At 64.9% G+C, this 112,760-nt stretch carries 112 protein-coding genes (1 of these 112 running past the window's edge); 17 read left to right on the top strand and 95 right to left on the bottom strand.

The annotated features are described in order from the left end of the window. Positions 1-853: the 3' portion of a serine hydrolase domain-containing protein gene (locus QRQ56_RS27985; protein WP_438744409.1), read on the top strand. The gene continues 416 nt to the left of window position 1, outside the view; 853 of the gene's 1,269 nt are visible here — the last part of the coding sequence; its start codon lies beyond the left edge, outside the window; it ends in the stop codon at positions 851-853. 60 nt (positions 854-913) lie between these two features. On the opposite strand, the gene QRQ56_RS27980 is transcribed toward QRQ56_RS27985, so the two are convergent. Then, positions 914-1,801, bottom strand: coding sequence for a dienelactone hydrolase family protein (locus QRQ56_RS27980; protein ID WP_438744408.1), 888 nt, complete (start codon positions 1,799-1,801; stop codon positions 914-916). 681 nt (positions 1,802-2,482) lie between these two features. On the opposite strand from QRQ56_RS27980, the gene QRQ56_RS27975 reads away from it, so the two are divergent. After that, positions 2,483-3,061, top strand: a complete 579-nt coding sequence (locus tag QRQ56_RS27975) for a MarR family winged helix-turn-helix transcriptional regulator (protein ID WP_438744407.1) — start codon at positions 2,483-2,485, stop codon at positions 3,059-3,061. Positions 3,062-3,076: 15 nt separating this feature from the next. Here the strand turns inward: QRQ56_RS27975 and QRQ56_RS27970 are convergent, their stop codons facing one another. Continuing rightward, positions 3,077-4,027, bottom strand: a complete 951-nt coding sequence (locus tag QRQ56_RS27970) for a hypothetical protein (protein WP_438744406.1) — start codon at positions 4,025-4,027, stop codon at positions 3,077-3,079. An 818-nt stretch (positions 4,028-4,845) separates the two neighbouring features. Here QRQ56_RS27970 and QRQ56_RS27965 point away from each other — a divergent pair. Continuing rightward, the gene (locus QRQ56_RS27965) at positions 4,846-5,616 is read left to right on the top strand and encodes a response regulator transcription factor (protein ID WP_438744405.1); all 771 of its coding nucleotides are present in this window, start codon (positions 4,846-4,848) and stop codon (positions 5,614-5,616) included. A 347-nt stretch (positions 5,617-5,963) separates the two neighbouring features. Here QRQ56_RS27965 and QRQ56_RS27960 read toward each other — a convergent pair whose 3' ends face one another. The 37 genes from QRQ56_RS27960 to motA all read right to left on the bottom strand — a co-directional run bounded on the left by QRQ56_RS27960 (position 5,964) and on the right by motA (position 36,734). After that, positions 5,964-6,422: a hypothetical protein gene (locus tag QRQ56_RS27960; RefSeq protein ID WP_438744404.1), complete on the bottom strand. Its 459-nt coding sequence runs from the start codon at positions 6,420-6,422 to the stop codon at positions 5,964-5,966. Continuing rightward, positions 6,419-6,931, bottom strand: coding sequence for a flagellar biosynthesis protein FlgN (locus QRQ56_RS27955; RefSeq protein WP_438744403.1), 513 nt, complete (start codon positions 6,929-6,931; stop codon positions 6,419-6,421). The genes QRQ56_RS27960 and QRQ56_RS27955 overlap by 4 nt, the downstream gene beginning before the upstream one ends. A gap of 43 nt (positions 6,932-6,974) precedes the next feature. Further along, positions 6,975-7,469, bottom strand: a complete 495-nt coding sequence (locus tag QRQ56_RS27950; RefSeq protein WP_438744402.1) for a rod-binding protein — start codon at positions 7,467-7,469, stop codon at positions 6,975-6,977. Beyond that, positions 7,466-7,885, bottom strand: coding sequence for a hypothetical protein (locus QRQ56_RS27945; RefSeq protein ID WP_438744401.1), 420 nt, complete (start codon positions 7,883-7,885; stop codon positions 7,466-7,468). The genes QRQ56_RS27950 and QRQ56_RS27945 overlap by 4 nt, the downstream gene beginning before the upstream one ends. Positions 7,886-7,890: 5 nt before the next feature. Beyond that, positions 7,891-8,643: a flagellar biosynthesis protein FliR gene (fliR, locus tag QRQ56_RS27940; RefSeq protein ID WP_438744400.1), complete on the bottom strand. Its 753-nt coding sequence runs from the start codon at positions 8,641-8,643 to the stop codon at positions 7,891-7,893. Then, on the bottom strand, positions 8,640-10,721 hold the full coding sequence (gene flhA, locus QRQ56_RS27935; RefSeq protein WP_438744399.1) for a flagellar biosynthesis protein FlhA: 2,082 nt from the start codon (positions 10,719-10,721) through the stop codon (positions 8,640-8,642). The genes fliR and flhA overlap by 4 nt, the downstream gene beginning before the upstream one ends. 77 nt (positions 10,722-10,798) lie before the next feature. Then, positions 10,799-11,065: a flagellar biosynthesis protein FliQ gene (fliQ, locus tag QRQ56_RS27930; RefSeq protein ID WP_438744398.1), complete on the bottom strand. Its 267-nt coding sequence runs from the start codon at positions 11,063-11,065 to the stop codon at positions 10,799-10,801. Beyond that, positions 11,062-11,484, bottom strand: coding sequence for a flagellar hook assembly protein FlgD (flgD, locus tag QRQ56_RS27925; protein ID WP_438744397.1), 423 nt, complete (start codon positions 11,482-11,484; stop codon positions 11,062-11,064). The genes fliQ and flgD overlap by 4 nt, the downstream gene beginning before the upstream one ends. 14 nt (positions 11,485-11,498) lie before the next feature. Continuing rightward, positions 11,499-11,909, bottom strand: coding sequence for a flagellar biosynthesis repressor FlbT (gene flbT / locus QRQ56_RS27920; protein ID WP_438744396.1), 411 nt, complete (start codon positions 11,907-11,909; stop codon positions 11,499-11,501). Then, positions 11,909-12,253 (bottom strand): flagellar biosynthesis regulator FlaF, encoded by a 345-nt coding sequence (gene flaF, locus QRQ56_RS27915; protein WP_063201526.1) that lies wholly within the window; start codon positions 12,251-12,253, stop codon positions 11,909-11,911. Before flaF ends, flbT begins: the two co-directional genes overlap by 1 nt. A gap of 53 nt (positions 12,254-12,306) precedes the next feature. Next, on the bottom strand, positions 12,307-13,365 hold the full coding sequence (locus tag QRQ56_RS27910) for a flagellar hook-associated family protein (RefSeq protein WP_438744395.1): 1,059 nt from the start codon (positions 13,363-13,365) through the stop codon (positions 12,307-12,309). Positions 13,366-13,368: 3 nt separating this feature from the next. Then, positions 13,369-14,847, bottom strand: a complete 1,479-nt coding sequence (gene flgK, locus QRQ56_RS27905; RefSeq protein ID WP_438744394.1) for a flagellar hook-associated protein FlgK — start codon at positions 14,845-14,847, stop codon at positions 13,369-13,371. Between the two features lie 34 nt (positions 14,848-14,881). Next, entirely contained in the window at positions 14,882-16,123 is a 1,242-nt protein-coding gene (locus QRQ56_RS27900; protein WP_438744393.1) for a flagellar hook protein FlgE, read from the bottom strand. Between the two features lie 119 nt (positions 16,124-16,242). Continuing rightward, positions 16,243-16,824, bottom strand: coding sequence for a transglycosylase SLT domain-containing protein (locus QRQ56_RS27895; protein ID WP_438744392.1), 582 nt, complete (start codon positions 16,822-16,824; stop codon positions 16,243-16,245). Beyond that, positions 16,775-18,112: a flagellar hook-length control protein FliK gene (locus QRQ56_RS27890; protein WP_438744391.1), complete on the bottom strand. Its 1,338-nt coding sequence runs from the start codon at positions 18,110-18,112 to the stop codon at positions 16,775-16,777. The genes QRQ56_RS27895 and QRQ56_RS27890 overlap by 50 nt, the downstream gene beginning before the upstream one ends. Next, the gene (locus QRQ56_RS27885; protein ID WP_438744390.1) at positions 18,109-19,281 is read right to left on the bottom strand and encodes a chemotaxis protein; all 1,173 of its coding nucleotides are present in this window, start codon (positions 19,279-19,281) and stop codon (positions 18,109-18,111) included. The genes QRQ56_RS27890 and QRQ56_RS27885 overlap by 4 nt, the downstream gene beginning before the upstream one ends. Next, positions 19,278-20,615, bottom strand: a complete 1,338-nt coding sequence (locus QRQ56_RS27880) for a MotB family protein (RefSeq protein WP_438744389.1) — start codon at positions 20,613-20,615, stop codon at positions 19,278-19,280. The genes QRQ56_RS27885 and QRQ56_RS27880 overlap by 4 nt, the downstream gene beginning before the upstream one ends. Positions 20,616-20,621: 6 nt before the next feature. Beyond that, positions 20,622-21,314: a hypothetical protein gene (locus QRQ56_RS27875; protein ID WP_438744388.1), complete on the bottom strand. Its 693-nt coding sequence runs from the start codon at positions 21,312-21,314 to the stop codon at positions 20,622-20,624. After that, a complete protein-coding gene (gene fliF / locus QRQ56_RS27870) occupies positions 21,311-22,939 on the bottom strand; it encodes a flagellar basal-body MS-ring/collar protein FliF (RefSeq protein WP_438744387.1) in 1,629 nt (542 codons plus the stop codon). Before fliF ends, QRQ56_RS27875 begins: the two co-directional genes overlap by 4 nt. Positions 22,940-23,242: 303 nt before the next feature. Further along, positions 23,243-24,154, bottom strand: coding sequence for a flagellin (locus QRQ56_RS27865; RefSeq protein ID WP_438744386.1), 912 nt, complete (start codon positions 24,152-24,154; stop codon positions 23,243-23,245). Between the two features lie 266 nt (positions 24,155-24,420). Then, complete coding sequence (locus QRQ56_RS27860) at positions 24,421-25,326, bottom strand: flagellin (protein WP_438744385.1); 906 nt, start codon at positions 25,324-25,326, stop codon at positions 24,421-24,423. 265 nt (positions 25,327-25,591) lie between these two features. Beyond that, on the bottom strand, positions 25,592-26,332 hold the full coding sequence (gene fliP, locus QRQ56_RS27855; RefSeq protein WP_438744384.1) for a flagellar type III secretion system pore protein FliP: 741 nt from the start codon (positions 26,330-26,332) through the stop codon (positions 25,592-25,594). Further along, positions 26,329-26,772 carry a flagellar basal body-associated FliL family protein gene (locus QRQ56_RS27850; RefSeq protein WP_438744383.1) on the bottom strand — a complete coding sequence of 148 codons (444 nt, stop codon included), beginning with the start codon at positions 26,770-26,772 and terminating at the stop codon, positions 26,329-26,331. Before QRQ56_RS27850 ends, fliP begins: the two co-directional genes overlap by 4 nt. A 39-nt stretch (positions 26,773-26,811) precedes the next feature. Further along, complete coding sequence (gene flgH / locus QRQ56_RS27845; RefSeq protein WP_438744382.1) at positions 26,812-27,519, bottom strand: flagellar basal body L-ring protein FlgH; 708 nt, start codon at positions 27,517-27,519, stop codon at positions 26,812-26,814. Beyond that, a complete protein-coding gene (locus QRQ56_RS27840; protein ID WP_438744381.1) occupies positions 27,520-28,305 on the bottom strand; it encodes a MotE family protein in 786 nt (261 codons plus the stop codon). Positions 28,306-28,372: 67 nt separating this feature from the next. Continuing rightward, the gene (gene flgI, locus QRQ56_RS27835; protein WP_438744380.1) at positions 28,373-29,503 is read right to left on the bottom strand and encodes a flagellar basal body P-ring protein FlgI; all 1,131 of its coding nucleotides are present in this window, start codon (positions 29,501-29,503) and stop codon (positions 28,373-28,375) included. Then, positions 29,500-29,952, bottom strand: coding sequence for a flagellar basal body P-ring formation chaperone FlgA (gene flgA / locus QRQ56_RS27830; protein WP_438744378.1), 453 nt, complete (start codon positions 29,950-29,952; stop codon positions 29,500-29,502). Before flgA ends, flgI begins: the two co-directional genes overlap by 4 nt. Before the next feature lie 37 nt (positions 29,953-29,989). Beyond that, positions 29,990-30,778, bottom strand: a complete 789-nt coding sequence (gene flgG / locus QRQ56_RS27825) for a flagellar basal-body rod protein FlgG (RefSeq protein ID WP_438744377.1) — start codon at positions 30,776-30,778, stop codon at positions 29,990-29,992. 18 nt (positions 30,779-30,796) lie between these two features. Then, complete coding sequence (locus QRQ56_RS27820; protein ID WP_438744376.1) at positions 30,797-31,126, bottom strand: flagellar hook-basal body complex protein FliE; 330 nt, start codon at positions 31,124-31,126, stop codon at positions 30,797-30,799. Positions 31,127-31,128: 2 nt separating this feature from the next. Beyond that, the gene (gene flgC, locus QRQ56_RS27815) at positions 31,129-31,545 is read right to left on the bottom strand and encodes a flagellar basal body rod protein FlgC (RefSeq protein WP_094977116.1); all 417 of its coding nucleotides are present in this window, start codon (positions 31,543-31,545) and stop codon (positions 31,129-31,131) included. 11 nt (positions 31,546-31,556) lie between these two features. Further along, positions 31,557-31,958 carry a flagellar basal body rod protein FlgB gene (gene flgB, locus QRQ56_RS27810; RefSeq protein ID WP_438744375.1) on the bottom strand — a complete coding sequence of 134 codons (402 nt, stop codon included), beginning with the start codon at positions 31,956-31,958 and terminating at the stop codon, positions 31,557-31,559. A 65-nt stretch (positions 31,959-32,023) separates the two neighbouring features. Beyond that, positions 32,024-33,109 carry a flagellar biosynthesis protein FlhB gene (gene flhB / locus QRQ56_RS27805; protein ID WP_438744374.1) on the bottom strand — a complete coding sequence of 362 codons (1,086 nt, stop codon included), beginning with the start codon at positions 33,107-33,109 and terminating at the stop codon, positions 32,024-32,026. Between the two features lie 13 nt (positions 33,110-33,122). After that, complete coding sequence (locus tag QRQ56_RS27800) at positions 33,123-34,163, bottom strand: flagellar motor switch protein FliG (RefSeq protein ID WP_438744373.1); 1,041 nt, start codon at positions 34,161-34,163, stop codon at positions 33,123-33,125. 2 nt (positions 34,164-34,165) lie between these two features. Continuing rightward, complete coding sequence (fliN, locus tag QRQ56_RS27795; protein WP_438744372.1) at positions 34,166-34,552, bottom strand: flagellar motor switch protein FliN; 387 nt, start codon at positions 34,550-34,552, stop codon at positions 34,166-34,168. A 52-nt stretch (positions 34,553-34,604) separates the two neighbouring features. Continuing rightward, positions 34,605-34,919: a hypothetical protein gene (locus QRQ56_RS27790; protein WP_438744371.1), complete on the bottom strand. Its 315-nt coding sequence runs from the start codon at positions 34,917-34,919 to the stop codon at positions 34,605-34,607. Continuing rightward, entirely contained in the window at positions 34,900-35,841 is a 942-nt protein-coding gene (locus tag QRQ56_RS27785) for a flagellar motor switch protein FliM (RefSeq protein ID WP_438744370.1), read from the bottom strand. The genes QRQ56_RS27790 and QRQ56_RS27785 overlap by 20 nt, the downstream gene beginning before the upstream one ends. Further along, positions 35,838-36,734: a flagellar motor stator protein MotA gene (motA, locus tag QRQ56_RS27780; protein WP_438744369.1), complete on the bottom strand. Its 897-nt coding sequence runs from the start codon at positions 36,732-36,734 to the stop codon at positions 35,838-35,840. Before motA ends, QRQ56_RS27785 begins: the two co-directional genes overlap by 4 nt. Positions 36,735-36,877: 143 nt before the next feature. On the opposite strand from motA, the gene QRQ56_RS27775 reads away from it, so the two are divergent. From QRQ56_RS27775 to QRQ56_RS27760, 4 genes are all read left to right on the top strand, one after another. Next, complete coding sequence (locus tag QRQ56_RS27775; RefSeq protein WP_438744368.1) at positions 36,878-37,663, top strand: DUF1217 domain-containing protein; 786 nt, start codon at positions 36,878-36,880, stop codon at positions 37,661-37,663. Positions 37,664-37,666: 3 nt separating this feature from the next. Then, the gene (gene flgF, locus QRQ56_RS27770) at positions 37,667-38,395 is read left to right on the top strand and encodes a flagellar basal-body rod protein FlgF (RefSeq protein WP_438744367.1); all 729 of its coding nucleotides are present in this window, start codon (positions 37,667-37,669) and stop codon (positions 38,393-38,395) included. A 42-nt stretch (positions 38,396-38,437) separates the two neighbouring features. After that, positions 38,438-39,763 carry a flagellar protein export ATPase FliI gene (gene fliI, locus QRQ56_RS27765; protein ID WP_438744366.1) on the top strand — a complete coding sequence of 442 codons (1,326 nt, stop codon included), beginning with the start codon at positions 38,438-38,440 and terminating at the stop codon, positions 39,761-39,763. Positions 39,764-40,554: 791 nt separating this feature from the next. Further along, positions 40,555-41,190 carry a MarR family winged helix-turn-helix transcriptional regulator gene (locus tag QRQ56_RS27760; RefSeq protein ID WP_438744365.1) on the top strand — a complete coding sequence of 212 codons (636 nt, stop codon included), beginning with the start codon at positions 40,555-40,557 and terminating at the stop codon, positions 41,188-41,190. A 904-nt stretch (positions 41,191-42,094) separates the two neighbouring features. Here QRQ56_RS27760 and QRQ56_RS27755 read toward each other — a convergent pair. After that, complete coding sequence (locus QRQ56_RS27755) at positions 42,095-43,666, bottom strand: porin (protein WP_438744364.1); 1,572 nt, start codon at positions 43,664-43,666, stop codon at positions 42,095-42,097. A 538-nt stretch (positions 43,667-44,204) separates the two neighbouring features. On the opposite strand from QRQ56_RS27755, the gene QRQ56_RS27750 reads away from it, so the two are divergent. Beyond that, a complete protein-coding gene (locus QRQ56_RS27750) occupies positions 44,205-44,684 on the top strand; it encodes a MarR family winged helix-turn-helix transcriptional regulator (protein ID WP_438744363.1) in 480 nt (159 codons plus the stop codon). A 39-nt stretch (positions 44,685-44,723) separates the two neighbouring features. Here the strand turns inward: QRQ56_RS27750 and QRQ56_RS27745 are convergent, their stop codons facing one another. Next, the gene (locus tag QRQ56_RS27745) at positions 44,724-45,806 is read right to left on the bottom strand and encodes an alpha/beta hydrolase family protein (RefSeq protein WP_438744362.1); all 1,083 of its coding nucleotides are present in this window, start codon (positions 45,804-45,806) and stop codon (positions 44,724-44,726) included. Positions 45,807-46,414: 608 nt separating this feature from the next. Here QRQ56_RS27745 and QRQ56_RS27740 point away from each other — a divergent pair. Next, on the top strand, positions 46,415-47,479 hold the full coding sequence (locus tag QRQ56_RS27740; RefSeq protein ID WP_438744361.1) for a ketopantoate reductase family protein: 1,065 nt from the start codon (positions 46,415-46,417) through the stop codon (positions 47,477-47,479). A 353-nt stretch (positions 47,480-47,832) separates the two neighbouring features. Continuing rightward, the gene (locus tag QRQ56_RS27735; RefSeq protein WP_438744360.1) at positions 47,833-48,669 is read left to right on the top strand and encodes a YkgJ family cysteine cluster protein; all 837 of its coding nucleotides are present in this window, start codon (positions 47,833-47,835) and stop codon (positions 48,667-48,669) included. Positions 48,670-48,719: 50 nt separating this feature from the next. Here the strand turns inward: QRQ56_RS27735 and QRQ56_RS27730 are convergent, their stop codons facing one another. Continuing rightward, positions 48,720-49,049: a hypothetical protein gene (locus QRQ56_RS27730; protein ID WP_438744359.1), complete on the bottom strand. Its 330-nt coding sequence runs from the start codon at positions 49,047-49,049 to the stop codon at positions 48,720-48,722. A gap of 246 nt (positions 49,050-49,295) precedes the next feature. Here QRQ56_RS27730 and QRQ56_RS27725 point away from each other — a divergent pair, with 246 nt between their 5' ends. Next, entirely contained in the window at positions 49,296-50,810 is a 1,515-nt protein-coding gene (locus QRQ56_RS27725) for a helicase HerA domain-containing protein (protein ID WP_438744358.1), read from the top strand. Positions 50,811-50,927: 117 nt separating this feature from the next. Here QRQ56_RS27725 and QRQ56_RS27720 read toward each other — a convergent pair whose 3' ends face one another. From QRQ56_RS27720 to QRQ56_RS27685, 8 genes are all read right to left on the bottom strand, one after another. Further along, complete coding sequence (locus QRQ56_RS27720; RefSeq protein WP_438744357.1) at positions 50,928-51,668, bottom strand: ABC transporter ATP-binding protein; 741 nt, start codon at positions 51,666-51,668, stop codon at positions 50,928-50,930. Then, entirely contained in the window at positions 51,665-52,510 is an 846-nt protein-coding gene (locus QRQ56_RS27715; protein WP_438744356.1) for an ABC transporter ATP-binding protein, read from the bottom strand. Before QRQ56_RS27715 ends, QRQ56_RS27720 begins: the two co-directional genes overlap by 4 nt. Further along, positions 52,510-54,333: an ABC transporter permease gene (locus tag QRQ56_RS27710; RefSeq protein WP_438744355.1), complete on the bottom strand. Its 1,824-nt coding sequence runs from the start codon at positions 54,331-54,333 to the stop codon at positions 52,510-52,512. The genes QRQ56_RS27715 and QRQ56_RS27710 overlap by 1 nt, the downstream gene beginning before the upstream one ends. Positions 54,334-54,389: 56 nt before the next feature. Beyond that, positions 54,390-55,541: an ABC transporter substrate-binding protein gene (locus tag QRQ56_RS27705; RefSeq protein ID WP_438744354.1), complete on the bottom strand. Its 1,152-nt coding sequence runs from the start codon at positions 55,539-55,541 to the stop codon at positions 54,390-54,392. 61 nt (positions 55,542-55,602) lie between these two features. Then, positions 55,603-56,178, bottom strand: a complete 576-nt coding sequence (locus tag QRQ56_RS27700; protein ID WP_438744353.1) for an alkylhydroperoxidase domain protein — start codon at positions 56,176-56,178, stop codon at positions 55,603-55,605. A 10-nt stretch (positions 56,179-56,188) separates the two neighbouring features. After that, a complete protein-coding gene (locus QRQ56_RS27695; RefSeq protein WP_438744352.1) occupies positions 56,189-56,788 on the bottom strand; it encodes a CMD domain protein in 600 nt (199 codons plus the stop codon). Positions 56,789-56,826: 38 nt separating this feature from the next. After that, positions 56,827-57,861, bottom strand: coding sequence for a putative FMN-dependent luciferase-like monooxygenase (locus QRQ56_RS27690; RefSeq protein WP_438744351.1), 1,035 nt, complete (start codon positions 57,859-57,861; stop codon positions 56,827-56,829). A gap of 148 nt (positions 57,862-58,009) precedes the next feature. Further along, entirely contained in the window at positions 58,010-58,804 is a 795-nt protein-coding gene (locus tag QRQ56_RS27685; protein WP_438744350.1) for a MetQ/NlpA family ABC transporter substrate-binding protein, read from the bottom strand. Between the two features lie 235 nt (positions 58,805-59,039). Between QRQ56_RS27685 and QRQ56_RS27680 the strand changes: the two genes are divergently transcribed. Both QRQ56_RS27680 and QRQ56_RS27675 read left to right on the top strand, forming a co-directional pair. After that, positions 59,040-59,426: a hypothetical protein gene (locus QRQ56_RS27680; RefSeq protein ID WP_438744349.1), complete on the top strand. Its 387-nt coding sequence runs from the start codon at positions 59,040-59,042 to the stop codon at positions 59,424-59,426. A gap of 348 nt (positions 59,427-59,774) precedes the next feature. Further along, positions 59,775-61,562: a peptide ABC transporter substrate-binding protein gene (locus tag QRQ56_RS27675; protein ID WP_438744607.1), complete on the top strand. Its 1,788-nt coding sequence runs from the start codon at positions 59,775-59,777 to the stop codon at positions 61,560-61,562. A gap of 539 nt (positions 61,563-62,101) precedes the next feature. On the opposite strand, the gene QRQ56_RS27670 is transcribed toward QRQ56_RS27675, so the two are convergent. From QRQ56_RS27670 to QRQ56_RS27570, 21 genes are all read right to left on the bottom strand, one after another. Further along, complete coding sequence (locus tag QRQ56_RS27670; RefSeq protein ID WP_438744348.1) at positions 62,102-62,389, bottom strand: DUF2934 domain-containing protein; 288 nt, start codon at positions 62,387-62,389, stop codon at positions 62,102-62,104. Positions 62,390-62,618: 229 nt separating this feature from the next. After that, positions 62,619-62,804, bottom strand: coding sequence for a hypothetical protein (locus QRQ56_RS27665; protein WP_438744347.1), 186 nt, complete (start codon positions 62,802-62,804; stop codon positions 62,619-62,621). Further along, the gene (locus QRQ56_RS27660) at positions 62,801-62,962 is read right to left on the bottom strand and encodes a DUF2934 domain-containing protein (RefSeq protein WP_438744346.1); all 162 of its coding nucleotides are present in this window, start codon (positions 62,960-62,962) and stop codon (positions 62,801-62,803) included. The genes QRQ56_RS27665 and QRQ56_RS27660 overlap by 4 nt, the downstream gene beginning before the upstream one ends. A 1,175-nt stretch (positions 62,963-64,137) precedes the next feature. Then, complete coding sequence (locus QRQ56_RS27655) at positions 64,138-64,926, bottom strand: hypothetical protein (protein WP_438744345.1); 789 nt, start codon at positions 64,924-64,926, stop codon at positions 64,138-64,140. A 27-nt stretch (positions 64,927-64,953) separates the two neighbouring features. Then, positions 64,954-66,549 carry an anti-phage dCTP deaminase gene (locus tag QRQ56_RS27650; protein WP_438744344.1) on the bottom strand — a complete coding sequence of 532 codons (1,596 nt, stop codon included), beginning with the start codon at positions 66,547-66,549 and terminating at the stop codon, positions 64,954-64,956. Positions 66,550-67,179: 630 nt separating this feature from the next. Then, positions 67,180-68,067, bottom strand: a complete 888-nt coding sequence (locus QRQ56_RS27645; protein ID WP_438744606.1) for a LysR family transcriptional regulator — start codon at positions 68,065-68,067, stop codon at positions 67,180-67,182. A 259-nt stretch (positions 68,068-68,326) separates the two neighbouring features. Next, a complete protein-coding gene (locus QRQ56_RS27640; RefSeq protein ID WP_438744343.1) occupies positions 68,327-69,277 on the bottom strand; it encodes an acyl-CoA dehydrogenase family protein in 951 nt (316 codons plus the stop codon). 4 nt (positions 69,278-69,281) lie between these two features. Beyond that, complete coding sequence (locus QRQ56_RS27635) at positions 69,282-70,424, bottom strand: acyl-CoA dehydrogenase family protein (RefSeq protein WP_438744342.1); 1,143 nt, start codon at positions 70,422-70,424, stop codon at positions 69,282-69,284. After that, positions 70,421-72,574, bottom strand: coding sequence for an acetate--CoA ligase family protein (locus QRQ56_RS27630; protein ID WP_438744341.1), 2,154 nt, complete (start codon positions 72,572-72,574; stop codon positions 70,421-70,423). Before QRQ56_RS27630 ends, QRQ56_RS27635 begins: the two co-directional genes overlap by 4 nt. Then, the gene (locus QRQ56_RS27625; protein WP_438744340.1) at positions 72,571-73,386 is read right to left on the bottom strand and encodes an SDR family NAD(P)-dependent oxidoreductase; all 816 of its coding nucleotides are present in this window, start codon (positions 73,384-73,386) and stop codon (positions 72,571-72,573) included. Before QRQ56_RS27625 ends, QRQ56_RS27630 begins: the two co-directional genes overlap by 4 nt. A 30-nt stretch (positions 73,387-73,416) precedes the next feature. Further along, positions 73,417-74,625: an ABC transporter substrate-binding protein gene (locus tag QRQ56_RS27620; protein ID WP_438744339.1), complete on the bottom strand. Its 1,209-nt coding sequence runs from the start codon at positions 74,623-74,625 to the stop codon at positions 73,417-73,419. 190 nt (positions 74,626-74,815) lie between these two features. Next, a complete protein-coding gene (locus QRQ56_RS27615; protein WP_438744338.1) occupies positions 74,816-75,529 on the bottom strand; it encodes a TetR/AcrR family transcriptional regulator in 714 nt (237 codons plus the stop codon). 81 nt (positions 75,530-75,610) lie between these two features. Continuing rightward, positions 75,611-76,549: an SMP-30/gluconolactonase/LRE family protein gene (locus tag QRQ56_RS27610; protein ID WP_438744337.1), complete on the bottom strand. Its 939-nt coding sequence runs from the start codon at positions 76,547-76,549 to the stop codon at positions 75,611-75,613. 13 nt (positions 76,550-76,562) lie between these two features. Then, entirely contained in the window at positions 76,563-77,300 is a 738-nt protein-coding gene (locus QRQ56_RS27605; RefSeq protein WP_438744336.1) for an ABC transporter ATP-binding protein, read from the bottom strand. Continuing rightward, complete coding sequence (locus tag QRQ56_RS27600; RefSeq protein ID WP_438744335.1) at positions 77,293-78,078, bottom strand: ABC transporter ATP-binding protein; 786 nt, start codon at positions 78,076-78,078, stop codon at positions 77,293-77,295. The genes QRQ56_RS27605 and QRQ56_RS27600 overlap by 8 nt, the downstream gene beginning before the upstream one ends. Beyond that, positions 78,075-79,049, bottom strand: a complete 975-nt coding sequence (locus tag QRQ56_RS27595; protein WP_438744334.1) for a branched-chain amino acid ABC transporter permease — start codon at positions 79,047-79,049, stop codon at positions 78,075-78,077. The genes QRQ56_RS27600 and QRQ56_RS27595 overlap by 4 nt, the downstream gene beginning before the upstream one ends. Next, complete coding sequence (locus QRQ56_RS27590) at positions 79,042-79,932, bottom strand: branched-chain amino acid ABC transporter permease (protein ID WP_438744333.1); 891 nt, start codon at positions 79,930-79,932, stop codon at positions 79,042-79,044. The genes QRQ56_RS27595 and QRQ56_RS27590 overlap by 8 nt, the downstream gene beginning before the upstream one ends. A gap of 1 nt (position 79,933) precedes the next feature. Beyond that, a complete protein-coding gene (locus tag QRQ56_RS27585; RefSeq protein ID WP_438744332.1) occupies positions 79,934-80,833 on the bottom strand; it encodes an NAD(P)-dependent oxidoreductase in 900 nt (299 codons plus the stop codon). 4 nt (positions 80,834-80,837) lie between these two features. Beyond that, positions 80,838-81,587: an SDR family NAD(P)-dependent oxidoreductase gene (locus tag QRQ56_RS27580; RefSeq protein WP_438744331.1), complete on the bottom strand. Its 750-nt coding sequence runs from the start codon at positions 81,585-81,587 to the stop codon at positions 80,838-80,840. Between the two features lie 92 nt (positions 81,588-81,679). After that, positions 81,680-82,885, bottom strand: a complete 1,206-nt coding sequence (locus QRQ56_RS27575) for an ABC transporter substrate-binding protein (protein ID WP_438744330.1) — start codon at positions 82,883-82,885, stop codon at positions 81,680-81,682. Positions 82,886-82,968: 83 nt separating this feature from the next. After that, positions 82,969-83,781: an HpcH/HpaI aldolase/citrate lyase family protein gene (locus tag QRQ56_RS27570; protein WP_438744329.1), complete on the bottom strand. Its 813-nt coding sequence runs from the start codon at positions 83,779-83,781 to the stop codon at positions 82,969-82,971. A gap of 110 nt (positions 83,782-83,891) precedes the next feature. On the opposite strand from QRQ56_RS27570, the gene QRQ56_RS27565 reads away from it, so the two are divergent. After that, on the top strand, positions 83,892-84,590 hold the full coding sequence (locus QRQ56_RS27565; RefSeq protein ID WP_438744328.1) for a GntR family transcriptional regulator: 699 nt from the start codon (positions 83,892-83,894) through the stop codon (positions 84,588-84,590). Further along, positions 84,587-85,162 (top strand): cysteine hydrolase family protein, encoded by a 576-nt coding sequence (locus tag QRQ56_RS27560; protein WP_438744327.1) that lies wholly within the window; start codon positions 84,587-84,589, stop codon positions 85,160-85,162. The genes QRQ56_RS27565 and QRQ56_RS27560 overlap by 4 nt, the downstream gene beginning before the upstream one ends. Positions 85,163-85,336: 174 nt before the next feature. Here the strand turns inward: QRQ56_RS27560 and QRQ56_RS27555 are convergent, their stop codons facing one another. From QRQ56_RS27555 to QRQ56_RS27455, 21 genes are all read right to left on the bottom strand, one after another. Continuing rightward, positions 85,337-86,353, bottom strand: coding sequence for an ABC transporter substrate-binding protein (locus QRQ56_RS27555; RefSeq protein ID WP_438744326.1), 1,017 nt, complete (start codon positions 86,351-86,353; stop codon positions 85,337-85,339). Positions 86,354-86,391: 38 nt separating this feature from the next. Next, positions 86,392-87,183, bottom strand: a complete 792-nt coding sequence (locus tag QRQ56_RS27550) for an ABC transporter permease (RefSeq protein ID WP_438744325.1) — start codon at positions 87,181-87,183, stop codon at positions 86,392-86,394. Then, the gene (locus QRQ56_RS27545; protein ID WP_438744324.1) at positions 87,180-88,007 is read right to left on the bottom strand and encodes an ABC transporter ATP-binding protein; all 828 of its coding nucleotides are present in this window, start codon (positions 88,005-88,007) and stop codon (positions 87,180-87,182) included. The genes QRQ56_RS27550 and QRQ56_RS27545 overlap by 4 nt, the downstream gene beginning before the upstream one ends. A gap of 50 nt (positions 88,008-88,057) precedes the next feature. Next, complete coding sequence (locus QRQ56_RS27540) at positions 88,058-88,909, bottom strand: FAS1-like dehydratase domain-containing protein (protein WP_438744323.1); 852 nt, start codon at positions 88,907-88,909, stop codon at positions 88,058-88,060. Positions 88,910-88,932: 23 nt separating this feature from the next. After that, on the bottom strand, positions 88,933-90,123 hold the full coding sequence (locus tag QRQ56_RS27535; RefSeq protein ID WP_438744322.1) for a CaiB/BaiF CoA transferase family protein: 1,191 nt from the start codon (positions 90,121-90,123) through the stop codon (positions 88,933-88,935). After that, positions 90,120-91,319: a CaiB/BaiF CoA transferase family protein gene (locus tag QRQ56_RS27530; RefSeq protein WP_438744321.1), complete on the bottom strand. Its 1,200-nt coding sequence runs from the start codon at positions 91,317-91,319 to the stop codon at positions 90,120-90,122. Before QRQ56_RS27530 ends, QRQ56_RS27535 begins: the two co-directional genes overlap by 4 nt. Positions 91,320-91,402: 83 nt before the next feature. Continuing rightward, complete coding sequence (locus QRQ56_RS27525) at positions 91,403-92,614, bottom strand: FAS1-like dehydratase domain-containing protein (protein ID WP_438744320.1); 1,212 nt, start codon at positions 92,612-92,614, stop codon at positions 91,403-91,405. Positions 92,615-92,648: 34 nt separating this feature from the next. Beyond that, the gene (locus tag QRQ56_RS27520; protein ID WP_438744319.1) at positions 92,649-93,539 is read right to left on the bottom strand and encodes a succinate--CoA ligase subunit alpha; all 891 of its coding nucleotides are present in this window, start codon (positions 93,537-93,539) and stop codon (positions 92,649-92,651) included. Next, entirely contained in the window at positions 93,536-94,672 is a 1,137-nt protein-coding gene (locus QRQ56_RS27515; RefSeq protein WP_438744318.1) for an ATP-grasp domain-containing protein, read from the bottom strand. Before QRQ56_RS27515 ends, QRQ56_RS27520 begins: the two co-directional genes overlap by 4 nt. Before the next feature lie 415 nt (positions 94,673-95,087). Next, positions 95,088-96,566 carry an aldehyde dehydrogenase gene (locus QRQ56_RS27510; protein ID WP_438744317.1) on the bottom strand — a complete coding sequence of 493 codons (1,479 nt, stop codon included), beginning with the start codon at positions 96,564-96,566 and terminating at the stop codon, positions 95,088-95,090. Positions 96,567-96,650: 84 nt separating this feature from the next. Beyond that, positions 96,651-97,454 carry an N-acyl homoserine lactonase family protein gene (locus QRQ56_RS27505; RefSeq protein WP_438744316.1) on the bottom strand — a complete coding sequence of 268 codons (804 nt, stop codon included), beginning with the start codon at positions 97,452-97,454 and terminating at the stop codon, positions 96,651-96,653. An 8-nt stretch (positions 97,455-97,462) separates the two neighbouring features. Then, a complete protein-coding gene (locus tag QRQ56_RS27500; RefSeq protein ID WP_438744315.1) occupies positions 97,463-98,419 on the bottom strand; it encodes a Bug family tripartite tricarboxylate transporter substrate binding protein in 957 nt (318 codons plus the stop codon). A 59-nt stretch (positions 98,420-98,478) separates the two neighbouring features. Further along, positions 98,479-99,366 (bottom strand): NAD(P)-dependent oxidoreductase, encoded by an 888-nt coding sequence (locus QRQ56_RS27495; protein WP_438744314.1) that lies wholly within the window; start codon positions 99,364-99,366, stop codon positions 98,479-98,481. Between the two features lie 32 nt (positions 99,367-99,398). Beyond that, complete coding sequence (locus QRQ56_RS27490; RefSeq protein WP_438744313.1) at positions 99,399-100,106, bottom strand: ABC transporter ATP-binding protein; 708 nt, start codon at positions 100,104-100,106, stop codon at positions 99,399-99,401. After that, a complete protein-coding gene (locus QRQ56_RS27485) occupies positions 100,099-100,860 on the bottom strand; it encodes an ABC transporter ATP-binding protein (RefSeq protein WP_438744311.1) in 762 nt (253 codons plus the stop codon). The genes QRQ56_RS27490 and QRQ56_RS27485 overlap by 8 nt, the downstream gene beginning before the upstream one ends. Then, complete coding sequence (locus QRQ56_RS27480) at positions 100,857-101,843, bottom strand: branched-chain amino acid ABC transporter permease (protein WP_438744309.1); 987 nt, start codon at positions 101,841-101,843, stop codon at positions 100,857-100,859. The genes QRQ56_RS27485 and QRQ56_RS27480 overlap by 4 nt, the downstream gene beginning before the upstream one ends. After that, the gene (locus QRQ56_RS27475) at positions 101,840-102,709 is read right to left on the bottom strand and encodes a branched-chain amino acid ABC transporter permease (protein ID WP_438744605.1); all 870 of its coding nucleotides are present in this window, start codon (positions 102,707-102,709) and stop codon (positions 101,840-101,842) included. Before QRQ56_RS27475 ends, QRQ56_RS27480 begins: the two co-directional genes overlap by 4 nt. 66 nt (positions 102,710-102,775) lie before the next feature. Further along, positions 102,776-103,933 carry an ABC transporter substrate-binding protein gene (locus tag QRQ56_RS27470; protein WP_438744307.1) on the bottom strand — a complete coding sequence of 386 codons (1,158 nt, stop codon included), beginning with the start codon at positions 103,931-103,933 and terminating at the stop codon, positions 102,776-102,778. Between the two features lie 126 nt (positions 103,934-104,059). Continuing rightward, positions 104,060-105,004 carry an MmgE/PrpD family protein gene (locus QRQ56_RS27465; protein ID WP_438744305.1) on the bottom strand — a complete coding sequence of 315 codons (945 nt, stop codon included), beginning with the start codon at positions 105,002-105,004 and terminating at the stop codon, positions 104,060-104,062. Next, entirely contained in the window at positions 105,001-106,521 is a 1,521-nt protein-coding gene (gene tcuA / locus QRQ56_RS27460) for an FAD-dependent tricarballylate dehydrogenase TcuA (RefSeq protein WP_438744303.1), read from the bottom strand. The genes QRQ56_RS27465 and tcuA overlap by 4 nt, the downstream gene beginning before the upstream one ends. A gap of 200 nt (positions 106,522-106,721) precedes the next feature. Beyond that, a complete protein-coding gene (locus QRQ56_RS27455; protein ID WP_438744301.1) occupies positions 106,722-107,426 on the bottom strand; it encodes a GntR family transcriptional regulator in 705 nt (234 codons plus the stop codon). Between the two features lie 246 nt (positions 107,427-107,672). On the opposite strand from QRQ56_RS27455, the gene QRQ56_RS27450 reads away from it, so the two are divergent. Both QRQ56_RS27450 and prpB read left to right on the top strand, forming a co-directional pair. Beyond that, the gene (locus tag QRQ56_RS27450; RefSeq protein WP_438744300.1) at positions 107,673-108,851 is read left to right on the top strand and encodes a 2-methylaconitate cis-trans isomerase PrpF family protein; all 1,179 of its coding nucleotides are present in this window, start codon (positions 107,673-107,675) and stop codon (positions 108,849-108,851) included. 21 nt (positions 108,852-108,872) lie between these two features. Continuing rightward, positions 108,873-109,796: a methylisocitrate lyase gene (prpB, locus tag QRQ56_RS27445; protein ID WP_438744299.1), complete on the top strand. Its 924-nt coding sequence runs from the start codon at positions 108,873-108,875 to the stop codon at positions 109,794-109,796. A gap of 54 nt (positions 109,797-109,850) precedes the next feature. Here prpB and QRQ56_RS27440 read toward each other — a convergent pair whose 3' ends face one another. The 3 genes from QRQ56_RS27440 to QRQ56_RS27430 all read right to left on the bottom strand — a co-directional run. Beyond that, positions 109,851-111,881, bottom strand: a complete 2,031-nt coding sequence (locus tag QRQ56_RS27440) for a S8 family serine peptidase (RefSeq protein ID WP_438744298.1) — start codon at positions 111,879-111,881, stop codon at positions 109,851-109,853. 47 nt (positions 111,882-111,928) lie between these two features. Continuing rightward, positions 111,929-112,159, bottom strand: coding sequence for a hypothetical protein (locus QRQ56_RS27435; protein ID WP_438744296.1), 231 nt, complete (start codon positions 112,157-112,159; stop codon positions 111,929-111,931). Between the two features lie 60 nt (positions 112,160-112,219). Further along, positions 112,220-112,760 (bottom strand): hypothetical protein (locus tag QRQ56_RS27430; protein ID WP_438744294.1); only part of this gene is annotated, 541 nt, incomplete at its 5' end.

The raw sequence follows: 112,760 nt of genomic DNA, 5'->3' as shown, positions 1-112,760 counted from the left end.
TGGCTCGCTCAACCTTGTGCCCCAGGCCTCGCCGATCTTCATCCACGATCTCTACCGGCATACGTCGGGATTGATGTATGGCGGCCGCCCGGACTCGTCGAGCCCGGTGGCGCGGCAATACCCCGACGGCGTCGCGCCGGCGATCGAAGGCGACACCCAGGCCTTCATCGACCGCATCACGAAGCTACCGCTGGCGCATCAGCCCTCGACCGAATTCGAATACGGCTTTTCGATAGACGTGCTCGGCGCGGTGGTCGAGAAGGTGAGCGAGCAGAAGCTCGGCGAATATCTCGCCGCCAATGTCTGGCAGCCGCTCGGCATGAAGGACGCCACCTTCCACCCGACCGATGCGCAGCGCCCTCGCCTCGCCCGTCCCTTCGCCAACGATCCGCTGACCGGCAAGCCGCAGTCGATCAAGCTGCTGGATAGCCCGACCAAGTTCGATTGCGGCGGCGCCTGCTCGTTCGCGACGATGGGCGACTACGTCCGCTTCGGCCAGATGCTGCTGAACGGCGGCGAGCTCGACGGCCAGCGCATCCTCTCGCCCAAGACCGTGCACCACATGACGACCAACCATCTCGGTCCCGAGATCAAGAACAACGTGGCCAATGTCGAGCCGCATCGCGCCGGCTTCGGTTTCGGCCTTGCGGTTGCGGTCCGCACCAGCGAGGGCCTGTCGTCGGTCCCCGGCAATCCCGGCGAGTTCACCTGGAACGGCGCTTACGGCACGCAGTTCTTCTGCGATCCCCGGGAGCGTCTCGTCGTCGTGGTGGGAACGGCCGCGCCCGGCGAGCTCAGGAAATATTTCCGCGAGCAGGTCCAGGACATCGTCTATGGCGCGATGACGAAGTGAGAGCGCTGCACCCATGCGAAAAGGGCGGCCAATCGGCCGCCCTTTTGTTTTGACCCGGCCTCAGCCCAGGACGCCGTATTTCCTGAACCAGGCCTCGGCCTGCTTCCAGGCATCCTCCGCCGCGTCCTTCCGATAGCTGCCGCGGTAATCGGCGTGGAAGCCGTGCGGCGCTTCCGGGTAGATCTTGAACTCGGCGGTCTTCTTGTTCTCCGCCAGCGCGGCTTTCATCTGCTCGACCTGGGCAACGGGAATGCCGGTATCGGCACCGCCATAGAGGCCGAGCACCGGCGCCTTCATCTCGGGCGCGAGCTGCATCGGGCTCTTCGGCCAGAGCGGATTGGCGGGATCGACGACCGTGCCGTAGAAGGCGACGCCGGCCTTGAGCGCGCCGCTATGGGCGGCATATTCCCAGACCGTGCGCCCGCCCCGGCAGAAGCCGATGATGCCGAGCTTGGCCGCGTCGCCGCCCTGCGACCCCGCCCAGGCCACCACCGCGTCGAGGTCCGACAGCAGCTCGGCGTCGGGCTTGGCATTGACGATCGGCAGGAGGTCCTTGATGTCCGTAATCTTAGTGAGATCGGTGCCCTTGCGGAAATAATAGTCGGGCGCGATCGCGAATGCGCCGAGCTTGGCGAGGCGCCGCGTCACGTCCTTGATGTATTCGTGCAGGCCAAAGATCTCCATCGCCACGATGATGACAGGCGCCTTGGTGTTGCCGGCCGGGCGGGCGAAATAGGCGGGCATCTCCTCGGATCCGACCTTGATCTTGGCCTCGCCGACCTGGAGCCCGCCAGTGTCGGTCGTGATCGGCTCGGCGCGCACGGGCCCGGCCGCAAGCGTATAGCCGGCCGCCACGGCCGCCGTGGCGCTCATGAATCCGCGGCGCGAGACCGGGGCGACTTTCGTCAGCCCGACGACGTCGGACGTCACGGTGGTTTCGAAGCTCATCAATCTATCCCTTCCTGCTGCACATGGTGTTTTCCCCCTGGGGCGCCGCATTCGCCAATACTTGCCGGCGAAACGCAAATCACCAGCCTGCGAGCACCTAAATCTTCACGCCGCACCCTTCCTCCGTTTCACCGGCGCCGTCTCCGGCATCTGGCTCATTGCGACGTCCAACCCAGCGTGGCGCAGCTTGCTCGATTCCGATCGACGGTTTGACATCCCTTATGCCGATGGGCGGACTTAACCGTCTAGCTGCGTTGCATCGCAACATCCATTAACCCAGAAGAATGGTTCTCCTCGCGGCTGATCACGCCGTCATCCGCGGCAGGCAATACGCGCGTTCGCGGATTCGACCCGCTGACCCGCAACAAATGGGCACTGCGGTGCCTGCAACGACACATCATGTTGCTGACGCCTCGCATCTCGCCGTCGTTCGCACGTGCGCCGTCGTCATTTGATTGAAATTTTCGGATGAGTTGAGCGCTGCGGTTTACTCGAACTTTCTTTGTGACGCCCTAGTTCCACGTCCGGAAGTTCCTTCTCCGGCGAGGAAGAGCTTCTTCCTCAGGCGACCGTCCGTCGTCCGGCAACGGACGAGACCGCCGCAGGACCTCATTCTCGTCAGTCCTGATTGCGCTACCCAAGGCTCAATTGAATAAAACTTTATCCGCCCCCGGACCTGAAATGAATTTGGCACGTGAATCGATTGAACTGCTGGAGCAGGTTGCGCGCATCCTGTGGTTCGAAGGCACCAAGCACGGCTTGCGCGACCGCGAGTGGATGGCGCTGCGCTTCCTCTCCCGCGCCAACCGCTTTTCCCGGACACCGTCGGCGCTCGCGAGTTACGTCGGCACCACGCGCGGCACCGCCTCGTTCATCATCGGGGAGCTCGAGCGGCTCGGCTATATCGAGCGCAAGCGCTCGTCGACGGACAAGCGCTCGGTGATGCTGAGCGTGACGCAGCAAGGCAAGAAATTCCTGGTGCGCGACCCCGTCAACGTTCTCGTCGAGGCGATTGCCGGGCTCGAAGACGACGTCAAGATTCGCTTCCGCGACACGTTCCGCCACGTGCTGGATCAGTCGGACGCAGCCGAGCAGCGCCACCACACCGACGTCTGCAAGCGCTGCATCTTCCTCCGGGAAGAGCGCCCCAGCACCGACAGCAAGGCGCCGGCCGAGTTCAGCTGCCGCCTATTCAGGTCGCCGATCGCGGAAGCCGAGGTCGATCTGCTATGCACCAGCTTCGAACATCATCGCCAATAGAAAACAGGCTTGGCTTCAGGGCGCAGCTTTTCGCGACGAATAGACGACGCCCCCGCTCGTCTCCACCACCAGACGTCCGTTCTCGCTCCGGATCTCCTCGATGCGGCCGAGACCGGGCACCTGCTGTCCGAGCACGGCCTCGATGACGCCGTTAGGGCCCTGCAGGATCGCAATGCCTTCATAGGCCTGGCGGACCGACCAGCCCTTGATCACCTTCCGCGGCACGGACGAGCGCTCGGACGGCGCCACCGAGCCCGTGAACTCGGGCGCCGCGACCGACGCCATCATTGCCCCCTGCGGCGACGACGGCTGCGATTGCACCGTTGCCGGCGCGGGCGCCTGGACCTGCACCTGGGCGAGCTTGTCGAGCTTTGCCGTCGAGGACGAGCTCACCCGCTCGATGCGGTCCAAATTCTCCGCAAACCGGCCGAAGCGGTCGTTGGTCGCCTTGCTCGACTGATCGACCGCGGTGCGCAGGCCATCGAGATTTTCCGACACGCCCGAAACCTGCTTGCGCAGCTGCGCAACGGTCTCGCGCAGGATCCTGATTTCCGTATTGGCCGCGACGTTGGTCTGCGCGGGTTGCGTGGTGAGATAGGCGATCACGCCGGTGCAGGCACAGACCACGAGAACGGCGGCGCCTGCCAATGTTGCGAGCGGCGCAACCCAGGTCGGACGGGGCGGCGGCGGCTTGGCGACGATCACGGCCGGCTTCATCACGGTCTGCGGAGGCTTGGGTATCGCCATCTTGTCGAGACGCGCCTTGGCGCGAATGCGTTTCAGCCCTTCGAGCGCTTCCTTCGCGAGAACTTCGTCACTCGTTGCGGGCGAAGCACGTTTTACATTTGCTGCAGGCTTGTTTGCGCGCGCCGTATTCTCATTGATATCGCGCGGCTCGGAAGCCGGCTTCGCCGTCGCGGAAACATCAGCGGTCGCGTTGGGACGAGCTTGTCCATCGGACAACATGTGAAAATGCTCCGTTCGGTTCGGTCTGTCGAACGGTGACGTTATTTGTCGAAGCTTGCCTGAAACGTGCGCATCGAAAGATCTTCATCGCGCGCGATGTGACATCGCGAAGACAAATCTCGCCACGCACGTGGCGAGAGTGCGACTCGAAAGACACACCCTCGCCAAGATTTCGCCAAGCTGGAGTCGCGATGCCGCCCATGAGTCGAATTGTCGCATGTGGAAAAGCCAGCACACGCATCAATCCCGGGTTGAAAAAACACCGGTTTGCATGAACCGCAGCACTACCTGAAATAGCTGTAATTATACGGAGATACGGAACACTACGACCGTCACGGTGCGAAACTAGTTCGGATTCCAAATCAACTGATGCGATTGAATATATCAAGAAACAACCCGAAACGAATCAACAGCATCAAACACACATAGCAATCGCTTTTTTCCGCACGCTTGATCGGAAATCGGCAAGCGTTACGGTCCTAACAAGTGATTCTCGCCAGTTGGCGAGGAGATCGGCAAAAGTTTCAGTGGCGTACGGACGCGATGAGCAACTTGGCGCAACTGTTCTAGGTCGTTTCTCAATTCGCTCCGCGAGGTGATCCGTAAGACACCCGCCGAGCCTCACACAGTAAGCGTTCAGTATCGAGTCGAAGTAACAGGCCTGCACACGCAGGCACTGAATGCGTAGGGCTGCCCGCGAATATCGAAACCATAACAACGGTTCGCGGGAAGGAATGTCGTCAAACAGCACGTTGCCGAGCCGGGCATCACAAACAACCAACCGGCCGCAACAAGTGTGAAACAGGGGCGAAAGACTGATGTATATAATCGTTGATGATCGCGAGAGCGTCGCGAACAGCTACGTGGGAGGCCTCGTTCGCGAAGGCGTATCCTCGATCGGATTCTCCTCCGGGGAATTCTGGGAATGGCTGCAATCCGCCAGTGAATCGGATCTGGCGGCGGTCGACGCCTTCCTGCTCGGGGATTGCGACGCCCGCGGAAGCCTGCCGCGGGCCATGCGCAAGCGCTCCTCGGCTCCCATCATCGCCATGAGCGGCCAGAAGATGCTCAAGAACACCCTCGAGCTGTTCGAGTCTGGTGTCGACGACGTCGTGCACGTGCCGATTCACCTTCGCGAAATCCTCGCCCGGACGGCCGCGATCGCGCGCCGCCGGGTGGGCGAGCTGCCAAGGCCCTGCGAAAACAGGATCCAGGTCTTCTTCAACGGCCGGGATCCCGAGATCGCGGGCCACGCCCTCACCCTGCCCCGCCGCGAACTGCGCATCCTCGAATACATGGTCAGCAACCACGGCAAGTGGATCACCAAGACGCAGATCTTCAACGCGGTCTACGGCATCTTCGAATCCACGTTCGACGAGAGCGTGATCGAGAGCCACGTCAGCAAGCTGCGCAAGAAGCTGCGCGACCGGCTCGGCTTCGACGCGATCGTGGCCCGGCGCTATGTCGGCTACCGCCTCGACATTCCCGCCGGCGACAACCTCGACGAGCCGATGCAGGAGCTCGACGAGGTCGGCATCCTCCTGAACCGGACGCATTCCGCCCCGGCCGCGTACTCCGCCGGAAACTGACCCGGCAGGCGCCTGCCATCAAACCGGCAACGGCCTCCGCGAATCAGCTTCGCGGAGGCCGTTGCACGTTTGGGGGAAGGAGACGATGAGATGATCTTTGCCGAGCGACGATGACGTGCGTTTTCTCGATAACGCCGAGGATGGCATCTGGCACGTCGGCGGCACCTCTGAGTGCACGCCTCGTCCTTCGAGACGGCGCTGACGCGCCTCCTCAGGATGAGGCTATTCGGCGCCGATATGCCCTGAAATTGGTGCCACGCACTCCGTGCTCATCCTGAGGGCCCGCCAACGGCGGGCGTCTCGAAGGATGGCCGCAGAAACGGCCCCTAACGTCGAGCCGTCGCGGCTTACGGCTTCGATTGGAATTCTTCCTTGGAGACGTAGTTGAAGTCCTCGACCAGGACGTCCTGGACGATGTCGGCCTGCATGCGCTCGTTGACGCGTTGCTTGATGGCCGTGGTCAGGATGGAGAGGTCGTAGCGGGCGAGCTTGCGGAAATCGAGGCGATCATCCGCATAGATCCGGCGGAAGGCCTCGTCGACGACGAACGGCTCCGGAGGAACGTTGAGCTGGTGCATGGTCCGCGCCTCCACGGTGTAGACGAAGCGCGCGACGATATAGCCCTGCACCGATCCGTTCTCGACCATGGGCACGCTCAGCGCCCGCGTCTTCTGGTATTGCAGCCCGTCGAGATATTCGTCCTTCGCCGGCAGGAGGCTGCCGTTCTCCTTCCAATAGGCCACCCCATAGCTGGTGCCCGCGGTGAGGATGCAGACCCAGAGCCCGGCCAAGACCAGCCTGATCATCTTCCGTCCTGCGCTGCGCGACCGGTATAGGTGCCGTCCGACTCGGCTTCCTTGATCGCCTTGACGATGATGCCGGCGACCTCGCGCACCGCGTCATAGTGCATTTCGAGGACGGAGCGGTTGCGCTCGAGCTTCTCGCGCAGCCGCTGAATCTGCTCGGTGACCTCGATCTCGCCGCCGAGATGCATCCGCGCCCGCATCAGGCGGACAAATTCGAGCATGCTGCGGCTCTTGCGCGCGCTGAACTCGTCGAAGTCGATCTTCTGCCCCGTGGTGAGCGCGACGGTCTCCTCCTCGACGATGCCTTCGAGCCGGCGGATCGCCGTCAGGAGGCCACGCACCTCGTCCGAACTGGTCGCCTCCGCGCCGTCGGGCACAGCCTCGCTGCTGATGACCGGCAGCAGCACGGGCAGCAGCGCATCGTCGGCCGCCGCCTCCGTCGTGATCATCTCGATATCCGCGACCGGCTGTTCGATCACCATGGCCGCCGCGCTGTCTTGTGCCTGCATAGGAAATTCACCCCTCAACGTCTGTCACCCATTCCTCGTATCGTCATCCGGCCTTGCCTGCCGGGCCAGGCGGCGGCGGATGCGCGGCGGCGAGCCGCTCGGCAATGCCGATGCCCTTGCCCTTCGCCAGCTGGTTGCCAAGCTGCTCGGCCAGCATCGACTTCCAGACGCCGCCCGCGGTGCCCTTGCCGAACACCTCCTCGGACTCCTTCGGCAGCATCGTCTCGACGAAGGTCTGGAGGATGAACGCCTCGAACTTGCGGTACACCTCACCGGAGGCCGGCGCCTTGATCACCCGCACCGGCGCGCCGTTCACCGCATCCGATTGCACTGCATTCGACGGCATATCGGCCGTACTGGTCGCGGATCGCTCGGCGGCGGCCGCCGCGGCCTTGCCGACCTCGGCGTCCATCGTCGCGGCGAAGTTCGCATCAGAGGATTTCAACGCGTCGAGCTTCGCGGTCGCCGCGCGCTGCGTCACGGGATCGCCGGCCTCGAGCACGTCGAGAACGAGGTCGGGTGTCGCTGTCACGATCATGTCTTGTTCCGGTTGGCTGGCCGTGGCGTCCACGCGCCCACGGCAGGGCTTAGTCCCGTCATTTCCTCGAGGGAGCGCTTCTCGGCGTCGCGGAGCTTGTCAGCCAACGCCGCCTTCGCGACCTCCTGGAGCTGCTTCACGCGGCGGTTCTCTGCCCGAACCCGATCGAGCTGCTGGGCGGCCTGCGCCTCGACCGCGCGCGCACCGACGCTCGCCCTGTTGAGGCGTCGCGCGATCGAATCGCTCGATGAGCCCGCCGGCGGCTTGCCGTCGTTGAGCGCGCCGACCAGCCATTCCTGCTCGTCCTGCAGGCTTCTCTCCTGCTGCCGCAGCTGGGCAAGCTGCCATTCGGACAGCCGGAGCTGCAGCTTCACCAGCGAAACCATCCGGCCGAGCTTGTCCGCGCGCGAGGTCATGCCGGTCACCCCGCCAGCCAGGACGAGACACCGAGCATGAATTGCGTCAGCAGCTCGTCGCTCGTGAGGTAGAGCAGCAGGAAGCCGCCGAACAGCACGAAGGGCACGGAGATGAAGTAGACCGGAATCGCCGGCGTCAGCTTGTTGATCAGCCCGACCGCCAGGTTGACGATCACGGAATAGACGATGAAGGGGCTTGTGATGCGCAGCGTCAGCACGAAGGCTTCCGACAGGCGGCCGACGAGCTGGTCGAGCGCCATGCTGCCGCCGATCCTGCTCCCGGGCTGCCAGACGTCGTAGGAGTTCATCAAACCGCGCAAGACTTGCCAATGCTGGTCGGTGATGAAGAACAGCGTGGTGACGCCCGCCATGATCAGCGGTACCAAAGCCGGCGCCGGGTCGGTGTCGGCGACCGGCGTGCCCGGGATGTTGCTGAGGCCGATCGCGCTCGCCATCACGGTTGCCATGGTCTGGAGCGCGAGAAAGAACACGCGCCCGCCGAGCCCGATGACGCTGCCGACCAGGAGCTCCGAGCAGATCAGGAGCGCCAGCGTCAACGGGGCCGCGTTTTCCGTCAGCGGCTTCAGAATGGCGATCAGGATCGGGGCCAGCGCAAAGGTCGTGACCAGTGCCACGAACAGGCGGACCTGGGCGGGCACGTTGACGCTGGAATAACCTGGCACCAGCATCAGGCAGGCGCCGATGCGGCAGAACACGATGAACGTCACCAGCACGCTGTCGGTGAGGCCGTTGATCACGAGATGGCTCCGAGCGCCCTGATCTCCGCGCTGCGCGCCACCTCGACATGCGACAGGATCGGCAATGTCGGGAACACCCGCTCCAGGATCATCCGGACATAGGGGCGCGCTTCCGGCGTCACCGCCAGCACCACGCTGGTGCCGTTCTCGGTGAACTTGCGGATCGCCGCGGAGGCCTCGGTCGCGAACTGCTCGATCAGGCGCGGATCGGCGTCGAACTCGACGACGTCGCCCTTGGCGTCGCGCTTCAGGCTCTGGTGGAACGCGAGGTCCCAGCGGTTGCCGAGGCGGACCACGTTGAGCACGCCGTTGTCGGAGAGGTCGCCGCAGATCTGCTGGGCAAGGCGCGTGCGCACATGCTCGGCGACCTGCTCGGAACGCCGCACATGGGGCGCGATCTCGGCGATCGCCTCGAGGATGAGGTGAAGGTTGCGAATGGAGACCCGCTCGGCCAGCAGGATCTTCAGGATCGCCAGCAGGCCAGAATAGGAGATCTGCGAGGGACAGAGATCCTCGACGAGACGCTTGTATTCGGGATCGAGCCGGTCGAGCAACGCGCGCATGTCCTTGTAGGACAGCAGCTGGGCGAGGTTCGCCCTGATCACCTCGCTGAGATGCGTGAGCAGCACCGAGAGATTGTCGACGGGCTTGCACCCCTGCCGCTTGACCTCGTCGGTGAAGGCTTCCGTCACCCACAGCGCCTTCATGCCGAACGCGGGCTCGATCACCTCTTCGCCCGGCACGTCGGGCTTGCCGTCCTTGTCGACCAGCACGAGCACCTCGCCGAGCCTGAGCTCGCCATGGGCGACGCGGGTGTCGTGGATCCGGATCTGGTAGCCCTTGGGATCGATCGACAGATTGTCCGAGAGCTTGATCTCGGGAATGACGAAGCCGTACTGCTTGGCGAATTTCTTGCGTATCTTGGCGACACGGTGGGCAAGCTCAGTGCGCGATCCCAGCAGATGGACCGAGAGGTGGCCACCCAGTGCCAGCTCGATCTCGGCGGTCTTGAGCTGCTCCTTGACCGATTCCTTGGCCTCGGTCTGGGCGCGCTCGTCGGCCTTGCGCGCATCCTCCTTCTGCTTCAGGGCGGCCTGCTGCTTCGGCAGCGAGTATCCCACGAAGGCCATGACGCCGCCGAGCAGCATGAAGGGCGCGAGCGGCAGCCCCGGCATCAAGGCGAGCACGAACATCATCAGCGCCGCGGCCGACACCGCGCGCGGATAGCCGCCGAGCTGGCGCAGCACCGCCTGCTCGGCCGAACCCCTCGTGCCGCCCTTGGAGACCAGCAGGCCCGCCGACAGCGATACGATCAGCGCCGGCATCTGCGACACCAGACCGTCGCCGACGGAGAGCTTGGTATAGACGTCGGCGGCACGCGACAGCGTCAGCCCGTGGTGGGTGACACCGATGATGATGCCGCCGAAAATGTTGATGGCTGTGATGAGCAGGCCGGCAATGGCGTCGCCCCGGACGAATTTCGAGGCACCGTCCATGGCGCCGAAGAAGGCGCTTTCCTCTTCGAGCTCGCGGCGGCGGCGCTGCGCTTCCTTGTCGTCGATCAGGCCGGCGGACAGATCGGCGTCGATCGCCATCTGCTTGCCGGGGATGGCATCCAGGGTGAAGCGCGCGCCGACTTCGGCGATACGTGTCGCGCCCTTGGTGATCACGACGAAATTCACCGTGACCAGGATGGCGAAGATGATCAGACCGATCACGAAGTCGCCGCCCATCACGAACTTGGAGAAGCCGGCGACGACATGGCCGGCGGCCTGCTCGCCCTCGCCGCCGCGCGACAGGATCAGTCGGGTGGTCGCGACGTTCAGCGCCAGGCGCAGGATGGTCGCGATCAGCAGCACGGTCGGGAAGGCAGAGAAGTCGAGCGGTCGCTGGATCCACAGTGCGACCATCAGGATCAGCGCCGACAGCGCGATCGAGAATGCGAGGCCAAGATCGATCAGGATCGGCGGGATCGGCAGGAACAGGATCGTGAGCATGGCCACGATGCCGCCCGCGAAAAAGGCGTCGGCCCCCAATCGTCGTGGGGTCGGCAGGCTAGCAGCTAACGTATCGGCCATGGGTCACCGGCAGAGGGTCCGCCCCCAATCTGCCGTGCAAAGCTTACGCGAGGGTGGTGGCCGAGCGCCGCTGCGGATCAGAAGCCGTGCTCGATGTGCGAATAGACCATCTCGGTGAAGGTCGAGAGATGCGCGCCGATGAAGGAGCCGGAGACGGCAACGACCAGCAGGATGACGATGATCTTCGGAACGAAGGTCAGCGTCACCTCCTGGATCTGGGTCAGGGCCTGGATCAGTGCGATCGCGGTGCCGACCAGCATCGCGGCGCCGACCGCGGGCCCGGAGGCGACGATGATGGTCCAGATCGCGGCCTGGACGATATCGAGGGCGTCGCGCTCGTTCATGACTGGCTGATCGTGAGGCCGGGCCCGACCGCGACCTTGGTGCCGTCCTGGAGGGTCGCAATGGAGCCGTCGCTGTTGATGGCGACCGACACGACCTTGCCGCTGAAGCTGGCGCCGGTGGAGTCGGTGAAGCTGACGGTCTTGCCGATCAGGCTGTTGGCCTGCGACAGGGATTGCGACGACAGCAGCGCGTCCAGCTTCGAATTGGTCTGCATCGCCTGCTCGACCGTCGAGAGCTGGGCGAACTGGCTCATATATTGCGAGGTGTCCATCGGATTGGTCGGATCCTGGTTCTTCATCTCGGCGATCAGGAGCTGAAGAAACGTATTGTAGTCGACGCCGGAGCTCGCCGTCGTCGTGTTGGATCCGGTGGCATTCGACGAGTTGCTCGTACTGTCGGTCGCGCTGGTGACGTTCATGGTTCTCTCCGCTGTCAGGCAGCTTCGACGGGGGAAATGGCGATTGCGCCGGCCAGGATGGCCTGCTCCACCGGGAACAGGGCCCGGATCCGCTTGAGCGCCTCGAAGTAACGGGTCGTCTCGACCAGCTCGTTGACTGCCCCGAGCCCGTCCAGCATCTCGCGGCTTTCGCACACGGCGCACAGGGCCGCGGAATGCTGCGCGTACAGCGCCGCGGCGTCGCGGATGTCGGTCGGGTTCATCAGCATGAGCTGGACGATGAAATAGAGCTGCCGCAGCGCCGTCGTGGCGTCGGACGCCTGCATGACCTGCCCTTCGAGCAGGAACATCACGTCGTTGACGAGCTCGACGGAGACCTTGCGGTCCACGCGCAGCACCGCGCCGTTGATGTAGATTCGTTCGCCCGCCCGCAAGGAAACTTTCATTAAAGCGCGTCTCGGATCAGGCGGTTGATTTCGATGAGCTGCATCACGTCGTTCGACCGCTCCTCGCGGAGGCGATCGGCTTCCTTGACGACCCACAGGCCGATCGAGATGATGTCGGCGCGCAGCTTTTCCGGCAGGCCGTTCTCGGGGTGCGAGAGATCCTCGATGAAGATCGTCCACAGCCGCCGCACATAGAGCAGGCTCTCGACCAGGTCCTCCAGGCTGAAGCGCCCACGCTGGAGCCGCTCGAGCCGGTCGATGCCGAGGCTGAGGGCCTGCCGCTCGCGCCCCCGCGCCTCGTAACCACTCTCGTCGACGACCGCTTCATAGGCTTCAAACGTCATCAGAACCACTCTGCGCTGGAGACCGAATTACAGGACAAGGTGCGAACCAGACCCTAGAGATAGTTGATGAGGCTGATCTGCTGGAGCTGCGAGGTCAGCGCGAGCGCCGTCTTGATCTGGGTCTGCAGGGTGTTGACCCGGACCGAGGCCTCGGTCGGGTCGACCGCTTCCAGCTTGACGATCTGGTTGTTGAGGATGTCCTTCTGGATCTTCAGCTTCTCGGTTGCGCCAGTGACCCGCTGCTGGATCGAGCCGACGGTGCCGCCGAGCACCGCGAGATCGTTGATCGCGCCGCTGACGAGACTGATGGCCTTGTCGACCACAACCTGGAACGTCGGCTTGCTCAGGCTGGTGTTGCCGAGATCGGTGAGCATCGTGTAGGCCTCGGCCAGCTTGCGGAAGCCGGGCTGGTTGGCGCTGACCGAGCTGTCGACGACCTCGGTCGTGGAGATGCGGCTCGACAGCGTCTGGTCCGTGGCCGACGACCAGTTGGTGTTCCAAGCCGGGCTTGCGAACTCGGGATCGAGGGTGTTGTCGAGGAAGTTCTGCATCTGCGCCGGCGTGATCGTGCTCACGCTGGCCGAGGACTGCGGGAAGCCGAAGCCCGTGGGCGGGATCGCCGCGAAATCCGCGTCGAGGGCATTCTTGCTGGTCGAACCGGCTACATAGTTTGCGACCGGCACGGTCTGCGTATTGATGCCGCCGAACAGATACGCCCCGTTATAGGAGACGTTGAGCGCGCCGATGAGGTCCTGAAGGTTGGCGGACGCGCTCGGCAGGATGATCTTCGCGCCGCTGTCGGCGTCGCGGGCCGCGATCAGGTTCTTGAGGAATTCCGAGGCCGTGGTTCCGAGCTGCGTGATCCGATTCTGGGTCACGTCGAGGCGCCCCGACACCAGCTCGTTGGTGTCGACCAGCTGGTCGGCGAAGTTGAAATCGGCGCGCAGCGCCAGGTCGCGGCCCGTCCCCGTGCCGAGCTCGAGGCCGACATCGGCGAAACGGCCGGTGGTCGCTTCCTTCGAGGCCTTGGTCAGCGCGCTCTGGTTGTTCGTGATCGACGACCTCAGCGATGACGACAGCATCAGGGTCGAGATGTAATTGGCGCTCATCATGACTTAATTCCCCACGGCAGCCAGCAGGCTCTGCAACATCTGATCGACGGTCGAAATGATCTTGGACGAGGCCGAATAGGTGCGTTCGACCTGGAGCATCAACGCCATCTCGTCGTCCATGTTGACGCCGGCGACGTTGGACAGCGCCGCGGTGCTGCGGTCGAGCAGCGTGTTCTGGTACTGGACGCTGTCGTCGGCGGCCTTGCGATGGCTTTCGATCCAGCTCGCCGAGGACGAGGCGAACTCGATCACGCTGCCGCTCGGCTTGCCTTGCGCCGTGACGTCGAACGGCTGCGGCGCGCTCATGTTGTTGATGAGCTGCTGGAGCCGCGTCGAGAAGCCGGCATTGCCGGTCGTGTTGTAATTATACGCGGGAACGCCGCTGATCGCGCCGTCGCGCAGCAGGTTCGGGTTTCCGCCCGCTGCCGGATCGACCGACGCCGCGACCGAGATCGTGCCGGCGAGACCGACCGAGATGGTCGCGCTCGCGGGCATCGCGGGCGAGCCGGGATAGGTGAAGAGGCCTGGCCTGTCGGCCAGCGTCGGGACGGGCGATTGATCGCTTTCCTTGAAGGCATCGATCAGGCCGCGCGCGACTTCGTCGAGCTGGCTCTGATACGTCACCGTGTCCTGGTCGCGCAGCTGGGCTAGGCCGGCGAGCTTGCCGGATTTGAGCGGCATGACCGAATTGGCGCCGGTCACCGGGACGCCGTCGATGAAGACGGCATTGCCCGTGGTGCCGGCCGTGTAGGCGTTGGTCGGCGCGAAACTGACGGTCCGCGCCGTCTTGTCGAACAGCACGACGCCGCTGTCGGTATAGAGCGCCGCATCCCCGTTGGGACGCAGCGACATGGTGACGCCGAGCTCCTGCGACAGCTTCGAGACGATGCTGTCGCGCTGGTCGAGATAGTCGGTGACGTCGTCGCCGGTGGTCGTGCCCTTCACGATCGCGGTGTTGACGGTCTGGAACTGGGTGAGGAGCTGATTGATGTTAGTAACCGACGTCGTCATGTCGACGTCGGCCTGTTCGCGGACCGACTGCACGGTCTTGGTGGCCTGGTTGAGCGCCGTCACCATGTCCTTGGCGGAGGTCACGGCGGCCTGGGCCAGCGTCGCATTGTCGGTGGAGTTGGCGTATTGCTGCAGCGCTTGCTTCAGCTTGTTGAGCTGGGCGGTGGGCGATTGCTCGAGCTCGGGATCGTCCACCGTCGATGCCGCGATCTTCTGCAGGCCGTCATAGATCACGCTCTGCTTGGCCGACGACGAGGTCGCGACCAGGACGTTGTTGTAGAGGCCGGAAGAGGCCGCACGCTGGATCGCGGCGACGTAGACGCCGGCGCCGGGGAAATTGTCCAGCATGGTGAGCTTGCGCGAATAGCCGGGGGCACTGGCCCCGGCGATGTTGCGCGAGATCGTCGCCGACTGGATGCCCGACGCCATGAGCGAGGAGCGGGCGGAGTTGAGAGCGGCGGTAATGGACATGACGTATTCCGGCCCGAAACGAGCGCTGAAGAGTTCAGCGCTTCAGGTTGACGACGACGTCCAGCAGGTCGGCGCCGGTCTGGAACGATTTCGAGTTCGCGGTGAAGCCGCGCTGGGCTTCGATCATCGAGGTTAGCTCGTCCGCGAGGTCGACGTTGGAATCCTCCAGCGCACCTGACTTGACGGTGCCGAGACCGCCCTGGCCGGCGAGGCCGACCTGCACGTTTCCGGACTCCAGATTGGGCGAATAGACGTTGCCGACCTCCGGCGTCAGGTGATCCGGGCTCGGCACGGTCGCGAGTGCGATCTGGAAGCTCGGCAGCGTGGTGCCGTTCTTGAGCACGGCGGTGACGATGCCCTTGTCGTCGATGTTCACCTTCTCGACCGCGGACGGAGCGTTGCCATCGACCGTTGCCTTGAAATCGAAGGCGGCCGCGACCTGGGTCATGGCCGACATGTCGATATTGAAGGCTGCGGAGCCGCCGGGGATCGCGACCGAAAGCGAGGTCGGGCTCGCGGCGGCGAGCTTGCCCTTGCCGGTCGCGGTGACGTCGAAACTGAACGCAGTCGTGGCAGAGGGACCGCCCGTCAGCGACGTCGCGCCGTTGTAGACTTCGATGTCCCAGGTGTTCGCGCCGGTCTTCGCCGCGTAGACGTCGAGCGTCACCGCGTTGCCGATATTGTCGTAGGTTACCATCGACGTCTTCGAGGTGTAGTTGGACGGACCAGCCGCAGCGGCTGGTGCAGCAACAACCGCCGCACTCGGATCGAGGTTGGCGGCCACGGTCGCCTTGGTCGACGGCGCAGCCTGCAGCGCCATCTGGTTGACGTTGATGACCTGCAGACCGCCGAAGCCGTTGGCGGCAACGGTCGGCACCGCGCCGTTCGCGATGTTGTAGCCCATCAGCTGGAAGCCAGCGGTGTTGACGAGGTTACCGGTGTTGTCCGGCACGAAGGCGCCGGCGCGGGTCAGGAAGTTGTTTCCGTTTGCGTCCTGCACCACGAAGAAGCCGTTGCCCTGGACCGCAAGATCCGTCGTCGACGTCGTGAAGTGATAGTTGCCGGCGTCGGAGATGGCGTAGCGGACCGTGGTCTCGACCGCGCCGGAATCGTAATTGCCGGAGCCGCTCTTCAGGATCAGCGAGGAGAATTCGGTGGAAGCCCGCTTGTAACCGGTCGTGTTGACGTTGGCGATGTTGTCCGAGACCGTCGACAGCTTGTTGGATTGCGCGTTCATCCCGGAAACACCGGTGCGCATAACACCATACAGGCTCATGAAAGGGGCTCCTTTGGTAGGTTGCAGTTACAATGGGGGGTCTTGCTTGCGCGGGGCTGATGATTTGGGACGATGCACAACTTATCGTCGTGGCATCGTTCGTTGCTTAGGTCGTCACGTCATGTCGTCTTCGGTTGGCAGAAGGATCGCGCCTTGTCTGTCCAGGCGCCGAAGCCGCTCGAGACGAGATGCGCGACGATGTGGCAGACATAGCGCTTCTGCGCCGGCTGATTGTTGGGACCCGCATTGTAGCGCGCGACCGCCATGGTCCAGCTGCCTTCGCGCTGCTTCAGCTCTTTGAGGAAACGCGCGGCATAGTCGACGTTTTTGGCGGGATCGAACATCGCCCGCACCGAATTGAACTTGTCGCCGTGGAAATGGTGATTGATCTGCATGCAGCCGAGATCGATCAGCTTGATGCCCTTGCCGCGTATCGCCTCGAAATTCGCCATGGCGTCATCGAGATCCCTCGCGAACACAGTCTGGCCGTCGGCCCCGAGCGCGTAAGGATGCAGCGCGCCACGCCGGCCGGTCTCGGTGAGACCGACCGCGTAGAGAATGCCGAGCGGAATCCCGTGCTGCTGGGCCGCGCGCGCCATCTCGCGCTCGCACGGGCGCGCGTTGTCGGTCGCCGCTGCCGCCGCGCCCGCGTTACAGATAAACAGGGCCGCGACTAGCCTGCTGGCCCACGTCCTGATCATGACGCGTCTCCTGGTTGGACTGGCGCTCCTGCCGGGCCTGCCTGGCATTGCCGTCGGATTGTCCGGACGAGTTGCCGGCACCGCTGAACGTTCCCTGCGACTGCGACGACGGCTGCTGCTGGCCCGAGAACTGCGGCTGCGACTGGCCGGAGCCGCTCTGGAATCCGTCCAGCGAGCCGTGCTGGACGGGCGCGACGTCGGCGACATAGCCGGCCGATTGCATGAGATCGCGGATCGAGTCGCGCTGCTGGTCCAGCATCTGGCTGGTATCCTTGCGCTCGGCCGCGAGATGGATGGACACTTCGGTGCCGACGAGACGAAGGCGTACGGTGACGTTGCCGAGTGCCGGCGGCTCGAGATTGAGGGTCAGGATCTTCAGCGGCTGATCCGGCGCATTGGTCTGGGAAGCCGTGAGATCGGGCGCTGCGGGTGCCGCGGGGCTTGCGGACTCCTTCAGCTCGGCGACGACCGCGTTGGCGACCTGTTGCGGGGCGCTGAACTGCGCCGGAGGCATATGGGTCTCCTGCTGAACCACCGTAACCTTGGTCGTTTCGGGCAGCGCATCGCGCCCCGCGGCCTTGACCGCGCGCTCGACATTGGCCGTGACCGCCTCGAAGCCCGATGTCGCGGGCATCGCGGACGGCTCGCTGTCCTGAGCAGATAACGGTTGCGGCGCTTGCTCCGACTGCGAAGCCGCGGTGCGCGAATGCGCCGGGGCCGGAGCATCATTGGACGGAGAGGCGTTGGCCGTCGCCTTCGCCGTACCCTGAATCTCACGCTTCCCCGACGACCGCTCCTCGCGCGCGGGCGCATCCTTGTCGGCGGACTGCAATTGCAGCTGCGGCTTCACAGCAGGCGCGGCCGCGATCTCCTGCCCGATCACCACGGCTGTGTTCGATGAAGCCTGAACACCCGCCTTGGCGGCATGATCGGCCGGGCGCTGCTTCTCCGACGCCTTGTCGGTCTTCTTGTCGGACGGCTCGTCGCTGGACTTTGAATGCTCCGACGTCGCGATGCGCTCGTGCGCCACCGCGTTTTTCGGCTTGTCGGTTTCGGTCGTGTGAGCCAGACGCGGGCGCAGCGGTGCGGCCTTCGCGGTCGTATCGCCGCCGTCCTCGTTCAGAGCCTGCTTGGCGAGGTTCGAGACGGTATGGAGCAGATCGTTGAACGAGGAGCTCGCCTGCGACTTGCCCCCGGCACCCTTGGCTGCGCGCGCGGTGCCGCGCATGTTCAGGCTCTCGGCGAGACCCGAGAAGAGCTGTCCGGTGGTTCCCGTGAGCTTGGTCATGGACGGCGGTCCCTGGTGAGAAGTTCGAGTTCGCCGAGCTGCTTCTGCGCGCGCGCGAGCGCCACGGTCGATGACGCCAGATCGAGACGCGCCGGCGTTGCCGGAGGCTTGGCGGCTGCGGAAGCGCCCGGGAGCGGCTTGCGGACATCGAGCGCGAGCTGCACCGTGGCGCTGAAGAGGGGAACGTCGCGCTCGGGCAGCTTCGACCGATCGACAGCCTTCAGCTCGGCGAGACCGCCGTCATATTCGTCGGTGAGCGCCCGCGCGGCGCCGCGGAGGAAATGCGCCCGCTCGCGCTCGCTGGAAGCGTCGGCGCTGAGCGTCAGTGCCCGCTCGCCGGCAAGCCGCGTCACGGCCAGCTGTCCACGCACCATCGCCGCGCGCGCGATCACCAGATAGAGCTTGAGGCGGCTCGCGCGATCGATCTGCTCCAGCAGCGCCGTGATCCGCGCAAAGCGGCGCTGGTCGAGCGCCAGGCTCGACTGCGTCAAGCCGGTGGAGAAGCGCTGCCAGAAATCGCCGGCATAGATCGAATTGCGGTAGTGGCGGAGATAGGCCAGCGTCAGGAACTCGAATTTGTCGAAATCCTCCGCCTGCCCCACCAGCAGTATCTCGCGACGCAGCGCCGCCTCCTCCACCAGCGTGCCGGGCAGCAGCAGGCGCGCATCGTCCAGGCGCTCGATCGCGAACGATGCCTCGGCGCGCGCGAACAGCGCGCCCTGCACCAGCGCGACCTGTCCGCCCAGGCCCGAGGGCAGCGTCCGCGGCTTGACGTCCTTGAGCTGCTCCCGCGCTTCCTCCTGGCGGCCCTCGACATAGGCGAGCGCGCCGTTGAACAGGCGCTCGTCCACGGCCATCCTGTCGCGCGGCAGCTTGCGGACGATTTGCGGCGCGCCGCCGCTGAGCAGGTAGATGACCACGGCCTGGCTGTTCTGCGGATTGCTCCACACGGCCGGATCGGCGGCGAGAAACTTCTCGCCGATCTGCCTGATCAGCGCGATGTGGCTGCCATGCGCGGCGGTGTCGCCGTTGGCGATGCCGTCCTGCACCGCCTGCAACGCGCGGACGAGCTCATAGGGCTCGCCCGACGGGCGCGCGGGTTGAGCAAGCCCGCTTCCCGCCGTGAACGGCAGCAGCAACAGAGCGGCGCAGAGCAGCGGCCTGATCAAGGGCGCTTCTCGCGGATCAGGATCTCGATGCGGCGGTTCTGCGCCGCTGCCGGATCGTTCTGAAGCTTCGGCCGCCGGTCGGCGTAACCTTCGACATGCTCGATCCGCTGCGCGTCGACGCCGGAGCGAACCAGCATGTAATAGGCCATCTGGGCGCGCGCGGTGGAGAGCCGCCAATTGTCGTAAGTCTCCGAACGATACGGCCGGTTGTCGGTGTGGCCGCGGACGATGATCATGCCCTGGCGCTTGGTCAGCAGCGGCCCGATCTTGTCGATCACGCGAATCAGTTCAGGCCGCGGCTCGGCCGAGCCGACCGCGAACATGCCGAAGCTCGCATCGTCCGTCAGGCTGATCAGGAGCCCCTCCTCGACCTGACGCACCTCGGCCGCCGGGCCTGCGCCCGCCTTGATGTCCGACAGCGCCTCGGCGATCGCGGACTGAAGCTGCTTGATGGTCGGCTGCTGGGCCTGCGCGGCATCGCGCGGTTCGTTCTCCTTGGCCGCATCGCCCTGACGCGCTTGCGCGGCGGCGTTGGCTTGAACGGTCGCCTGACTGTTCGCTTGGCCGGCTGCCTGGGCGCTGCCGTCGCGCGGCGATGGCGCCGGCGCGGGGGACGGCGGCAACAACGGCGACGGGTTCGCGGACGACGAATCCACACTCATGGCCACGCTTCCGCCGGCATCGTCCGCCTTGGTCCGACGCGCCTGCGGCTCGCCCGGATTTGTGGCGGACGCGGCGTCGCGCGCGGAGCCGTTCGGCTTGGGCTCGCTCTCGATCATGCGATCGGCGTCCTTGGACGCCTGCGGCGCCAGCTTCCAATAGCCGGGGTCAAACGGATCGCGGTAGGCATCGCCGCCCTTGAGGCCGTCCTCTTCGGCCGATGTCAGCGCGCCGGCGCGGCGCTGGCCCGAAGCCTGGTTGGCGCTGCTCGCGATCTCGGCGAGCGTGGCATAGGGATCGCGGAACAGCACCTTCTCTTCATAGAAAGGCGGCTTCTCGGCTGTCGGGGAATCGCCGCGGCGCTCTTCGCTCGGACCGGCCGGCTGTCGCCTGCCGTCCTGTCCTTCGAACGACGTCGGCTCCTTCTTGGAGAGATCCTTGAGGCCCTTCGGAGCCGGCGCGTTCTCCGCGAGCTTGATCGGGTTGAAATAGCTCGCGACGACCTGCTTCTGGTCCTGGTTCAGCGCGTTGAGCAACCACATCACCAGGAAGAAAGCCATCATCGCGGTCATGAAGTCCGCATAGGCGATCTTCCATACGCCGCCGTGATGCGCCTCCTCGGCGAAGGCGCTGCGGCGACGGACGATGACGAGCTCGTGCTTGACCTCTTCCATGGCGGATTACCGGCGGGCTTCCTTCAGGCGTTCGCTCCAGGCCGAGATCTGCGTCTCGATCACCGTCTGATCGGCGACGACGCGAACTTCGGGCATCTCGGCGGTTTCGTATTCGATGCCGATGCGCCGGGACGCCTGGAGCTGGGTCTTCACGAGCTCGAGCAATTCGCTCGGGCCGGTCACCTTGAACGCAGGCGCCGACGAGCTGCCGGTCAGCGCCGCGATCTGCTCGACCAGCGATCCGATCGCCTTGTCGCGAACGGCATCGGCGAGGAACGGCAACAGGATGCGCGCGACGGAGCTTGCGATATTGGTCTCGATCTCCCGGCACGCCGCCTCGAAGCCGCTGACGATCGCGACCGCCTGCTGATCGGACCATTTGGCGCGCTCCTCGCCGAGCCGGATAGCGCTGCGAACGCGCTCCTCGGCGAGCTTGGTGTCGCCTTCCGCGACACCGGCCGCAAGGCCGCGCCGGTAGGCATCGTCCAGCAGATTGACCGGCGGCGCTTCCGCCTTCGGCGCCGGAGGCGGCGACTGGGGCTGCTGCTGCGGCGGAGCCTGCAGCTGCGGCTGCGGCTCGCGCACGATCTCCTTCGGCCGCGTCAGCACGTCTTGCATCCTGGGCGGCGGAGGCGGTGGCGACTTGGCCCGGCCGTTCGCGTCGAACTGCGTCAGGAGCTTTCCAATTGCCGCGTTCATGCCGCCTCCTCGCGTCGCATCCAGTCTTTAAGAATCGCTGCCGCCTGCGCCTGATCGAGCCGGACGATTTGCTCCAGCCGCTTCTGCGGCGTGCGCTGCATCTTGCCTTCGAGGTCCTCGACGAGATTGAGCTCGGGGTCCTGACTGTCGGCCAGCGCCAGCGCCGCGGCGGCTTCGATCTCGGCGGCCTCGGCGGCTTCCACCTGCTCCTGCTGGGCGCGATGGGTCAGAATGCCGTTGACCGCCGGCCGCAAGCCGAACCAGACCAGCATCGAAGCAACGGCCAGGATCGTCACGGCGTTGATGACGCTACCGAGCTGCTTGTTGATCATCTCGACGAAGCTGATCGGCGGCACGGGCGCCAGTTCGCGCGAGCCCTCGATGAAGTCGACCGCCGTCACCTGGATCTGGTCACCGCGCGCCTTGTCCAGCCCGCCGGCCGTCGCCGCGAGCTGGCTGATCTCGGCGAGCTTGCTGTCGACGATGGCCTGATTGGTCTTGTCGCCGAGATCGGCGACAAGCCGTCCGCGGTTGACCAGTACGGCGATGAAGAGCTTCTTCACGGAATAGCCGTCGCTCACCGTCGTCGTGGTCTTGGACGAGACCTCGAAATTGGTGACGTCCTCGCGGCGGGTCTTGTCCTCGCTGGAGTTCTTTCCGCCGCCGGCGTTCACCTGCTGATCGGGAAGATTCTGCTGCACCGTCGTCGGCGTCGAGCGATCGGCGTTCTGCGACGATTCCTTTTCCCGCACGTTGCGCACCGAACGCTCGGCGCGGCTCTCGGGATCGTAGACGGTCTCGTTGATCTGCTTCTTGTCGGTGGAGAGCTGCGGAGCGACGCTGACCTCAAAATTGTCGAGGCCGAGATACGGCGTCAGCGCCTTGCGGATGTTCTCCTGAACCATGCCGCCGACCGTCTTCTGCAGGCTCGCCATCTTGGTCGGGGCGGCGCTCGCCTCGTCCTCTTCGGCGAGCAGCATCGAGCCGTCGGCATCCAGCACCGTCACCTTGTCGCGGCTCATGCCGGGAATGGCGGCGGCGACGAGATGACGGATCGACTGCGCCGTGCGCGCCTCGATGGCGCCGTCGGTGCGCAGCACGACCGAGGCCGACGGCGGCTGCTGCGTCGCGCGGAACGAGCCGCGTACCGGCATCACGATATGCACCCGCGCCGCCTTGACGCCCTTCATCAATTGCACCGTGCGCGCGATCTCGCCTTCCAGCGCGCGCAGCTTGGTGACTTCCTGCATGAACGAGGTCAGGCCGAGCGAGCCGATCTTGTCGAACAGCTCGTAGCCGGAATTGGCGCTGGTCGGCAGCCCCTTCTCGGCAAGCAGCATCCGCGCCTGCATGGTCTGGCTCGGACGCACCGAGAGCGCGTCGCCCGCCGTATTCACGTCGAAGGTGATGTTCTGCTCGCGCAGCGCAGCGCCCATCCGCGTCACGTCCTCGCGGGTGAGGCCGGTGTAGAGCGTCTCGAACTCGGGACGGCTCAGATAATACGCGCCGCCGACGACGGTGACGAGAACGGCAAAGCCGATCAGTCCCAAGGCCATCAGGCGTCGCGGCCCAAGCTCCAGCAGATTGTTGAGCAGTTGCTGTATCTGCGCACGACTGAACAGCATATGACCTCGTACCAATGCGAACGTAGAGGACACTCCGCTGCCAACCTTGTCTGAAGGTTGCGCGAGGACGCGATTGTGTCAGTTCGCAGGCACGGCGTTGCAAATTTACAAGAAGCTTGAGGCGCAATCAGCGTTTCGGCAACGCGCGGACGCCCCGGAGCGCATCATGGTGCGGTCGGTTGCGGCGTGCCGTTCAAATTTGGCGTTGGGGTCGATTGCGGGCACGTCATGTGCCGCCAGTTCCGCCGCTCACGGCGGGGACCGTGCTCCCGAAGGGAGCACGGTCGTTTTCGAAAGCGCCGCTTAGCCGCGGAACAGCGACAGGATGCTCTGGCTGTTCTGGTTGGCGATCGAGAGCGCCTGAACGCCGAGCTGCTGCTGGGTCTGCAGCGCCTGGAGCCGGGTCGATTCCGCGTTCATGTCGGCGTCGACGAGCTGGCCGATACCGCGATCCACCGAGTCCATCAGCGACTTCACGAATTCCGTGTTGTTCGAGATGCGGTTCTTGATGGCGCCGAGGTTGGCGGCCGACTGGCTGACCGTGTTGATCGCGGTGGTGACCTGCGCGATGTAGCCGTCGAGGATGGTCTGGTGGGCGGCCGAGTCGGTCAGCGAGCCGATGGCGATGGTGTCGATCGACGCAGTGCCGCTCACGGTGTCGAGGATGCCGCTCGTGGACGACGTGTACAGCGAGTAGTTGGACACCGTGACCGTGATGGTGTTGATCGTCGGCGTGCCACCGACGCGCGAGAACGACGACACCAGGTTGACGGTGGTCGGCGTGGACGCGTTGGTGCTCAGCCAGTTGACACCGTTGAAGGTCGCCGCGTTGGCGACGTTCTTCATGTCCTGCTGAATCTGGGTGATTTCCGACTGGATCTTGGTGCGGTCGATACCGGCGGTCTTGGCTTCGACCAGCAGCGCCTGGAGCTTGGTCAGGCCGGAGTTCTGGTCGCCGATGACCTTGTTCAGAGCGGTGTATTCGGTGTCGACGGTCGCAGCCGACAGACCGAGCGAGTCGGAGACGGCGGAGAGCGCGGCGTTGTCGGCGCGCATCGAGGTCGCGATCGACCAATAGGCCGAGTTGTCCGAAGCGGTCGAGACGCGCTGGCCGGTGGAGATGCGGTTTTCGGTGGTCTGCAGGCTGGCGCTGACATTCCGGAGGGTCTGGAGCGCAGTCATTGCAGCGGAGTTGGTAAGCAGGCTGGAAGCCATCTTTGATGTCCCTTTGAAAACAGATTGAATGGGGACATACCGGACTTGCACCGGTACGACAGGGCGGCATCATGCCTTTGGGTTTGCGGAAATGCGCGTGAACCCAACCCGTCGTAACGGCGAGACTAGCCAGTGAAGCTTGTGCGGGGCTTGTGGCCCTGTGATCCTTTCGCAACAGATGCCAAAATCATGGCGCGCGGCGAACGCGCCAAACGAAAGGGCCGCGCTTCTTGCGAAGCGCGGCCCTCCGCAGACGTTTCTGGGACTTAGCGGAACAGCGACAGGATGCTCTGGCTGTTATTGTTGGCGATCGAGAGCGCCTGAACGCCGAGCTGCTGCTGGACCTGGAGAGCCGCCAGGCGGGTGGACTCCTGGTTCATGTCGGCGTCGACGAGCTGGCCGATACCGCGATCAACCGAGTCCATCAGCGACTTCACGAACTCGGAGTTGTTCGAGATACGGTTCTTGATGGCGCCGAGGTTGGCGGCGCCCGAAGACACCGTGCCGATCGCTGCAGTGACCTTCGCGATGTAACCATCGAGAATGGTCTGGTCGGCGGCCGAGTCAGTCAACGCACCGATGTTGAGGCTGTCGACCGAGGCGCTGCCGCTCACCGTGTCGAGGATGCCGTTCGTGCTCGAGGTGTAGAGCGAGTAGTTGGCGACGGTCACCGTGATCGAGCTGGTGGTCGGGGTGGAGCCGACACGCGAGAACGACGACACCAGGTTGACGGTGGTCGGCGTGGAGGCGTTCGTGCTCAGCCAGTTGACGCCGTTGAAGGTCGCCGCGCCGGCGACGTTCTTCATGTCCTGCTGGATCTGGCTGACTTCCGACTGGATCTTGCTGCGATCGATACCGGCGGTCTTGGCTTCGACCAGCAGCGACTGCAGCTTGGTCAGGCCGGAGTTGCTGTCGCCGAGCACCTTGTTCAGAGCGGTGTACTCGGTGTCGACGGTCGCGGCCGACAGACCGAGCGAGTCGGAGACGGCGGAGAGCGCGGCGTTGTCGGCGCGCATCGAGGTGGCGATCGACCAGTAGGCGGCGTTGTCCGCGGCGGTGGCCACGCGCTGACCGGTGGAGATCCGGCTCTGCGTGGTGGAGAGTTGCGAGCTGACAGACCGGAGGGTCTGGAGCGCGGTCATGGCGGACGAGTTCGTGAGCAGGCTTGACATTGCGAATGTCCCTTTATGTACGCGTTACATTTTCATCAGGGGACATACCGGACTTGCACCGGTACGGAGGGGCGGCATCATGCCTTTGGACTAATGTGGGTGGGGTCCAACCCGCCGTGCCGCATTGCTAACACGCGAAATCTTGCTCGCGGATTAAGATCGGCTTGAATTCTTCAACAATATCAGATGGTTAATATTACCTACCGCTAACCATAAGGCGGTACGTTTCGCTAACCATGACAGGGCGCCGGGCGATCGCCGCCCTTTACGAGAACGAGCGCACCAATCCCGAAGCGAGCAGATTCCAGCCGTCGATCAGCACGAAGAACAGCATCTTGAACGGCAGCGCCAGGATTGTCGGCGGCATCATCATCATGCCCATCGACATGGTCAGCGTCGCCACGATCATGTCGATCACGAGGAACGGCAGGATGATGAGGAATCCGATCTCGAACGAGCGCCGCAGCTCGGAGATCATGAAGGCCGGGATGATGACGCGCAGATCGACGCGCTTGTCGTCGAACTTCTTGCGGAAGCTTTCCGCTGCGAGCGACTCGAAGGTCTGCAGATCCTTGTCGCGGACATGGGCCAGCATGAACTCTCGGAACGGATCGGTGATCTTCAGATAGGCCTGCTCTTCCGAGATCTCGTTCTTCATCAGCGGCTGGACGCCGGTCTCCCAGGCGCGGTCGAAGGTCGGCGCCATCACGTAGAAGGTCATGAACAGCGCGAGGCTGATCAGCACCAAGTTGGCCGGCGTGGTCTGCAGGCCCAGCCCGGCGCGCAGGAACGACAGCGCCACCGCGAACCGCGTGAAGCTCGTCACCATGATGAGCAGCCCCGGCGCCACCGACATCACGGTGATCAGGGCCATCAGCTGGATGATGCGGCCGCTGGTCGAGCCGTTTCCGGGCGGCAGCAGCGAGTTGAGGTCCGGAATCTGGGCGAGCGCCACTTCGGGCAGCACCATCAGGATCAGCGCAAGCAGCAGGACTCTCACTCTCACTGGATCACCAAGGTCTCAATGATCAATTCGCGGATCTTGCCCGACGAGCGGATGTTGGCGCGCTCGCTCAGATCGTCGCGCAGATGCTGGAGCCCGCGCGATCCCTCGAACTGCGCGACCGACGCCGAGCGAAGGTAAGTGACGATGTCTTCGCTGATGTGCGCGGCCAGGATTCCGGCCTCCTCGTCGTTCATGCTTTCGGTCACCATGGAGGCTTCGATGCGGGCCCAATTGTTGGCGGGTGCGCCGAGATTGGTCACGATCGGAGACAATTTTCGCAGCCGCGCGCTGCCGGCATAGCTCGACGCGATCGGCGGCGGGGTCGCACTCTTCTTCGCGTCGGCAACACGCTCGGCGGTCGCAAACAGATGCAGACCGGCCAGCGCGCCCGCACCGATCGCGACAAGGGTCAGCACCACGATGGCGGCGATCAGGCGCATGACGTCCTCTGCCCTCGCCCGGCCCTGCCGGCGCGGCCGTTAGAATGGTGCCACGGCGTCATAGATCCGATGTCCCCATCCAGGCTGCTGTACGTCGGACAGATTTCCGCGACCGCCATAGGACACGCGCGCCTCGGCGATCTTCTCGTAGGAAATCGTGTTGGTGCGCGAGATGTCGCGCGGACGCACGATGCCGCCGACATTGAGCACGCGCATCTCCGTGTTGACGCGGAACTCCTGCGAGCCGCTGATCATGATGTTGCCGTTCGGCAGCACGTCGGTGACGATGGCGGCGATCGAAAGCTTGATGTCCTCGGTGCGGTCGATCTGGCCGTTTCCCTTGATCTGGGTGTTGGTGCTGAGGTTGGCGTTGGTGGAGCCCTTGTCCTGCCATCCAGCGACGTCCATCAGCCAGTCGAGCCCGAACTTGATCTGCGAATCGCGCGAGCGGCCGGTCTTGTTGTCGAGCTTGGCCTTGTCCTGCATCGAGATGATGACAGTCACGACGTCGCCGGTGCGGCGGGCGCGCGGATCGCGGTAGAGATCGGTGCCGTCGTCCCAGGTCGAGCGAAAGCTGACCGGCGTGCGCATGCGCGGCGTCACCGGAATCGGATCGGCCTGGGTCCGCAGGCCGGCGCCGACCGGCGACATCTGCGGGCCGGTCAGGACCTCGGCCGGATCGTGCATGCATCCGGCCAGCAGCAGGGACGTCAGGAGAAGCGGGAGGATGAGGATCGGCTTCTTCATCTATCTGGTCTTTCCGTCATCCACGCGACGCATGCCGCCAAGCAGGTCGGCAAGGTGTGCCGCGCGTGCCGTATCCATCTCGTTGAAGATCGCGCTCGAGCTCCTCGGGCTGAGCTTGGCGAGCACGGCGGCGGCGGTCTCGTCCGCCATGCCGGCGATCTGGGTCGCCGCGGCGTCGGGCTTCATGCGCGAATAGATCTCGACGACGCTCGCCTCGGCCTTCTTGAGGAAATCGTCGCGCAGCGCCATCCACTTCTCGTATTCGGCGCGCTTGGCCTCGACCTCGGCGATCCGCTCGCGGAGCAGATTCTCGGCCTTTTCCAGCTCCTTGAGCTGCCAGGCCAGTCTCGCGTCGACGGCGGGATCGGCAACGTTGCTGCAGAACAGCGCGACTTCGTTGTCCGCGGACGCCGCGGCCTGCGGCGGCGCGGGCTTCGGCGGCGCCGTGATGCTGCCGGGCTTGGCGGGACGAACCGGTGCGGGCGCAGGTGTCGGCGCAGCCGCCGGAGCAGGCGCAGGCGTCCCGGACGCTGGCACCGCGCCGGTGGCCGCGGGGTCGGAATCCTCTGCGGCCCATGCGGTCGCCTGGATCGATGCATTGCCGCTCGGCGCCGTCGTGACCGGCTGCGGCTTTTGCGGTCCGGCCGCGCGGGCGCGCGCAAAGGACAGCAAATTGAGCGGCTTCGACGGCTTGGCCTCGTCCAGCGCGAGCACGGGCGAGGCGCTCGCGAGCATCGATGCCGCGACCAGCAGGAGGAGTTTGGCTTTGTGTTCCAGCGTCAGCATCGGGCCGCGTACGATTCTCGCTTCAGACCCCAGCATTGAGCGACCAAGCTTGCACGACGCTTGTGCATCATTGCACGATGACGTCGGCCTGGAGCGCGCCGGCCGTCTTGATGGCCTGGAGGATCGCGATGATGCCCGACGGCTTCAGGCCGATCTGGTTCAAGCCGCGCACCAGCCGCTGCAGGTCCACGCCGCTGAGGATCGCCACCTGCGATCCCGCCTCATTGGCCTCGACCACGGTTTGCGGGACGACCACCGTCTGGCCGCGCGAGAACGGCGCGGGCTGCGACACGACAGGCATTTCCGTGACCCGAACCGTCAGATTGCCGTGCGTCACCGCAACGGTCGATATCCGCACGTCGCGTCCGATCACCACCGTGCCGGTGCGCTCGTTGATCACCACCCGCGCCGGCGTGTCCGGCTCGACGGTGAGCTCGCCGATCTCGGCCAGGAACCGGACCGGACCGATGTGGCGCGGCTTCGACAGCACGATGGTGCGGAAGTCGCGTTCGAAGGCGATCTGCGCGCGATAGCGGCCGCCGGCATAACGGTTGATGGCATCGAGGATGCGCGTTGCCGTGACGAAATCGGGGTTCTTCAGCTCCAGCACCAGGAATTCCATCTCGCGGAGGCTTCCCTGAACCTCGCGCTCGACCAGCGCGCCGTTCGGGATGCGCCCGGCGGTCGGCGTGCCCTGGCTGACGTTCTGCGCCTGGCCGCCGACGCTGTAGCCGGCGACCGTGATCGCGCCCTGCGCGACCGCATAGACCGCGCCGTCCGCGGCGCGCAGCGACGTCATCACCAGCGTGCCGCCGAGCAGCGACGTCGCGTCGCCAAGCGAGGACACGGTGACGTCCATGCGCTCGCCGGGCCCGATCGAGGGCGCGAGGTCCGCGGTCACCATCACGGCCGCGACGTTGCGGGTGCGCAACGTGGTCGGACGCGGCGGATTGTTGGTGCTGGTGGTCTCGTTCCTGACATTGATGCCCATGTTCTCGAGCATCGATTGCAGGGACTGCTCCGTGAAGGGAGCATTGCGAAGCGTGTCGCCGGTGCCGTTCAGGCCGATCACGAGGCCGTAGCCGACGATCTGGTTCTCGCGCAGGCCCTTGATGTCCGCGATGTCCTTGACGCGGACGGCGGCATGGGCACCGACGGCCGAAAGCAGCAGGACGAGTGCAACGAGGATCCTGGTCATGACCCGTCCACGACCTTGACGGTGCCGTCGGCCTGAACGACGCCCCTGATGATCACGCCGGTATCGGTATTGCGCACGGGGATCAGCGCGCCGGCCGCACCCGACTGCATCGCCGCGCCGTAGGTGACGATGGACAGGCCGCTGTCTTCCACTACGACCTTGACCATGGCGCCGCGGGCGACCGTCCAGGGATCTTCCACTGCGTTGCTGGGAATGGGCTGGCCCGGCAGCAATGCGCGCCGCGCCATGCGGCCGACCAGGACCTGGCGTCCTTCGATGAACATGGCGACGCCGAGCAGGCTCGGCGCGAAGGCGCGCTCGGTGATCATGTCGTCCCGGATCAATTCGCCGGCGCGGATCGAGACCGCCGGCACGGGCAGCCGCTTCTCTTCGGCCACGGCGAGGCGCGCCGAAGCCAGAACCAGCAGCGCGGCGGCCAACCCGCGCATGATCAGGCCTCCCCTGTTCAACATCAAGACACCGGAACTAGCGCATGCCCTTCGAGACGGTCTGGGCCATTTCATCCGAGGCCTGGATGACCTTGGCGTTCATTTCGTAGGCGCGCTGCGCCGAAATCAACTCGGTGATCTCCTTGACCGGATCGACGTTCGAGGCTTCGAGATATTTCTGGTTGATCTTGCCGTATCCGGAATCGCCGGGCAGGCCGACCACCGGCGTGCCGGACGCCGTGGTCTCCTTGTAGAGATTGCCGCCGAGCGGCTCCAGGCCCGCTTCGTTGGCGAAGTTGGCGAGGTTGAGCTGACCGATCTGGCGCGGGTTCACTTCCGTGTCGAGCTTGGCGAACACCTGGCCGGTGGCATTGACCGTGATCTCGACCGTTCCTTGCGGCACCGTGATCGCGGGGTCGAGCAGATAGCCGTCGATGGTGACGAGCTGACCATTGGCGTTGGTGTTGAACGAGCCGGCGCGGGTGTATTGCACCTCGTTGTTCGGGCCGAGCACCTGAAACCAGCCGCGGCCGTTGATCGCCATGTCGTAGGGGTTGCCGGTCTGCGTCAGCGCGCCCTGGATATGCAGCTTGCGGATCGCCGCCGACTTGACGCCGAGGCCGAGATTGGCGCCTTCGGGAATCGGCGAGGAGCCGTTGACGTTGGCGACGCCCTGCATGCGGTCCATCTGATAGAACAGATCGGTGAACTCGGCACGCGCACGCTTGTACGACGTCGAGTTGATGTTCGCGATGTTGTTGGCGATGACTTCGATGTTGGTCTGCTGGGCATTCATGCCCGTGGCCGCAATGGCGAGCGATTTCACTTATCTCACTCCTTCAGATCAAATCGACATCCGGACGACTTCTTGATAGGCCTGCACGACCTTGTCGCGTACCGCGACGGCCGTCTGCAGCGCCTGCTCGGCCGACATCAGCGCTTCCACGACCTTGCGCGTGGATTCCTTGCCCTGCATCGCCGAGATCGACGCCGCCTCGCCCGCTTTCAGCGTTCCGATCGCGTCGGACGTCACCTGCTTCATCACCGATTCGAAGCCGACGTCGTCTGTGGTCTGGACCGCCGCCGTCGCCGCGGGCGAGATCGCCTGAGTCTCGGTCGCGCGGGTCGCTAGCTGTCCCGCGGAGACCGCCGTGGATGAAATCGCTTCAAGCATCGTCAGCTCCTCAGGAGATCGATGGTCATGCCGAGCATCGACCTGACCTGTTTCACGACCTGGAGATTGGCTTCATAGGAGCGGTTCACTTCCCGCATGTCGGCCATCTCGATCATCATGTTGACGTTGGGCATCTTGACGTAGCCGGCCTTGTCGGCGGCGGGATGTCCGGGATCGTACTCGACGCGGTACGGCGTGGTGTCGACGCCGATCTCCTTGACCTTCGCGAGCTGCGAGCCCGAGGCGCGGTCCATCGCCGCATCGAAAGTGATGGTCTTGCGCTGATAGGGATCGGCACCGGCGGTGCGTCCGGTCGAGGTCGCGTTCGCGAGGTTCTCCGAGACGATGCGCATGCGCGTCGATTGCGCTTCGAGCCCGGAGCTCGCGACCGTCAACGATGCCTGCAGGGAATCCAGCATGTCAGTTCACCTCAAGTCTTCGCACCGGCCAGCATCATGCGGTGGAACGACCGCACGATCGCCGAATTCATCGAATAGTCGCGACTGACGTCGCTGCCCTTGATCATTTCCTGCTCGAGGCTGACGGAGTTGCCGGAGTGGACGACTTCCCAGCTGTCCTTCTTCGCGGTCGCACGCGTGTCGGTCTCGGCCGCGGACAATTGCATGTGCGAAGGCGACGTCGTCGCGAGCCGCACCGGCATGCCGTCGAGTATCTTGTTGAATGGCTCGACATCGCGCGCCCGGAAGCCCGGCGTGTTGGCGTTGGCGACGTTGGTGGCAATGGTCGACTGGCGGAGCTCGAGATAGCGCGCCTGCGACGATGCGAGTTCGAAGAGATAAAGCGGTCCCACGACAGCCCCATACTTGTCCATTCGGGGAGAAGCCTAGGGCGTTAAGCTTTCGTCAAGCTGTTGGGCGAGACGTCGTCCTCGGAATTCTACTGAACCTTCTCGGTTCGCGGCGCCTGCTTCGACTGCAGGAAGTAGATGATCTCGGCGACCGGGCGGAAGAATTCCGCTGGGATTACCTGGTCGACCTGCACCGCTTCGTAGAGCGCGCGCGCCAGCGCCTTGTTCTCGATGACGGGAATCCGGTTCTGCTCGGCAACCTCGCGGATCTTCAGCGCGATCACGTCCATGCCCTTGGCCACGACGATCGGCGCGGGGTTCTCCTCGCGATTGTAGCGCAGCGCGATCGCGAAGTGCGTCGGGTTCGCGATCACCAGCGTCGCGCGCGCGGCGGAAGAGATCATGCGCTGCCGCGAGCGATCGCGCGCCAGCGAGCGCAGGCGGGCCTTGACGAGCGGATCGCCCTCGGCCTGCTTGTGCTCGTCCTTGATCTCCTGCTTGGTCATGCGCAGCTCGCGGCGCCAGTGGAAGCGCGCCCAGGCGAGATCGATGGCAACCAGAACGATGGTCGCGATGCAGATCGCCGAGACGATCCGCATCGCGATGTTGAGGATCATCTCCGGCAGCGCGACCGGATCGGTGTACATCGCCTCGAAGGCCTGCGCCTCCGAAGAGCGCAGCACGAACACGACCACGGAGGTCACCGCGGCCAGCTTGAACAGCGACTTGCCGAATTCGACGAAGCCGCGCACGCCGAACAGCCGGCTCCAGCCGCCGATCGGAGAGATGCGCGACAGGTCCGGCTGGATGCGCTCAAGCACGAAGCGCGGCGCATTCTGCAGGAGCGAGGAGGCGAGCCCGAACACCATGAGGATGACGACCAGCGGCGTCAGGAACCGCAGCGCCTGGAGGCCGACCACGGTGAGCAGGTTCTGCGCGTCGGCGCCGGTGGAGAGCGGGAAGCCTGCCGGATCGTCCAGCAGGTTCGTCAAGGTCGGCGTGAATTGCTGCACGCCCTGACCGATCAGGAACGCCATAATGACCAGCAGCGCGGCCATCGAGGCGAACATGGAAGCCTCCCGAGAGACCGGAATTTTGCCCTGTTCGAGCGCATCACGGACTTTCTTCTCGGTCGGCTCTTCTGTCTTGCTCTCCTGATCTGATGATTCTGCCATGCCCTTTCAGCGGTCAGCGGAAGACCAGCTCATCCTCCTGCTCGGGGTTGAGCTCGATTTCGCCCTTCTCCGCGAGGTCGAGCGCGAGATCGGTGATCACGCGCCGCGCCTCCAGCACGTCGCGCTGGTTCGAGGGCTCGCCGATGGCAAGCTCGTGCTCGACGACGCGGCGGACGCGCGATGCGACCGAGGACAGGATCAGTTCGCGGAAGTGCTTGTCGGTGCCCTTCAGCGCGATGACGATGCGATCGGTCGGCACCTGGTCGAAGATCATGGTGCGCGCCTTCGGCGTCAGGTTGGTCACGTCGTCGAAGGTGAACAGCAGCTCCTTCAGCACTTCGGCCGATTTCGGCCGCTTCTCCGACAGGCTCTTGAGCATGTCCTCGATATGGCCGCGCTCCATCTTGTTGATGATGTCGGCGACGCGGGCGTAGGTGTCGGCGCCGAGATTGCGGGCGAAATTGAGCGTCAGGTCCTCGTGCAGCGTCTTCTCGAGCACCTTCATCGCGTCGTCGACGATCGGCTTGAGGCTGAGCACGCGGCGCATCAGCTCGTTGCGCAGGCTCGAGGGCAGCTGGCTCATGACCTTGGCGGCGCAGGACGGCTTGACCTTGGACAGGATCAGCGCCGCGGTCTGCGGATGCTCCTTGGACAGGTAGGTCGCCAGCGAGTTCTCCGACACCGATGAGACGCGGTCCCACACCGACCGGCTCGAATTGCCGAGCAGGTCCGACATGATCGCCGACACCTGGTCGGCGGGAAGCACGTCGCCGAGCACGGCCTCAAGGCCGCCGAGGGTGCCGAGGATGTTCGCGCCCATCGAGAATTGCTGGGCGAACTCCTCGACGATGGATTCGAGCTCCTGCGCCGTGATCGGCCGCAGCTCCGCCGCGGCCTTGGTGACGATGCGAATGTCCTGTGGCTCGAATTGCGCGAGCACGCTCGCGGCCGCCTGCCGGCCCATGGCCAGGAGGAGCGCCGCGACCTTTTCCGTTCCACCCAGCGAAGCAACGCCTCGCTGCTTGATGGGAGCGATGCCGACCTGTGCCGCCATGGTCAGCTATCGCCCTGCCCCAGCGGTCCGACGATCTCCGTGAGCGAGACGCCGAAGCGGGAATTGTCCTCTTCGACGACGACCACCTCGCCGCGCGCGACGATGCGGCCGTTGACGACGACGTCGACGGGCTCGCCGACCCGGTGGTCGAGCGGAACCACGGCGCCGCGGCCGAGCTTCATCAGGTTCGCGACCGGGATGGTCGCCGATCCCAGCACCACCTGCATGGTGACGGGAATGCGCAGGATCGCATCGACATTGCCGAACTTGCCGCTCTCCTCCGCCGTGCGCGCGGCGATTTCCGCGAGCCGCTCGAGCGGGGTCGTTTCCGTATGCCCCTCGTCGGCGGCAGCTCGCGTGGCAGAGTCATAGTCGAAGGATTGCGCCATCTGGTATCGCCTCTTGGTATTTCCGCTCGTATTGGTTCTGCCGGCTTCGGCTTCAGTGCTTGTTCACTTCGGGGCCACCGGCGGTCGCGGCCGGCGCAAGCCCGCTGCGGGCATCGAGCGCCGCGATCGCCTCGTGGGCCTGGTCGATCTTGGTGCTCAGCACGTTGGCGAGGCGCCCGAGATTGGCGGTGGAATCATGCGCCGCGGTGATGACCGTGTCGAAGGCACCCGCCGTCTCGTGCACGATGGTGGAGAATTCGCCCTGGTAGCTGCGCAAGCGCGCCAGCTCGCGGTGCATCTTGGTCACCCGCATGCTGGTGAAGGCGAGCGCGATCAGCAGCACGGCATCAACGAGATAGGATATCATCGACGAACTCCCGCTTCTGATCGACGGGATCGGCCACCTGCATGGCGTAATAGCCATCAAGCTGGCCGATCTGACACCAGAACAGCACCTGATTGTTGCTCTCGAGGCGGGCCAGCGTGCGCGGCGTGGCCTCCAGCTCCAGCACCTGCCCCACCTTGAACTTCACGACATCCTCGAGCGAAATCATCTTTTCGTCGAGCACGGCGCTCAGCGTCACCTCGGTCCGGTGGACCTCGCTCTCCATCTGCTCGCGCCAGCGCGGATCGGTCGTGCGGCCGTCGCTGGCGGTGACGGTTGCGAGCTTCTGCCTGAGCGGGTTGAGCGCGGAGTGCGGAATGATCAGGAACATCTGACCGCCGCGGTAGAGGGCCTGCACCATCATGTTCGCGCAGATCGACATGTTGCTGGCGCGACCGATCGCCAGCGATGCCATCGCCGTCTCGACCCGCTCGACGCGGAAGGTGACGTTGGACGTTCCGGCGAAGGCGCCTTGCAGCGCCTTGGCGAAGCGCTCGAACAGCGCCTGGACCAGCCGGATCTCGATGTTCGAGAAGGTGCGCTCGACGTCGAGCGGCGGCTCGGCGCCGTCGGAGCCGAACATCGCCTCGACCATCGTGAACACGAAGTCGCGGTCAAGCATGATGATGACGCGCGAGTCCCACTGCTCGGCATAAAGCACGGCCGCGACCGCGTTGCCCTCGTAGTCCTTGATGATGTCGCCGAGCGGATCGTTGGTAATGCCGTTGACCGAGAAATAGCACGGCGTTCCCGCCATCGGCTGCAGGCTGTCGGTGCAGGATGCCGCCATGCGATCGAAGATCACATTGAGCATCGGCATGCGCTCGATCGAAATGCCCGCAGCGTCCAGCAAGTAGTTCGGGAGCTGCTTCTTCTGATCGACCTCGACGTCGTTCATCATCATGCGCGGGCCGCCTTGGGTTCAGCATCGGACACGACGGCCTTGGGACCTGCGATCGTCTCGTTCTCGACGACGTCGATCGAAGGCCGCTCGCCGCTCGCGATCATCTTGCGGCCGTGCTCGACGGCGATCTGCGGCATGGCGCCGTTCATGAAGGCCAGCAGCGTCTGCTTGACGATGATGTAGGGGCGGCACTTCTTCTCGCGCGTCATCTTGATCTTGATGGCGAAGGGCGAAAGGACGCCATAGGACAGGAAGATGCCGGCGAAGGTGCCGACCAGGGCCGCGCCGATGAAGCCGCCCAGCAGCTTCGGCGACTGGTCGAGCGCGCCCATCGCCTTGATGACGCCGAGCACGGCGGCGACGATGCCCAGCGCCGGCAGCGCCTCGGACACCGTCACCAGCGCATGATAGGGCGCCAGCTTGCTCTTGACGATGGTGTGGATCTCCTCGTCCATCAGCGCCTCGATCTCGTGCGTGCGCGCATTGCCCATGATGATGAGGCGGACATAGTCGCAGATGAACTGGAGCAGCGAGGGATCTCCGAGCACGCTCGGGAACGCCTTGAAGATCTCGGAGGACGAGGGATCGTCGATATGCGCCTCGACCTCGTTGCGGCCCTTGCCCCTGAGCTCGCGCATCAGGGCGTGGAGCGCGCCGAGCAGGTCAAGGTAGTAGCGCTGGCCGGGCACCGCGCCTGTGATGGCCTGCATGCAGGCGACGCCGGTGTCCACGACCGTCTTCCACGGATTGGCCACGATGAAGGTGCCGACCGCGGTCCCCATGATGATCACGAATTCCCACGGCTGCATCAGCACGCCCAGGTGCCCGCCCATGGCGGCAAACCCACCGAGCAGCGCCGCCACCGTGATGAAAACCCCCACGAAACTGCCCAACGCGCCGCTCCATCGCCGATCCCATCGGGAATATCTAGTCGTCGAGCCTTGCGCGAGGCTGGCTTCCCGCCTCGCCAGCCCCGCGCAAGCAATCGGCGGCAGCTTGGGGCGGCGTCGCAACAGCGGCCAGAAGGGCGCGTGTCATGCTATCCACCATCGCGGACTACACCAGGCTGACCAAGGACATGGGCAAGTCGCTGACGCAGGTCGCGACGCAGCCGGATGTCAGCCGCGAGACCGACTACTTCCTCAGCCATATCGGCAACGTCAAAACGATCGACGACTTCCTGAAGGACTATCGCCTCTACTCGTATGCGATGAAGGCCTACGGCCTCAGCGACATGACCTACGCCAAGGCGTTCATGCGCAAGGTCCTGACCGAGGGTGTCGGCAACAAGGACACTTTCGCCAACAAGCTGACCGACACCCGCTACCGGGAATTCGCCACGGCCTTCAATTTCGCAGCCCTCGGCGCCAACGCGACCAAGACAACCCAGGCCACGACCGGCACGGCGACCCATTACGTCACGCAGACGATGGAGCAAAAGGCCGGCGACCAGAACGAGGGTCTGCGGCTGGCGCTGTATTTCACCCGCAAGGCCTCCACGATCACGACCGCTTACCAGGTCCTCGCGGACAAGGCGCTGACGCAGGTGGTTCAGACCGCGCTCGGCCTGCCTTCGACGATCAGCGCCGCCGACATCGACGCCCAGGCCAAGCTGATCACCAACAAGGTCAAGCTGACCGATTTCCAGGATCCCGCCAAGGTCACCAAGTTCGTGCAGCGCTTTGCGGCGATGTGGGACGCGACCCAGGCCCAGAGCGACAGCTCGACCAATTCCGCGCTGGTGCTGATCGGGGGCGCATCCTCGGCCAGCATGGATACCAACATGCTCGCGACTCTTCAGAACATCAGGTTCAACAGGTAAGTCATGCAATCGGCCCTTTATGTGGGTTTGTCGGCCCAGGTCGCGCTTGAAAAGCGCCTCCAGACGATCGCCAACAACGTCGCCAACGTCAACACGGCGGCGTTTCGCACCGACGTGGTGAAGTTCGAGACAGTGCTGTCCAAGGCCGGCCCTAATCCGGTCGCCTTCTCCTCGCCCGGCGACAACATCATCTCGCGCGAGCAGGGCAACATCACCGAGAGCGGCAACCCGCTCGACGTCGCCGTGGTCGGCCAGGGCTGGATCGCCTTCGCCGGCCCGAACGGCACGGTCTACACCCGCGACGGCCGCCTCCAGATCGCCCCCAACGGCGATCTTCAGACCGTGAGCGGCTTCCCCGTCGTGGATTCCGGCGGCGCGCAGCTCACGCTCGACCCCAACGGCGGACCGATCTCGGTCGCGCGCAACGGCGCGATTACCCAGGACAACAACGAGATCGGCACCATCGGCCTGTTCAACATCCCCGCCGACGCCAATCTCGAGCGCTACGGCAATTCCGGCGTCACGCCGGACCGGCCCGCCACCGCCATCGCCGATTTCTCGCGCGACGGCTTCAAGCAGGGCTATGTCGAGGGTTCCGGGGCCAACCCCATGATGGAATTGACCAAGCTGATAGCGGCCTCGCGCGCCTTCGACGGCACCAACTCGATGATCGAGGGCACCGAGGGCTCGCTTCAGAACGCCATTCGGACGCTGGGCGAACCCGGCAAGTAGACCGCGCCTCGTGCGCATCAGGATTGAGGTTGGACGGTTTCCTTGAACGCTCTTCGACAACTCGAGTGGGCGCTGCTGGAGCTGCAGCAGAGCACTCCCCTGGCAAGCGTCAGCGGCGCGATCTCCGAGATCGCGCCGACGCATTTCCGTGTCTCCGGCCTGTCGCGCTTCGTCAGGCTCGGCGAGCTCATCGGCGTCAATTCCGGCGGTAAGCCCCAGATCGGCGAGGTGGTGCGGATCGACAGCGAGGGCATCGTCGCCAAGCCGTTCGACCGGCAATTCGCCGGCGGCCTCGGCTCGGTCGCCTACCGGATGCCGCCTCTGTCCTTTGCGCCCGATCCGAGCTGGAAAGGCCGCGTCATCAACGCCCTCGGCGCGCCGCTCGACGGACAGGGTCCCCTTACCCCGGGCTCCCTTGCGGTTTCGGCGGAGGCCGAGGCGCCGTCCGCCATGAAGCGCGCGCGCGTGCACAAGCCGCTGCGCACCGGCGTGCGCGTCATCGACCTGTTCGCGCCGATCTGCGCCGGCCAGCGCGTCGGCATCTTCGCGGGCTCCGGCGTCGGCAAATCGACGCTGCTCGCCATGCTCGCCCGCAGCCAGGGTTTCGACACTGTGGTGCTGGCACTGGTCGGCGAGCGCGGCCGCGAGGTGCGTGAGTTCATCGAGGACGTGCTCGGCAACGATCGCCACCGCGCCGTCACCATCGTGTCGACGGGCGACGAAAGCCCGATGATGCGACGGCTGGCGCCGAAAACCGCCATGGCGGTCGCCGAGTATTTCCGCGACCGCGGCGAATCGGTCCTGCTCATGGTCGATTCGATCACCCGTTTCGCCCACGCAGCCCGTGAGGTCGCGCTCGCCGCCGGCGAGCCCGCTGTCGCGCGCGGCTATGCGCCGACGGTGTTCACCGATCTGCCGCGCCTCCTGGAGCGCGCCGGACCCGGTGAGGAAGGCTCGGGCACGATCACGGGAATCTTCTCCGTGCTGGTCGACGGCGACGATCACAACGAGCCGATCGCGGACACCATCCGAAGCACGCTCGATGGACACATCGTGCTTTCCAGGCACATCGCCGACCAGGCCCGCTATCCGGCCGTCGACGTTCTGGCCTCGGTCTCCCGCCTCGCGCACAACGTCTGGGACCCCGAGGAGCGCGAGCTGGTGAGCAAGCTGCGCACCATGATCGCCAAATACGAGGATACGCGCGACCTCCGACTGATGGGCGGGTATCAGTCGGGGCGTGATTCGGGGCTCGATCAGGCCGTCGACATGGTCCCGAAGATCTACAACGCGATGCGGCAGGATGCTTCGGCTGCGCCGAGCGCCGATCCATTCCGCGAGCTCCGGGACATGCTCAGGGGCGATTAGCAGGTCGAAACACCGGGCGCGCGCGACAGGCGCCCGCCTCCTCCAGGTCCCGCGGGACTGTGCCGTAACGTCTCAACCGTTGGGTTGAGGGGAATGGGTGGCTGCACCGAAAACAGCCGCATGAGCGTTTTCGCGCATATGACGGCCAGCAACCGGCACGTGTATTCCCAGCGAGTTCCCTCCGACGATCGGGCTCACCCTCGCACAAGTTGTGGATGACGTGCCGATACGCACCGTCATCCTGCACAAGCTTCGATCAATTTGCGCCAGACACAGACGGCAAGATCAGGCGCAATCATAGTGTCGTAGAGCCGAGTGCATATGCTTCGCCCGACAACGTATTGCATTCACTATCATGTGTACCGACCGAGCGAGATTGTCTTGAACGTTACATTCGCACGCAACGACATCTGGGGCGCGCGAGGGTCTGTACTTGATTTTGTTGAGAAGCTCATTCATCGTTTCGGCGGAATATAAGAAACGTCTGCGTGTGACTTGAACTCAGGGGCTTCGGTTGAACTATTCCGATCCATCGTCGGCTGGCGACGGCAAACCGGGCTCCCGTGTGACGACGCCGTTGGCATGCCAACGCAGCGGCTTCCCACTCCGCAGCACGCAAGCTCCATCGATCAAGCTTGGGCGCGCTGCCATTCGTTCTTTCGAACGAGATCTCGACACGACGCGTGCGCCGCGCGACTGCGCCCGCCTGATGTCTTTCGAAGGATTCGCGGGCCACAGCGCAAAGCGGCTTCGGGACGCCGCAAACCAAGTTCCGGGGACGAGGTAGGTTCATGCCATTGGCACGAGAAGCCGTCGAGCTGCTGGTTCAGGCGGCCAGGGCTTGGTATTTCGAAGGCAACCAGCATGGATTGCGCGATCGGGAATGGATGGCGCTGCGCTTTCTCGGCCGCGCCAACAGGTTTTCGCGTACGCCCTCCGCGCTCGCCGGATTCATCGGCGCCACCAGAGCGACTGCATCGCAAATCGTGAAGACGCTGGAGAGCAAGTCGTTTCTCGTCCGCAAGCCGTCGCAGGAAGACAAGCGTTCTGTCGTCCTGCACGTCACCGCGCAGGGCGAGAAATGCCTGAGCCAGCACGATCCGATCAATCACGTGGTGAACGCTGTCAGGGGGCTCGGCAACGACGAATGCGCCAAGCTGCGCGACTCGCTGCGTGAGGTCCTCAATCACCTCGACGCAGCGCATCAGCGGCTCGATGCCAGTGTCTGCCGCGACTGCATGTTTCTCGCCGAGCGCGGCCCGGGCACGGCCAAGGGGCGCGCGAACGCCGAATTCATGTGCCGGCTCTATCGCGCTCCAATCTCGCTCGAGGAGACCGAGCTGCTGTGCACCAGCTTCGAGCGTACCCGCGATCGCCCGAAGATCGAGGAGCATCTCGATCGCGCACGAATGGCGAGCCAAAGCTAGCCATTCGCAATTTTCGAAGGCATCATTGCGCAAGGCTTGCGGATCATTTCGTAACCGCTGCTCGTTTTGAAACGCCGCACGTTCGTATAGTGATGCGATGCGACTCGGCGAAGTGTGGCTTCGCATCGACGGGACGCAAGCACGCGGCACGGTACGAAGAGATGAGTCCAGAGCGCGTGAGTAAAGCATAGCGCACGAATTCTCCTCGTCATTGCGAGCGAAGCGAAGCAATCCAGAATCCCTCCGCTGAGGAACTCTGGATCGCTTCGCCGCAAGAGCTCCTCGCAATGACGGCCGATGGGGTGATAGCTCCCTCCCTAGCAACACTGTCATTCCCCACCTCGTTCACATTGCGCACTGAAGCCCGACGTTGACCGAATCAACCCTGGCGAGCTGGGATGAGCGGGGCGCGGCAAATCCGAATTTCGATATGATAGAATGTCTCTTGAGAAGCAGATCAACGCAGGTTGATAAATCCCGGATCGAGCGGACAACGCAGCCGCCCTCGCCCATTCCGTCATCCTGAGGCGGGAGGTATGGGACGCAACGCGTCCCATGGAGAGCCTCGAAGGATGGATGGCCCCACTGCAGCAGGGACGAACGCCCCCGCTGCAAGCTGGCCGTCATCCCCATTTAAGGCTCACTGACGAGGCCAGCATCTCCGGCGACAACGGTCCTGCCATTGCGCGGCGGGCGACGGTGCCGATCATTCGAGGAGCCAACGATTCGGCGCGAAGCGCCGCCCGGTGCGGGGCCTCGCCACATCGGGATCCCCGCGACTGACGCCCCGGGGAATCGCCGCGCTCGCCCGGGCTATGGCGCGCCGGACATCACGCAAACGACGCGCATAGAAAAACACCCGGCGGTTTCCCGCCGGGTGCTCGTCGAAAAAATTCGACTGATCTTACCAGTTGCGCTGGGCGCGGAGGAGCAGGGTGATGCTGTCCTGGTCCTTCAGCTCGTACAGGGCGGCCGGCTTGGCCGTCGTGCCGGCACCGGCGTAACCAACCGTACCCGAGTACTTCTGGTCGAGGTGGGTCCAGTTGAGGTCGCCCGAGAAGGTCAGGTTCTTGACCGGGGTCCAGCGGGTGATGAGACCCACCTGGGCAACGGCGAAGTCAGGGTTACAACCCGTGACACCGGCGAGGCCACCGAACACGCCGCCGCCACCGCCAGCGCCGCAGAGCGCGGTCTTGGCGACCGAGCCGTACTGCGCCTGAGCGTAGGCACCGTAGACCGCGGTGTTCCAGTAGGCATCCCAGTTATGGGTGTAGGCGCCGCGGAAGCCCCAGGTCTTCACAGTTTCCTGCGAACCGCCCGTGATGAACACGGTGTCCGGAGCCATGGCGAAGCCGACGCTCTGGTAGGCAACGCCCGAGTTGCCGAACATCGAGTAGGAGCTGCCCGCCAGGTTCTGGAAGTTGTAGCGGGTCGCACCGTCGGTGTAGACGGCCTGGATGTTGATCACGTCACCCGCGCCGGTCGGGATGTTCTTGATCGACAGAGCGAGCTGAACGGCCCAGCCCCACTTGTCGTCGGGGTGACCGGTGGTCTCGGTGGCGCCGTAGTAGGCAACGTGGTTGTCATGCGCAGCAACCGACGCCTGGAACATACCCCAGGCCTGGTCGACGCGGACCTGACCGACGAGGTTCGGCGAACGCGAGCCGCCGATGGCGTTGGAGCCGTAGGTGCCGCCAACCATGCCGCCCGCGGTCGCGCCCGTCAGGTTCATGTTGCCGGCCTGGTAGTAGTTGGTCGCGTCTTCAGCCGAGAACGAAGCCGTCACGCCCTGACCGAAGTCAGCGGTGTAGGTGAACTGGTTGACACCGGTGACCGTGCCCGAACCACCGACGAGACCGTCGAAGTTGTTGCCGGGATAGTTGGTCCAGGGCGCGTCGAACTGCGACACGGCCTTACCCATGGTGAAGCCAGCGAACTGGATGAAGGCGTAGTACACGCCGAGCGAGCCGCCCGAGGTCGCGCCGTCAGTGCCGTTGATCGACGAACCAACGAGAGCCGGGGTGGCGCCGGAGGTGTTGAGGCCGAGGTTGCCGGTGTAGACGGTGCCGCCGGTCGCAGAGCCGGAGCCCTGGTAGCCGCCGGTGGTCCAGGAGAACACGCCGTCGAAGAAGGTACGGACGACGCCGTACTCGGTCGCGGTGCGCGTGTCGATGTTGAGGTCTTCACGAGCGCGCATGGTGTAGTAGTTGCTCAGGCGGTTGTGCGCACCGGCCGGGGAGCCGTTGGCAGCGCCGTAGGAGCTGTTGGTGCCCAGCGCGACTTCAGCGCGCAGATAGCCACCGAGCTTGATGCAGGTGTCGGTGCCCGGGATGTAGTAGAAACCGGCGCCGTACAGCGAGCAGACCTTCACGTATTCGACGGCCTTGGCCTTCACGGGAAGATCGGCTGCGAACGCCCCGGAGGCGGCCATTAGGCCGGCAGCCGAGCCGAGCAAAAGCGTTTTCGTCAACTTCATTAGGTAAACCTCCAGGTCGGTTCAGGGGGCTCGGCTTCCTTGGAGGACACCGCTTCACCCTCATAATTTCCGTTCAATTCAGATCCGCACCGAAGGTCCGGACTGAAACGACAGTGAGGTGCCCCCCCTCCGTCGTGCCTCACGTATAGTTTATAAAAACAACCGCCTCAATTTATTGATTTAATGAAACGTAAGTTCGGCGGGAGATGTTGCGCGCGAGCAACAGAGGGGATGGCAAACCAAGCCAACATACTGAATAAAAAGTAAAAAGCCCTCAGGGGGCATCCCGAGGGCTTTCTTGGAGGTCTCACATCGCTGTCCACGGACATGGTCACGAGCAGCAAAGAATGAGTGGGCTGAGACGTAATTGAATTAATTGATTTACGCAAGCATCAAATGCTTAGACCCTTTCCACAATGTCGCGTCTGCAAACCAAGTTCAGAGCGCGACACAGGAGACGCCCTCGCGATATCCCGGTAGAACACTGATCCAAGAACAATAAAAAAAAGGATCAACGCCAAACGGGGGGCAACGCGGCATGATCGAGAAGAAGCTCGACAGAGCGATCAGGGACTTCATCTGGAATGTCGTCGAAATTCACGCGCAGCTGGATGACATCCACACCAGCTGGGCCGGGCTGCTGGGCATTTCCCAGCCGCAATGGCTGATCCTGATGGCGATCACCGAGCTGGACGACGGGCAAGGCGTCGCCGGCATCGACATCGCGAACAAGCTCCGCGTTCATCCGGCGTTCGTGACCAACCAGACCAAGATCCTGGAGAAGGCCGGCTTTCTCTCGCGGCGGCCGGCGGCGAACGATGCCCGCTTCGTTCTGATGTCGCTGACCGCGAAGGCGACGGCCGACATCGAGCACCTCTCGAAGCGAAAGCTCGCGCTGAACTCGACGATGTTCAACGATCTCGACGAGAAGACCCTCGCCGAAATGAACGCTGCGCTGGCCAAGATCGCCAAGAATGCCCGGCTGGCGGCGCGGTTGCTGGCCATCGACGCCTCGTGATCCGCCCGAGCGAGCGCCCGGCCTCTTGGAGCTGACCTTCTAGAGATAGGTCACGGGATCGAGTTGAGGCGCGGCGCCAAGCTTGCTGTCGAGCCATTCGAACACGAAGTCGTCGACGGCGACGAAATTCTCGACCTCACCGAGAGGATGCGGGATGTGGTTGGGAACGACGACGGAGCAATCGGCTCCGGCCTGCCGATAGGCGGATTGCAGCTCGAGGGCATCCTGCTCCCACATCATCGAGCGGCTTCCGACAACCATCAGAAGCGGACACGGTATCCGGCGCAGCGGCGCCGCGGACACCGGCATGGCGCCGTCGAGATCGGCCTCCCCGGAGCCGGTCATCCAGCGAAGCGATGCGCCACGCATCACCGGCGTCATGACACCGCCATCGCAAACGGCGGCAGCGATCCGGCGATCCGAGCCGGCAAGGCGGGAGGCGTCGCAGGCGCCCGCCCCTTCGCCATAGATTGCGATCCGCTGCGGATCGACATCCGGGCGCGCCTGAAGATAGTCCAGCCAGCTATGAAGCATATGCTCCGGCTTGACGGGGCGGCGAACGGAGGAACGGCCGACGTCAACGAGCAGGAGCGACATGTTGCGGCGGAGCGAGGCCGGCAACAGCCTGATCATCATCGAGCCCAGTGTGACGTCCTCGTCACTGACGCAGATGACCGCAGGCGCGGAAGGCGCACGGCACAGCGCCGGGACGAAGAAGCCGGTTAACGCCCCCTCGTCGAAGCCGTCGATCGTCACGCGCTCGATCGCGCGACCGGCATCATCCGAGAATCCCTTCAGGCTGATCGCGATCTCGTCCGCGAGATCGGCGGCTTCGACATCGCCGGGGCAAGACACGCTCCTGATGACTTCCAGGGCGGTCAGCGAGCACAGCCACGCTTCCTGCGCGGTCCGGATCGATCCGCTCTCACGCGCGGATCGGGCGAAGGTCCGGTAATCGTCGGCAACCCGCAGCCAGTCTGAAACCCAGAGATGCCTGTGCGCCTCGCGCACGAGCTCTGCGACCGACAGGCTCTCGAAGAATCCGGATGCGCGATTGCGCAACTGGCCCAGGTTTCGGCCGGCGCCATCGCACGAGCCGTGCGGCCAGTGATCACCTTCCATGTCAGCCCCCGGACAACGCCATCAGCGCGCACCCCGATGTGCGCCCGGGTCTTCACACGCGGTCCTGATTCCAAACGAGCCGGCCTCGGCGCGAAATCCAGGCCCTCTCAACTCGATCGTCACGTCCCAGCTCCGCCGCTGATCCACAGTCGTTTGCCGCGCACGCCAGTGATGCGGCTTGGTCGTCTTTTATTGCGACCGGCAGGTCGGAATGACGTGGCCGGTCGAGACAACAGACATGACCGTGTAAGCCGCCATTGTGAACGCACGATATGGTGAGTTGCGGCGGATTGCCGCCAAGCCGCTGCCACTGGCGAGGCAGCGGAGGTAATCGGCGCGGCACATCGATCGTCGCGCCGACCGTGACGACTTATGTGACGTTCTCACGACAAGTGATTACACGCCGAGGCGGCTGGACTCGAATTCTATAAATCAGAACAGCCTTGCCCGTGCCCGCCCGGGCGCTCGACCGCTGGGGGACCTCCGGCGCGTCCTTGTATGCATTATCCCAGTTGCCATCCCCGCTGACTTCGCTTTACATGCCGGCAACTCGCCCGCGGATGACGGCCGGGGCTGAAAAATCACACACATTGTCAAAGGGACGGAGCATGGCGCGCAACATATTGATTCTCGGGGCTTCTTACGGCTCGCTGCTGGGCACGAAGCTGCTGATGGCCGGGCACAATGTGACCCTGGTCTGCCGCGCCAAGACCGCAGAGCTGATCAACCGCGAAGGTACCGAGGTGCGCATCAAGCTGCGCGACGAGGCGGTGCACCGGGCGATCTTCTCGCGCAACCTGCCCGGCAAGCTCGACGCCGTGACGCCGCAGAATGTCGACCTCTCGCGCTACGACCTGGTCGGCCTTGCGATGCAGGAGCCGCAATACACCAACCACACCGTGCGCATGCTCATGGTCAAGATCGCGGCGGCGAAGCTGCCCTGCCTGTCGATCATGAACATGCCGCCGCTGCCCTATCTGAAGCGGATCCCGGCGCTCGCCGACATGGATCTGGAGGAGGCCTACACCAATGCCCAGGTGTGGGAGCGGTTCGAGCCGGGCCTCGTGACGCTGTGCTCGCCCGACCCGCAGGCGTTCCGTCCGCCGGAAGAAGCCGCCAACGTGCTGCATGTCGGCCTGCCCACGAATTTCAAGGCGTCGGTGTTCGCCGACGAGAAGCACAACAAGGTGCTGCGCGAGCTCGAGGCCGACATCGACGCGGTGACGCTCGACGGCCACGACGTGCCGGTGAAGCTGAAGGTGTTCGATTCCCTGTTCGTGCCGCTGGCGAAATGGTCGATGCTGCTGACCGGCAATTACCGCTGCATCACGCCGCACGAGCCCCAGTCGATCCGCGACGCCGTGCATGGCGATTTGAAGCGCTCGCAGACGATCTATGATCATGTCGACGCGATCGCCCGCAAGCTCGGCGCCGATCCGCAGGACCAGGTGCCGTTCGCGAAATACGCCAAGGCCGCCGAGAGCCTGCTCAAGCCGTCGTCGGCCGCGCGCGCGGTCGCGGGCGGCGCGCCCTTCATCGAGCGCGTCGACCTCCTGGTGAAGCTGATCTCGCATCAGCTCGGCGTGCCCAATCCCGAGATCGACCGCACGGTCGACACCGTGGATCTGAAGCTGAACGAGAGGATCGTGCAGGGCGGATCCGGCGCGCAATAAGGCGCTTCACTGAGGTGCGCGCTCTGCTGCGCAAAGCGCTGCAGAGCAAGCCTCGAAGGGCGACGGCCCGGCCGCATCTCGGCCGCGCATCCTTCGAGGCCCCCGGCCGGCTTGATTTGATCTTCGTCATCGAATCCGGCCGCTGAAGCCCGGAATCAGCGCATTTGGCCTGCCCCCAGCTATCGCTGGGGGTCGCCGATTTGCGAAAAATTTGCATCCATGCGAGGTCTGGCCTTACGTAGCGGAAGCTGCCGAATTGCCTCGGGCAGATACTCCAGATCCCGGTTCCCGGCAGCAGGTTCCAGACCTGCCCGCGGCAGCCGGACGACGGGCGAAAGAACAAGTCACCGAAGATGGATCAGTCGACGTTGCAGGTCGTGCGCGCGGTGGAGGCCGGCGCGACAACCATGAAGAGCCTCATCGACGCGACCGGATTGTCCCGTCTCAAGATCGAGCGCGCCTTGAGCACGCTGGAGAAGCAGAAGCTGCTGGTCCGCGACGGCCAGGGCTTTCGTGCGACCAACGTGCCGAAAGCGCCGCCGCTGGCCCGGCAATGCGGATCGTGCAACGCCTGCTGCGACATTCTCGAGGTGGCCGCCGTCGACAAGCCGGTGAACCAGCTTTGCAAGCATTGGCAGACCGGCACGGGATGCACGATTTACGATCGCCGTCCGCAGATGTGCCGCTCCTTCGTCTGCGCCTGGCTGCAGGGACATCTCGACGACGACTGGTTCCCGGCGAAGTCCGGCATCATCGTCCATTTCAGCCAGGATGCGGTGAACGTGACGGTCGACGACCACTGCCCCGATCGCTGGCGCGAGGAGCCTTATTTCAGCAAGCTCGCCGAATGGTCGCTGAACGGCATCAGGCGGATCGGAAACCGCGGCTATGCCACCCTCGTCGTCTCCGGCGCCAACCGCTACCTGCTGCTCGGACGCACCGCCGTTCCCGAGCCGACGCTGTTCGGCACGGCGTTCGTGCCGCTCACCGCCGACACGTTCCGGTTCTGGCGGGCGACGTCGCCGGAACATCTGCAGCGATTGCACGAGCGCATCGCCGAGATGGAGCGGATCAGGCAGGAATTCGACTCCTGCGTCATCCCGGAGAATGAGGACGACGATCCGCAAGCCCCCTATCGGCCCGCACTTTTACGGCTGTCAGGGCACCCGGAAGCCGCGCCCAAGGGCTGACGACGCCGATCGCGCAAGGCATTGCCACCGCGCGCCGAGCCATTCGTGCATCAATGAGCGTGTCCGCCTTCGCCGGCATCGCCGGCATGGTCGCCGCCAATGTGATCGGCGCTGCCGCCATGGCCGCCTGATCCGGATTCGCCGGCAAAGAAGCCCCAACGCGCGGCATCCAGGACCATCGAGGTGTAGAGCGCTCTCACCGCGCCGTATTCGGGGTCGGAGGGCCTGAGCTCGTCGAGCTTCGCCCTCATCTCGGCAATATCCCTCAATCGTGCCCGCTTGTTGAAGAGCCAGTAGATACCCATGCCAAGCGTGACCAGCGCCACGACGCCAAACACCGTGACCGTGATCGTGGCGGGGCCGGCGAGCATGCTCATCATGGTAGGCGTTTCCTCGCACCTGCCGACAGGCGGAATGACCGAGAGGTAGCGCATCCCCGTAAAAACATCGCCAATTTTCGCGTGAAACTCCGATCGAAGCGGCTTGAACGCCACTCCTCTTCATTGTTCCAGGGATGACGGTGAACGCCGCCGTGGGCAACGCCGCATGATTCGCGCCGTGGCGCTCGACGCGCCGCGGCGGGATTGATAAGCCCCTGTCCGCGAATGACGGGGACTTGAGTCGGCATGACGGTTGCGATCGAGATGGGGCTGACCACGGCAGGCGCCGCGGCTGCCATGGACCTCGAGGAACTGCTGGCGACCCGCCTCCTCGTGCAGGGCAATTCGGGCTCCGGCAAATCGCATCTGCTGCGACGCTTGCTTGAACAGAGCGCGCCCTGGGTGCAGCAAGCGATCATCGACCCCGAAGGCGATTTCGTCACGTTGGCCGAACGCTTCGGCCATCTCGTCATCGAGGCCGAGGACCACACCGAGCGCGGCCTTCAGGTCGCCGGCGAGCGCGCGCGGCTGCATCGCGTCTCCACCGTGCTCAATCTCGAAGGTCTCGACGCCGAGAACCAGATGCGGCGTGCGGCCGCGTTTCTCGGCGGGATGTTCGACGTCGACCGCGACCATTGGTATCCGATGCTCGTGGTCGTCGACGAGGCCCAGCTGTTCGCGCCGGCTGTTGCCGGCGAGGTCTCGGACGAGGCGCGAAAACTGTCGCTCGGCGCCATGACCAATCTGATGTGCCGCGGCCGCAAGCGCGGCCTTGCCGGCATCATCGCGACCCAGCGCCTCGCAAAGCTCGCCAAGAACGTCGCGGCAGAGGCCTCCAACTTCCTGATGGGCCGCACCTTCCTCGACATCGACATGGCACGCGCGGCCGATCTGCTCGGCATGGAGCGTCGGCAGGCCGAAGCCTTTCGCGACCTCGAGCGCGGCCAGTTCATGGCGCTGGGCCCCGCGCTGTCGCGCCGTCCGCTGCGCCTGAACATCGGCCCGACCGACACAAGCCCGCGCAACTCGACGCCGCGGCTGATGCCGATGCCGGAGGCGGCCACGGAAGATATGCGCGCCATGATCCTGGCCGCGCCGCCGCCCGATGCCAGCCGGCCGCAGCGCCGGCCCGCGCCGGATCTGCTCGAGCAGCTGCGCGCGGCGAAGGCCGCCGCCACGCCGGTGATCCAGCCGGAGGCGGTCGAGGTGCCGGTCAGTGCCGAGGAGCTCGCCGAGCGCCGCGAGCGCGTTAATCGCACGCTGCGCGCCGTGCTCGCCGAGCCCGACGCCGGCTTCCGCGCCATCGGCGTGCTCTATCAGGAATTCGTCGTCCGCTGCCGCATCGAGGGCTTAGGGGCCGCCGTGCCCGATCTCAACGATTTTCGCCGCATGCTGACGCATGCGCGCGCCGGCCTCGGCACGGATCTGGCCGAGGACGACGCCTGGCAGGATGTCTCGCTGCGCGCCTCGATCCTGCCCGACGACATGCAGGGCGTGTTCATGATGATCGCGCGCGCCGCCAAGGAAGGCTGGCCCTGCCCGGGCGACGCCGCGATCGCGCGCGCCTATGGCTCGCACTCGCTGCGCCGCGCGCAGCGGCTGCTCGGCTATATGGAGGAGCAGGGCCTGATCGTCGTCCAGCTCGATGGCGGCGGCCGCCGGTTCGTGACGCTGGTCGAGCTGGCCTGGGCGACCGCGCCGGGCGATCCCAATGGCGACGATCTGCCGGCGGAGCAGATCGCGAGCGCTGCGACGGCGTGAGCACGGAAGTCGTCATGCCCGGGCTTGTCCCGGGCATCCACGTTCTTCGTGTTGGGTGGCAAGACGTGGATGGCCGGGTCAAGCCCGGCCATGACGTGGAGAGGTCAGCGCACTGCGTCAGGCCGCTTCGGAACCGCCGAGATAGGCGTCGCGCACGCGGGGATCGTCCTTCAACGTACGCGCGGGCCCGGACAGCACGATCTTGCCGGTCTGCAGCACATAGGCCTCGTGCGCGATCTCGAGCGCGAGGCTGGCGTTCTGCTCGACCATGAACACCGAGACGCCTTCCTGGTTGATGGTGCGGATCAGTTCCAGCACGCGATCGACATAGAGCGGCGACAGGCCCATGGTCGGCTCGTCCATCACGATCATGCGCGGCCGGCTCATCAGCGCGCGCGCCATCGCGACCATCTGCTGCTCGCCGCCGGAGAGCGAGCCGGCGCGCTGCGACAGCCGCTGGCCGAGCTTTGGAAACAGCGTCAGCATCTTGTCGAGATCCTGCGCGATCGCCTCGCGGTCGTTGCGGACGAAGGCGCCCATCAGGATGTTTTCCCGCACGCTCATGTCCGCGAACAACCGCCGCGCCTCGGGCACGGAGGCGATGCCACGCCGGACGATTTGCGGTGTCGTCAGGCCGATTAACGAGGCGCCGTCGAAGGTCACCTCGCCCGAGCGCGGCTTCACCAGCCCCAGGATGATCTTCATCGTCGTCGACTTGCCGCTGGCATTGCCGCCGAGCAGGCAGACGATGTGGCCGCGCGCGACCGTAATCGAGAGATCGAAATGCACCTGGGCCTGGCCGTAGAACGTATTAACGTTCGACAGCGCCAGCAGCGGTTCGGGGGCGCTCGTCGTCATGCCGCGCTCTCCTGCTCCGACGTTCCTGACAACCCGTGGCCGAGATAAGCCTCGATCACCTTGGGATCGCTGCGCACCTGTTCGCCCGAACCTTCCGCGATCTTCTTGCCCTCGTCCATGACGATGACGCGATCGGAGAGGCGCATTACCATCTCCAACTTGTGCTCGATCAGCAGGATGGTCAGCCCTTCGGCTTTCAACTCGGCGACGAGCGCCTGCATCTCCGCGGTCTCGGTCGGGTTCATGCCAGCGGTGGGCTCGTCGAGCAGCAGAAGGCGCGGCTTGAGCGCGAGCGCACGCGCGATCTCGACGCGGCGGCGATTGGCGTAGGACAGGCTATAGGCGGGCTGGTCGATCCGTGGCAGCAGCCGTTCACCGAAGCGGGCGAGGATGACCTTCACCTCCTCGCGCAGCCGCTCTTCCTCGGCCTTGACGCTGGCGGGGCGCAGCAGTGCGAGACCCAGCTCCAGCAGCGGGCCAATCACCGGCACGGCCGGCTTCACCGCGCGCAGCCGCGTGTGCGCGCCGATCAGAACGTTGTCCATGACGCTGAGATTGCCGAAGACACGGCCGAGCTGGAAGGTGCGCGCGATGCCCTCGCCCGCGAGCCGCTCCGGCGACAGGCCCGTGATGTCCTGGCCTTCGAAGCGGACAGTGCCGGCGTCGGGCCGGTCGAGGCCGGTCACGAGATTGAACAGCGTGGTCTTGCCGGCACCGTTGGGGCCGATGATGCTGACGAGCTCGCCTTTGGCCAGATCGAGGTCGATGGCATCGACGGCGGTGAGGCCGCCGAAGCGGCGCGTCAGCCCGCGCAGGGACAGCATGTGAGACTGCTCCGCCATCACATCGTCCCCAACAGGCCCTGCGGCCTGAACCGCACCAGCAGCAGCAGCACGATGCCGTAGATCAGGATGCGGTACTCCGCCGCGATCCGGAACACTTCAGGCAGACCAACCAGCGCCACTGCTCCGAGGATCGCGCCGACGACATTGCCGAGGCCGCCGAGAATGACGACGGTCAGCGCCAGGATCGATTGCTGCGTGTTGAAGGTCTCGTGGTTGATGTAGGAATACAGATGCGCCGCGATGCCGCCGCTGACGCCGGCAGCGAAGCCGCCGAAGATGAAGGCGAGCGACTTGTAGCGGTTCAGGCTGAGCCCATAGGCCCGCGCGGCGATGTCGTCGTCGCGGATGGCGCGGAAGCTGCGGCCGAGATGCGAACTCAGCAACCGCCCCTGCAGCAGCGCCAGCACCACCATCACGGCAAAGCTGAACCAGTAGATCGAGGCTGGGCTGATCAGCTCGTAGCCGAACAGCGACAGCGGCGGGATGCCGGAGATGCCGATCGGCCCGCGCGTGACGCTCTCCCAGTTCAGGATCACCAGCGAGACGATCTCGCCGATGGCGAGCGTGGCGATCGACACATAGTGCCCGCGCAGGCGGAACGACGGCGAGATCAGCGCGGTGCCGAGCGCGGCGCTCATCAGGCCGCCGCCGATGACGGCGAGCCCGACCGGGACGGCTGCCGTCAGCGACAGCAGCGCTGAAGTATAGGCGCCGATCGCCAGCAGCGCGGCATGCCCGAGCGAGACCTGCCCGATCGTGCCCGCGACCAGCGTCAGGCTCAACGCGAGCATGCCCAGCAGCCAGGCGTTGATCAGGGTCTGGAGCACGTAGAACGAGACCGGGAACAACGGCAGGATCGCAAAGCCGGCCGCGGCAACAGCCAGGGCCCAGCGCGGAATGCGCAACGGACGGCTCGGCGCGATGAAGGTGCCGGTGAGCGGCTCGGGCGGCGCCTGCCGCGCGCTGGCGAACAGGCCGTTCGGCCGAAGCACGAGCACGACGACGAGCAGCAGGAACGCGAACAGATTACGGTAGCTGGTGCCGAACACGGCGACGCCATAGCTCTCGACGAGGCCGAGCAGCAGGCTGCCGATCACCGCACCGGGCACGTTGCCGGCACCGCCGACGACTTCGGCGACGACGCCCTTGAGCGTCGCCTGCAGGCTCATCGCGGTGTCGATCTGGTTGTAGTACATACCGACCAGCATGCCGGAGACACCGCCGAGCGCGGCCGCGATGCCGAACACGGCCTGATTGACCCGGTTGACGTCGACGCCCATCTGCATCGCGGCGTCGCGGTCCTGCGACGCCGCGCGCACCGCCCAGCCGAGCTTGGAGTAGCGCAGGAACACGAACAGCAGCAACGCGCTGGTGAGGCCGACGCCGGCGATGAGCAGGTCAAGTGGCCCGATGGTGCCGCCGCCGACCTGGAAGCGGACATCCGGCAACTGGCTCGGCAGCGCACGCGGGTTCGGCGAGAAGGTCAGCATCACCAGCTGATCGAGCACGAAGCTGATGCCGATGGTCGCGAGCAGCGGCGCGATGCGTACCGAGTTCTGCAACGGCCGCAGCCCGAACCGTTCGATGATCAGCCCGACGATCGCAGCGGCCACCGCAACGACGATGATGGTGAGCGGAAGCGGCGTATGCAGCTGCACCACCGCCACCCAGCCGATATAGGCGCCGACGAGGTAAATCGAGCCCTGCGCGAAGTTGATCAGCCGGCTGACGCCGAAGATCAGCGCGAGCCCGACCGCAACGAGGGCGTAGACATTACCGACGATCAGCCCGTTGATCGTGTAGTCGAGCCAGGAAGACACGCTGGTATCACCGCGTCGAGAGGGAAGCGGCCGGAGCCCCCGCTCCGGCCATCAGGTTAAGTCGGCTTGCCGTCCCAGAGCGCGAACTGGCCCTTGCGGACGACGAGCTCGGCGTTCATGGCGCCCTTGACGCGGCGGGTCGCGACGTCGAACGTCGCCGCGCCGAAGATCACGCTCGGAACGTCCTTGACCTTGGTGAAGGCCTCGCGGATCGCCTTGCGATCGCTGCCGCCGATCTTGACGACGGCGGCGGCCATGTTCATCGCGTCATAGGCATAGGCGTTGAAGGCGTCCGGCTCCTGCCCGTTGTACTTCTTCTTGAAGCCCGCGATGAACTTCTGCACCTCGGGCCGCGTGTCCTCGGGGAAGTAGCGCGTGCCGACGTGAACGTCCTCGACCGCCTCGCCGCCGAGCTCGATGAATTTCGGCGAGTAGACCGAGCTCGCAGCGCACATCACCTGCTTCAGGCCGACCTGGCGGGCCTGACGGGCGATCAGCGCGCCGTCGGAATAATAGGAGATCAGGATCAGCCCGTCCGGGTTGGCGTCGCGCACGCGCACCAGCGTCGAGCGGAAGTCGCGCTCCTCCGCGATGTAGCCCTCGGTGACCACGATCTCGGCGCCATATTCCTTGGCGGCATTGGTGAAGTAGTCGCGGCTGGTGCGGCCCCAATCGGTGTTGAGATGCAGCACCGCGAGCTTCTTCAGGCCGAGGCGCTTGACCGCATAGGCCGCCAGCAGCGGCTGCTCATCAGCCTGGCTCACGGACGTGCTCCACATGAAGTCGCCGCCCTTGGTGAAATCAGGGTGCGAATTGGTGAAGCCGAACTGCACGAGGCCGCCGCGCTGATAGATCGGGGAGGCCGCCATCGAGGCTGGGCTCGAGAAATCGCCGAGCTCCAGCACGATGGCGGGATTGGAGACGAATTTCTGGGCGATCGCGACCGACTGGCGCGGATCGCTCTGGCTGTCCTCGAACTGGTAGGCGAGCTTGCGCCCGTTGATGCCGCCGGCCGCCATGATCTCATCCAGCGCGAGATCGAAGCCCTGCTTCCATTGCGTGCCGTATTGCGCGTTCGGTCCCGTGAGCGGGCCGCTGACGCCGAGCAGGATCGGATCAGCGTCGGCGAAGGCGGCGCGAGAGAAGGCTGCCCCCGCCATCAGGGCGAGCGAGCCCGTGACCAGGTTTCGGCGATTGATGTTGCTCATGCACAGCTCCATCCAGTCAGGTGTTGAAACAAAGCAGCAATTCTCGTGCCGGTGGGATTGCCTATTTCGAGGGCTCACCGAGCGACAGCATCAGCCGGTTCGCCCAGTTGAAGAACGAGGCGCCGTTGATGACATCGACGATCTCGGCATCGTCGAGGCCGGCGCTACGCAGCTCCGCGATATTTTCGGGGCCGAATGCGATCGGGGTTTCCGCCAGCGCGACCGAGGCCTTGACCACCGCATTCCAGCGCTCGCCGAGATCGGCCTTGACGCCTTCGTCGAGCAGGCGCTGCACGTCGTCGCGGCGCTTGGAATAGGTGCTGGCGAAGCGCGCATGCACCGAGGCGCAATAGATGCAGCCGTTGTAGCGCGAGGTCGCTGCAGCCGCGAGCTCGCGCTCGGCGCGCGGCAGCCCGTCGGCGACGTTGTAGAAGATGTCCTTGTCGGTCTTGGTGCGGGCTTCCAGCACTTCGGGATCGCGCACCAGGAGGCGAAAGTATTCCGACTTGGCGCGGGCGCGGTCGACGAGGCCGTTGAAGTGGCGCTCGGTCAGCTCGGCCTCCGGCAGCGGATCGATCCAGGAGACCCAGCCGAGCTCGTCCTGGGTGAAGGCGACGGGCGGATTGACGGTGCTCATGATTGCCTCCTTACGCGCTTGCCGCGGCGAGCGTGCGCAGACCGCTGACGACGCGCACCTGAAACGACAGGAACGCGACGAGTTGGGAGAAAGTGACGATACCGGTGGTCGACCAGCCGGCGGCAAGCAGTGCCTTCATGTCGGCATCCGCGGCATCGCGGGGGCGGAACACAAGCAAATGCGCCTGCTCGAACGCAGCCGCGAGCCTTGCGCCAAGCGCCGTCTTGCCCGCCGCACTGACGCGGTAGATCAGGCCGGCCGTGTTTTCGACCGATAGCGGACCGGCCGGATACGAGCCGTACGGCCCCGAGGTCCTGCCCCGCGCGATCTCGGCATCGATCGCTTCCAGCAGCCGCGCGCCGTCTGCGTTTGCAGCAAGCTTGTCGCGATAGAACGAGGCAACCGGGGATTCGCCATGGAGCCCGGTAACGAAGGCCGCGACCGCGGCGCGCTCGACAAGAGAGAAGTCGCCGGCGTCGATCGGCTCGAACAGCGACAGATAACTCTTCTGCGCATTCTCGCGCGCCTGCAGGCGGCGGGCGCGGATGGCGTCCAGCGCCGAGCCGGGCGCGATCCCGGCGAGCGTGTCGATGATATCCTGCGTGCTCATTCCTCGGCCTCGTTCAACGCGATGCTCTTCATGTCCGATCAGCCCGCCAGCGCCACGTCGGGCGCCGTCCGGGTCCAGCCCAGCGCCGGCGCGACCTTCTCAGCGACCAGCTCGATCGAGCGCAGGACGTAAGGGTGCGGCGCGTCGACCGAATGCACCTGGAAGACGAGATCGGTGATCCGCTCCAGCGTCGCATCGGCCCGCAGCGAGGCGATGACGTGGTCGGCATCGCCGACATGGGTGTCGAACGCAGTGATCATCTCGTCCAGCGTCTCGCCCGGCGGAAGATGTCCGCCCTTCATGAATTGCGGCAGCGCGCGGCGCAGCCCGATATCGGCGAGGCGCAGGGCTTCGGCATGGTCGTCGGCGACGAAGATGCTGCGCGAGGCCATGATGCGCGGCTCGGTCCCCTTGGGCAGCGCTTCCAGATAGGCGTCGATGACAGGATTCTGGATCTCGGCGAGCGTTGCCTTCGGCGCCTCCTTCGATCGCGGCTGGGTGCGCGAGAGCAGCAGGCCGTCGCCGGCCTTGCCGGCGCGCGCGCCGCCCGCGACCGAGAACGTCGCCTGCCAGATCCGCTTGTCCAGTTGCGGCCGCTGCGGATAGATGGTGTCGCCGCCTTCGAGCGGCTTGCCGACCAGGGCAGTACGGACCACCTCCAGATTGCGCGCGAAGATCTCGTTGCGCTGGGTGCTGTCGAGGCCGAAGGCGGCGAAGGCCGAGGGATTGCCGCCGGTGCCGACGCCGAGCTCGAAGCGGCCGTTGCAGAGCAGATCGAGGACGGCTGCGTCCTCCGCCACCCGCACCGCATTTTCCAGCGGCAGCGTGACGATGCCGGTGCCGAGCCGGATGCGCGAGGTTTGCGCCGCGACATAGCCGAGGAAGGTGAAGGGCGACGGCAGGCCGCCCTCGCGCTCGTGGAAATGGTGCTGCGCGATCCATGCGGAATCGAGGCCCGCTTTCTCGGCCCGCACGATCTGCTCGGCCGCGAAGCGATAGCGTTCGGCGGGAGGCGCCTCGTCGAGGAGACGCGTGAAGAAGCCCAGGCGTTTCAGGTTTGCTAAGCGTTTCATACGACCCCTGTCAGACTGGATGGCCAGGCCCCCGATGATGTCGGGTCACGCCGCTCCAGACAAGCGGGCATTGCGCAGGGCTCATACCCAAGTTTCCTGCGCAAGGCCGCCCCGATCGCCCACGCTGCGCTGCAGCTGGGCAGATTGCCTACCAGCTCGGCAGCACCGCGCCCTTGAACTTGGTCAGCACGAACTCCTTGACCTCCGGCGTGTGGTAGCTGTCGACGAGGATCTTGACCCAGGGCTTGTCCTTGTCGGCCGTGCGCACTGCGATCAGGTTGACATAGGGACCCTTCGGGTCCTCGCGCAGGATCGGATCCTTGACCGGGTCGAGGCCCGCCTGGGTAGCGTAATTGGTGTTGATCGCGGCGGCATCGACGTCGTCGAGCGCGCGCGGTGCCTGCGCCGCGTCGACCTCGATGAATTTCAGCTTCTTCGGGTTCTCGGCGATGTCGAGCACGGTCGGCTTGAAGCCGACGCCGTCCTTCAGCTTGATCACGCCCTTGTCGCGCAGCAGCAGCAGCACGCGGCCGCCATTGGTCGGATCGTTCGGGATCGAGACCTTGCCGCCCTCAGGGATGTCGGCGAAGGCCTTGTGCTTCTTCGAGTAGACGCCGATCGGGAAGTTCACGGTCAGCGCGACAGACTCGATCTTGTAGCCACGATCGGCCTTCTGATTGTCGAGGTAAGGCTGGTTCTGAAATGAATTGGCCTGGATCTCGCCGGCATCGAGCGCGGCGTTCGGCACGACATAGTCGGAGAATTCGAGCAGCTGGATGTCGAGGCCGTTCTTCGCCGCGATCGGCTTCACCGCCTCGAGGATCTGCGCATGCGGCCCCGGTGTCACGCCGATCTTGATGGTCTCGGCGAAGCTTGCCGCCGACCAGGTGGCGAGCACTGTTGCGAGGATCAGGGGGAGGCGAAATGACATTTTGGTCTCCATGGCAAAGCACGAATGATTGGAACCGTATTCGCTTCTCCGCAAGGGGAAATCAATGAAATGGAAATCCAAATTGAGCGCCGGGAGCGGGTACGCCTTCTCCGTTCGGCCGCAAACGCGAAACGAATTCGCGCCTGATGCGACGGCCTTTGCGCAAGCGTGAGCCGCATCACGGCAGTGCGGCACGCGGCGCGCGAGATTGGCGGCATCACCACCGGAACTTCTCGAGGACTGGACCATGACCGCACTTGCCGCTCCCAAGCTCACCGGCCGCAAATGGCTCGAATGTTTTGCGCTCTATTTCGTGCTTCAGGGCGTGCCGATGTATTCCGGCGTCGCGCTACTGATCAAGCTGATCAACGCGGCCGAATTCGTCGACGAACCGTTCGGCGCCGTCGTCTTCGTCGCCATGATGTCGACGTTCCACGCCATGCTGACCTCGGGGCTCGGCACCAAGCTCCGCCGCTTCTTCAGGCACAGCTACGAGCCCCTGTTCGCCGATACGACCTTGTCGTTCTCCGAGAGGATCACGCGCTGGCTGGCGCAGCCGAACACGGCGCTGCAGCTGCTCGGCCACGCCCTGCTGCTGTCGGCCCTGGCGATCGGCGTGCTCGGCATCAGGTAGATGTCGGCTGGCGACGGGGCCGCTCGCCGCGGGTTCATATGTGGCGATTTCCCGGCGGCTGCAATGAATCTCCGGCCGCGGCAACATCACGAAACTTGATGCGCCTGCTGCGCCCGGGTTAGCGTTCCCTCGCGTCCTTTGAACTTCCCCAAGTTCGCTTAAGTTCGCACTGGTTCGCCGCCCGGTCTTGCCGGGCGGCGATCCGGGTAACGCTCCGGATCCTGCCCCGCAAGAACTCTCCCCATCGTCATTTCGTCGCATGGCCTTGCAGCCACGCCGGCATTGCCGCCTCGTGCGTGATGCAACATGATGCCGGCGATCGATGTCGTCGAGGTGGAGGGTTATCTGATGAACGAGAGCGAAATCCGGGGTCTGGTCGGACAGGTGAAGCAAGGCACGCTGTCGCGACGCTCGTTCATGCAGAAGGTGGCCGCGGTCGGGATCGCGGCCCCGATCGCCAGCCAGATCCTGGTCTGGCACGACGTCGCGATGGCGGACGCCACGCTGCCCTACAAGCCGACCAAGGCCGGCGGCGGCGGCCCGCTCAAGCTGCTGTTCTGGCAGGCCCCGACCCTGCTCAACCCGCATTTCGCGATCGGCACCAAGGACCAGATGGCCTCGCGCGTGTTCTTCGAGCCGCTCGCGGGCTGGGACAAGGAAGGCAATCTGATCCCGTGCCTCGCCGCCGAGGTTCCGACCAAGGCGAATGGCGGGCTTTCGCCCGACGGCATGAGCGTGGTCTGGAAGCTGAAGCAGGGCGTCAATTGGCATGACGGCAAGCCCTTTACCGCCGACGACGTCGTCTTCACCTGGGTCTATGCCGCCGATCTCGCCACCGCCGCCTACAGCACAGGATCCTACAAGGACATCAAGGTCGAGAAGATCGACGACCATACGGTCAAGGTGCTGTTCAAGGCGCCGACGCCGTTCTGGGCCGATCCCTTCGTCGGCTCGGTCGGCCAGATCCTGCCGAAGCATCATTTCGGCGACTATGCCGGCGCCAAGTCGCGCGAGGCGCCCGGCAATCTGAAGCCGGTCGGCACCGGTCCGTACAAGTTCGTCGAGTTCAAGCCCGGCGACCTGATCCGCGCCGAGCGCAATCCCGACTACCACATCAAGAACCAGCCGCATTTCGACACGCTCGAGATCAAGGGCGGCGGCGATGCGGTGTCGGCGGCGCGCGCTGTGCTGCAGACCGGCGAATACGACTTCGCCTGGAACATGCAGGTGGAGGAGGAGGTGCTCAAGCGCATGGAGGCGAGCGGCAAGGGCAAGCTCGACATCACGCCCTCCGGCAATGTCGAGTTCATCATCCTCAACACCACCGACCCCTGGACCGACGTGGACGGCGAGCGCTCCAACGCCAAGACCAAGCACCCCTCGCTGTCCGATCCCGCCGTCCGCCGCGCGATCAACCTCCTGATCGACCGCGACTCGATCCAGAAGTTCATCTACGGCCGCGGCGGCATCGCGACCGCGAGCTTCGTCAACGCGCCCAAGCAGTTCAAGTCGCCCAAGCTGAAATACGAGTTCAGCATCGAGAAGGCGAACAAGATCCTCGACGAGGCCGGCTGGAAGAAGGGCGCGGACGGCATCCGCGAGAAGGACGGCAAGAAGCTCAAATACGTGTTCCAGACCTCGACCAACGCCCCGCGCCAGAAGACGCAGGCCATCATCAAGCAGGCCTGCGAGAAGGCCGGCATCGACATCGAGATCAAGGCGGTCACCGCCTCGGTGTTCTTCTCCTCCGACGTCGGCAATCCCGACACCTATTCGAAGTTCTACGCCGACATGGAGATGTACAACACCACGCAGCCGCAGCCTGACCCCGAGCGCTTCCTGAACCAGTGCGTCTCTTGGGAGGTCGCCAGCAAGGACAACAAATGGCTCGGCCGCAACATCTCGCGCTGGTCCGATCCCGAAGCCGACAAGGCCTACAAGGCCGCGCAGAACGAGCTCGACCCCGCCAAGCGCGCCGCGCTGCTGATCAAGGTCGACGAGACCTTCTGCGAGGCCAACGTCTTCCTGCCGCTGCTCTCCCGCAACGTCGTCAACGCCAACGTCAACAGCCTCATGGTGGACATGTCCGGCTGGGACGTCACGACGTGGAATCTGGCGGCGTGGTATCGGGCCTGAGGGAGCGGCGGCATCGTTGGCGTTTACGCTCGTGTCCCGGACAAGCTGCAACGCGTGAGCGTTGCAGCGCAGAGCCGGGACCCAGGGCGACACGGCACCCTGCGGATGGATGGGCCCCGGCTCTGCAGCGCACCGCTGAAGTCGCGCTGCGCTGCGTCCGGGGCACGAGAGCGGAGTGTGGAGCACGCTCTCTCCCCGTCATTGCGAGCGCAGCGAAGCAATCCAGGCTGCTTCCGCGGAAAGACTCTGGATTGCTTCGCTGCGCTCGCAATGACGGAGCCTGGTGCGGCGGCGCGACCTGCAACCGCAGTTCGCGGGAATTTTCCTGCGACAACACCGCTTTGCTGTGTGGTTTAGATCACAGCAGAATCACACGCCCTCGCGTACAGTGATCCGGCATGGCCGCAAACAAGGTAACGGCGGTACGCGTGAGGCTGCGGCGACAATCGACAGCTACGGACTTTTCGAGGCCGCCAGGGTGAAGAGCCCGGCGGCTTTTTCTTGATCCCCGCGCTGATGCCCGGTTATCGGACCACCAGCTATCCTTTCGTGGGCGCATCGGAGCCCTTCCGCTCCTCCCGCTCATCTTCCAGCTGCCGCTCGGCTTCGAGCCAGAACTCCAGCTCGCGTCCCACGGGGCGTCCGGCCTGCTCCCAGAGCTCGTAGGCACGCGCGCGGACCTGGCCGCGGCGCAGCATGCGGCGGAGCTTTCGCCTCAGCTCTTCGGCAAAGCTGCGGAAGCGATGGCCGGTGGTTTCGTCCTTGACGAGCGCGGCCGCTCGCGTGGCGAGTTCGATCTGGTGCTCTATCTTCCTCTGTTCGTCCACCGCTGGCACTGCCGTGGGAAAGTGTTGTTGTCAGAGCCCGCCCTGTTCAGACATTGAATGCCTTGCGGGGATGGTCTGTTCCCTCGGAAGCGGTGCGGCGGATGCGGAGCGCGTAGGATGGGTAGAGCGAAGCGAAACCCATCAAGCTTGGGCGACGTCGAGGCATGATGGGTTTCGCAAGGGCTCTACCCATCCTACGCACGACGCACCATCACATCGAGCCGACGCGCTAATGCCACGTCGTGTCGGCTTCGACGATCACCGCGCGGATCTCGGGGTCTTCCGCCGTGTTGCAGGCGCAGGGCATGCCCTCGCCGCAGCGGCAGCCGCCGAGCTTCCCGCTCCAGGCCCGGAGCGGATGGTTTTCGCAGACCCATCCGAACCCCTGGCAGAATGGGCAGGTCTTGTCGGTCACAGCGTGTCCGGCGTACGCAGCGTGCTCGACTTGTCCTCGTTGCGCAGCTCCTGCTCGGCGGCGTGCCAGAATTCCTCCTCGCGGCCTTCGGGCTTGCCGGCCTGCTCCCACAAATGGTGCGCGCGGTCTCTGATGTCTTGATCGGTCGGTTCGGACAATTGCGTCTCCTTCTGATGAAGCACGGCCCACCCTGGGGGGCATGGGGGCTTGGAGGCGGGCCGTGCAGGCCAGCAATCGGCGGCGACTCTGGCCCGCGGATTCAAGCTCCGATCTGGCACGCAAGTTCCTCGCCGCGCGCGCCGGGCGGCGATGCCTCCATCAATTAGTTGAGACGGGACCAAGCAGGGTCTCCAGCCGGACCTGGAGGGCGCCGATGCCTGGCGCTGCGGCTGATGCGGGCATGAGGCGCCCGAGCTGAGCCGGCGCAGCTTTCCGAGAATTTTCCCGACCGGGAGCTCGTTCATTCCTGCCCTAGCCACCCCCGCTTTGCGTCCATGCCTGTCATCTGGCACCGACACTGACCAGATCCCCCGCCAGCTCTGTGCCGTATCAGCCGGCTGCGAATTGCTGGTACCAATGGCCGTCCCATCCCGACACGGCTTTGCAGCCTCGCGGCGAATTTCGCCCGAGCTTTGCCTGATCTCGTGAGCCCTCTCGTCTAGGAGGGCGCAGGGAAGGCCGGGTGCCGACATCGCACCCGCGGTCTGCTGCGCGAAAAGCACACGCAGGAAACCGCACAGCAGATACAGGTGGTGCCGATCACTCGGCCTTCCCTGCGCGGTGGTCGGACGACTTATGCCGTGCTCTCCCGGGAGCCGAACTTTCCTTTGGCCTCCCTCGCCCCGCGAATTGGATGATGCAGTCTGCCCGGTTGGGCTCGCTCGCATCTTCGCCGGACTTGACCGTAGCAACGACGGCCAGGACCACACGGTTTTGCCGTACGCGCGGCCCGCCCTTTCGCCGCAGTATTTCCAACCCCGTCGACAAGGCCGGAAACTTACAGACGAGACGAACCTAGCAGCGCCGCTCGTCGCACGCGGGTGTCAGGCTCACAGGAACACCCCGCCCTGCCCGCCCCTCTCGTGCCGACGCTGCCGCGTCCACCGCAAGCCCGGCTCGCGATCAAGACGACCTCGAGATCGCCCCTCCTGGTGAGCCGGGATGAGCGAGATGTACGCCAAAACCGAATTTCGGTAAAGCGGAATATTTTTGCGGGAAGGGGTTGACGGGGTGACGAAACAGGGGCGGGGGTTTTGCCTAACGGACTGCCAGCTATTTAGAATGAGCACACAGCCGAACGGCATCAATTCAACGCGCGCATGCTCACCAAGGTTTATCCGGCCTTCGGGATCGCCTCTTTAAACCAGAGAAGAATTTGCCAGATGCCAACGCCAATCGTAACCGCAGTTGCGAATAGGCCAACAGCTTTCGCATACCGGCTCTCGAAAATCCGATCTAGCGCAATACCAAATCCACGGGATGCTGTCCGCAGCTTGCCGGAGATAAGCCTGCGAATGACAGAATGCAGAAAGCCAACCTTGCTCAAGGTTGAATTATGCATTCTTATGAATTCGTTGTTTTGAAAAGCTTGCACCTCTTCTTCACCAGTAAGAAAGTGCCGATGAATCCCCCCGTTCAATTCCATTAATGATTTCAACTTTGGATGAGATGCATAGTCGCCGCCATAGCGATCGGCGAGAAGATCATTGAGATTCAACCTTCGCTCCACCGGAATCACAGGCGCATCGTTACCACCCAAAACCCTGTACCGATGTTCCAAGTGCTCGAAACCATAGGTGAGGTTTCGCATATTCCAATGAATCCAATATTTGTCTCGTCGATCGCGTATGAATGCGTAGAAACCTCTGAGCAATTCACGCTCTACCTCATCGAAACGATCTCGAACAGATTCGCGAGGTATATGGAGTTCTTCAGCTATTGCATGCGTCGAAAAGCTAACCGTCTGCTGTGTCGCGTAGTGCGTGATCGCAATCGATGTAATCCGCGGAGAGAGTGCTTCATTATCATCGTACAGGCTTTGGCAGGAATAATGAATGACATAGAAATTTTCCGAATGCGCTTTCGTCTCACCCATAAACTCCGCGCTATTATATATACCCACGCAGCCCTCCCGAAGCCCACCGGCTCTTTATCTACCTTTCATCTTAAGAGGCCTTCGCCCTCTTGACTTTTTGATTCCGGTCGCCCGCCTCACTATACCCTGCTCTTCTAGAGCGGTTACCGGCATATTGATCTTGGCCAAGGACTCCGTTGTAGATTCGATAATTTGCTTCTCCAACACCAAATAGAACGGAAACTTTAGATCAACGATTGGCTGCTTACTGCCACTGATCCGCTCTTGAAACTCACCCGAATTTTTTCTGCTCGATCGCTCGAATAATTCGCGATACCTGCGCGGAGAAACACCGTCGAAATGCTCAAAACTCACCCCCGAAAACGTTGCGTACTTGCCCCGATCCGCTCCCTCGATCGTTATTGAGTCCGAGTGAAGGTTCGCAGCAAGACTCTTGGGATAGGGCTCAAGGAAGATTACTTTCTTAATGCCGGCCGCCACAACGTGTTTAGCACAGAGATGACAAGGAAATGTTGTCGTGAACAGGATGGCATCCTGGACCGAGCGACCAAGTCGAGCAGCATCACAAATTGCCGACATTTCTGCGTGTATGATGCGACCATATTCAAGTGCATCCATGAACTGAGATTCTTGAATCTTCTTATCAGAAGCAAGCTTCTTTGCGCCGCGCACTTTGGCCAACTCGAGAAGCTCTAACAGCAACTGCGCTTTCCGCCTATCGTTTGCATCGTGACCTCTTTGGTAATCACGATCGTCATGCCCTTCAGGATCGTCGCACCAATAAGTACCGCCACCGGCTTTGGGGACCTCATTGGACCCCATCGAAATAATCTCTCCATCCGCTGAGAAGATTGCGACACCTACTTGGCGCGACAAGTCGAGCGTTCGCAAAGCTGCCGCTTTGGCCGCAAACATTCCGTATTCATTCCTATTCGGAGAAATTCTATTTGAGCCGAATAACAAATCGCAAAAGCGTTTGACTTGCCGATCGACATCTTCTTCCCCTTTGTCGGAATTGACGATTACATCCGCATCGTGAAAGATTCTTGATACTCGCTGTCCATGCTGCTCATCAGATTCATTCTCATCTCGCTGAACAATTTCTTCAGCTTCACCTCGATAAGTATTCGTGTTCCCTCGATTGTGACCTTCCGCAAAACGTCTCGAAAGATTATCGACACGGGCGCCCCTGCGCGAATAGACCGACACTTGAAAGAACGCGCGGCCATAAACTGATCGAAGGAGGTCAATCTCCTCACGTCGCTTAAACTGGTAAAGTAGGTAAATATTCTTCTCAGGTGCGGCGGCTTTGTGCGCAACGCTTTGTGCGCGGCGCCATTGAACAATTCGCGTAATCGTTATTGCCGCCAGGACTTGATCGTCATCGAAAATCGCTCGAAGCTGGTTCCCGTACTTGATGTATGTCTCTAGGCGGCCGGCCTCGTCGCTTTGGACTAACTTCTTCTTAGGGGGAAGAAAGGAAGCGATCTTGTCAAAGACTGCTGTTACTTTGATCGGAACAACATTGTACCCCTCAGCTTTAAAATAGCTGGAAAAGCTGTTGATCGACGCACGCATGTCTGTTCCGATTGGTGCGACGAAACCTATAAAGAGTTCCGGGTACTCAATTCTTGTAATGCCGTGTGCCAAGGATTCACGTCCCGTTTAAGTTTTGGTAAGAAGATTGCTTAGGGGTGATTCGCGATGTCAAAAAATCAGGTTCGAAAGCAGTCAGTTGAGACGGACAACGCCGCCGCTGAATTGGTCGTCGCCCACACCAAGATTATGGACGCTTGGTTCGAGCAATGGCGAATTCAGGAGCGATCGAGAATCGATATTGCTTTTCGGAAGAGCCGCCCCCCTGAACAGTCGCGCCGACACCTTGCCTAAACTTTGGATAGTTCGGCAGCGGTGCTCTCTAGTCAATTGAAACTATAGTTGAAAGCGCGCGGAGCGTGCGAAGCGGATTTGAGCCCTATACGGCGCTCCTTCTGCCTTCCATTGGGGATTAAGACTCCGTCGTCCGTTGTGCGCGGCGAGATTGCCTTATTCGACGGGGGCGTTTCAGATAGCGACAGACAAGTACACGCCCTCAAGTAGGTCGCAAACAAGGTAACGGCGTACGCATGAGGCTGCGGAGGCAATGAACGGCTAGTGACTTTCGAAACCGCCGGGGGTCGAACCCGCATCGGGCGCCTCGACGTGAAATCCACGCAGCCTCGACCGCGATGAACCCTGACGCGTTTCGCAAGTGCCCTACCCATGCTACGTACCCCTCCCTCACCCCGCCTCGAACGCTCCCCGGGCCGCCTTCACCGAAGCCGCAATAAACCGATGCACTTCCTGCACGCGCCGCGTTCCATGCGTGTCGGGATGTGAGGTCAGCCAGTAGCTGCGGACGAAACGGATCTCGGGCAGCAGGCGGCGGAGCTCGGGATAACGGCTGGCGGCGTAGTCGTGCAGGATGCCGATGCCGTGGCCGGCGCGGACGGCCTCGATCTGCGCGACGATGCTGCCGCATTCGTAGCGGCGGGACATCAGGCGGCCGAGGGCGGCGGCGTAATCGAGCGCGCGGCTGTAGGCGAAGTCCTCGATGTGGGTGACGAACAGGCGGCCGGCGAGATCGGCCTGCGCCTCGATCGGACCCTCGCGCTCCAGGTAATCCCGCGAGGCGTAGACGCTGAGGCTGTAGTCGGTGAGCTTGGACAGGATGAGCCGGCCCTGCTTCGGCCGGTCCAGCGTGATCGCGATGTCAGCCTCGCGGCGCGACAGCGAGAAGGTGCGCGGCAGCGGCACGAGCTGGATGACCAGCCCCGGATGGCGCGCGGCCAGTGCACCGAGATGCCCGGCGAGGAAGAAATTGCCAAAGCCATCGGGCGCGCCGACGCGCACCGTGCCGCTGATGGTGTCCGCGCTGCCGCCGATATTGGCGCCGACTTTCAAAAACTCACTTTCCGCGCGCTCGGCCGCCTGGACCAGCGCCTCGCCCGCGGCGGTCAGCGTGCAGCCGGCGGTATGCCGCTCGAGCAGCTTCGCCTTCAGGCTCTTCTCCAGCGCGGTCACCTGACGCGCCACGGTCGTGTGGTTCAGGCGCAGATTCTTCGACGCCTTGAGGATCTGCCCGGCGCGCGCGACCTCCAGGAATATCCTGACCCGCTCCCAATCCATCGATTGTCCCGACAATACTTTTCGCACAACGAAGGCGCGCCAACGCCCCTTCATGCGCAATTTCTCGCGTCTGGGATCGCGCGGGTCAAGCCTTCTTGTGAGGTGTCGAATGCTTCGATGGGCGCGACGAGAAGCGGGCCTGAGAAGCTCCAGGCTGAGGGCACGGACATCGATGTCGAAGATCGCTCGCCGCCGGGTTCAGGGATCCTGACGGGAGCGCCGCATCTCCCGATGCCGGTTCAACGACGGGCTTCTGCGCTCAGGCCAAGAGCGCGACCTTTTGGACGGACGGCTCACCCCAATAGAGATCGGCCAGCTCCCGGTTGCTGCACGAAGCTCCGCCGAATTCCGACTTGAGGTGCTTGGCGCGATAGGTCCAGCGATACAGGGGATGCTCGAGCGTCAGCCCCATGGCGCCGAGGAACTGGTGCAGATCGTAGACGATCGCATCGACGGCGGACTGCGCACTCGCGAGCGCCGCGACCACGTCCGTGTGCGTTGCACCGGCGCCACCGGCCTTGAACGCGAGCCATTTGGCTGCGGCGATCTTCGAGGCGCAGGCTGCGAGCCGATGCTGCACGGTTTGGAACGTGCCGAGTGGCCGGCCGAACTGCCTGCGGTCGGTGACATGGGCGATCACGCTGTCGAGGCCGCCCTGAAGGACGCCGGTGATCTCCGCCGCCACCGCGAGCTGGGCAAGACGGCGCGCCAGGATCGGATCGGCGACAGCTTGCGCACGCGCGAGACAGCTTGCGGGATCGCGCAGCCGCCCCATCGGATAGGCGAAATAGGCATCGACGACGTCGATATCGTCAGGCGAGACCGGAAACCAAGACGCGCCTGCATTCGACAGCACGAGCACGGCGCGCGCGACCGGCAGGAAGCGCACGGCCCGAGCGGGATCGCCCGTCAGCACGGCGAGTGGCCGCGGCGCATCGGGGCAAATCAATGGGCGGATCACGGCCGATGCCGCGACTTCCGCGATGGACGCGCTGCGGCCAACCTCGTGCACGATGAGCGCGGCGGTGGACACGCCGAACTCGGGATAGGACGCGGCATCGAGCACGCCGGCTTTTTCCAGGTCCGCATCGAGCTCGAGATCGAAGGACGCCTTGCTGCCGCCGAGCACGACGCGATTTTTGGCGCGCGCCAGCAGCGCGGTCGTCGTCGTCAGCAGGGCATCCTGGTCGTCGCTGATATCGAGAAACATGCGCCTAGCTCCTCGGCAGATTCAGATAATCGGTGGCGACGATGCCGAGCTGGATCTCGGCCGCGCCGGAGGCGATGCCGGCCGCGATCGCGCGCTCATGATGCGGCCTCAGCAATGGCAGGATGTCGCCCGAAAACGCTTCCGGGACGAAATCGAGCGCGAAATTGGCGACGGCGTGATCGGCCTCGACGATCGCGACCCGGGCCAGAGACGATTCCGCATTCGGCGGCAGGCCGCGCGAGCGCTGGTCGACGACGCGATAGACCAGCATGCGCGCAGCCTCGCAAGCCGCGAGCGCCTGTCCCGCCCTGAACCTGACGATATCGTCGCTCCACGAGCCGCTGGCCTTGAGATGTTGCACCATCTCACCGAGCATGCGCGTGGACAGTTGATAGCGCGGCAGGCCGATGCGTTCGTTGGCGAGCGCGTAGGTGATCAACGACCACGCCTTGCCTTCCTCGCCGAGCATGCTGGACGCGGGCACGCGAACATCCTGGAAGAACACTTCGTGCAGGTCACCGTTGCCGACCAGCGCAGGTATCGGCCGCACCGTGATCCCCGGCGTCTGCATCGAGATCAGGAAGATGCAGATGCCTTCCTTGCGGCTGCCGCCGGTGCGCGCCAGCAGGAAGCAGTGCTGGGCAAGACCGGCATAGGAGGTCCAGACCTTGGACCCGTTGATGACGAAGTGATCGCCATCGCGATCGGCGCGGGTTCGCAGCGAAGCAAGGTCGGAGCCGGCCGACGGCTCGGAGAATCCTTGGCACCAGACTGCGTTGCCGGCCGCGATCTCCGGGATGTAGCGCGCTTTCTGCTCTTCGGTGCCGAAGCGAAGGATGGTCGGGCCGATCCAATTGACGTTCATGTATTGCGGGCCGCGCGGCTCGCCGACCGCCCACATCTCCTCGCCCAGGATGAAGTGCTCCCACACCGAGCTGCCGCGCCCGCCATGCTCTTTCGGCCAATGCGGCACCAGCAGCCCCGCTTCCGCCAACCTGGCGCAGAAGGTTCGGGAGAATTCGGTCTGCTGCCGCGAGCCAGGCCCGTGACGCGCGATCGTCTCCCAGTCCGGCGGCAGCTCGCGCTCCAGGAACGACCTGACCTCGTCGCGGAACGCCTGGTCTCGTGCACTCCATTCGAAGTTCATGATTCCCTCTCAGGCAACGGGCCGACCACGGCGAGGCCATCGACCGCGATGACGGACTCGCCGCGGCAAATCAGCGGATTGACGTCGAGCTCGCGCAGGCGGTCGCGATGGGCGCAGGCGAGAACCGAGATCCGGCTGATGGTGCGCGCCAGCACGCCGCGATCGACCGGCGGCGAGCCGCGGAAGCCGTCGAGGATCGCCGCGCCTCGCAGGCGTGCGAGCAGGTGCAAGGCTTCACGCTCGTCGACCGGCGCAAGCGCCGTGACGCTGTCGCGCAGCAGTTCGGTCAGGACGCCGCCGAGGCCGATGAGGATCATCGGCCCGAAGCCCGGATCGTTCTTGATCCCGACGATGATCTCGACGCCCGCGGCAACCATCTCCTGCACGATGACGCCATGCAGCGTCGCGCCGGGCGCGGCCTTCGCGCAGGACGACATGATCGCATCGAAAGCCGCGCGCACGGCTGCTTCACCCTCGACGCCCAGCACGACCCCACCCGCCTCCGATTTGTGCGCGATATCCGGGCTGTCGATCTTCATGGCGACCTTGCCGCCGAGCCGCCGGGCCGCCTCCACCGCTTCATCCGCGTTCGCCACCGGGATGTCGCGCGAGGTCGCGACATCATAAGCGGCGAGCAGCGCCTTGGTATCGCGCTCGCCGAGCACGGTCTCCCCTAGCGGCAATAGCGCAGCGGCGCGCGCCCGGCGTTCGGCATCGACGATGAGCCCGGCCGGCAAATGCGCCGCGCGATCCGCCCGCGCCGTCCAGGCGGCCAGCGCCGCGAAACATCGGTCCATCGAGCGGAAGATCGCGATATCGGGATCGCGCTCGATGACGTCCGAACCCGGCCCTTCCAGATATTGCGTCAGCCACACCGCGCAGATCGGCTTGCCGTGCCTGCGGGCGAGCGCGCTGAGGTGCGGAAGGCGCTCGGTGGCCGGCGCATAGGCGTAAGGGCAGCCGTAAACCAGGGCGGCATAGTTCGGGTCGGACAACAGCGCGTCCGCGCAGGCCATCAGCGATTCCGGGTCCGAGATCACCTGCGCGGTGACGTCGCAGGGGTTGCGCGGCGCGCCGAACGGCGGAATGCGCGCCTCGAGCACGGCGCGCACGCGCGGCTCCGGTTGCGGCAGCGGCACGCCGTGCTGCTCGGCGCTGTCCGCGCCCATGATCGCCGCGCCGCCGGAGCCGGCGAGCACCGCGACGCCCTCGGCCTTCGGCCGGCCGACCTTGCCGAAGAAGGCGGCGGTCTCGATCAGGTCCTCGAAATTGTCGACGACGACCGCGCCGCCGCGTTCGAAGAGGGCGCGCCAGGACGCGTCCGACCCGGCGAGCGAGCCGGTGTGCGACAGCGCCGCCGCCGCGCCGGTCTCGCCGGTCGCTAGCTTGAAGACGACCAGCGGCTTGTCATGCTCCCAGGCGCGCTCGGCCGCCGCGAGCATCTTCAGCGGATGCGCGATGCCTTCGAACGCACAGGCGATGACGGCACAGGCCGGATCTTCCGCCAGCACGGCGATCCAGTCGGCCACGTCGACATCGCCGGAATTGCCTGACGTCAGGACGTGGCTGAACGAGACCCCGCGCTCGATGGCCTGGGCCAGCGCGAAGCCGAGCGCGCCGGACTGGCTGACCAGCCCGATCGCGAACGGCGCCAGCGGCCGGGTCTCGGGGACCGCGGCAAAGGTGATGCGCGCGCCGCTGGTGTAGTTCAGAAGCCCGACGCAGTTCGGCCCGAGCAGCCGGAGATTGGCCTCCCGCGCGCGCCGCACGATGCGGTTCTGGGTTTCGATGGCCTCAGGCGTGCCGATCTCGGCAAAGCCCGAGGCGTAGAGCATCACGCTGGGAATGCCTGCGTCGATGCAATCCTCGATGATGGGCTCCACGCTCGCCGCCGGCGTCGTGATCAGGGCGACATCAGGAAGCTGCGGCAACGCGCGGAGATTCGGATAGCAGGGGGTCTCGCCGATCCGGTCATATTTGTCGTTCACGAGCAGGGTGCGGCCGCCGAAGAATCCCCTAAGGTTGGACGCCGTGCGCGCGCCGAACGACGTCGGCCGCGGCGAAGCGCCGATGATCGCGACGCTCTTGGGATCGTAGAGCGGCCGCAGGTCGGCGCGGCGGTAGGGTTCGAGCCGTTCCGATGAGCTCATGTCGCGGCCGACGCCTCCTGCTTCGCTTTCGCGATCTTGTGCAGATAAGCGAGGTAGCCGAACGGAACCCGGCTGGCGCCATTGGCCTGGACGACGATGCCCGAGATCCAGGCGGCCTCGTCCGAGGCGAGATAGACACAGAGCGGGCCGATGTCGTCAGGCGTGCCGAGCCGGCCGAGCGGCACGACGTCGACCTGTTTCTGCGCCCGCGGTCCGGACATGAATTCCGCATTGTCCTCGGTCAGCACCAGTCCCGGCGCGATGGCGTTGACGCGGATGTTGAGGTGGCCCCATTCCACCGCCATGGTCCCCGTGAGGTTGTCGACGCCGGCCTTCGCCGCGCCGTACTGCCCCGTCATCGGATTGGGCTGGGAGCCCGAGCGCGAGGTGATGTTGATGATCGCGCCGCCGGCCGTCATCGCGCGCGCCGCGGCCTGGGCCGCGAAGAACGTCCATTTGAAATTGAGGCCGACGACCCGGTCCCATTGACCTTCATCGAGGTCGATCAGCGGGCCGACATCCTCGCGCGCGGCACTGCCGGCATTGTTGACCCAGACATCCAGCCGTCCGAACTCCGACAGCGCACGGTCGACGATGGCTTGCGCCGCGCCGGCCTGCGCGATGTCGTTGACGAGAACCAGCGCGCGGCCGCCCTGCGCACGGATCGTCGCCGCGGTCGCCTCCAGCGGCGCCGCGCTGCGCCCCGTGCAGATCACGGTCGCGCCCGCCTGCGCCAGCGCAAGGCTGATGCCCTTCCCGATGCCGCGCCCGCCGCCGGTCACGACCGCGACCTTGTTCGCCAGTGAGAACATGGCTGCCTCCTTATCGCCAATCGCCAGGGATCAATCGCCACCGGCGAGGCTGCCGAACAGCTGCCAATTGCTGCCCTCGAAGCGCATCAGCTGCCATTGCTTGATCGGCGCGTAATCGGTCGGCGACGTCGAGACCTTGATGCCCGGCAGCAGCGTCCCGACCTCGACATCCCGCAGGCTGGCAGCCTGCCTCATGACGTTCTCGCGCGTGAGATCGTCGCCGCATTGTTTCAGCACCTGCACGAGCAGCAGCGCCGGGTTGTAGCCGTTGATGATCAGCGTGTCGGCGCGATTGGCGTCCGGCATGTATTTGTCGAGGAAGGCGTTGAGAGCCCTGAAGTCTGCATCCTCTTTCCATCGCGCATCGTTCGGATCCTTGAAATAGGTCGCCGAGACGATGCCTTGCGCGTTCTCGAACCCGACCGGCTTGATGACGCTGCCGATCGAGGCCGACGCGAAGCTCAGGAGCTGCAGCGGCTTCCAGTTCAGCTCGTTGATCTTCTTGATCGCCTGCGCCGCGAATTTCGGCGTCGCCATGTTGAAGAAAACGTCGGCGCCGGCGGCCTTCAGCTTGACGATATGGGAATCGATGGTCGGCTCGGTGACGTCGAAGGATTCCTCCGCGACGATCATCGCCGCGGCCTTGTCGCCGAGGCCCGCCTTGATGCCCTTGAGGTAGTCCTTCCCGAAATCGTCGTTCTGATAGAAGATCGCGATCTTCGCGTTCGGCTTCTCCGCCAGCACGTATTTCGCGTAAGCCCTTCCCTCGGTCTCGAGCGACGGCGCAAAACCCATGCTCCAGGGGAAGTTCTTCGGATCGTTCCACTTCTGGGCCGCGCTGGAGACGAAGAGCTGCGGCACCTTCTTGGCATTGAGGTACTTCTGCACGGCGGAGTTGGTCGGCGTTCCGACCGCGTTGAACATGAACAGCACCTCGTCGCTCTCGACGAGCTTGCGGGTCTGCTCGACCGTCTTCGGCGGCGAATAGGCATCGTCATACGACAGGAAGACGATCTTCCGGCCGTTGATGCCGCCCTCCTCGTTGATCTTGCGGAAATAAGCTTCGCCCGTCTTGGCGATGAGGCCGAACCCCGAAGCCGGCCCGCTATAGGCCGCGGTATTGCCGATCTTGATCTCGCTGTCGGTCACGCCGGGACCGTATTTCTTGTCGGCGGCAGAGGCCTGTAAGCCCAGTGCCAGCAATATCCCGGCTGCAAAGATGCCTGTCCTGACCGCCACGCCTGCCTCCACACCGATTGTTTCAGTTGTTGGCGGGTTAGCTACCACATCAGTTGCTTGCTGACTAGCAACTAATGGAGAGGGTCGACGTCATTTGCCGAGCGCAACGCCGCGGCCCTGCGCCGCAGCCTTCCGCGCGAGGCGTCCAGCCAGGACCCGGCCTGTCTCGAAATTGAAGGCAGCTCCGGTGCTAGCGCGCCGCGCGCTGCGGCGTGGCCTTGCCCCTGACGCCCCGGCCGGCTTTCGGTTTGGCCTTGGCAGAGCCGGGCTCCATCATGCGGTCGATGAAGAGGTCGGCGACAAACTCGGCGTCCTCGCCGAGCTTCCTGGTGTCGCCGGACACCAGCGCCTGGATGCAGATGCCGCTGATCGCACCGGAGATCGCGCGCACGTTCTGCTCGATATCGACGTCCTTGCGCAGCTCGCCCATCTTGCGCGCCTGCATCAGATAGGCGCGCAGATTATCGCGGTAGACGGCATGCAGCTCGGCGATGCGCGGCTTCAGCTCCGGCACGGTGCCGGTGGAGTCCACGATGAGATGGTAGAGCGCGATCGCCGAATCCGGCATGTCGCGAACCGCCTCCATCTGGATCCGGATACGCTCGGCGAGCGCCTCGCAGCCGGTGCGGCCGTCGATCCGCCGCTCGACTTGGCGCATGAAGCGGTCCTGGATGGTGTCGATCACGGTCTCCAGCAGGCTCAGCTTGGTGCCGAAGCGCTGCACCGGAAGACCACGGCTGTAACCGGCTGCGATGCCGATATCGGCCAGGCTCGCGCCGGCCGTGCCATGCTTGCCGATCAGCGCCACCGCCGCCCGAAGCATGCGCCGGTCCGATTCCTTGCGCCGACGCTCCTTGGAACCGATGATCGGTGCCGTCTTCTCTGTTCCGCTGCCGGCTGTCACGAACCGCCGATCCTCCCTCGCCCGCGATGAATCCGTCGTCACGGTACACGGGGGTGGGAGGTTTGTCAGTGGGGTCGCGCTCTACCGCCGCGCAGTAAGAGGGTCGTTGAGGGCAAGACCGGGCCTTGGCCAGTCGACGGCGACCAGCCGCCCGGTGCCCGAGAGCGTGATGAAGGCCGTGCGCATGTCCGCGCCGCCGAAGCAGATGTTGGTGCAATAGACCTCGTCCGCCTCGTGGAATTCGATCAGCCGGCCGTCAGGCGAAAAGACGCTGATGCCGCCGCGGACCAGCGTTGCGACGCAGATGTTGCCGCTAGCCTCCACGGCCAGCGAATCGAAACGCTGATAGCCCGGCAGCCCGTGCAGCAGCCGGCCACCGTTCGGCGACGGCCAGGGCTCCTTCGCGACCTCGCCTTCGCCCGTGATCGGATAGCTCCAGACCCGGCTGGTCTCGGTTTCCGAGACATAGAGCGTGCGCCCGTCCGGCGACAGCCCGACGCCGTTCGGCGTCATGATCGGGAAGATCGCCTCCTTGATCATCGAGCCGTCGACGCGTGCGTAATAGACCGCGCCGCGGTCCATCAGACGGCCATAGGTCTTGCCGAGGTCCGTGAACCAGAAGCCGCCCTTGTCGTCGAAGACGATGTCGTTCGGCCCCTTCAGATGGACGCCGCCGCAACTGTCATAGAGAGTCTTCACAGTGCCGGTGTCGAGATCGACCTGCTCGATGCGGCCCGTGGTGTAGTCCTCGGCCCGGCCGGTGGGACGGGCGAAGTTGCTCGTGTCCTTGTGCCAGGAGAAGCCGCCATTGTTGCAGACATAGCATTTGCCGTCCGGTCCGATGGCCGCACCGTTCGGGCCGCCGCCGAGTTGCGCGATCACCTCTTTCTTGCCGGATGGCAGCACGCGCGTGAGCCGGCCGCCTTCGATCTCGACGACGAGGACGCTGCCGTCCGCCAGCGCGACCGGTCCTTCCGGAAACGCCAATCCATTGGTGATCTCTCTGGCTTCGAGGCGCATCCTTCTCACTCCCTCATGCCGGCGCCGGCTGGCCCGCGCCGAGATAGGCATCCACGACCTCGGCCCGGCTTGCCGCCGTCGCAAGATCCGCCGCGCTGCGATGGCCGACGATCGCGCCATTGCGAACGAAATAGAGCTCGTCGGCAACCTTCATGGTCATGCGGAAGTTCTGCTCGACCAGCATGATCGCGAGCCCGGTATCCTGCTTGATGGTGACGAGGCGCTCGAACACCCGGCGGATCAAGAGCGGCGCCAGCCCGAGCGACGGCTCGTCCAGCAACAGCAGGCGCGGCGCGCTCATCAGGCCGCGGCCGATCGCCAGCATCTGCTGCTCGCCGCCGCTCAGCATCCAGGCCGGCGATTTGAGGCGGCCCGCAATCTCGGGGAACAGCTCCAGCATGAGGTCACGCCGCTGCCGCTGCGTGCGCGCATCGAGGAAATAGCCGCCGAGCAGTAGGTTCTCGGCAACCGTGAGCGAGCCGACGACCTGACGGCCCTCGGGCACATAGACGATGCCGCGGCGGACGCGCTGCCGCGCCGCGAGCGCGCCGATGTCCTCGCCGGCAAAGCGCAACTCGCCTTCCGCCGGCACGAGGCCCGCAATGGCCTTGAGGATGGACGACTTGCCCGCACCGTTGGCGCCCAGCAACGCCACCACGCCTTTTTCCGGCACCGAGAGCTCGACATTCTCGACGGCGCGTGCCGCACCGTAGCTGACGCAGAGACCACGTGCGGACAACAGCTCAGTCATCGGCCTCGTCTCCGAGATAGACGCGGATCACGTCCGGATGCGCGCGGATTTCGGCCGGCGTGCCGCTCGCGATCATCTTGCCGAAATTGAGCACGTAGATCTGCTCGCACAGCTCCATGATCAGGTCCATGTCGTGCTCGACGACGAGCAGCACGAGATCGGGCCGCATCAGGCGCTTCAACGCGCGCATCAGATCGCGCGTCTCGACCGCATTCAGACCGGCCGCCGGCTCGTCGAGCAGGATCGCCCTGGGCTCGCAGGCGACCGCGCGCGCGATCTCGGCAAGACGCAGCGTTCCCGGCGGCAGATCGGACGGTTTCTCATGCGCGGCAGAGGCGATGCCGAGCTCGTTCAGCGCCGCCATGGCGCGCCGTTCCGCATCCCGTTGCTCGGCCCGCTGCGCCGGCGTCGGCACGAAGGCGCTGAACCAGCCGGACCGCCGCGTCAGGGTGAGACCCACGAGGACATTTTCCAGCAGCGACAGCTCGGGACACATCGCCAGGTTCTGGAAGCTGCGCGTGATGCCGCATGCGGCGCGCTGCGCGGGGCCGAGGCCGTTCAGCGGCGTGCCGGCAAAGCTGCTGCGGCCACGCTGGCCCTGATAGAGCCCGGTGAGACAATTGAACAGGCTGGTCTTGCCGGCGCCGTTCGGTCCGATCAGGCCGGTGACCACGCCGGGCCGCAACGTCATCGACACGTCGTCGAGGACGTGGAGCCCGCCGAAGGAGAGCGAAATGCCCTCCGCGACCAATCCGTCGCTGGTGACAGCTTCCATCATCGCCGGATCCCCCGCGGCAGGAAGCGGCGCAGATCACCGGCGTTCGCCACCAGCGTCACGACGACGAGCGCGACGCCGTAGAGGATCGGGACCCAGTCGCCGGCTTGCGCGAGATAAGTCGGCACCAGCGTGATGAAGGCACCGCCGACGAGCGCGGCCGGCAGCGACAGCCGAGTGAGGCTGACGACCGATCCGACCAGCAGGAAGACACCGCTGAAGAAGGTGAAGCTGTTCGGAGAGACGGTCGAAGAGGCAAAACCGGTCAGCGCGCCGGCGAGCGCGGCAAGAGCGGCACTCAGGGTGAAGATCGATATCCGCGCCCAGCTTCGCGTGATCCCCATCGCTTCCGCGGCGCGCGGCTGGGCTTGCGCCATCAACAGCGCCAGCCCCTGCGCCGATTTGCGGAAATGCGCGAGCGCGAGACAAACCAGCACGAGCACCGCGAGGGCGACATAGTAGCGCTGCAACGCCTTGGGAATGCCGGGGACCAGGTCCTGCGCGATGTAGAGCCCTTCGAACCCGCCCGTGAATTTTTCGAAGCCGATGAGAATTTCCGGCAGCGCCAGCGCAAGCGCCATGGTCGCCACCGCAAGATAGATCCCGGACAGCCGGCGCGAGGGAAACGCGAAGACGAAGCCGGCGCCCGCGCCGAGCAGAACCGCCAGCGGCAGGCTCACCACGATCGAGAGGCCGAGCCGGTGCTCGACGATCGCCACCGCGTAGGCGCCGAGCGCAACGAAGAAGCTGTGCCCGATCGACACCTCGCCGCCATAGCGCACGAGCATGCTGACCGACAGCACCGCCAGCGCGTTGGCGAAGCACAGCGACAGGCTGTAGATCAGGAACCCGCCGGCGAGCAGCGGCGCCAGCAACAGGACCGCGACCAGCGCGAGCATGGCCAGCCGCACGACGTCGACATAAGCGCCGCGGGCGGACACGTCGGCCTTGGACGCCTGCGCGAGATCAGACACGGCCACCGATCGCCCTTTCCAGCAGCCCGTTGGGGAAGAAGTTCAGCGTCAGCAGGATCACGCCGAGCAGGAACGTGTTCATGAACTCGGGCGCGACGTAGAACGAGAACAGGTTCATGGCGATGCCGACCAGAATGCCGCCGACGGCAGCACCCGGCAGGCTGGAGAAACCGCCGACCACGGCCGCGGTGAACGCCTGCAGCATGAAGGACGGCACCGTCGTCGAGCTGAGGAACGTCGTCGGCACTATCAGCAGTGCGGCGATGAGGCCGAGCACGGCGCCGGCGAGCCAGGAGAACAGGTGCACCGAGCGCAGATTCAGCCCGCAGACCTCGCAGGCAAATGGATTGGTCGACACGGCGCGGAACGCGACGCCGAGCCTGGTACGCTCGATGATCACGAACAGGCCGCCGACGACCGCGAGCGTGACGGCGAGGACGGCGAGATCGTAGGAGGAGACGCGGATCGCGCCCAGGCTGAAGCTGTAGCGCGGCACCGGCAGGTCGAGATTGACGATATCGGCGCCGAACACGAGCTGCACCGCGCCTTGCAGGATCAACCCGACGCCGAGCGTCGCGATGGTGGAGGCAAGGTCGGACTTGAAGACGATCGGCGCGATCAGGGCATAGCTGACCACCGCGACCGTGCAGGCGACGCCGAGCGCCAGCGCAACCGCGCTGCCCCAGGACAGGCTCAGCAGGCTGCCGCTGGAGAAGCCGTAGACGACGAAGGCGCCGAGACAGGCGAGATTGCCGTGCGAGAAATTCACCACGCGCGAGCTCTTGAACACCATGACAAGGCCGAGCGCGCCGACACCGTAAAGACAGCCCGAAATCAGGCCGGACCACAGCAGCGGCAGGATGTCCCTGATGAATCCCGCCACGTCACTCCTGCCCTTCGCCGGGCGTGCCACCCTTCTCGATGAACTCGATGACGCCGGGGAAGTAGCGGCCCGAGAGCCCCTGCTTGCAGGCGGCGGCGTAATAGCGGCGCGCGAGCTCGGCGACACCAGGCCGGATGCCCGTGTCGGCGGCGAGCTGAAGCACGTAATCGAGATCCTTCAGCACGTATTCGGGCGGAAACGCCTTGTCCGGGAAATTGCGCGGCAGCATTGCCTTGGTGCCGTGATTGCGCAGAACAAAGCTGTCGCCCGAGCCCTTCGACACCGCTCCGAGCAGCGTTTCGGGCTTCACGCCGGCCCGCTCGCCCACCACCATCATCTCGGCGAGCGCGAGCGTGTTCTCGAACACCAGCGCATTGTTGATCAGCTTGACGACCTGGCCGCAGCCGACCTCGCCGCAATGGGTCACGTCGGACCCCATATAGCCGAGCAGCGGCGCGATCCGCGCGAACACCTGCGCTTCGGCGCCGACCATGATGCTGAGCTCGCCGCGCTGCGCGGCCTCCCGCGTGCGCGCCACCGGCGCATCGGCGAAGTGAAATCCGCCCGCCTTCAGCCGGTCGGACACGCTGCGCGCGAGCGCAACCGGCGTGGTGCTGAGATCGACGATGGTCGTTCCGGGCCTTGCGGCTTGCGCGATCGCGCTCGCGACCGCCTCCACCTGCGGTCCGCCGGGCAATGACAGGAAGATCAAGTCGGCGGCGGCCGCAAGTGCCTCGAGTGAGCTTGCTGCTTCCGCCCTGGTGTCGGAGAGGGCCGCAACCGCCGCCGCATCGCGATCCAGCATCAGCACGCGGCCGGAATGTTTCTTCGCCACGTTGCGGCACATGGGCCCGCCCATGACGCCGAGGCCGACGAAGCCGATGGTTTCTGCTGTGCTCATCGCATCAATCCATCAACATGCCGCCGTTGACGTCGAGCACCGTTCCGGTGATCCAGTTCGACGCCGGCGAACAGAGGAACAGAATGCTCTGCGCGATGTCCTCGGGCTGGCCGAACCGCCCGAGCGGCACATTGCCGTTCGCCGACGGCGCGGCACGGCCCGTGACCGTCGCCCACATCGGCGTCTCGACCGGGCCCGGCGCGATGATGTTGGCGTAGACGCCCTTGCCGGCGCCATTCTTGGCAACCCATTTCATCAGGCCATGCACGGCCGATTTCGCCGCGACATAGGCCGGTCCCGACGCGACGCCGCCGATCTTGGCGGCGATCGAGCCGAGCGCCACGATCTTGCCGAAGCCGCGCTCGGCCATGACCGGATAGAGCTTCCGGACGGGATTGACCGTGCCCATCAGGTTGACGGCGAGGATCTTCTCCCACTCCTCGTCGGTCGATTGCGGCAGCGGCGTGTTGGCGATGGTGCCGGCGCAGAGCACGAGGATGTCGATCTTGCCGCGCGCCTTCAGCTCGTCGTCGATCAGCTTCTCGACCGCAGCCCTGTCCGTCACATCACAGCGGCGATAGTTCGCCCCGGCGGGAAACTTGCCGCCGTCTTCCACGATGTCGGTGGCGATAACGTCGGCGCCGGCTTCGCAGAAGGCGGCAACGACGGCACGGCCGATGCCGCCGGCAGCTCCCGTGATGAGGGCAGTTTGTCCGTCGAGGCGCGAGGGGCCGCTCAGAGGCGATCCAGCCATATGGTATTTTCCTTGTTCTTCTTGGTAAGGATCCGGCAGTTCAGCGAGCGGCGGGCGATCGCGTCTTGCGATCACCCGCCGACGCGATCGACTCAGGCCGGCTTGGCGTCGAAGGCCACGGCCGGATAGGGCTTGAAGTCGCGCACCATGACGAAGGAGCCCTGCGCCTGCAGGATCGCCTCCTGGCGCGTGCCGCGATGATCGGAGCCGGTGAACGTCACCTTACGCGCACCGCCGACCGAGGCGTTGTTCAAGGTATTGCCCGCCTCGATCAGATTGGCGCGCGTGATCGGCTTGCCGCTGTCGACCAGCGCACCGAAGATGCTGCCGAACAGCGCGGCATTGCTCCAGCCGTTGAGGCCGAACACACCGACCGGATCGTTCGGATAGTATTTCGTCACGGCTGAGCGATAGGCCTTGATCTCGGGCTCGGCACTGTCGACCGGAAGCAGCCAGGACGAGAAGTAGACGCCGTTGAGCAGATCGCCCGTCAGCTTGTAGGTGGCGGGATCGGCCGTGAAGAACGGCGCGAACCAGGTCAGCTTGACGCCCTGGCGGTCGGCCGCCTTCAGCGCCGCCGCAAGATTGGCGTTGGAGCCGAACAGGATCGAGGCGTCGGCCTGCGCATTTGCGACGCGGCGGATATGCGGTGTGAAATCCGTGGTCTTGACCTCGAACGGCACCGATTCCGCCGGTGTCAGCTTGTTCGCCTCCATGAAGAGGTCGAAGCCGCGCTTGGCGGAGCGGCCGAGCTCGTCGTTCTCCCACAGCAGCGCGATCTTCTTGAGCTTGAGATCGTTGACGGCGAATTCGGCATTCGAGGCCGCCGACCAGCCATAGTCGGGCAACAGCGGAAAGATATTCGGCACGGCGAAGAAGGCGCTGGCGCCGCCGATCGGGCCGATCATCGCAAGGCCGTTCTCCTTGGCGTAGGGAATGACGGCGACATTGGTCGCCGTGCCTACCGCCGCGACGAGCGCGAAGATGTGGCTGTCCTCGACGAGGCGCCGGACCGCGGCGACGCTGCGGGCGGGATCATAACCGTCGTCGAGCGTCACGTAGTTGATCTTCCAGCCCTTGATGCCGCCGGCCTCGTTGACGCTCTTGAAGTAGGCGTCGGCCGCGTGGGTCAGGATCGCGTAGAACGGGACAGGCCCCGTGATCGGGGTAAACCCGCCGATGGTGATGGTCTTGGCAGCGGCATCGACGCCGATCTCGTCGGCGAGCAGCGGGCCGCCCGGATAGGCCGACGCGAGCGCGGCGGCGCCAGATAGCTTGAGAAAGTCACGCCTCTTCATAGGCCCTCCCCGAGATCTGTTTTTCTTGTGCAATGATCCTTAGCGGCCGGAACCCGGTCGGTCAACATAAAATGCATTATGCATTATATAGAAGTTTCCGCCGCTCCCGCCAGGATCAGCTCGGCGCGGCGGATCACCGGCGCGTCGATCATCTTGCCGTCGAGCGCCACCGCGGCGCCCTGCCCCTCCTTTGCAACCTGCATCACCCGATGCGCCCAATCGAGCTCGTCGGCGGTCGGCAGGAAGGCTTCGTTGACCAGCTTGACCTGGGCCGGATGGATGCAGAGCTTGGCACCGAAGCCGAGCGACTTGGTCCGGCCGACGGCTGCGCCGAAGGCGGCGGGATCGGTCCACGAGGTCGTCACTCCGTCGATCGGCGGTGCCAATCCGGCCAGCCTGGACTCCAGAACGATTTGCAGGCGGACGGGATCGAGCTCCCCCGCCGTTTCGGTGATCCCGGCATCGACGCCGAAATCGAGATTGCCGAAGGCAAACTGCGAAACCAGCCCACTCTTGCCTATGCTGCGCAGCTCGGCATATCCCCGCACGGTTTCGATCAGCGCGATGATGTCGCACTTGCCCTCCACCAGACAAACCAGTCGATTGAGAGCGCCGGGCTCGGCCTTCGGCAGCATCAGCCTGGTCACGCCGGCACTGCGGATCATCTCCATATCGGCGGCAAAGAATGGACTGTCCGCGCCGTTGACGCGGACGATCGCATCCGCCCGCCCGCTCCACGCGGCGATGGCGCCGCGGGCTGCACTCTTGTCCCCGGGGGCCACCGCGTCCTCGAGGTCGAGGATGACCCGGTGAGCACCCGACATCAGCGCCTTGTCGAAGCGCTCGGGCCGGTTGGCGGGGACAAACAGGAACGATCGGGACAAAGAGCTGGACATCGGGCGACAACCTCGATTATGCATTATGCATTATCGTTTGTACTTCTATCCTCCCTGATGGCCCGCGTCTATGGTAGCCGCGGCAAATCGGTCGGGGGCTGCGGCATCAAATGGAATATCGGACGAAAGAGGAACAGGTCGCCGACTACCTCCGCGAGGGCATCATCTCGGGGCGGCTGCCGCGCGGCGTCCGGCTCAAGCAAACCGAGATCGCGCAGGAATTGAAGATCAGCATCACGCCGGTCCGCGAGGCGCTGAAGCTGCTCGAAGCCGAAGGCTACCTGTCCAGCGACTCCTATCGCGGTGCCACGGTCGCACCGTTCGACGTCGAGGCCTCCACGGAGATCCTGAAGCTGCGGATCACGCTCGAGACCCAGCTCGTCGAGAGCGCGGTGCGCAACATCACCTCCGAAGAGATCGCCGAGCTGCGCGAACTGGCGCGACAGTTCGAGGACGCCGCGCTCGCCAATGACAGCACCGCGGCACGCGGCATCAACTACCGCTTCCACCGCCGCATGTATGATTTCGCGCGGCTGCCGAAGACGCTGCATTTCGTGCAGGTCTTGTGGGCGCAATATCCGTTCGACGTCATCAACCGCATCGGCGGCCGGGCCGTGCGCGCCGCCAAGGAGCACAATGAACTCCTGAAGAACGTGATCGAGGGCGACGCCGCCAGCGCCATGCTGACGATGCGCCAGCACATCGAGACCGGCTGGACCGAGCTGCGCAACAGCATGCCCGCGCGAGCGGACACCGGCACCAGGTCCAAAGGCTCTGAAAACAAGAACTCTGAGAAGGAGACGCTATGAAGCCGATGCTACTCGTCATGGACATGCTGAACGACCTCGTCCATGAGAATGGCGGCGGAGCCAAGACCTATGTGCCGCTGATGAAGGAGCGCGACGTGCTTGGCCGCACCAAGGCGGTCATCGCCAAGGCGCGCGCAGCGGGCGCGCTGATCGGCTATGTCCGCGTCGGCTTTTCGCCCGATTACCGGGAGTGTCCGCCCAATTCGCCGATCTTTTCCCGCGCCAAGGCCGCCGGCATGTTCAAGCTCGGCACGTGGGGTACGGAGGTCCATCCCGAGCTGGCGCCGGAAGCGAGCGATTTCGACATCGTCAAGCATCGGGTGAGCCCGTTCTACGGCACTTCGCTGGAGCCGATCCTGCGCGCCCATGGCGTGACCGATCTGTTCCTGAGCGGCGTTTCGACCAACGGCGTGGTGCACACCGGCGCGCGCGAAGCCCACGACCGCGACTATGCCTGCACGGTGCTGGAAGACTGCTGCGCCGGCGGGACCACCGACGAGCACGACAGTGCGCTGCGCTGCCTCGCCCGCTTCGCCGCGATCAAGAACAGCACGGATGTGAGTTTCAGGTGATGCTATCCTCCTTCTCCCCTTGTGGGAGAAGGTGGCGCGAAGCGCCGGATGAGGGGTATGTCTCCGCAAACAAGCATTATCGAATTCGCGGATAAGTACCCCTCACCCGTCACGCCGCTATGCGGCGTGCCACCCTCTCCCACAAGGGGAGAGGGTACGCTGGCGGCACATAACCTACGCCCCCAGCCAGCGCGGATCGATCGCCTGGCGGTAGGTCACGCCGCGCACGGCATCGCTGAACTTCAGCTCGAACTCCATGTTGTGCGCGAACTGCTGCTCGGACAACGTCGGCGGCACCGACACGGTGGTGCGCTGATCCGAGACCGTGCGCTTGATGAGCGCTGTGTCGGTCTGCTGGAAGTAGCGATCGTGCAGCATCTGGCCGGCCGCCTCGGGATCGCTGCGGATCAATTCCGATGCCCTGGTCATGCCACGGACCAGCGCTGCGGCGGTCTCCGGATTCTTGTCGAGAAAATCCGGTCGACCGCACAGGACCGTGTAGAGGAAATTCTCGATACCCGGCACCTCGCCGTGCGACGGGCGCGCGGCCCATACCGCGAGCCCCTCCTCCACCGCCTGGTTATTCGCGGGCGCCGTGGTGTTGAAGCCATCGATCTGGCCGGAGCGCAGCGCCAGATACATCTTGTCGAGCTTGACGACCGTCAGGCTCACATCCTTCTCGGGATCGAGCCCACCGAGCGACAGCAGATAGCGCCAGATCTTGTCGGTGCCGCTGCCGCGGCCGGAGATCGCCAGCGTCAGGCCCTTCATGCGGGCCATGCGCTCCTTCAGCGGCATGTCCGGCACAAGACCGATCTTCTCGGCAGTTTTCTTCGCGATCACCACGTCGCTCGCATATTGCGACATCAGCGGCGCGAAGGCGTTGATCTTCTGGCCCTTGGCGACCGCAAGGATGACGTCGCTCATCACGAGACCGGCCACGTCGACGCTGCCGCCGAGGATCGCCGCCATGCTGTTGGTGCCGCTTCCGGTGTCGATCAGGGAGACGTCGAGGCCCGCATCCTTCATGTAGCCGGCCGCCGTCGCGACCAGCAGCGGCAGATAGGCGAAGGTGTAACCGCCGATCGCGATCGTCACCGGCTTGGCGGCGCCCTGCGACAGGACCGGCGTGACCGAGCCGGCCAACGCTCCCACCGCGATAGTTCCCAACATCGTCCGGCGCGTGATCATGATGTCCTCCCTCTTGTTCTTGTTGCCGCAAGGTCTCCTCAGCGCCAACGGAAGATCCAGCTCTCCAGCCGTCCAAGCGCTTCGTTGAGGAGGGTGGTGACGACCATCAGGGCAAACAGCGCGGCGAACACCCCGGCGGTATCGAGCTGCCCGGCGGAATTCTGCGTGAGGTAACCGATGCCCGCATTCGAGGCCATCATTTCGGCCGCGACCGCGCCGACGAAGCCGTAGGGCAGACCGAGCTTCAATCCCGTGAACAGCCATGGCAGCGCGGACGGGAAGATCACCATGCGCTGGACCGCGAACCGCCCGGCGCCCATGGTCCGCAACGCATCGACCATCTTCAGGTCGACCTCGCGCACGCCGCGCAGGGTCGAGAAGAACACCAGGAAGAACACGCTGATCGCCGCGAGCACGATCTTCGGCGCGAGGCCAATGCCGAACCACATGATGAAGAGCGGCGCGAGCGCGACCTTGGGCACGCCGTACACAGCCGTGACGAAGGGATCGACGGTGCGATGCAGGATGTCGCTCGCGCCGATCATCAGCGCGAACAGGACACCGGCGGTCGCTCCCAACACGAAGCCGGCAGCGGTTTCCTTGAACGTGATGAGCAAATGATAGGCGAGCTGCCCGCTCGCGGTCCACTCCACCAGCGTCTTGAGAACCGCCGCAGGGCTGCTCACCCAGAACGGATCGAGCAATGTGCCGGATGCGGCCTGCCATGCAGTGAGCATCACGATCACGAAGACCGTACGGTAGAGCCACACGCGGCCGGATTGGCCGAGCATGGGTTCAGCTCGCGTATCGGACAGTGCCTCTGTGCTCATGACATTCGCCTCGCCGGCGGTTCGAGAGCGGCCCAGAGCCGCCTGTAATGCTCTTCGAAGGCGGGATGGAAGCGCACCTCATGCACCTCGCGCGGCCGCGGAATATTGATGGGCTCGTCGAGCCTGATCTGGCTGGGTCGCGGCGAGAACACCAGGACGCGATCGGCGAGGGTGATCGCCTCGACGATGTCGTGGGTCACGAACACCACCGTCTTGCGCCGCAACGACCACAATTCGAGAAGCTCGGCCTGAAGCGCCAGCTTGAGCTGGGCATCGAGCGGTCCGAACGGCTCGTCCATCAACAGCACCGGCGGGTCGTAGATCAGCGTGCGGGCGAGCATCGCGCGCTTGCGCATGCCGCCGGAGAGCTGGCTCGGGTAGTGACGTTCGAAGCCGTCGAGACCGACCTGCGCGATCAGCTCGTGCACGCGGGCGGCGATCTCCGCGCGGTCGACATTGCGCAGCTCGAGCGGCACCGCGATGTTCTGCTCCACCGTCCGCCACGGCAGCAGGCTGTCATGCTGGGTGAGATAGCCGATCCCGGTGTTGATGGCGCCAACCGGCGCGCCCTCACACAACACCGACCCCGTTGTCGGCCGGTCGAGGCCAGCGAGCAGATTCAGCACGGTCGACTTGCCGGAGCCGCTGGGGCCGACGATGGCGAGAAACTCGCCGCTCTGAAGCGAGAGGTTCAACCCGCTGAGGACGTCGACGCGACCACTGCGCGAAGAAAAGGTCTTGCCGACGCCGCGCAGCTCGACCGCGGGCGCGCACCGCGCCTCGCCGCCTTGCACCGGGACAACAGAAAGATGCGCCGATCTCATCGCCCTCGCCTCCGCCGTTCTTTCTTGTTTCCTGGACCGTCGCGAGGCGTTCAGACCTCTGCGGCAGCCTTCATCGCCAGCGCACCGCCCGGTCCGCTGGCCCAGAGGTCGAGCGTGCGCCCGTCCCCCTTTCCCTCCAGCTGGAACGGCGAGCTCACGAACAGCGGCGAGACGCCCCTGAATTCGAAGGATTTGAGCTTCTTGCCGGCATGCTTCTCCGCGAAGCCTTGCAGCAAGGTCGCGGTCAGCGGGCCGTGCACGACGAGGTCGGGGTAATTCTCCTCGGCTTGCGCGTAGGCCTGGTCGTAGTGAATGCGGTGGCCATTCGACGTCAGCGACGAATAGCGGAACAGCAGCACCGTGTCGGGCCGAACCTCTTCCGACCACACGCCGTCCTGGGGAGACGGCGTGGCCGCAGGCGCCGGCGATCCCGGCGCGGCCGCCTCGCGATAGACGATGTCCTGCTGCTCGGTGACGCAAAGCGCGCCGTCGCAGGAAATGCTGTGGCTGACGGTGACGAAGACCAGCTTGCCGGCGCGGCCGGATTTGGCCTCGACCTTCAGGATCGTGCTCTCGCGAACACCTTCGCCGCCGATGGTCAGCGGCTTGTGGTAGGTGAGCCGCCCGCCGGCCCACATGCGGCGTGGCAGGGACACCGGCGGCAGGAATCCGCCGCGCTTTGGATGTCCGTCCGTGCCCAGCTCCTGCCGCGGCACGAGGCGATTGAAGAAAATCCAGTGCCAGCCCGGCGGCAGGTCCGCGCCGGCGGCGTGATGTCCTTCCACGCCGAGCGCGGCGGCCAGCGCAGCGACGCGGTCCGGCGCGATCCGCTCGCGGATCGTTTCCGTTCGGCCTACCCAGGCCTGCCAATCCTCGTCGGCCAATGCGGTGCTCTCGCTCATGACGGCAACTCCACTTCAAGCGTTCAGTAAATCACCTGCTGGTCGATCAGCGTGTCGCGGTCCTCGCGGCTGAGGCCGAGCAGCTCGCCGAATACGTAATCCTCATCCTCGCCGAGACGCGGCGTGCCGCGCGTCATGCCGACCTCGGACTTCGAGAAGCGGATCGGCGCCTTCAGCGCAGCGCGCTCGCGGCCGGTCGTGTCCACGACATCGACGACCGTCCCGCGCTCGCGCAGATGTCGGTCGTGAGCGATGTCCTCCATGTTGCAGGAGACGTGGGCGGCGATGCCGGCGGCCTGGAGCTTCCGCTCGGCCTCACCGGCCTCGCGCGTCATGGTCCAGTGCTCGACCTCGCCATTCAGCACCTGCCGGTGCATGTGACGGCTCGCTTTGGTCTGGAACCGCGGATCGGACAACAGATGCGGCGCATCGATCAGCTTCGCCAGCCGCCGCCATTCGTCGTCGGTCCCGACGGCAATGGTCAGCCAGCGATCCTCTTCGCGGGTCCGGAACACGCCATGCGGCGCCATCCGCAGATGGCCATTGCCGATCCGCGCCGGTTCTCCGCCTGCGGCGGCGAACAGCAGGGCTTCGCCGACCAGCGAGCAAGCCACCTCGCGCGCGCTGACATCGACATGCCCACCGCGCCCGGTCTGGCGCAGCCGATACACCGCAGCCACCGCCGCCATGGCCGCGTTCATGCCGACGCTGTGATCCATCACGTGCCGCATCTCGACCGGCGGCCCGTCCTCATAGCCGGTGAGATAACCGAGCGCGCCCCAGGCGCCGAACAACGGCGCGTAACCGGCGAAATGAGAGTCCGGTCCGCTCTGGCCCGAGGACGAGACCGACACCATCACCACCTCAGGCTTCAGCGAGGCGAGCGCGGAATAGCCGAGGCCGAGGCGCTCCATCACGCCCGGGCGAAAGCTCTCGCAGACGAGATCGCTGACACCGACGAGCTTCTTTGCCAGCGCGATACCCTTGGCGTCCTTCAGATTGATGCGGATCGAAAGCTTGTTGGAGGCAACCTGGTCGAAGCTCGCCGGACCCATCCGGCCGTAAACCGGATGCGGCTTGCGGAAGATGTCGGGGCGCGCCGCGCTCTCGACCTTGATGCACTCCGCGCCGAGCTGCGACAGAATGTGCGTGCAGAACGGCCCGGCCGCATGCAGCGTGAAATCGGCGATGCGAACTCCGGCAAGCGGCTTCATGAGACCTCCGCGGCAATGGCCGGCCGTTCACGATGGCGCCTGGCCGAGAGCAGGTGCTGATGTTCGCCGAGCCGGGGCGGCCCGCTTCGCAAGGCCAGCGCGGCGCCGTCGACGTGAAACGGCGCCGACAGCACCGGCAGCCGGCCGGCGCCGGGAATCTCGACCGGTTGAAACAAATTTCGCGCGGCCTCATGCGGACCGGACAGCACTTCGGCGGGGCTGGCATATTTCGCCATGGGCACACCGAGCGCCTGGGCTCGCGTGACGATGTCCGCGGTCCGCTGCTCGCGTGCCCAGGCGCGAATGGCACGGTTGATCTCCGGGCCGCGCCGGCTGCGCTCCAGCGAGTCCGAAAGCGCGGGATCGAGCATCCAATCGGGACGCCCCATCAGCTCGATGAGGCCGCGCCACTGCCGCTCCTCGAGCGTCAGCAGCTCGACATAACCGTCGGCGCATTCGAGCACGCCACCGTACTTGAACGAACGCGTGCTGCGGTGCTCCAGCGAGCCGTCGCCGAGGCGCTGCAGCGCGAACGCGCCGACCGCGAGCGTCGCATCCTGGATGGAGACATCGACGCTTTCGGCGCCGCCTTGCGCGCGGCCGACCAGCGCGGACAGCGCACCCAGCGCGGCGACCACGCCGCCCTGATACTCCGCGAAATGACCATAGACCTTCAACGGCGGTCGTTCGGGAAACAGCTCTGCGGCAAGGCCGTTGGGCAGCAGAAAGCCCTCGCCGGACGCGTGGATCAGATTGATCTCCTCGGCTCGCCAGTCGGCCTTCGGTCCGAAGGCGCCGAAAGGCAACACCGAGACATCGATCAGCTTCGGGTGGCGGGCCCTGAGCGTCTGCTCATCCAGTTCGAGATGTGCGCGCTCGTCGAGGCGGAGATCATGCACGAGGACATCGGCCTCCGTCAGCAATGCGGACAGTCCCGCCCGTCCGGCTGACGTCGTCAGATCGCAGGTGACGCTCATCTTGCCAGCCGCCAGAAACGCGAACAGCGCGCTCGCTTCATGGGCCGGCGGAAGCAACGGCGGCTCGCGGCGAAGAGGATTGCCTTCCGGCGGCTCGACGAGGATTGTTTCTGCGCCGAGGACGGAGAGCAGCCGGCCGGCATGGCCAGCCGCAACGCCGCGCGATATCTCGACGGCAATGACGCCCGCAAGCGGAGGCGCAACAGCCTCGTCCGTCATGGCAACGCTTCCTCTTGTTGTTCTTGGTTGGGTCCGAAGCGTGGCGCACCACGCTTCGGTTCTTGTCTGGGCAGAAAAGGGCTTCAGCGGATGGTCGGCAGTTCCAGCTCGAGCCCCGCGCCGTCGAAGAACACGCGGTTCTTCACGTCGCGCGAGGGCAGCATCACGGTGGCAAGGCCCGGCGTGGTCAGCTCGCCGCGCTGGTTCTCACCCCATATCTCGAGATCGACCAGTGCGAAGCCGTCCTTGACGTACTTTTTGGTGACCTTGCCCTTGCACCAGGTGGAGTCGCCCATGGTGTTGAAGCGACGCATCTCGGTGCGCACGCGCTTGAGGAAAGCCGCGTCGCCCATCCAGTTGCTGACGAGGCTCGCGAGCCAGGACGAGCGCTGCGGGCCGTAATCATAGGTGCCGGGCACGCCGACTTCCTTGGCCACGGATTCGCGGTGATGCCCAATGCCGGTATATTCGATGCCGCCGCCGGCTTCCGGATTGCGGAAGAAATGGCCGGGATGCTTGACGGCGGATTTCAGCACGATGCCGTGGGTGTGGCCGCGGCCGCAGCCGACCAGGAAGCCCATCGTGTCCATCAGCGAGAGCGGGCCGCGCACGATCGGCGGCAGCTCGTCGCCCTCGTTGACGTCCTCGAAGTAGCGCATGTTGGTGCCGCGGATCCGCTCGTCTTCCTTCAGGATCGCCTCGTCGAGCGCGGCGAATTCGTCGGCCGTGTATTCGTAGGGCTTGATGTCCTTGTACTTGCCGGCGTCGCGCGCGGCCTTGCGCTCGTGGCGGGTGCAGGTGCCGAGCGCGCGGGCGACCATTTCGCCGCGCTGGTTGGAATAGGTGGCCTCGACATATTGCAGCACGAGACGGCCGGAGAATTTGCTCTCCTTCACCTCGATGCCGACCACGCGCTCGATCGCGGTGATGCGGTCGCCCGGGCGGATGTGGCGGAACAGCTCCCAGTCATTGCCGGCATAGAAGCCGTGCACGCCGGGAAGACCCCAGCGGGTACGGCCGATCCAGCCGAACGCCATCGGAAACATCGGATGGGCGACGTTGGTGCCATAGCGGCTCTGGCGGCCGTGCTCGGAGTCGCGGTACAGCGGATTGAGATCGCCGATGCCGTTGCAGAAATTGCGGATCGTGTCTTCGGTCGCGTCCTGAAGATACGGTCCCTCCGGGCGAAGCTGAAGGCCGATCATGCCCCGCGCCTGCGCGATCGCTTCGTCGGTGATCTTGCCTTCCGCCGGGGCGTGGCCGACCTCTTTTTCCTTTTCCATCACGTCTGACATTTTCGTCTCCAATCCCTGTACGAGTTGAGTCTTGCTAGGCTGCGGGTTTCATGGCGCGGGCCAGCGCCGAAGCGGCGGCAGAGGCGAGGCCGTCGAGATCGCGCGCGATCACGACACCGGCGCGATCGAGCGCCTCGACCTTCGCCGCCCAGGTCTCGGCGTAGGAGCCGATCATCGCGGCGGCGTGCCCCATCTTCTTGCCGGCGGGCGCGGTGCGGCCGACCAGCAGAGCCGCCGCCGGCTTTGCGTCCGGCCGCTTGGCGTATTCGGCGAGGGCATATTCTTCCGAGCCACCGATCTCGCCGAGATAGATGATGGCGCGCGTCTCGGTATCTTCGTGGAACAGCGCGATGGCTTCCGCCGCGTTGACGCCGCGCACGGGATCGCCGCCGATGCCGATGACGCTGCTCTGGCCGAGACCCGCCGACGACAGGCGGAAGCAAGCCTCATAGGACAGCGAGCCACTGCGCGAGATCACGCCGATCGGCCCGGGCGCGTAGCAGAACGAGGGCATGAAGCCGAGCTTGGCCTTGCCGGGCGAGATCAGTCCGGGCGAGTTCGGCCCGACCAGATGTGCGCCGTGCTCGAGCGCGGCCGCACGCATCTCCATCGCGTCCAGCACCGGCAGGCCGTCGCCGGGATATGCGATCAGCGGACAGCCGGCTTCGATCGTCTCCAGCACCGCATCGAGCGCGACGACGGCCGGCACGTAGACCAGTGCCGCATTGGCGTGGGTTTCCCGCATCGCCGCCGCGACGCTTGCGAACACCGGAACGCCTTCGATGGCCTGGCCACCGCGCCCCGTCGCCACGCCGGCGACGACATCAGTGTGGCTCTGCGCGAGATCCTTGACGGAGAAGGTGCCGAACTTGCCGGTGATGCCGACGATCAGCACGCGGGCATCAGCATCGAGAAGAATGCTCATGACTGCGCTCCCGCCACGCGCTTGACGATATCGGCTACCGCGCTCTCCAGCGTCGCGTGGTTCTGACGGCCGGCCTCGCGGAGGATCGTGGTCGCAAGATCGCTGCGCGTGCCGTTCAGCCGCAGCGTCACCGGCTTCGCCGAGGTTCGCCGCGCCAGCAGCTCGACCAGCGTTTTCGCCACGCGGTCAGTGTGCAGCCCACCGCCGAACATGCTGACCAGGATGCCCTTCACGTTCGGCGCGCGGTCGAGCAGGTCGAACGCAAGCCCAAATCCCGCCGGCGTCGGGTTGCCGCTGACGTCGAGGAAGCAGGCAGGCTGTGCGCCGGCGCCGTCGATCGCGTCCATCGCGGCCATGGTCATGCCGGCACCGCCGGAGATCAGCCCGATCTCGCCGTCGAGCCAGACCAGCATCAGGTTGGCTTCCTCGCAGCGGCGGATGTCGGGCTCCGCCTTGTCGCGGGAGGCTGCGATGGCGGATGCCGTGGCGGCCCTGCGGAAGCCCGCAGCTTCGTCCAGAACGATCTTGGCGTCCGCGGCAATCAGCGCGCCACCCTTGGCAACGACCAGCGGATTGATCTCGACCGTCGTGCATTCGCTGGCCTGCGCGATCTCCAGCAACCGGCGTGCAGTCGAGATGACGCGCTCGCGCACCTTCGGATCGCTTTCGACCGGCTCCAGCAGCGCGCGAAAGGCGTGCGCGCGAAAATTGCGCGCGAGCCCGACCGGGTAGCTCAGCGGCGGCGGTCCATCCTCGATGTTGACGCCGCCGCGCGGCGAATAGAGCACGTTGAAGCCGCCGACCCGGCTGTCGATCGCGACCGCGAGATAGAGCTCGCGGTCGATGTCGAGCCAGCTCTCGACCAGGACGGACGACGGCGCTTCACCCGCAAACCGCATCCCCATGATCGCATCGAAGGCGCTTTCGAGCTCCGAGGCGGAGCTCGCCTTGCGAATGCCGCCGGCCTTTCCCCGTCCGCCGGCAGCGACCTGCGCCTTCACGGCGACAGGCAGCGCGATGCGACAGGCCCGCGCTTCGTCGAGGGAGCGCAATTCCTGACTGGAAGGAGTGGCGATGGCGGCGCTGCGCAGCAGAGCCTTGCCTTGAGCTTCAGTGACCAACATAGAATGCATAATGCATTCTATTTGAAGGCGGTCAACACCCAGACTGCGTAATTTTCACGAGCGCAGGTGGGAAATGAGCCGGAAAGCTTGGCAAGTCAGGCGAAAGGGTGGGAGAAGCGCGATTTTCCTACCTCAGGATAATGCATTTTCTGACGCCTACTGCCGACCTCGTCAGCACCTGGGCGCCTCGATCACATCGCCGCGCCTGAACGGGCCGGCAGTCGGCTATCCAAGAAAAAAGAGCTCCGCGACCCCAGGGGGTCACGGAGCTCAAGTCCAGGGAGGACGCCCTGAGGGCGACGGCGATCTCATCGACCGCCGCAAGCTCCAGAAGACCGATTGCGGCTCCGGAGATGGGAGACGGCACATTCGCGCCGCTCTATTCGAAAGATGAGTTGCGCGCGCCGTTCGGCGGCGGCGCACCTCACATCTTGAGGGCGAACGGATCGCGCTCCTCGTTGGAGAAATCGATCATCACGTTCTTGGTCTGCAGGAACTCGTCCAGCGCCGCGACGCCGCGCTCCTTGCCGAAACCGGATTCCTTGAAACCGCCGAAGGGCGCCATCGCGCTGGAGGCGCGGTAGGTGTTCACCCAGACCGTTCCTGCGTGGACGGCCCGCGACACGCGCAAGGCGCGCGACAGGTTCGTCGTCCAGATCCCGGACGCCAGGCCATATTTGCTGTCGTTGGCGATCTCGATCGCTTCCTCCTCCGTATCGAAGGGAATGATCGAGAGCACGGGTCCGAACACCTCTTCCTGGGCGATCGCCATCTTGTTCTCTACGCCCGTGAAGATGGTCGGCTCGATGAACAGGCCGTTGCCAAGAGCATCGCCTGTCGCAGGCTTGCCGCCGCATGCGAGAACCGCTCCCTCCTTTTGCGCATCGCCGATGCATTTGAGGATGCGCTCGAATTGCGGCTCGTTCGCCACGGTCCCCATCTCCGTCGCCTTGTCCAGGGGATTGCCGAGCCTGATCTTGTGCGCCCGGGCGACCAGACGTTTCACGATCTCGTCGTGAATGGAACGCTGCACGAGAAGCCGCGAGCCGGCGATGCATGTCTGCCCGGTCGCACCGAAAATGCCGGCAAGCGCTCCGACCGTCGCTTTGTCGAGGTCGGCGTCCTCGAAGATGATATTGGGAGACTTGCCGCCGAGCTCCAACGTAACCGGGACGAGCGACCGCCCCGCCTCCGCCGCGATCTGGCGGCCGACGTTGGGGCTTCCCGTGAAACTGACGCGGTCGATCCGGCCACTGGCGAGCAGCGCCTGCCCCGTCCTGTAATCGCCGGTCACGACATTGACGACACCCGCGGGGAAGCCTGCTTGCCGGACCAGTTCGGCGAATTCAAGCGTCGTCACCGACGCATGCTCGGACGGCTTGATGACGACGCAATTGCCCGCCGCCAGAGCCGGCGCGAGCTTGTTGGCGAGCAGGCCCATCGGCGAATTCCAGGCGGTGATGAGAACCGCAACGCCGATCGGCTCGCGGCGCGTGAAGTCGAACACATCGCGCTGGTCGAGCGGAATGGTGTCGCCGAAGATCTTGTCGGCGCAGCCCGCGAAGAACCGGTAGGCGCGCGCGGCGAAATGCATCTGCCCGTGCGTCTCGCGGATGATCTTTCCGTTGTCGGTACTCTCCATGATCGCGATGCGCTCGGCCTGCGCGTCGAGCAGATCGGCGAGCTTGTTCAGCAAGGTCGCGCGGGCAAGCCCCGTGGTCTTGCTCCAGACGGTGTCATAGGCCCGTCGCGCCGCCGCGATCGCGTCCGTGACCTGCGCGGGGCTCGCCTGCGCGACCTGCGCCCATTCCTCGCGGGTATAGGGGTTTACAGCGGCGAACCATTCCTGGTTCGGCGCGCTGACCGTCTCGTTGGCAATGGCAATTCCGTACTTCCTGGGCATGGTCGATTGTCTCCGCAACTGGCGAATTGCCTGTCTGATCCGGACGGCGAATCCTGCGCCTTCAGGTCTGGCTTCGGTTGATGGTTAGGCTGGACTCCCGAGGGGATCGGCGTCCAATCGCGCGATCCCGTCGATCCCTTCGCGGGCGGGAGGAAACAGCGAGAGCACCTGCCGGTCGTGACCGGGAATGATGTGCGAGGGGCTATCCGCCAGCTTCTCGATGACCGCAAAGCCGTTCAGCATCTGCTTCGTGTCGAACAGCACAGGAAACGGCCGGCGCCGCAGGATGTTGGCGTAATAATGCGAGGCGTCCGAGGCCAGCACCACGTAACCGCGGCGTGTCTTCACCCGCACGATTTGAAGTCCCGCCGTATGGCCGCCCAGCCAGTGCAGGGATATTCCGTCGTCGAAAGCGGAGTTGGGATCATGAAGGGTTACGCGCCCTTCGAAGTTCCGCCGGACGATATGGCTGACGTCCTCCGCGTTGTAGGCCTTGTTCTGCTCGGCGTCGCACATGCAGCGACCGGTGCAGAAATGCATCTCGCGCTCCTGCACGTGATAACGCGCACGCGGAAACAGATCGTGGTTGCCGGCATGATCCCAATGCATGTGGGTCAGGATGACGTCCTTGACGCTATCAGGATCGATATCGATCTGCCTCAAGCCAGCGGCGACCGGGCGCGTCACGGCATAGTTGCGCGGCTTGCCCGCCTTCTCGTCAAAGCCGGTATCGACGATCACCGTGCGGTCCCGGCTGACCAACGCCCAGACGAAGAAATCCAGCGGCATCTGGGTATCCGGCACGTCGCTCTTGTCGATGAAGTTCTCCGATGCGCGGCGCTCGTCCTTGCGCGCGTATCGGATCGCGTAGATTTCATACTCGGACATGTCGGTCCCTACTGGCGCTCGATGCCAGCTTCCTTCGTTGTCGTCGCCCACAATTCGATGTCGTCCTTGACGTGCCCAGCGAAATCCGCCGGACCGATCCATTTCGCCTCGAAGCCGATATCGGCGAGACGGCTGCGGATCTCGGGCTCCGCCAACACCTCGCGAACGCCTTCCGACAGTTTCGCGACGATCTCCGGCGGCGTGTCCTTTGGCGCGAACAGGCCGGACCATGCGGAGATGTTGATGAACGCGAGCCCGCCCTCCTTCATGGTCGGAATGTCAGGGAATTGCGCAGCGCGGGCCGGGTTCGTGGTGGCGATCGCGCGCGCCTGGCCCGCCTCCACCTGCGAGACCGCGGGCGCCATGTCCATGAACGTCATCGACACACGCTGCGCGATGATGTCGGTCACGACCTGCGGGCTGTTCCGGTAGGGTACCGCGGCGATATCGATGCCCGCGCGGCGCCGGAAGGCCTCGCCGGACAATTGCCCGAGCGCGTTGGCATAGCCGAATGTCAACGTGCCCGGCTTGCTCTTGGCCAGTGCCACAAGATCGGCGACGCTTTTCACCGGCAGGCCGGGATCGACGATCAGGAAATAGGGAAACAGGCCGAACTGGGAAATCGGAACGAAATCGGCGACCGGATCGTACTGGATCGACTTCAGCATGCTGGGATTGGCGGCATGTGTGGAGGTGCCACCCACCAGCAAGGTGTAGCCGTCCGGCGCCGAACGCGCCGCTGCCGTCGCGCCCAACGCGCCGTTCGCGCCGACGCGATTGTCGATGACGATCGTCGTCTTCAGGAGTTCGGACAGCCGCTGGAACACGATGCGCGCGACGCCATCGGTCCCGCTGCCCGGGGCAAAGGGCGCGATGACGGTAATTCTCTGCGAGGGATAGTTTTCCGCGGCTGCCAGGCTCCAGTTCGACAGAAGCAGCGCGATCGTCAGCAACAGCACCCGCACGACGTCCTCCCGTTGATTGTTCGTCTTGATGGTTCAGCCGGCTTGCCGGCACCGGACCGCTATTTCGAGGAGCGCTCGATGATCTTCACGATGACCGGCCAGTAATTGGCGCCGAAGCCGGCACGAGACGCCTCCGTCAGGAGACTGGCGCCGAGCGCGGCCTCCCTTGCCTCGATGCCGGCGTCCTTCGCCATGTCGAGCGCGTAGGACACGTCCTTGTGCATGTAGTCGGTCGAGAACACCCGCTCGGGAAACTCGCGCGCCGCAACGGCCTTGTAGCCGTGATTGCGCAGCGCAAAGCTGTCGGCGGAGCCCTTGGAGAAGGCATCGAACAAGGTGTCGGTCGAGACACCCGCGGCGTTCGCGATCGCGGCGGCCTCGCACAAGGCGGTCACCGTCCCGACCACGACCATGTTGTTGAGGATCTTCACCACCTGGCCCGATCCGACGTCGCCGCAATGGGTGACCTCGCTGGCAAAGCAACGCAGCAGCGGCTCGATGCGCGCGAACACGCCTGCGCTGGCGCCGACGGAAATGGCGAGCGTTCCGGCTTCGGCCGCCGTGCGCGTCCGGGCGACGGGGGCATCGGCATAGTCGGCGCCTTTCGCCACGAAAACGCTCGCCAGCTCGCGCGTCAGCTTCAGCGGGCTGGTCGAGAGGTCGACGATGGTCTGGCCGGCGTGCGCAAGCTCGAGAAGCCCGCCCGGCATCTCGCAGATTTTCTTGAGATGCTCGCCGCTCGGCATCGAGATGAAGATGACATCGGCCTTCGCGAGCCCCGCGATCGAGCCGACATCGACGGCGCCGGCCTGAACCAGGCGCGCCACCGGCTCGGGGTTGATGTCGTGGATCAGCACGGTCTGCTTCGTCTTCTGCACGAGATGCCGGCACATGGGCTCACCCATGACGCCCAAACCGATGAAGCCGAAGGTCGAAGTGTCAGTCATGTCAAAACTCCGGAATTTCCAGACAGAATCATTCAGATACCAAGATAGGCGCGGCGCACATAGTCGCTGGCCAGGAGATCCTGGCCCTTGCCGCTGAGCGCGACCGCGCCGGTTTCCAGCACAAAGGCCTCGTGGCAAAGGTTCAGCGCAAGCTTCGCATTCTGCTCCACCAGGATGATGGACACACCGATATCACGGTTGATCTCGGCGATGATGCGCGCGATCTCGTCGACGATGATCGGAGCCAGCCCAAGCGAGGGCTCGTCCAGCAGCAGCAGGCGCGGCCTTGCCATGAGCGCGCGGCCGATGGCGACCATTTGCTGCTCGCCGCCCGACAGCGAACCCGCCATCTGGCTCCGCCGCTCCACCAGTCGCGGGAAATATCCGTAGATCTGGTCCAGCGTCTTGTTCTGCTGCGCCTTGTCGCGCTGCGAGTAGCCGCCGACCAGGAGATTGTCGAGCACGCTCATCTGCGGAAACACGCGCCGCCCCTCGGGCGACAGCGCAATGCCGCGCCCCACCCGCTGCGGGGCGGCGAGGCCGTCGATGCGTTCGCCGTCGAAATGGATCTCGCCACCGCTGACCGGCTTCAGCCCGATGATGGCCTTCATCGTGGTCGTCTTGCCCGCGCCATTCGAGCCGATGAGAGACACGATGGCTCCAGCGGCAACCGACAGGCTCAGATTGCGGACCGCCGTGAGGGGGCCGTAGGCGACGCTGATGCCGCGGACGTCAAGCATGGACCGCTTCCTTGCCGAGATAGGCCTCGATCACGACCGGGTTCGATACGACCTCCGCAGGCGTTCCCTGCGCGATCAGCGTACCGTGATCCAGCACCACGACGCGATTGCAGAGGCCCATCACGGTTCGCATGTGGTGCTCGACCATCACCATTGTGACGCCGCGCTCCGCCTTGACCCGCCGCAGCACCGACGCGAGCTCGGCCGCCTCTTCAGGATTGAGTCCGGCCACGGGCTCATCGAGCATCAACAGCCGGGGTTCGCTGGCGAGCGCGATCGCAACGCCAAGGCGTCGCTGCTCGCCATAGGACAGCTCGCGCGCCTTCAGGCCCACGCGGCGCGCCAACCCGAGCAGGTCGAGCACATGCAGTGCTTTCTCTTCCGCCGCCACGCGCCATTTGTTCGAGAGGAACCCGCCCCACAGGCCGGTCAGGCTCGAGCCAAGCGTGCCGCGCGACACGTTCTCGATGACCGTTGCCTCCGGATAGATGGTTGCGGCCTGGAACGTTCGCGAAAGCCCCTGGCGCACCGTCTGGTTGGCAGGCTGCCCGGAGATATCGCGATCCATGAACCGGACCGTTCCCGCCGAAGGCGGGAGGACGCCGGAGATGACGTTGAACAGCGTGGTCTTGCCTGCGCCGTTCGGGCCGATCAGACCGAGAAAGTCGCCTTCGTTGACCTCGAAGCTGACATCCCGGACGGCGACGAGGCCGCCGAAGGATCGCTTCAGGCGCTCGACCTCGAGCATGCTCATGGCATTTCCCCGGCCACGAGCGTTGCGCTGGTCGTCGTGACGCGCTGGCGCGCACGCCACATCTGGACAATGCTGGCGAGGCCGTTCGGCACGAACATCAGGCAGAGCACCAGCACCGTCCCGTAGATGATGTGCTGGAGGCCTTCGGTGGATCGCAGCAGCTCCGGCAGGGGCGTGAGGACGAGAACGCCGACGACCGGCCCGAGCACACCGTCGCGGCCGCCGACAACCAGCATCGTCAGGTAGGAGACGGATTCCCAGAACGTGTAGGAATCAGGAGAAATGAAGCGGAGATAATGCGTCGACAACGCACCGGCGAAGCCGGCGATGCCGGATCCGATCGTGAAGGCGATCACCTGGACGCGGTGCGTGTCGATGCCGGAGGATTCGGTGAGACGCTGGTTCTCGGCGGTGGCCGCCATCATCGTCCCCAGAGGCGAACGGTAGAGCAGCCAGGTCAGGAGCAGCGTCGTCAACGCGCAGCCGAGTGCAAAGGGATAGAATTGCGGCTTGGCGCGCAGCACATAGCCAAAGATCGAAATCGGGGGCACGCCGACGAGCCCGTTCGCGCCGCCGGTGATTGAGCTCATGTCCAGCGCGAGCAGCACCGCGATCTGGCTGAACGCGAAGGCCACCAGCACGAAATACACGCCGCGCAGACGCAGGATGATCCAGCCCAGGGCGGCGGCGATGACGGCCGCGGCCAATCCTGCGATGAACAGCGTCAGCAGAGGCGGCCAGCCCTTCATCGACAACAGCGCCGAGACATATCCGCCGACCAGCGCAAAGCCGCCATGGCCCATGGAGAGCTGACCCGCGCGGGCGATGATGGCAAGGCCGAGCACGAGCATGAGGTTGATGCAGCCGACCGTCGCGAGGTGAACGTAGAACTGGTTCGGCGCGAACCAGGGCAGCAGCGCCGCAAGCGCAACCGCGACGAGGATTCCGGCATAATGCAGGGGCTTGATGGCTGGAGACTTCACGCCTCACGCTCCTTTCGGCCGAGCAGACCTTGCGGGCGCAGCAACACGACGGCGATCACGACCAGGAACTGAAGGATCTCGGACAGCGAGGCGCTGACGAAGGTGCCGGCAAAACTCTCGATCAGGCCGATCAGCAATCCGCCGACGACCGCGCCGGGAACGCTGCCAAGCCCGCCAATGACGACGATCACGAAGGCCTTCAATGTCGGCGCCAGCCCGATGAAGGGCGAGACCGACAGCACCGGCGCCATCAGGACGCCGGCGAAAGCCGCGAGGCTGACGCCGAGCACGAACGCCGCGGGAAAGATGACGTCGACGCGAATGCCTTGCACCTGGGCAATTTCGGAGTCCTGCGCCACGGCCCGCATGGCGCGGCCGATCCTTGTGTACCCGATCAACAGGTTGAGCGACACGACGGCGACGATCGCCCCGATGATGACCACCAGCCGCGACCAGGGGAATACGATCCCGCCGACGGACAGAACGCCGGAGACGACGGGCGGCACGGTGCGTGCCGAGGATCCCCACATCAGCAGCGCGCTGTTCTGGATGATGAGAGCGACACCGACGGAGGCGATCATGCCGTTGAGCTCGTTGCCGCGAAACCGGCGGAAGACGACCCACTCCATCACCAGCCCGAGCAGGGCCGTCGCGCCGACCGCGAGCAGAACGCTGACGGCGAACGGCATCTCGTTGCTGCCGTAGAGGATGGCGAACAGGAATGCGCCGACCATGTAGAACTCACCATGCGCAAAATTGACGATGCGCATGATGCCGAACACCATGGTGAAACCGATGGCCATCAGCACATAGATCATGCCGACCATGAGGCCATTCACGATCGTCTGGGCCAGAATGATGTCCATGCTCACGGGACGACTCCAATCGCATCGGCGAGGCGCGCCTGGCGCCTCGCCCGTTTCAGCGGATGCTTACTTGCAGGCGTTGACATCGCAGGTGGCGACCTTCGTCACCACGCCGTCCTTGATCTGCCCGACATAGAACGGCAGATCGATCTGGTGCTTGATCCCGTATTTCTGCTCGCCGGTCCAACCCGCCTTGCCCATCGCGGTTGGGACGTCCGACAGCCCATCGAGGGTCTTGGCGATCTTGGTGGTGTCGTCGACGGTCCCGGCCTTCTTCATGGCCGTGAACAGCATCTGCAGGCCGGCATAGAAGAACGGGCTGAAGCCATTCATGTTCTGCCCGTACTTGGCCTTGAAGCGGGTTACGTAGGCCGCGGTATCCGGCAGGCCGGTGTCGATCGGCAGATGGACATAAGTGCCTTCCGCCGCGTCCTTGCCGGCCACCTTCAGCATCTCCGCCGAGACGTCGCCGCCGGTGACGAAGACCGGGCCGCGGTAACCGAGCTCGCGGGCCTGCTTGAGGATGAGCCCGGCCGTGGTCGGAGAATTGCCGCCGAGCTCGAGGCCGTCCGCCTTCATCAGGATGCGCGTGAGAACGGGCACGAAATCGACGCGCTCACGCTCGAAATACTCGACCTGCAGCTTGGTGCCGGCCTTGGCGTAGGAGTTGAAATTCGCCACGCCGATCTGCTGCCCGGTCTCGTCGTTCGGAAGCAGCGACACGACCTGCTTGGCCGACGTGCTCTTCATCAGCCACGCCACCTGCGGATCGGAGAACTCGCCGGTGGTGATGACAGGACGATAGGCGAACGGCGCGTCGGCACCAAGAGCCCGCGGCGTGAAAGCCAGCGTCATGGTGATGACTTTTCCGGACGTGGTCTGGTCCTTTGTCGCCACCGCCGCCGCAGAGCCCATCGGGCCGACCACGAAGCGGATTCCGTCCTGGATCATGAGGCGGTCCATGGCCGTAACCGCGTCCGCGGCGCGGTAGCGATCGTCATATTGCTTGAACAGGATCTTGTAGCGCTTGCCGCCGACCTCGAGGCCGCCGTCCTTGTTTGCGTCTTCGGCAGCGAAATCGGTGGCGGCGAGCATGCCTTCCGCGAACGCGGCGCCCGCACCGGAAAAACTGGCGTGCACGCCGATCGTGACACTGTCTTCGGCGTGGGCGGCGGAACAGACGACCGACGCGGCCAGCACGGCAATCAACTCAAAACGCTTCATTCCAATCTCTCCCCAGATGTTGCTCTTGTCTGCCTTGCTCGTTTGTTTTCAGGCTCGGCTTTTTCTTGTCAGGCAATGCCAGTCGTTTGCGATGGCGGCTTCACGCCATCGTCCTCGTTTGCGGGGTCAAGGGACCCAATTGGTCTCCTCCGGCTCATGCGTTCCGCGGGGCGCGAACACGACCTTCTTCGGCGCCGCTCGGTGCCCGCGTCCCTGCAACAGGCGCGAGACCGTCGCGAGATCCTTCACCTTCTCGATGGTCTCGAGCCGCTCGAACAGCGGAGCGACGTCATCGCGCGGCAGGATGGCGCCGACGTGCTGATCGAACTGATCCCAGAGATCGGCCCCCGGCGACGATTTGAGCGCCAGAAGATCGTGCGCTTCCGCTCCCGGAAGGGCCTCGCCGGCGGCGCGCTGGTCGCCTTCGATCATCTGTTTGCAGGATGCCTCGTCCATTGCTTCGGCCAGCAGTGCCGCGAGCAATGCGTTTCTCAGGCCTTGACCGACCAGGAGAGCCTCAGCGCCGCCCTGTCCGTCCGCGAGGGTGCCGGCCTTTGCCACGCCCGCCATCAGCAGCGCGGCGGCGATCTTCGCAGCACTCAGCCCGAGCAACCGCGCCGCGGCAGCGATGCTGCCCAGCAAGGCGGCTTCGAGCCGGCCAGCCGATGGCAGAGACCGCGAGATCTCGGCGCCGGCGATCAACGCGTCAACGAACTCTTGCCCCGTCTTTCCGCGCTCCTCGCACAGGCCGAACAGCGAAACGACAAAGGCCGCATGCGCAGCATCGGCAGACGCGTCGGATCCGGCAACGGCCGCCGTGGCGTTGACCAAGGCGGCATCGATCGCGCTCGTGCGCCGCTCGGTACCGAACACCAGCGCGGAGCCGCCGGCCGCGGCGACACCTGACGTCGCCAGCAATGCCGTGGTGATTGCGCTCGGCGCGCCGGACAGCGTCCGGCCAAACGCCGTGATGATGGCTGCCCGCGCACGCGCAACAGCCTTCGCGTCTCGCGGCGGATCACAGGCACGGATCCGCGCCGCCAATCCCATCGTCGTGGCGCTGGCGCTCATCGCGATGCCACCGCTTTGGCCGGCGCCACACTCTGCAGGCCCGCGGCATTACGCCCCGCGATCCGGCCGAAGGTCGCACCCGAGACGAGGCCGGTGCCGGCGGGATAGTTGTCGTAGAACAGGCCGCCGACCAGCTCGCCGCAGCAATACAGACCCTTGATCGGGCGCCAGTCGGTGCCGATCACCTCGGCATTCTCGTTGATCTTGAGGCCGCCGAACGTGAAGGTGATGCCGCCGGTCGCGCTGTAGGCATAGTAAGGTGGCTTGTCGAGACGAAGCGCCCAGTTGGTCTTTTCGAGATCGAGCCCCTTGGTCGAGAGGCCGTCCTTCCTGGTGGGATCGAAGCCCTCGTCCGCCGAGCGCGCGTGGTCGTTGTAGTTGAGGACCGTCTTGAGCGCCTGCGTCTTGTCGTCGATATCGAGCTGCGCGATCAGCTCCTCGAGCGAATTGGCCTTGATCGGGTCGCTGGTCGCATAACGCGGCTCGAGCAGGTGAACGACCTTGCTGTCGAACAGCTGGTAGGCCTTGGCGCCCGGCTCTGCCAAGATCGCGCGGCCGAACTTGGCGTAGGTGAAGAGCGCGCCGTCTTCGCCCTCGTCGACGAAGCGTTTGCCCTTGCGGTTGATCATCACCGAATAGACGTAGGACAGGCGGTTGCTGCGGTCGGTCATCTCGCGCGGCGCGAAGTCGCCCCAGTCCGCGCTGATCGGGGTGGCGTGGCAGCCGCTCCATTGTCCCCACGGCATCGCACCGATGGCGAGCGCCATCCGCAGCCCGTCGCCCTGATTGTGCGGCGTGCCGCGGACCTTCGCGGCGCCGACCAGCGGGCCGATATGCTGCGTGCGCATCTGCACGTTGGCCTCGAAGCCGCCGCAGCCGAGCACGACGGCCTTCGCGCCGAGCGAGCGAACGCCCTCCTCGTCCTTGGTCTTGACGCCGACGACGCTTCCATTGTCGTCGACGAGCAGCTCCGAGACGGCGTTGCCGTATCGCACTTCGATGCCCATGCGCTCGCAGGTCGAGAACCAGCTGCGCGAAAGGCCGACGCCCTCATGTGCGGCGCGCACCACGAGGCCGCGCGCCCAGACCATGACATTGTCCTTCTTGACGGCGGACAGGCTGATCGCCGGCTCCATCTTGATGGCGCCGGTGTCCTTCATCCAGCGAACGGTCGCTTGCGAGTTCGACACCAGAAGGCGCGACAGGATCGGATCCGTACGCCCGTTGGTGACGCGCATGAGGTCGCCGTGAAAGTCTTCCTGCGTGTAGGGCGAGATGCCGTCGTAGAAATTCTCGAACTCGTCCTCGATCCCGGGCAGCAGGGCACCGATCTCGCGCGGCTCGTCATAGGCGAAGCGCAGCACACCGCCGCTCCAATGGGTGTTTCCACCACGCATTTCGCGGGGAGCCTTTTCGAGAACGACGACACGATCTGCGCCGTTTTCCTTCGCCGAGACCGCCGCAGCCAAAGCAGCGTTTCCAGCGCCAACGACGATCACATCGAACTCTTCGTGCATTTCCGTTCCTTCCCGCCTGCGTCTTCTCAGCTTCTGTATTCTTGTGAATACCTCTGTATACATCGGAATGCAAGATAATTCAGACGTGCGCGATCCGCAGAGAAAAACGCTCTGAAAACAGTCGATTACAGAAACGGGAGAGGTCAGATGGCGGATCGAGACGGCGCTGAACGCAACATGGTCAGCAGCGCACGAGGAGTTCAGGCGCCGTCGTGCTCGCGGCGCGCTTCCAACTCGCGTTCCTTCGCCAGAATTGCACGACGGGTCTCGAGCGCATTGAGAACATGCGTGCGCGCCAAATGGTTGGCCTTCTCGCCGTCTCTTTGCGAAATCGCCTGCACGATGGCGGCGTGCTCGGCCTGGGCGACAGCGAAGCGGCCCTTGTCAGCCAAGGTCGTCGGCCCGAGGAGAGCAATCGCATCCTGAAGGGCCGACAAGCTCTTTTCGAGATAGCGGTTGTGCGCGGCGACCTGGATGGCGTCGTGGAGTTCCCTGTTGTGCCGATAGAGCTTCGGCGGATCGCGATCGAGCTTTTCACCTTCGGCAATGAGCCGGGCGAGTGCGGCGAGGTCTTTTGGACTTGCATGCTTTGCGGCCATCGCCGCCGCCGTGCCTTCGAGCGCCGCGCGCATCTCATAGAGCTCTTCGACCGCATCCAGGTCGAGAACGGACACGACCAGCCCGGTTCGCGGGCGGAGATCGAGCAGGCCCTCGAGCTCGAGACGCGTCAGCGCCTGCCGCGTCGGCGTCCGGCTGATGCCGAGGTGCTCCGCCAGCTCGACTTCGCGCATGCGCCGCCCGGGGGCAAAGCGCCCTTCGACGATCTCACGCCGCAGCGCTGCGTAAGCGTAATCGGCAGCAGATGCGAACTTCGTGCGGTCCGGCAACACCATGGCGTCGTTCATGAAGTCTTCCCGATCTCATTCGGCAGCAGCGATCTCATGCGAGCGTGAGGCGCCAGGCCGTCCATCATTGCCCGCGCCCGATCTTCCGACGCACGGACCCCATGATCGACGCAAGATATTCGGCGTCGCGACGCCTGTCTGGAACGAGGCCATCAGCGTCCACCGAATAGAATAAGGGTAGCAGGCCGAACCACGAATGTATACACTGGTATCCAAAGTATACATTAGTATGCAATGGATCACTCTATGCCCCAGAACAAGCTCAAGGCGACTTTCATGCGCGGCGGCACCTCGAAGGCCATCGTGTTCAACAGAAAGGATCTGCCGGCGGATCCCGCGCTCTGGGATCCGATCTTTCTGGCCGTGATGGGCTCGCCCGACCCCAACGGGCGCCAGTTGGACGGCATGGGCGGCGGGCTGTCGTCGCTGTCGAAGGTCTGCGTGGTCGGCGCGCCGACGCGTCCCGATGCCGACATCGATTATACGTTCGCGCAGGTCGAGGTGAAGAATGCCGCGGTCGATTACAGCGCAAATTGCGGCAACATGTCTTCGGCGATGGGCCCGTTCGCCGTCAGCGAAGGCCTGGTGAGCGCACCCGCGAACGGCGAAGCGGTCGTGCGCGTTCACAACACCAACACCGGCAAGATCATCGTCGCGCGCTTCCCCATGAGCGATGGCGAGGTCGAGATTGACGGCGACATGACGATCGACGGCGTCGGCGGACAGGGCGCGCCGGTCCGGCTCGAATTCGTCGATCCCGGCGGCACGAGGACCGGGCGCCTGCTTCCCACGGGGCGCGCCTGCGATCAATTCGAGATCGCGGGCCTCGGCACGATCGAGGCCTCGCTTGTCGATGCCGCCAACCCCTGCGTCTTCGTCGCGGCCGATTCGGTCGGCAAGGCCGGCGACGAAATGCCTAATGCGCTCGAGAGCGATCCGGTGTTCCTCGCGCGGATGGAAGCGATCCGCTGCGCGGCCTCGGTGGCGATGGGCATTGCGCCCGACGTCGCGGCCGCCGCAAAGATCCCGAGCGTGCCCAAGGTCGCGATGATCGTGTCGCCGAGGCAGATGACGACCCTCTCGGGACGGCGTCTGGAGCCTGCGGAGATGTCGCTGGGCATCCGCATGATCTCGATCGGCCAGCCGCATCGCGCGGTCCCGATCACCGGCGCCACCTGCCTTGCGATCGCGGTCCGCATCGAGGGCACGTTGGCGAACCGGATCGCCCGCGCCGGCGATGGCCCGATCACTATCGCCCATCCATCCGGCACGACCGTGGTCGATGCCGCGGTCGAGCATGCCGACAACCCCACGAAGGCCCGCGCCATTCACGGCGCGGTCTATCGCACCGCGCGGCGGCTGTTCGAGGGCAACGTGTTCTATCGAACCGCCAAGACGGCCGCGCAGGCGCGGCGCAGCGCATAATTTGATCTGGAGCTCTGAACGATGACTTATCTCGTTGCCGCCGAACTTCCCCGCGAATCCGCCGGCCAGCGTTTTCGCGCGCTGTTGAAGCGGCCCGGCATTCTGCAACTGCCGGGCGCTCATAACGGCATGGCGGCGCTGCAAGCCAAGGCGGCTGGCTTCGAGGCGCTTTATCTGTCGGGCGCGGCGATGACCGCATCGATGGGCCTGCCTGATTTGGGCATCATCACCGTCGACGAGGTCGCCTTCTTCGTTCGCCAGATCACCCGCGCGTCGGGACTTCCGCTGCTCGTCGACGCCGACACCGGCTATGGCGAGGCGCTGAACGTGATGCATGCGACGCGCGTATTCGAGGATGCCGGCGCGGGCGCGCTTCATCTCGAGGACCAGATCCTGCCGAAGAAATGCGGCCATCTCAACGACAAGAAAATTGCGGACGCGCACGACATGGCGGCGAAGGTCTCGGCCGCGGCAAAAGCCCGGCGCGATCTCGTGATCATTGCCAGGACCGACGCTGCCGCGAGCGAAGGCCTCGACGGCGCGGTCGCCCGCGCAAGGCTCTACATTGACGCAGGCGCCGACGCGATCTTCCCGGAAGCCCTCAACACCGCCGAGATGTTTCGCGCATTTGCCGAACGCATGCCGGGCGTGCCCCTGCTCGCCAACATGACGGAGTTCGGCAAGACGCCGTTCTTCACCGCCGCGGAGTTCGAAGCGATGGGCTATGCGATGGTGATCTGGCCGGTCTCCTCGCTGCGCGTCGCCAACAAGGCCCAGGCCGAGCTTTACGCCGCGATTGCGCGCGACGGCGGCACGCACAAGGTCGTCGAGCGGATGCAGACGCGGGCGGAGCTCTACGACGCAATCGGCCTGCACGATTACGAAGCCCTGGATTCCTCGATCGTCCAGACGATCGTTCCCGCCGGCATGCCTCAGCGCGTATAAGCACTCGGGGCGCAGCTGTTGCTGCGCCCCTTTTCCAGATCGAGAGCACGCGCGTTACAGCAATCCGACCTTGTGCATGATCTCCCGGATCTGAGCCGGATCAGGATCCATCATCATGGGAGCGACCGTCGCGCCCGCGGTCTGTGCGGGACCGCGCGCCACGTAGCTCGATCCGTTCTGCGTGGGATCAACGGACTGCAGCGTCATCGCGCCCGCCGTTTGCGCCGGACCGCGCGCGACGTGACTCGCACTGCCCTGCACGGGGTCGGCGGACTGCGGCGTCGGCGAGCCCGCCGGAACCATGCTCGGCGCTTCGACCGGCTGCAATCCGAGCAGACGTCGCAGCGTGGCCAGCGAAGGATCGGTTGCGGTGGCAGCAGCGGTGGCCACCGGGGCGACGCCGGTTTCCAGGCCGAGGGCCCGCATCGCGTTCGGCAATCCAGCGCCGGTACGATTCGGATCGCCGAATTGCAGCGGCGTCGACGTGTCCTTCAGAATCTGGAACAGCCGCTCGACACGGCGTGCATCGCGATTCTGGAAGTTGCCTTTGGTGAAGTCGGGATGGTGCGCCAGCACGAGCGCGGCCAGGCCCGTGACATGTGGCGTCGCCATCGAGGTACCGTCCCATGCACCGAAGCCGTCGGCGGGAAGCGACGAGACGATCGCGACACCGGGCGCGCAGACGTCGACCTCCGGCCCGAAGCAGGAGAACTTGGCCGGAAAATATCCATCGCGGCTCTGGAAGCCGTCGAGGACTTGCTGCGAATGATAACTGTCATCGGGGAACTCGCCCCACTTGCCGAGCGCTGCGACGGCGAGGCAATGCGGCGTCGAGGCCGGAAACTGCACCGGCCCCGAGGAATTGCCGGCCGCGATGATGCAGGCCATGCCCATTTGCTTGGCCCTGACGATGCGGTCCTCGATGATCCGCGAAGGCTCGCCGCCGCCCAGGCTCATATTGGCGACATCGATGCCATGCTCCATGCAGTAATCGAGCGCGGAGACGAGATCGCTGAACCGGCCGCCGGGGAAGATGCGGCAGATGTGGATTTCCGCCGCAGGAGCGAAGCCGCGGATTCCTCCGCCGGGGCCGACGGGACCGCCGGCGATGATGCCAGCGCAATGCGAGCCATGGCCGATCGTGTCAACGGTCCACGCCGATTTGTCGGTGCCGACGATGCTGGTGCCTTCAGTGATGCCGTGCAGGTTGCGATGGGTCGGCGCCAGGCCGGAATCGATGATCGCGATCTTGATGCCGGCGCCGTCGAAGGACGGCGGCAGACGGTCGAGGCTCATCGCACGCTCACCCCAGCCCATCAATTGCTGGCCGGGGAAGTTCCGCAAGACCGCGCCGAGCGCTCTCACGACGATGCGGTTGACGCTGTTGGGAACGAGCTGCGGACGATCGAGCCAGAAAGTCCAGTAGTCGATCTTCGGCTTGACGAGGATCGAGCGGATGGTCTCCGGAGACTCGCCCTGGAGTGTCACCGTGGCACGGCCGGTGGCGTCGGTGATGCCCTGTGCCGGCCACATGCTGCCGAACACATAGACCTCGGCTTCGGACAGCGGGCCGTCCTGGCCCAGCACTTCGATCGTCGTGGTGAAGCCGTCAGCCAGCGGCGTCAGCACGCCCGGATTGGGCAGCTGCGGCGTGGTCGGGTCGAGCATGTAGCTCAGCCGCTCGTCACGCTCCACCGCGCAACGCTCGCCTGCCTGGGTCTGCAGCAACTTGGCCTTGTCGGGAGTCATCTTGGCGAGGACCAGCGGACTGAGCGGCACTTGTCCGATATCTGCGCTCTGAAATCCGAACAGGCGCGGCGGAGACACCGTCTTCACCACTTCGATGTCGGGACTGTTGTTGAGCTGCTGGGTCAGAAAATCGACGCTGAAGGTCGCAAGCCCGGGCTGCTGCTGCGGCGCGATCATGAATTGCGACGGGCGCGCCGCGATCGTTGCGGGCCCCTGCCCTCGGGACGGTGACGGGCTAGCGCCCTGATCCGGAAGCGCCCCGTTGCCGTTCGTCGCCACTTCGGCCGCGCCGTGCTCGCCATGCGCGGAAGTTCCTGATTTGCCCTTCGTGGCCATCTGCGGCCTCCTTGATGTTTTGCGTGTCCAATGTTTGCCCACCGAAATCAGTCGGCATCGAATGGCTTCAGCGCTGAATCCGGTTCGACCACGAGCGTGGCAAACGTCGATTTCAGGCGATCGGCCTGTGTCTTCGTCATCGAAAGGATGACGACGTCGGGTGCGACTTGCGCGACTCGCTTCACGCCGGGTTCACGCTGCAAGTGGTCGTTGAGCTGACCGGATTTCACCGGGTCTCCCTGCACGATGAATTGCTGCGACGCGTTTGAATCCGCCATCTGGTTTCCAATCACATCTGGGCGCGGAGGGCGGACTCGCCCGCCCTCCGCGCGTTGGGTTTAGTGCATTGTGCCACCGGGCTGGCCGGCGTTGAAGACGCCGAGCTGGCGACCGATATCGAGGCCGGTCTGGGCGCCCTGACCGATCTTCTTCAGCACGCTCCAGAAGCTCTGCAGCTCCATGTCGGAGACTTGCGGCGCGGCAGGCTGACCGCCGGGGCCGGCGCTGAATACGCCGAGCTGATGACCGATGTTCACACCGGTCTGCACGCCCTGGCCGATCTTCTTCAGCACGCTCCAGAAGCTCTGCAGCTCCATGTCGGAGACTTGCGGCGCGGCAGGCTGACCGCCGGGGCCGGCGCTGAACACGCCGAGCTGGTGGCCGATGTTCACACCGGTCTGCACGCCCTGGCCGATCTTCTTCAGCACGCTCCAGAAGCTCTGCAGCTCCATGTCGGTCGGCGGGGCCGCCGCCGCCGGCTGCAGGCCGGGCTGGCCGGCGCTGAACACGCCGAGCTGGTGGCCGATGTTCACGCCGGTCTGCACGCCCTGGCCGATCTTCTTCAGCACGCTCCAGAAGCTCTGCAGCTCCATGTCGGAG

This window comes from Bradyrhizobium sp. U531, assembly GCF_051710265.1.
In the GTDB taxonomy this organism is placed as follows: Bacteria; Pseudomonadota; Alphaproteobacteria; order Rhizobiales; family Xanthobacteraceae; genus Bradyrhizobium.
This window is presented reverse-complemented; position numbering and strand designations above follow the sequence as displayed.

What these genes read in the sequence shown, in the direction of transcription:
- QRQ56_RS27485 (WP_438744311.1), bottom strand. Translation starts at nt 100,860, where the DNA reads ATGAGCATGCTCGAGGTCGAGCGCCTGAAGCGATCCTTCGGCGGCCTC.
- flgH (WP_438744382.1), bottom strand. Translation starts at nt 27,519, where the DNA reads ATGAAGAAGCCGATCCTCATCCTCCCGCTTCTCCTGACGTCCCTGCTG.
- QRQ56_RS27475 (WP_438744605.1), bottom strand. Translation starts at nt 102,709, where the DNA reads ATGGACATCATTCTGGCCCAGACGATCGTGAATGGCCTCATGGTCGGC.
- QRQ56_RS27530 (WP_438744321.1), bottom strand. Translation starts at nt 91,319, where the DNA reads ATGACGGACGAGGCTGTTGCGCCTCCGCTTGCGGGCGTCATTGCCGTC.
- QRQ56_RS27875 (WP_438744388.1), bottom strand. Translation starts at nt 21,314, where the DNA reads ATGAACGCGGCAATTGGAAAGCTCCTGACGCAGTTCGACGCGAACGGC.
- QRQ56_RS27725 (WP_438744358.1), top strand. Translation starts at nt 49,296, where the DNA reads ATGACGGTTGCGATCGAGATGGGGCTGACCACGGCAGGCGCCGCGGCT.
- QRQ56_RS27555 (WP_438744326.1), bottom strand. Translation starts at nt 86,353, where the DNA reads ATGATCACGCGCCGGACGATGTTGGGAACTATCGCGGTGGGAGCGTTG.
- QRQ56_RS27740 (WP_438744361.1), top strand. Translation starts at nt 46,415, where the DNA reads ATGGCGCGCAACATATTGATTCTCGGGGCTTCTTACGGCTCGCTGCTG.
- QRQ56_RS27980 (WP_438744408.1), bottom strand. Translation starts at nt 1,801, where the DNA reads ATGAGCTTCGAAACCACCGTGACGTCCGACGTCGTCGGGCTGACGAAA.
- QRQ56_RS27470 (WP_438744307.1), bottom strand. Translation starts at nt 103,933, where the DNA reads ATGAAGCGTTTTGAGTTGATTGCCGTGCTGGCCGCGTCGGTCGTCTGT.
- flgK (WP_438744394.1), bottom strand. Translation starts at nt 14,847, where the DNA reads ATGTCCATTACCGCCGCTCTCAACTCCGCCCGCTCCTCGCTCATGGCG.
- QRQ56_RS27630 (WP_438744341.1), bottom strand. Translation starts at nt 72,574, where the DNA reads ATGAGCTCATCGGAACGGCTCGAACCCTACCGCCGCGCCGACCTGCGG.
- QRQ56_RS27570 (WP_438744329.1), bottom strand. Translation starts at nt 83,781, where the DNA reads ATGTCCAGCTCTTTGTCCCGATCGTTCCTGTTTGTCCCCGCCAACCGG.
- flgD (WP_438744397.1), bottom strand. Translation starts at nt 11,484, where the DNA reads ATGAACGTCACCAGCGCGACCGACAGTACGAGCAACTCGTCGAATGCC.
- QRQ56_RS27700 (WP_438744353.1), bottom strand. Translation starts at nt 56,178, where the DNA reads ATGAGCACCGTCAATCCGCCCGTCGCCTTCACCCAGGACGAGCTCGGC.
- QRQ56_RS27865 (WP_438744386.1), bottom strand. Translation starts at nt 24,154, where the DNA reads ATGGCTTCCAGCCTGCTTACCAACTCCGCTGCAATGACTGCGCTCCAG.
- QRQ56_RS27560 (WP_438744327.1), top strand. Translation starts at nt 84,587, where the DNA reads ATGAAGCCGATGCTACTCGTCATGGACATGCTGAACGACCTCGTCCAT.
- flgF (WP_438744367.1), top strand. Translation starts at nt 37,667, where the DNA reads ATGCAATCGGCCCTTTATGTGGGTTTGTCGGCCCAGGTCGCGCTTGAA.
- QRQ56_RS27565 (WP_438744328.1), top strand. Translation starts at nt 83,892, where the DNA reads ATGGAATATCGGACGAAAGAGGAACAGGTCGCCGACTACCTCCGCGAG.
- QRQ56_RS27950 (WP_438744402.1), bottom strand. Translation starts at nt 7,469, where the DNA reads ATGATCGTGACAGCGACACCCGACCTCGTTCTCGACGTGCTCGAGGCC.
- QRQ56_RS27755 (WP_438744364.1), bottom strand. Translation starts at nt 43,666, where the DNA reads ATGAAGTTGACGAAAACGCTTTTGCTCGGCTCGGCTGCCGGCCTAATG.
- QRQ56_RS27790 (WP_438744371.1), bottom strand. Translation starts at nt 34,919, where the DNA reads ATGATATCCTATCTCGTTGATGCCGTGCTGCTGATCGCGCTCGCCTTC.
- QRQ56_RS27690 (WP_438744351.1), bottom strand. Translation starts at nt 57,861, where the DNA reads ATGAAACGCTTAGCAAACCTGAAACGCCTGGGCTTCTTCACGCGTCTC.
- QRQ56_RS27635 (WP_438744342.1), bottom strand. Translation starts at nt 70,424, where the DNA reads ATGAACTTCGAATGGAGTGCACGAGACCAGGCGTTCCGCGACGAGGTC.
- QRQ56_RS27450 (WP_438744300.1), top strand. Translation starts at nt 107,673, where the DNA reads ATGCCCCAGAACAAGCTCAAGGCGACTTTCATGCGCGGCGGCACCTCG.
- QRQ56_RS27945 (WP_438744401.1), bottom strand. Translation starts at nt 7,885, where the DNA reads ATGACCTCGCGCGCGGACAAGCTCGGCCGGATGGTTTCGCTGGTGAAG.
- flgC (WP_094977116.1), bottom strand. Translation starts at nt 31,545, where the DNA reads ATGCTGGATTCCCTGCAGGCATCGTTGACGGTCGCGAGCTCCGGGCTC.
- QRQ56_RS27750 (WP_438744363.1), top strand. Translation starts at nt 44,205, where the DNA reads ATGATCGAGAAGAAGCTCGACAGAGCGATCAGGGACTTCATCTGGAAT.
- QRQ56_RS27730 (WP_438744359.1), bottom strand. Translation starts at nt 49,049, where the DNA reads ATGATGAGCATGCTCGCCGGCCCCGCCACGATCACGGTCACGGTGTTT.
- flaF (WP_063201526.1), bottom strand. Translation starts at nt 12,253, where the DNA reads ATGACGTTTGAAGCCTATGAAGCGGTCGTCGACGAGAGTGGTTACGAG.
- QRQ56_RS27890 (WP_438744391.1), bottom strand. Translation starts at nt 18,112, where the DNA reads ATGACCAAGCTCACGGGAACCACCGGACAGCTCTTCTCGGGTCTCGCC.
- QRQ56_RS27895 (WP_438744392.1), bottom strand. Translation starts at nt 16,824, where the DNA reads ATGATCAGGACGTGGGCCAGCAGGCTAGTCGCGGCCCTGTTTATCTGT.
- QRQ56_RS27960 (WP_438744404.1), bottom strand. Translation starts at nt 6,422, where the DNA reads ATGATCAGGCTGGTCTTGGCCGGGCTCTGGGTCTGCATCCTCACCGCG.
- QRQ56_RS27600 (WP_438744335.1), bottom strand. Translation starts at nt 78,078, where the DNA reads ATGATGGAAGCTGTCACCAGCGACGGATTGGTCGCGGAGGGCATTTCG.
- flbT (WP_438744396.1), bottom strand. Translation starts at nt 11,909, where the DNA reads ATGAAAGTTTCCTTGCGGGCGGGCGAACGAATCTACATCAACGGCGCG.
- QRQ56_RS27520 (WP_438744319.1), bottom strand. Translation starts at nt 93,539, where the DNA reads ATGAGCATTCTTCTCGATGCTGATGCCCGCGTGCTGATCGTCGGCATC.
- QRQ56_RS27435 (WP_438744296.1), bottom strand. Translation starts at nt 112,159, where the DNA reads ATGGCGGATTCAAACGCGTCGCAGCAATTCATCGTGCAGGGAGACCCG.
- fliF (WP_438744387.1), bottom strand. Translation starts at nt 22,939, where the DNA reads ATGCTGTTCAGTCGTGCGCAGATACAGCAACTGCTCAACAATCTGCTG.
- QRQ56_RS27900 (WP_438744393.1), bottom strand. Translation starts at nt 16,123, where the DNA reads ATGAGCCTGTATGGTGTTATGCGCACCGGTGTTTCCGGGATGAACGCG.
- QRQ56_RS27640 (WP_438744343.1), bottom strand. Translation starts at nt 69,277, where the DNA reads ATGTTTCTCGATATCAGCGACGACCAGGATGCCCTGCTGACGACGACG.
- QRQ56_RS27525 (WP_438744320.1), bottom strand. Translation starts at nt 92,614, where the DNA reads ATGTCAGACGTGATGGAAAAGGAAAAAGAGGTCGGCCACGCCCCGGCG.
- QRQ56_RS27545 (WP_438744324.1), bottom strand. Translation starts at nt 88,007, where the DNA reads ATGAGATCGGCGCATCTTTCTGTTGTCCCGGTGCAAGGCGGCGAGGCG.
- QRQ56_RS27680 (WP_438744349.1), top strand. Translation starts at nt 59,040, where the DNA reads ATGACCGCACTTGCCGCTCCCAAGCTCACCGGCCGCAAATGGCTCGAA.
- QRQ56_RS27575 (WP_438744330.1), bottom strand. Translation starts at nt 82,885, where the DNA reads ATGAAGAGGCGTGACTTTCTCAAGCTATCTGGCGCCGCCGCGCTCGCG.
- QRQ56_RS27970 (WP_438744406.1), bottom strand. Translation starts at nt 4,027, where the DNA reads ATGTTGTCCGATGGACAAGCTCGTCCCAACGCGACCGCTGATGTTTCC.
- QRQ56_RS27760 (WP_438744365.1), top strand. Translation starts at nt 40,555, where the DNA reads ATGCCATTGGCACGAGAAGCCGTCGAGCTGCTGGTTCAGGCGGCCAGG.
- QRQ56_RS27580 (WP_438744331.1), bottom strand. Translation starts at nt 81,587, where the DNA reads ATGGCTGGATCGCCTCTGAGCGGCCCCTCGCGCCTCGACGGACAAACT.
- QRQ56_RS27705 (WP_438744354.1), bottom strand. Translation starts at nt 55,541, where the DNA reads ATGAGCAACATCAATCGCCGAAACCTGGTCACGGGCTCGCTCGCCCTG.
- QRQ56_RS27535 (WP_438744322.1), bottom strand. Translation starts at nt 90,123, where the DNA reads ATGAAGCCGCTTGCCGGAGTTCGCATCGCCGATTTCACGCTGCATGCG.
- QRQ56_RS27675 (WP_438744607.1), top strand. Translation starts at nt 59,775, where the DNA reads ATGAACGAGAGCGAAATCCGGGGTCTGGTCGGACAGGTGAAGCAAGGC.
- flhB (WP_438744374.1), bottom strand. Translation starts at nt 33,109, where the DNA reads ATGGCAGAATCATCAGATCAGGAGAGCAAGACAGAAGAGCCGACCGAG.
- QRQ56_RS27455 (WP_438744301.1), bottom strand. Translation starts at nt 107,426, where the DNA reads ATGAACGACGCCATGGTGTTGCCGGACCGCACGAAGTTCGCATCTGCT.
- prpB (WP_438744299.1), top strand. Translation starts at nt 108,873, where the DNA reads ATGACTTATCTCGTTGCCGCCGAACTTCCCCGCGAATCCGCCGGCCAG.
- QRQ56_RS27505 (WP_438744316.1), bottom strand. Translation starts at nt 97,454, where the DNA reads ATGTCCGAGTATGAAATCTACGCGATCCGATACGCGCGCAAGGACGAG.
- QRQ56_RS27775 (WP_438744368.1), top strand. Translation starts at nt 36,878, where the DNA reads ATGCTATCCACCATCGCGGACTACACCAGGCTGACCAAGGACATGGGC.
- QRQ56_RS27735 (WP_438744360.1), top strand. Translation starts at nt 47,833, where the DNA reads ATGGATCAGTCGACGTTGCAGGTCGTGCGCGCGGTGGAGGCCGGCGCG.
- QRQ56_RS27840 (WP_438744381.1), bottom strand. Translation starts at nt 28,305, where the DNA reads ATGCTGACGCTGGAACACAAAGCCAAACTCCTCCTGCTGGTCGCGGCA.
- QRQ56_RS27540 (WP_438744323.1), bottom strand. Translation starts at nt 88,909, where the DNA reads ATGAGCGAGAGCACCGCATTGGCCGACGAGGATTGGCAGGCCTGGGTA.
- QRQ56_RS27800 (WP_438744373.1), bottom strand. Translation starts at nt 34,163, where the DNA reads ATGGCGGCACAGGTCGGCATCGCTCCCATCAAGCAGCGAGGCGTTGCT.
- QRQ56_RS27910 (WP_438744395.1), bottom strand. Translation starts at nt 13,365, where the DNA reads ATGATGAGCGCCAATTACATCTCGACCCTGATGCTGTCGTCATCGCTG.
- QRQ56_RS27695 (WP_438744352.1), bottom strand. Translation starts at nt 56,788, where the DNA reads ATGAGCACGCAGGATATCATCGACACGCTCGCCGGGATCGCGCCCGGC.
- flgI (WP_438744380.1), bottom strand. Translation starts at nt 29,503, where the DNA reads ATGACCAGGATCCTCGTTGCACTCGTCCTGCTGCTTTCGGCCGTCGGT.
- QRQ56_RS27495 (WP_438744314.1), bottom strand. Translation starts at nt 99,366, where the DNA reads ATGACTGACACTTCGACCTTCGGCTTCATCGGTTTGGGCGTCATGGGT.
- tcuA (WP_438744303.1), bottom strand. Translation starts at nt 106,521, where the DNA reads ATGCACGAAGAGTTCGATGTGATCGTCGTTGGCGCTGGAAACGCTGCT.
- QRQ56_RS27715 (WP_438744356.1), bottom strand. Translation starts at nt 52,510, where the DNA reads ATGGCGGAGCAGTCTCACATGCTGTCCCTGCGCGGGCTGACGCGCCGC.
- QRQ56_RS27510 (WP_438744317.1), bottom strand. Translation starts at nt 96,566, where the DNA reads ATGCCCAGGAAGTACGGAATTGCCATTGCCAACGAGACGGTCAGCGCG.
- QRQ56_RS27785 (WP_438744370.1), bottom strand. Translation starts at nt 35,841, where the DNA reads ATGATGATGAACGACGTCGAGGTCGATCAGAAGAAGCAGCTCCCGAAC.
- fliQ (WP_438744398.1), bottom strand. Translation starts at nt 11,065, where the DNA reads ATGAACGAGCGCGACGCCCTCGATATCGTCCAGGCCGCGATCTGGACC.
- QRQ56_RS27850 (WP_438744383.1), bottom strand. Translation starts at nt 26,772, where the DNA reads ATGCGCCTGATCGCCGCCATCGTGGTGCTGACCCTTGTCGCGATCGGT.
- QRQ56_RS27585 (WP_438744332.1), bottom strand. Translation starts at nt 80,833, where the DNA reads ATGAGCACAGCAGAAACCATCGGCTTCGTCGGCCTCGGCGTCATGGGC.
- QRQ56_RS27490 (WP_438744313.1), bottom strand. Translation starts at nt 100,106, where the DNA reads ATGCTTGACGTCCGCGGCATCAGCGTCGCCTACGGCCCCCTCACGGCG.
- flhA (WP_438744399.1), bottom strand. Translation starts at nt 10,721, where the DNA reads ATGGCCGATACGTTAGCTGCTAGCCTGCCGACCCCACGACGATTGGGG.
- QRQ56_RS27860 (WP_438744385.1), bottom strand. Translation starts at nt 25,326, where the DNA reads ATGTCAAGCCTGCTCACGAACTCGTCCGCCATGACCGCGCTCCAGACC.
- QRQ56_RS27645 (WP_438744606.1), bottom strand. Translation starts at nt 68,067, where the DNA reads ATGGATTGGGAGCGGGTCAGGATATTCCTGGAGGTCGCGCGCGCCGGG.
- QRQ56_RS27720 (WP_438744357.1), bottom strand. Translation starts at nt 51,668, where the DNA reads ATGACGACGAGCGCCCCCGAACCGCTGCTGGCGCTGTCGAACGTTAAT.
- QRQ56_RS27515 (WP_438744318.1), bottom strand. Translation starts at nt 94,672, where the DNA reads ATGCATTCTATGTTGGTCACTGAAGCTCAAGGCAAGGCTCTGCTGCGC.
- QRQ56_RS27465 (WP_438744305.1), bottom strand. Translation starts at nt 105,004, where the DNA reads ATGAGCGCCAGCGCCACGACGATGGGATTGGCGGCGCGGATCCGTGCC.
- QRQ56_RS27440 (WP_438744298.1), bottom strand. Translation starts at nt 111,881, where the DNA reads ATGGCCACGAAGGGCAAATCAGGAACTTCCGCGCATGGCGAGCACGGC.
- flgA (WP_438744378.1), bottom strand. Translation starts at nt 29,952, where the DNA reads ATGCGCGGGTTGGCCGCCGCGCTGCTGGTTCTGGCTTCGGCGCGCCTC.
- QRQ56_RS27625 (WP_438744340.1), bottom strand. Translation starts at nt 73,386, where the DNA reads ATGTTCTCACTGGCGAACAAGGTCGCGGTCGTGACCGGCGGCGGGCGC.
- QRQ56_RS27610 (WP_438744337.1), bottom strand. Translation starts at nt 76,549, where the DNA reads ATGCGCCTCGAAGCCAGAGAGATCACCAATGGATTGGCGTTTCCGGAA.
- fliN (WP_438744372.1), bottom strand. Translation starts at nt 34,552, where the DNA reads ATGGCGCAATCCTTCGACTATGACTCTGCCACGCGAGCTGCCGCCGAC.
- flgB (WP_438744375.1), bottom strand. Translation starts at nt 31,958, where the DNA reads ATGGACAAGTATGGGGCTGTCGTGGGACCGCTTTATCTCTTCGAACTC.
- QRQ56_RS27955 (WP_438744403.1), bottom strand. Translation starts at nt 6,931, where the DNA reads ATGCAGGCACAAGACAGCGCGGCGGCCATGGTGATCGAACAGCCGGTC.
- QRQ56_RS27550 (WP_438744325.1), bottom strand. Translation starts at nt 87,183, where the DNA reads ATGAGCACAGAGGCACTGTCCGATACGCGAGCTGAACCCATGCTCGGC.
- QRQ56_RS27880 (WP_438744389.1), bottom strand. Translation starts at nt 20,615, where the DNA reads ATGGAAGAGGTCAAGCACGAGCTCGTCATCGTCCGTCGCCGCAGCGCC.
- QRQ56_RS27745 (WP_438744362.1), bottom strand. Translation starts at nt 45,806, where the DNA reads ATGGAAGGTGATCACTGGCCGCACGGCTCGTGCGATGGCGCCGGCCGA.
- QRQ56_RS27685 (WP_438744350.1), bottom strand. Translation starts at nt 58,804, where the DNA reads ATGGAGACCAAAATGTCATTTCGCCTCCCCCTGATCCTCGCAACAGTG.
- QRQ56_RS27605 (WP_438744336.1), bottom strand. Translation starts at nt 77,300, where the DNA reads ATGACTGAGCTGTTGTCCGCACGTGGTCTCTGCGTCAGCTACGGTGCG.
- QRQ56_RS27975 (WP_438744407.1), top strand. Translation starts at nt 2,483, where the DNA reads ATGAATTTGGCACGTGAATCGATTGAACTGCTGGAGCAGGTTGCGCGC.
- QRQ56_RS27965 (WP_438744405.1), top strand. Translation starts at nt 4,846, where the DNA reads ATGTATATAATCGTTGATGATCGCGAGAGCGTCGCGAACAGCTACGTG.
- QRQ56_RS27820 (WP_438744376.1), bottom strand. Translation starts at nt 31,126, where the DNA reads ATGCTTGAAGCGATTTCATCCACGGCGGTCTCCGCGGGACAGCTAGCG.